The 113963-nt window shown below is 64.2% G+C and carries 109 protein-coding genes, 5 tRNA genes and 1 other RNA gene (2 of these 115 cut by a window edge); 64 read left to right on the top strand and 51 right to left on the bottom strand.

The features are described 5' to 3' along the window. Together CXR00_RS06940 and CXR00_RS06945 are read right to left on the bottom strand one after the other, a co-directional pair. Positions 1-478 carry the 5' portion of an alpha/beta fold hydrolase gene (locus CXR00_RS06940; protein WP_104053824.1) on the bottom strand. It extends 2180 nt beyond the left edge of the window, so 478 of the gene's 2658 nt are visible here — the first part of the coding sequence; it begins with the start codon at positions 476-478; its stop codon lies beyond the left edge, outside the window. Continuing rightward, complete coding sequence (locus tag CXR00_RS06945; RefSeq protein WP_104054770.1) at positions 472-1500, bottom strand: 3-oxoacyl-ACP synthase III; 1029 nt, start codon at positions 1498-1500, stop codon at positions 472-474. Before CXR00_RS06945 ends, CXR00_RS06940 begins: the two co-directional genes overlap by 7 nt. Before the next feature lie 215 nt (positions 1501-1715). Here CXR00_RS06945 and smc point away from each other — a divergent pair, with 215 nt between their 5' ends. After that, a complete protein-coding gene (gene smc / locus CXR00_RS06950) occupies positions 1716-5336 on the top strand; it encodes a chromosome segregation protein SMC (RefSeq protein ID WP_181032500.1) in 3621 nt (1206 codons plus the stop codon). Positions 5337-5366: 30 nt separating this feature from the next. Here the strand turns inward: smc and CXR00_RS06955 are convergent, their stop codons facing one another. Together CXR00_RS06955 and CXR00_RS06960 are read right to left on the bottom strand one after the other, a co-directional pair. After that, the gene (locus tag CXR00_RS06955) at positions 5367-6098 is read right to left on the bottom strand and encodes a glutamine amidotransferase (RefSeq protein ID WP_104053825.1); all 732 of its coding nucleotides are present in this window, start codon (positions 6096-6098) and stop codon (positions 5367-5369) included. Further along, on the bottom strand, positions 6095-7363 hold the full coding sequence (locus tag CXR00_RS06960; protein WP_104053826.1) for an MFS transporter: 1269 nt from the start codon (positions 7361-7363) through the stop codon (positions 6095-6097). Before CXR00_RS06960 ends, CXR00_RS06955 begins: the two co-directional genes overlap by 4 nt. A gap of 133 nt (positions 7364-7496) precedes the next feature. On the opposite strand from CXR00_RS06960, the gene ftsY reads away from it, so the two are divergent. Beyond that, positions 7497-8699 (top strand): signal recognition particle-docking protein FtsY, encoded by a 1203-nt coding sequence (ftsY, locus tag CXR00_RS06965; RefSeq protein ID WP_104054772.1) that lies wholly within the window; start codon positions 7497-7499, stop codon positions 8697-8699. A gap of 98 nt (positions 8700-8797) precedes the next feature. Here the strand turns inward: ftsY and CXR00_RS06970 are convergent, their stop codons facing one another. After that, positions 8798-10495 carry a hypothetical protein gene (locus tag CXR00_RS06970; RefSeq protein WP_146068455.1) on the bottom strand — a complete coding sequence of 566 codons (1698 nt, stop codon included), beginning with the start codon at positions 10493-10495 and terminating at the stop codon, positions 8798-8800. 266 nt (positions 10496-10761) lie between these two features. Here CXR00_RS06970 and CXR00_RS06975 point away from each other — a divergent pair, with 266 nt between their 5' ends. After that, the gene (locus CXR00_RS06975; protein WP_104054774.1) at positions 10762-12057 is read left to right on the top strand and encodes an ammonium transporter; all 1296 of its coding nucleotides are present in this window, start codon (positions 10762-10764) and stop codon (positions 12055-12057) included. Further along, on the top strand, positions 12054-12392 hold the full coding sequence (locus CXR00_RS06980; protein ID WP_104053827.1) for a P-II family nitrogen regulator: 339 nt from the start codon (positions 12054-12056) through the stop codon (positions 12390-12392). Before CXR00_RS06975 ends, CXR00_RS06980 begins: the two co-directional genes overlap by 4 nt. Before the next feature lie 114 nt (positions 12393-12506). Here the strand turns inward: CXR00_RS06980 and CXR00_RS06985 are convergent, their stop codons facing one another. The 10 genes from CXR00_RS06985 to CXR00_RS07030 form a co-directional block, all read right to left on the bottom strand. After that, positions 12507-13196 carry a DUF6318 family protein gene (locus tag CXR00_RS06985; RefSeq protein ID WP_104053828.1) on the bottom strand — a complete coding sequence of 230 codons (690 nt, stop codon included), beginning with the start codon at positions 13194-13196 and terminating at the stop codon, positions 12507-12509. A 110-nt stretch (positions 13197-13306) separates the two neighbouring features. Then, positions 13307-13969, bottom strand: a complete 663-nt coding sequence (locus tag CXR00_RS06990) for a DUF6318 family protein (protein WP_104053829.1) — start codon at positions 13967-13969, stop codon at positions 13307-13309. A gap of 110 nt (positions 13970-14079) precedes the next feature. Then, entirely contained in the window at positions 14080-14589 is a 510-nt protein-coding gene (locus CXR00_RS06995; RefSeq protein WP_146068696.1) for a DUF6318 family protein, read from the bottom strand. Positions 14590-14855: 266 nt separating this feature from the next. Beyond that, a complete protein-coding gene (locus CXR00_RS07000) occupies positions 14856-15527 on the bottom strand; it encodes a DUF6318 family protein (RefSeq protein WP_104053831.1) in 672 nt (223 codons plus the stop codon). A gap of 110 nt (positions 15528-15637) precedes the next feature. Continuing rightward, on the bottom strand, positions 15638-16312 hold the full coding sequence (locus CXR00_RS07005) for a DUF6318 family protein (RefSeq protein WP_104053832.1): 675 nt from the start codon (positions 16310-16312) through the stop codon (positions 15638-15640). A 165-nt stretch (positions 16313-16477) separates the two neighbouring features. Beyond that, positions 16478-17140: a DUF6318 family protein gene (locus CXR00_RS18020; protein ID WP_146068456.1), complete on the bottom strand. Its 663-nt coding sequence runs from the start codon at positions 17138-17140 to the stop codon at positions 16478-16480. 110 nt (positions 17141-17250) lie between these two features. Next, positions 17251-17931: a DUF6318 family protein gene (locus tag CXR00_RS07015; RefSeq protein ID WP_146068457.1), complete on the bottom strand. Its 681-nt coding sequence runs from the start codon at positions 17929-17931 to the stop codon at positions 17251-17253. A gap of 48 nt (positions 17932-17979) precedes the next feature. Beyond that, complete coding sequence (locus CXR00_RS07020; RefSeq protein WP_258060308.1) at positions 17980-18915, bottom strand: PKD domain-containing protein; 936 nt, start codon at positions 18913-18915, stop codon at positions 17980-17982. Continuing rightward, on the bottom strand, positions 18887-19567 hold the full coding sequence (locus CXR00_RS07025; RefSeq protein WP_104053835.1) for a DUF6318 family protein: 681 nt from the start codon (positions 19565-19567) through the stop codon (positions 18887-18889). Before CXR00_RS07025 ends, CXR00_RS07020 begins: the two co-directional genes overlap by 29 nt. Positions 19568-19702: 135 nt before the next feature. Beyond that, the gene (locus CXR00_RS07030; RefSeq protein ID WP_104053836.1) at positions 19703-21112 is read right to left on the bottom strand and encodes a glucose-6-phosphate dehydrogenase; all 1410 of its coding nucleotides are present in this window, start codon (positions 21110-21112) and stop codon (positions 19703-19705) included. A gap of 129 nt (positions 21113-21241) precedes the next feature. Here CXR00_RS07030 and ffh point away from each other — a divergent pair, with 129 nt between their 5' ends. The 14 genes from ffh (at position 21242) to CXR00_RS07100 (ending at position 31494) form a co-directional block, all read left to right on the top strand. After that, positions 21242-22825, top strand: a complete 1584-nt coding sequence (gene ffh / locus CXR00_RS07035; RefSeq protein WP_104053837.1) for a signal recognition particle protein — start codon at positions 21242-21244, stop codon at positions 22823-22825. A gap of 146 nt (positions 22826-22971) precedes the next feature. Then, positions 22972-23556, top strand: a complete 585-nt coding sequence (locus tag CXR00_RS07040; protein WP_181032501.1) for an NUDIX domain-containing protein — start codon at positions 22972-22974, stop codon at positions 23554-23556. Then, entirely contained in the window at positions 23546-24292 is a 747-nt protein-coding gene (locus CXR00_RS07045; protein WP_104053839.1) for an alpha/beta fold hydrolase, read from the top strand. Before CXR00_RS07040 ends, CXR00_RS07045 begins: the two co-directional genes overlap by 11 nt. Next, positions 24292-24837: a GNAT family N-acetyltransferase gene (locus CXR00_RS18775; protein WP_219815991.1), complete on the top strand. Its 546-nt coding sequence runs from the start codon at positions 24292-24294 to the stop codon at positions 24835-24837. The genes CXR00_RS07045 and CXR00_RS18775 overlap by 1 nt, the downstream gene beginning before the upstream one ends. Positions 24838-24936: 99 nt before the next feature. Next, the gene (locus CXR00_RS07055; RefSeq protein ID WP_104053840.1) at positions 24937-25824 is read left to right on the top strand and encodes a VOC family protein; all 888 of its coding nucleotides are present in this window, start codon (positions 24937-24939) and stop codon (positions 25822-25824) included. 217 nt (positions 25825-26041) lie between these two features. After that, positions 26042-26440, top strand: coding sequence for a 30S ribosomal protein S16 (gene rpsP / locus CXR00_RS07060; protein ID WP_104053841.1), 399 nt, complete (start codon positions 26042-26044; stop codon positions 26438-26440). A gap of 1 nt (position 26441) precedes the next feature. After that, positions 26442-26684 (top strand): RNA-binding protein, encoded by a 243-nt coding sequence (locus CXR00_RS07065; RefSeq protein WP_104053842.1) that lies wholly within the window; start codon positions 26442-26444, stop codon positions 26682-26684. Between the two features lie 188 nt (positions 26685-26872). Continuing rightward, positions 26873-27478, top strand: coding sequence for a ribosome maturation factor RimM (gene rimM, locus CXR00_RS07070; protein ID WP_104053843.1), 606 nt, complete (start codon positions 26873-26875; stop codon positions 27476-27478). Then, entirely contained in the window at positions 27479-28285 is an 807-nt protein-coding gene (gene trmD, locus CXR00_RS07075; RefSeq protein ID WP_104053844.1) for a tRNA (guanosine(37)-N1)-methyltransferase TrmD, read from the top strand. Positions 28286-28505: 220 nt separating this feature from the next. Further along, a complete protein-coding gene (gene rplS, locus CXR00_RS07080; protein ID WP_104053845.1) occupies positions 28506-28865 on the top strand; it encodes a 50S ribosomal protein L19 in 360 nt (119 codons plus the stop codon). A gap of 5 nt (positions 28866-28870) precedes the next feature. Next, entirely contained in the window at positions 28871-29593 is a 723-nt protein-coding gene (gene lepB / locus CXR00_RS07085) for a signal peptidase I (protein WP_258060309.1), read from the top strand. A gap of 11 nt (positions 29594-29604) precedes the next feature. Then, complete coding sequence (gene lepB / locus CXR00_RS07090) at positions 29605-30411, top strand: signal peptidase I (RefSeq protein ID WP_104053846.1); 807 nt, start codon at positions 29605-29607, stop codon at positions 30409-30411. Then, entirely contained in the window at positions 30408-31163 is a 756-nt protein-coding gene (locus tag CXR00_RS07095; protein WP_104053847.1) for a ribonuclease HII, read from the top strand. The genes lepB (CXR00_RS07090) and CXR00_RS07095 overlap by 4 nt, the downstream gene beginning before the upstream one ends. 7 nt (positions 31164-31170) lie before the next feature. Beyond that, entirely contained in the window at positions 31171-31494 is a 324-nt protein-coding gene (locus CXR00_RS07100) for a DUF2469 domain-containing protein (RefSeq protein ID WP_104053848.1), read from the top strand. 14 nt (positions 31495-31508) lie between these two features. Here the strand turns inward: CXR00_RS07100 and CXR00_RS07105 are convergent, their stop codons facing one another. Continuing rightward, positions 31509-32129, bottom strand: a complete 621-nt coding sequence (locus tag CXR00_RS07105) for a GNAT family N-acetyltransferase (protein WP_104053849.1) — start codon at positions 32127-32129, stop codon at positions 31509-31511. A gap of 47 nt (positions 32130-32176) precedes the next feature. On the opposite strand from CXR00_RS07105, the gene CXR00_RS07110 reads away from it, so the two are divergent. Both CXR00_RS07110 and CXR00_RS07115 read left to right on the top strand, forming a co-directional pair. Next, a complete protein-coding gene (locus tag CXR00_RS07110) occupies positions 32177-32878 on the top strand; it encodes a 2'-5' RNA ligase family protein (RefSeq protein ID WP_104053850.1) in 702 nt (233 codons plus the stop codon). A gap of 57 nt (positions 32879-32935) precedes the next feature. Further along, positions 32936-33688 carry an STM3941 family protein gene (locus CXR00_RS07115; RefSeq protein ID WP_146068458.1) on the top strand — a complete coding sequence of 251 codons (753 nt, stop codon included), beginning with the start codon at positions 32936-32938 and terminating at the stop codon, positions 33686-33688. An 84-nt stretch (positions 33689-33772) separates the two neighbouring features. On the opposite strand, the gene CXR00_RS07120 is transcribed toward CXR00_RS07115, so the two are convergent. Beyond that, positions 33773-34663, bottom strand: a complete 891-nt coding sequence (locus CXR00_RS07120) for an LPXTG cell wall anchor domain-containing protein (RefSeq protein ID WP_104053852.1) — start codon at positions 34661-34663, stop codon at positions 33773-33775. 224 nt (positions 34664-34887) lie between these two features. On the opposite strand from CXR00_RS07120, the gene CXR00_RS07125 reads away from it, so the two are divergent. The 6 genes from CXR00_RS07125 to CXR00_RS07150 all read left to right on the top strand — a co-directional run bounded on the left by CXR00_RS07125 (position 34888) and on the right by CXR00_RS07150 (position 40626). After that, a complete protein-coding gene (locus tag CXR00_RS07125) occupies positions 34888-35247 on the top strand; it encodes a YraN family protein (protein ID WP_104053853.1) in 360 nt (119 codons plus the stop codon). After that, on the top strand, positions 35244-36791 hold the full coding sequence (locus CXR00_RS07130) for a YifB family Mg chelatase-like AAA ATPase (protein ID WP_104053854.1): 1548 nt from the start codon (positions 35244-35246) through the stop codon (positions 36789-36791). Before CXR00_RS07125 ends, CXR00_RS07130 begins: the two co-directional genes overlap by 4 nt. Before the next feature lie 47 nt (positions 36792-36838). Beyond that, entirely contained in the window at positions 36839-37996 is a 1158-nt protein-coding gene (gene dprA / locus CXR00_RS07135) for a DNA-processing protein DprA (RefSeq protein WP_258060311.1), read from the top strand. A 65-nt stretch (positions 37997-38061) separates the two neighbouring features. Next, positions 38062-38583: a methylated-DNA--[protein]-cysteine S-methyltransferase gene (locus CXR00_RS07140; RefSeq protein ID WP_237688590.1), complete on the top strand. Its 522-nt coding sequence runs from the start codon at positions 38062-38064 to the stop codon at positions 38581-38583. Positions 38584-38990: 407 nt separating this feature from the next. Beyond that, a complete protein-coding gene (locus CXR00_RS07145; RefSeq protein WP_237686952.1) occupies positions 38991-39878 on the top strand; it encodes a tyrosine recombinase XerC in 888 nt (295 codons plus the stop codon). A 244-nt stretch (positions 39879-40122) separates the two neighbouring features. Beyond that, complete coding sequence (locus CXR00_RS07150) at positions 40123-40626, top strand: DUF3145 domain-containing protein (RefSeq protein ID WP_104053858.1); 504 nt, start codon at positions 40123-40125, stop codon at positions 40624-40626. A gap of 143 nt (positions 40627-40769) precedes the next feature. Here the strand turns inward: CXR00_RS07150 and fabF are convergent, their stop codons facing one another. The 8 genes from fabF to CXR00_RS07190 form a co-directional block, all read right to left on the bottom strand. Beyond that, the gene (gene fabF / locus CXR00_RS07155) at positions 40770-42005 is read right to left on the bottom strand and encodes a beta-ketoacyl-ACP synthase II (protein WP_104053859.1); all 1236 of its coding nucleotides are present in this window, start codon (positions 42003-42005) and stop codon (positions 40770-40772) included. Between the two features lie 89 nt (positions 42006-42094). After that, positions 42095-42340: an acyl carrier protein gene (locus CXR00_RS07160; protein WP_104053860.1), complete on the bottom strand. Its 246-nt coding sequence runs from the start codon at positions 42338-42340 to the stop codon at positions 42095-42097. 84 nt (positions 42341-42424) lie between these two features. Continuing rightward, positions 42425-43489: a beta-ketoacyl-ACP synthase III gene (locus CXR00_RS07165; protein ID WP_104053861.1), complete on the bottom strand. Its 1065-nt coding sequence runs from the start codon at positions 43487-43489 to the stop codon at positions 42425-42427. Further along, positions 43486-44457 (bottom strand): ACP S-malonyltransferase, encoded by a 972-nt coding sequence (locus CXR00_RS07170; protein ID WP_104053862.1) that lies wholly within the window; start codon positions 44455-44457, stop codon positions 43486-43488. Before CXR00_RS07170 ends, CXR00_RS07165 begins: the two co-directional genes overlap by 4 nt. A 108-nt stretch (positions 44458-44565) precedes the next feature. Then, positions 44566-45792 carry a CdaR family transcriptional regulator gene (locus tag CXR00_RS07175; RefSeq protein WP_237688589.1) on the bottom strand — a complete coding sequence of 409 codons (1227 nt, stop codon included), beginning with the start codon at positions 45790-45792 and terminating at the stop codon, positions 44566-44568. A gap of 85 nt (positions 45793-45877) precedes the next feature. After that, the gene (locus CXR00_RS07180; RefSeq protein ID WP_104053864.1) at positions 45878-47389 is read right to left on the bottom strand and encodes a carboxyl transferase domain-containing protein; all 1512 of its coding nucleotides are present in this window, start codon (positions 47387-47389) and stop codon (positions 45878-45880) included. After that, complete coding sequence (locus tag CXR00_RS07185) at positions 47386-48609, bottom strand: CaiB/BaiF CoA-transferase family protein (protein ID WP_104053865.1); 1224 nt, start codon at positions 48607-48609, stop codon at positions 47386-47388. Before CXR00_RS07185 ends, CXR00_RS07180 begins: the two co-directional genes overlap by 4 nt. A 45-nt stretch (positions 48610-48654) precedes the next feature. Then, positions 48655-50016 (bottom strand): SLC13 family permease, encoded by a 1362-nt coding sequence (locus tag CXR00_RS07190; protein WP_104053866.1) that lies wholly within the window; start codon positions 50014-50016, stop codon positions 48655-48657. A 174-nt stretch (positions 50017-50190) separates the two neighbouring features. Between CXR00_RS07190 and CXR00_RS07195 the strand changes: the two genes are divergently transcribed. Next, on the top strand, positions 50191-50886 hold the full coding sequence (locus CXR00_RS07195; RefSeq protein WP_104053867.1) for a FadR/GntR family transcriptional regulator: 696 nt from the start codon (positions 50191-50193) through the stop codon (positions 50884-50886). Positions 50887-50896: 10 nt separating this feature from the next. Here the strand turns inward: CXR00_RS07195 and CXR00_RS18230 are convergent, their stop codons facing one another. After that, entirely contained in the window at positions 50897-51163 is a 267-nt protein-coding gene (locus tag CXR00_RS18230) for a hypothetical protein (protein ID WP_181032502.1), read from the bottom strand. A gap of 90 nt (positions 51164-51253) precedes the next feature. On the opposite strand from CXR00_RS18230, the gene CXR00_RS07200 reads away from it, so the two are divergent. Next, positions 51254-52762, top strand: coding sequence for an HNH endonuclease signature motif containing protein (locus tag CXR00_RS07200; RefSeq protein ID WP_181032503.1), 1509 nt, complete (start codon positions 51254-51256; stop codon positions 52760-52762). A 134-nt stretch (positions 52763-52896) separates the two neighbouring features. Here CXR00_RS07200 and aceE read toward each other — a convergent pair whose 3' ends face one another. After that, positions 52897-55635 carry a pyruvate dehydrogenase (acetyl-transferring), homodimeric type gene (gene aceE, locus CXR00_RS07205; RefSeq protein ID WP_104053869.1) on the bottom strand — a complete coding sequence of 913 codons (2739 nt, stop codon included), beginning with the start codon at positions 55633-55635 and terminating at the stop codon, positions 52897-52899. Positions 55636-55995: 360 nt separating this feature from the next. On the opposite strand from aceE, the gene CXR00_RS07210 reads away from it, so the two are divergent. From CXR00_RS07210 to gndA, 6 genes are all read left to right on the top strand, one after another. Next, on the top strand, positions 55996-56415 hold the full coding sequence (locus tag CXR00_RS07210) for a DUF3052 domain-containing protein (RefSeq protein WP_104053870.1): 420 nt from the start codon (positions 55996-55998) through the stop codon (positions 56413-56415). A gap of 5 nt (positions 56416-56420) precedes the next feature. After that, on the top strand, positions 56421-56903 hold the full coding sequence (locus CXR00_RS07215; RefSeq protein WP_104053871.1) for a redoxin domain-containing protein: 483 nt from the start codon (positions 56421-56423) through the stop codon (positions 56901-56903). Continuing rightward, positions 56900-57871: an NAD-dependent protein deacetylase gene (locus CXR00_RS07220; RefSeq protein ID WP_104053872.1), complete on the top strand. Its 972-nt coding sequence runs from the start codon at positions 56900-56902 to the stop codon at positions 57869-57871. Before CXR00_RS07215 ends, CXR00_RS07220 begins: the two co-directional genes overlap by 4 nt. 115 nt (positions 57872-57986) lie before the next feature. Beyond that, a tRNA-Val gene (locus CXR00_RS07225) sits at positions 57987-58059 on the top strand. 255 nt (positions 58060-58314) lie between these two features. After that, entirely contained in the window at positions 58315-59262 is a 948-nt protein-coding gene (locus CXR00_RS07230) for a serine hydrolase (protein WP_181032302.1), read from the top strand. Between the two features lie 77 nt (positions 59263-59339). Continuing rightward, the gene (gene gndA, locus CXR00_RS07235; RefSeq protein WP_104053874.1) at positions 59340-60776 is read left to right on the top strand and encodes an NADP-dependent phosphogluconate dehydrogenase; all 1437 of its coding nucleotides are present in this window, start codon (positions 59340-59342) and stop codon (positions 60774-60776) included. A 93-nt stretch (positions 60777-60869) separates the two neighbouring features. Here gndA and epsC read toward each other — a convergent pair whose 3' ends face one another. The 3 genes from epsC to msrA all read right to left on the bottom strand — a co-directional run bounded on the left by epsC (position 60870) and on the right by msrA (position 63072). Continuing rightward, positions 60870-61454 (bottom strand): serine O-acetyltransferase EpsC, encoded by a 585-nt coding sequence (gene epsC / locus CXR00_RS07240; protein WP_104053875.1) that lies wholly within the window; start codon positions 61452-61454, stop codon positions 60870-60872. Positions 61455-61496: 42 nt separating this feature from the next. Next, positions 61497-62432, bottom strand: coding sequence for a cysteine synthase A (gene cysK / locus CXR00_RS07245; RefSeq protein WP_104053876.1), 936 nt, complete (start codon positions 62430-62432; stop codon positions 61497-61499). 115 nt (positions 62433-62547) lie between these two features. Next, on the bottom strand, positions 62548-63072 hold the full coding sequence (gene msrA, locus CXR00_RS07250; protein ID WP_104053877.1) for a peptide-methionine (S)-S-oxide reductase MsrA: 525 nt from the start codon (positions 63070-63072) through the stop codon (positions 62548-62550). A gap of 132 nt (positions 63073-63204) precedes the next feature. On the opposite strand from msrA, the gene CXR00_RS07255 reads away from it, so the two are divergent. From CXR00_RS07255 to CXR00_RS07265, 3 genes are all read left to right on the top strand, one after another. After that, the gene (locus CXR00_RS07255; RefSeq protein ID WP_104053878.1) at positions 63205-64137 is read left to right on the top strand and encodes a Nif3-like dinuclear metal center hexameric protein; all 933 of its coding nucleotides are present in this window, start codon (positions 63205-63207) and stop codon (positions 64135-64137) included. Between the two features lie 71 nt (positions 64138-64208). After that, entirely contained in the window at positions 64209-64949 is a 741-nt protein-coding gene (locus CXR00_RS07260; protein ID WP_104053879.1) for a zinc ribbon domain-containing protein, read from the top strand. Between the two features lie 3 nt (positions 64950-64952). Further along, the gene (locus CXR00_RS07265; protein ID WP_307859311.1) at positions 64953-65915 is read left to right on the top strand and encodes a reverse transcriptase-like protein; all 963 of its coding nucleotides are present in this window, start codon (positions 64953-64955) and stop codon (positions 65913-65915) included. Here the strand turns inward: CXR00_RS07265 and CXR00_RS07270 are convergent. Further along, positions 65912-66691, bottom strand: a complete 780-nt coding sequence (locus CXR00_RS07270; protein WP_104053880.1) for a YaaA family protein — start codon at positions 66689-66691, stop codon at positions 65912-65914. The genes CXR00_RS07265 and CXR00_RS07270 overlap by 4 nt on opposite strands. A gap of 88 nt (positions 66692-66779) precedes the next feature. On the opposite strand from CXR00_RS07270, the gene rnpB reads away from it, so the two are divergent. From rnpB to CXR00_RS07285, 3 genes are all read left to right on the top strand, one after another. Continuing rightward, an RNA gene (gene rnpB, locus CXR00_RS07275) (RNase P RNA component class A) lies at positions 66780-67181 on the top strand. Between the two features lie 115 nt (positions 67182-67296). Next, a complete protein-coding gene (locus CXR00_RS07280; RefSeq protein ID WP_104053881.1) occupies positions 67297-68580 on the top strand; it encodes an MFS transporter in 1284 nt (427 codons plus the stop codon). A 125-nt stretch (positions 68581-68705) separates the two neighbouring features. Further along, positions 68706-70172: a glyceraldehyde-3-phosphate dehydrogenase gene (locus CXR00_RS07285; protein ID WP_104054778.1), complete on the top strand. Its 1467-nt coding sequence runs from the start codon at positions 68706-68708 to the stop codon at positions 70170-70172. Between the two features lie 113 nt (positions 70173-70285). Here CXR00_RS07285 and CXR00_RS07290 read toward each other — a convergent pair whose 3' ends face one another. The 5 genes from CXR00_RS07290 to CXR00_RS07310 all read right to left on the bottom strand — a co-directional run bounded on the left by CXR00_RS07290 (position 70286) and on the right by CXR00_RS07310 (position 74385). Then, positions 70286-70858: a peptide deformylase gene (locus CXR00_RS07290; protein WP_104053882.1), complete on the bottom strand. Its 573-nt coding sequence runs from the start codon at positions 70856-70858 to the stop codon at positions 70286-70288. A 58-nt stretch (positions 70859-70916) separates the two neighbouring features. Continuing rightward, complete coding sequence (locus CXR00_RS07295; RefSeq protein ID WP_104053883.1) at positions 70917-72074, bottom strand: acyl-CoA dehydrogenase family protein; 1158 nt, start codon at positions 72072-72074, stop codon at positions 70917-70919. A 170-nt stretch (positions 72075-72244) separates the two neighbouring features. Next, positions 72245-72320, bottom strand: a tRNA-His gene (locus CXR00_RS07300). Between the two features lie 142 nt (positions 72321-72462). Further along, complete coding sequence (gene orn / locus CXR00_RS07305; RefSeq protein ID WP_104053884.1) at positions 72463-73065, bottom strand: oligoribonuclease; 603 nt, start codon at positions 73063-73065, stop codon at positions 72463-72465. A 75-nt stretch (positions 73066-73140) separates the two neighbouring features. After that, a complete protein-coding gene (locus CXR00_RS07310) occupies positions 73141-74385 on the bottom strand; it encodes a hypothetical protein (protein WP_104053885.1) in 1245 nt (414 codons plus the stop codon). A gap of 337 nt (positions 74386-74722) precedes the next feature. Between CXR00_RS07310 and mptB the strand changes: the two genes are divergently transcribed. Continuing rightward, the gene (mptB, locus tag CXR00_RS07315) at positions 74723-76261 is read left to right on the top strand and encodes a polyprenol phosphomannose-dependent alpha 1,6 mannosyltransferase MptB (RefSeq protein WP_181032301.1); all 1539 of its coding nucleotides are present in this window, start codon (positions 74723-74725) and stop codon (positions 76259-76261) included. On the opposite strand, the gene CXR00_RS07320 is transcribed toward mptB, so the two are convergent. After that, positions 76224-77495, bottom strand: a complete 1272-nt coding sequence (locus tag CXR00_RS07320; protein ID WP_104053886.1) for a glycosyltransferase family 87 protein — start codon at positions 77493-77495, stop codon at positions 76224-76226. The genes mptB and CXR00_RS07320 overlap by 38 nt on opposite strands. Before the next feature lie 117 nt (positions 77496-77612). Here CXR00_RS07320 and CXR00_RS07325 point away from each other — a divergent pair, with 117 nt between their 5' ends. Continuing rightward, on the top strand, positions 77613-78029 hold the full coding sequence (locus tag CXR00_RS07325) for a DUF3224 domain-containing protein (RefSeq protein ID WP_104053887.1): 417 nt from the start codon (positions 77613-77615) through the stop codon (positions 78027-78029). Here CXR00_RS07325 and CXR00_RS07330 read toward each other — a convergent pair. The 5 genes from CXR00_RS07330 to CXR00_RS07350 form a co-directional block, all read right to left on the bottom strand. Then, a complete protein-coding gene (locus tag CXR00_RS07330) occupies positions 78026-78775 on the bottom strand; it encodes a M50 family metallopeptidase (protein WP_258060313.1) in 750 nt (249 codons plus the stop codon). The two genes, CXR00_RS07325 and CXR00_RS07330, sit on opposite strands and share 4 nt — an antisense overlap. Then, positions 78775-79566 (bottom strand): anti-sigma factor, encoded by a 792-nt coding sequence (locus CXR00_RS07335; protein ID WP_104053888.1) that lies wholly within the window; start codon positions 79564-79566, stop codon positions 78775-78777. Before CXR00_RS07335 ends, CXR00_RS07330 begins: the two co-directional genes overlap by 1 nt. Further along, complete coding sequence (locus tag CXR00_RS07340) at positions 79547-80119, bottom strand: RNA polymerase sigma factor (protein WP_104053889.1); 573 nt, start codon at positions 80117-80119, stop codon at positions 79547-79549. Before CXR00_RS07340 ends, CXR00_RS07335 begins: the two co-directional genes overlap by 20 nt. Positions 80120-80199: 80 nt before the next feature. Next, positions 80200-80880 carry a class F sortase gene (locus CXR00_RS07345; protein WP_104053890.1) on the bottom strand — a complete coding sequence of 227 codons (681 nt, stop codon included), beginning with the start codon at positions 80878-80880 and terminating at the stop codon, positions 80200-80202. A gap of 159 nt (positions 80881-81039) precedes the next feature. Next, complete coding sequence (locus CXR00_RS07350) at positions 81040-81861, bottom strand: DUF4397 domain-containing protein (RefSeq protein ID WP_104053891.1); 822 nt, start codon at positions 81859-81861, stop codon at positions 81040-81042. A gap of 191 nt (positions 81862-82052) precedes the next feature. Between CXR00_RS07350 and CXR00_RS07355 the strand changes: the two genes are divergently transcribed. The 4 genes from CXR00_RS07355 (at position 82053) to ettA (ending at position 85430) form a co-directional block, all read left to right on the top strand. Further along, a tRNA-Arg gene (locus CXR00_RS07355) sits at positions 82053-82125 on the top strand. Positions 82126-82486: 361 nt separating this feature from the next. Beyond that, positions 82487-83080 carry a single-stranded DNA-binding protein gene (locus tag CXR00_RS07360; protein ID WP_104053892.1) on the top strand — a complete coding sequence of 198 codons (594 nt, stop codon included), beginning with the start codon at positions 82487-82489 and terminating at the stop codon, positions 83078-83080. Positions 83081-83130: 50 nt separating this feature from the next. Beyond that, the gene (locus CXR00_RS18505; RefSeq protein ID WP_258060314.1) at positions 83131-83622 is read left to right on the top strand and encodes a hypothetical protein; all 492 of its coding nucleotides are present in this window, start codon (positions 83131-83133) and stop codon (positions 83620-83622) included. 125 nt (positions 83623-83747) lie between these two features. Then, positions 83748-85430 (top strand): energy-dependent translational throttle protein EttA, encoded by a 1683-nt coding sequence (gene ettA / locus CXR00_RS07370; RefSeq protein WP_104053893.1) that lies wholly within the window; start codon positions 83748-83750, stop codon positions 85428-85430. Positions 85431-85565: 135 nt separating this feature from the next. On the opposite strand, the gene CXR00_RS07375 is transcribed toward ettA, so the two are convergent. Beyond that, the gene (locus CXR00_RS07375; RefSeq protein ID WP_104053894.1) at positions 85566-86450 is read right to left on the bottom strand and encodes an acyl-CoA thioesterase II; all 885 of its coding nucleotides are present in this window, start codon (positions 86448-86450) and stop codon (positions 85566-85568) included. Between the two features lie 156 nt (positions 86451-86606). Between CXR00_RS07375 and CXR00_RS07380 the strand changes: the two genes are divergently transcribed. Together CXR00_RS07380 and CXR00_RS07385 are read left to right on the top strand one after the other, a co-directional pair. Next, on the top strand, positions 86607-87122 hold the full coding sequence (locus tag CXR00_RS07380; protein WP_104053895.1) for a thioesterase family protein: 516 nt from the start codon (positions 86607-86609) through the stop codon (positions 87120-87122). Beyond that, positions 87119-87805 (top strand): hypothetical protein, encoded by a 687-nt coding sequence (locus CXR00_RS07385; RefSeq protein WP_104053896.1) that lies wholly within the window; start codon positions 87119-87121, stop codon positions 87803-87805. The genes CXR00_RS07380 and CXR00_RS07385 overlap by 4 nt, the downstream gene beginning before the upstream one ends. Positions 87806-87826: 21 nt before the next feature. Here CXR00_RS07385 and CXR00_RS07390 read toward each other — a convergent pair whose 3' ends face one another. Both CXR00_RS07390 and CXR00_RS07395 read right to left on the bottom strand, forming a co-directional pair. Continuing rightward, positions 87827-88240: a globin gene (locus tag CXR00_RS07390; RefSeq protein WP_104054782.1), complete on the bottom strand. Its 414-nt coding sequence runs from the start codon at positions 88238-88240 to the stop codon at positions 87827-87829. 26 nt (positions 88241-88266) lie between these two features. Next, positions 88267-89019, bottom strand: a complete 753-nt coding sequence (locus CXR00_RS07395; RefSeq protein WP_258060315.1) for a mechanosensitive ion channel family protein — start codon at positions 89017-89019, stop codon at positions 88267-88269. A gap of 96 nt (positions 89020-89115) precedes the next feature. Here CXR00_RS07395 and CXR00_RS07400 point away from each other — a divergent pair, with 96 nt between their 5' ends. Beyond that, positions 89116-90132, top strand: coding sequence for an NAD-dependent epimerase/dehydratase family protein (locus tag CXR00_RS07400; RefSeq protein ID WP_104053897.1), 1017 nt, complete (start codon positions 89116-89118; stop codon positions 90130-90132). 61 nt (positions 90133-90193) lie between these two features. On the opposite strand, the gene CXR00_RS07405 is transcribed toward CXR00_RS07400, so the two are convergent. Further along, a complete protein-coding gene (locus CXR00_RS07405; RefSeq protein WP_104053898.1) occupies positions 90194-90670 on the bottom strand; it encodes an OsmC family protein in 477 nt (158 codons plus the stop codon). Between the two features lie 111 nt (positions 90671-90781). Further along, a complete protein-coding gene (gene pepN, locus CXR00_RS07410) occupies positions 90782-93334 on the bottom strand; it encodes an aminopeptidase N (protein WP_104053899.1) in 2553 nt (850 codons plus the stop codon). Between the two features lie 276 nt (positions 93335-93610). Here pepN and CXR00_RS07415 point away from each other — a divergent pair, with 276 nt between their 5' ends. Together CXR00_RS07415 and CXR00_RS07420 are read left to right on the top strand one after the other, a co-directional pair. Continuing rightward, on the top strand, positions 93611-94087 hold the full coding sequence (locus CXR00_RS07415; RefSeq protein ID WP_104053900.1) for a ribose-5-phosphate isomerase: 477 nt from the start codon (positions 93611-93613) through the stop codon (positions 94085-94087). Further along, positions 94087-94974: an Fpg/Nei family DNA glycosylase gene (locus CXR00_RS07420; RefSeq protein ID WP_104053901.1), complete on the top strand. Its 888-nt coding sequence runs from the start codon at positions 94087-94089 to the stop codon at positions 94972-94974. The genes CXR00_RS07415 and CXR00_RS07420 overlap by 1 nt, the downstream gene beginning before the upstream one ends. A gap of 149 nt (positions 94975-95123) precedes the next feature. On the opposite strand, the gene CXR00_RS07425 is transcribed toward CXR00_RS07420, so the two are convergent. Both CXR00_RS07425 and CXR00_RS07430 read right to left on the bottom strand, forming a co-directional pair. Beyond that, entirely contained in the window at positions 95124-96902 is a 1779-nt protein-coding gene (locus CXR00_RS07425) for an NTF2-like N-terminal transpeptidase domain-containing protein (RefSeq protein WP_104053902.1), read from the bottom strand. 197 nt (positions 96903-97099) lie between these two features. Then, a tRNA-Gly gene (locus tag CXR00_RS07430) sits at positions 97100-97170 on the bottom strand. 140 nt (positions 97171-97310) lie between these two features. Here CXR00_RS07430 and CXR00_RS07435 point away from each other — a divergent pair. The 6 genes from CXR00_RS07435 (at position 97311) to CXR00_RS07460 (ending at position 102625) form a co-directional block, all read left to right on the top strand. Then, a tRNA-Pro gene (locus CXR00_RS07435) sits at positions 97311-97384 on the top strand. A 56-nt stretch (positions 97385-97440) separates the two neighbouring features. Continuing rightward, entirely contained in the window at positions 97441-98820 is a 1380-nt protein-coding gene (gene tig / locus CXR00_RS07440; RefSeq protein WP_104053903.1) for a trigger factor, read from the top strand. 304 nt (positions 98821-99124) lie between these two features. Continuing rightward, on the top strand, positions 99125-99745 hold the full coding sequence (locus CXR00_RS07445; protein ID WP_104054784.1) for an ATP-dependent Clp protease proteolytic subunit: 621 nt from the start codon (positions 99125-99127) through the stop codon (positions 99743-99745). A 48-nt stretch (positions 99746-99793) separates the two neighbouring features. Then, positions 99794-100465, top strand: a complete 672-nt coding sequence (locus CXR00_RS07450; RefSeq protein ID WP_104053904.1) for an ATP-dependent Clp protease proteolytic subunit — start codon at positions 99794-99796, stop codon at positions 100463-100465. A 164-nt stretch (positions 100466-100629) separates the two neighbouring features. Next, positions 100630-101922 (top strand): ATP-dependent Clp protease ATP-binding subunit ClpX, encoded by a 1293-nt coding sequence (clpX, locus tag CXR00_RS07455; RefSeq protein WP_104053905.1) that lies wholly within the window; start codon positions 100630-100632, stop codon positions 101920-101922. 91 nt (positions 101923-102013) lie between these two features. Next, positions 102014-102625 (top strand): DsbA family protein, encoded by a 612-nt coding sequence (locus CXR00_RS07460; RefSeq protein ID WP_104054785.1) that lies wholly within the window; start codon positions 102014-102016, stop codon positions 102623-102625. A 79-nt stretch (positions 102626-102704) separates the two neighbouring features. Here the strand turns inward: CXR00_RS07460 and valS are convergent, their stop codons facing one another. Then, positions 102705-105347, bottom strand: coding sequence for a valine--tRNA ligase (gene valS / locus CXR00_RS07465; RefSeq protein WP_104053906.1), 2643 nt, complete (start codon positions 105345-105347; stop codon positions 102705-102707). A gap of 113 nt (positions 105348-105460) precedes the next feature. Here valS and CXR00_RS07470 point away from each other — a divergent pair, with 113 nt between their 5' ends. The 7 genes from CXR00_RS07470 (at position 105461) to ndk (ending at position 113221) form a co-directional block, all read left to right on the top strand. After that, complete coding sequence (locus CXR00_RS07470) at positions 105461-105844, top strand: DUF488 domain-containing protein (protein ID WP_104053907.1); 384 nt, start codon at positions 105461-105463, stop codon at positions 105842-105844. A 39-nt stretch (positions 105845-105883) separates the two neighbouring features. Beyond that, positions 105884-106495 (top strand): NUDIX hydrolase, encoded by a 612-nt coding sequence (locus CXR00_RS07475; protein ID WP_104053908.1) that lies wholly within the window; start codon positions 105884-105886, stop codon positions 106493-106495. Further along, complete coding sequence (locus CXR00_RS07480; RefSeq protein WP_104053909.1) at positions 106492-107244, top strand: SDR family oxidoreductase; 753 nt, start codon at positions 106492-106494, stop codon at positions 107242-107244. Before CXR00_RS07475 ends, CXR00_RS07480 begins: the two co-directional genes overlap by 4 nt. Before the next feature lie 350 nt (positions 107245-107594). Beyond that, positions 107595-110903, top strand: a complete 3309-nt coding sequence (ileS, locus tag CXR00_RS07485) for an isoleucine--tRNA ligase (protein WP_104053910.1) — start codon at positions 107595-107597, stop codon at positions 110901-110903. Next, positions 110903-112282, top strand: coding sequence for a folylpolyglutamate synthase/dihydrofolate synthase family protein (locus tag CXR00_RS07490; RefSeq protein WP_258060055.1), 1380 nt, complete (start codon positions 110903-110905; stop codon positions 112280-112282). The genes ileS and CXR00_RS07490 overlap by 1 nt, the downstream gene beginning before the upstream one ends. A 5-nt stretch (positions 112283-112287) precedes the next feature. Further along, the gene (locus CXR00_RS07495) at positions 112288-112761 is read left to right on the top strand and encodes a DUF4233 domain-containing protein (RefSeq protein ID WP_104053911.1); all 474 of its coding nucleotides are present in this window, start codon (positions 112288-112290) and stop codon (positions 112759-112761) included. Between the two features lie 40 nt (positions 112762-112801). Beyond that, positions 112802-113221: a nucleoside-diphosphate kinase gene (ndk, locus tag CXR00_RS07500; RefSeq protein ID WP_104053912.1), complete on the top strand. Its 420-nt coding sequence runs from the start codon at positions 112802-112804 to the stop codon at positions 113219-113221. Between the two features lie 115 nt (positions 113222-113336). Here the strand turns inward: ndk and mgtE are convergent, their stop codons facing one another. Further along, positions 113337-113963, bottom strand: partial view of a magnesium transporter gene (gene mgtE, locus CXR00_RS07505; protein ID WP_104053913.1) — the end only. Its footprint extends 732 nt past the window's final position; the window shows 627 of its 1359 coding nt (coding positions 733-1359); its start codon lies off the right edge, out of view; it ends in the stop codon at positions 113337-113339.

Consider the following 113963-nt stretch of genomic DNA (forward strand, 5'->3'; position numbering starts at 1 on the left):
CGGCCGGATGCACCGCGGTGTTGGTCAGGATGATCCCGGCGAGCTGGCTGCGGTGCTTCAGCGCCCAGCCCAGGGAGATGACACCGCCCCAGTCATGGCCCACGGTGATGACTTTGCCGGTCAGGCCCATCGCGTCCGTGAGGTCCCCGAGGTCCGTGATGCGGTCCTCGAGCCGGCGGAAGGCGCCGGTCCGGGCGGAGAAGCCCATGTCCAGCTGGTCGACGGCGATGACCCGCCACGGCTGCTCAGCTTCCGAGCCGGCAGCGAGCAGGCTGCGCCAGAGGTAGGACCAGGTGGGGTTTCCGTGGACGCACAGCAGGGTGCCGGCGGGTTCGACGCCGCGGGCGGCCAGCTCCGGGCCGTTGTCCAGCACGTGCCACTTGTGAACGGTTTCGGGACGGTCAACGGCCGCCGTCGAGGGCACCTGGACAAAGGAAGACCAGGATTCCGGGACACCGGGCCAGAGCTGCGCTACCACGCAATCTCCATCATGGTGGTGTTCAGGCCCGAGCCCACGCCCATGCACAGCACCCGGTCGCCCGGGTTCAGCGTCCGGGCTTCCTGGGCCAGGGTCATCGGCAGTGATGCCGGTCCCACGTTGCCCCAGCGCGGGAACGTGATGGGAACCCGTTCCCGGACCAGGTCCACGGCCTTGATGATGGCGTTGGTGTACGAGTTGGAGACCTGGTGGGTGACATAGCGGTCCATGGAACGCCAGTCCCAGCCCTTGTCATCATGGGCCTCGTTCCAGGCGTCCACCACCAGTTCCAGGCCGCCGTCCAGCAGGCCCTTGGTGTCCGTATACATGCCGTCAACACCGCCCACGCACAGTTCATGGTGCTGCGTGCCGGCCCGGGAAACTCCGCCCACAATGCGGTGCGAGCCCGGATGATCGTCGGCGCGTCCAATCACAGCGGCAGCGGCGCCGGAGCCCAGGGTCAGCGTGGCGAACTCGCGCAGGTAGTCCTGGCGGGTGGAATCGGGGCTGTTCAGCCGCTTGAAGGTGGCTTCCTGGGTGCCCTGTGCGTCCTCGCCGGCAACAATCAGGGCGTACTTGATCTGGCCGGATTCGATCATGTTCGCGGCCATGGTGATGCCGTTGACGAAGCCCAGGCACGCGTTGGCCAGATCAAAGTTCAGGGCGGAGGACGGCAGCCCGAGCTGGTGGTGAATTTTCACGGCCACGGAGGGCTCAAGGTTCCGCCGGGTGACCGAGGTGTTAATGAGCAGCCCGATTTCAGACGGTTCGACGCCGGCCTCGGCAATCGCCTTGGCGCCCGCTTCGATGGCGGCGTCGTCAAAATTGGTCCCGGGGGACCACCAGCGCCGTTCACTGACACCGGCCACCCGCTCCAGCAGCCGTTTGGAGAGCCTTAGCCGTTTCAGCGACGGCGCCAGCCGTTCATCGAATTCGGCTGAGGTCATAACTACCGGTGCTTCAACGCTTGTGACGCTGAGAAGAGCCGTGTTGTTGTGCTGGAAGTTGAAGTTCCCGGTCAAAATGCCTGCCTTGTCTCCTGCTGAAGTGATCGCGCTGGCGGGCTGGAGGCAGCCTGCATCCACGGTTTGATTCACTTATTCCTTAGAGAATCCTACGTTCCCCCTGAGGCCAAAGGGACGTGCAGGCCGTGATTACGCTCTGCGAGTACTGCAGTTAAGTCTCAGGCACCAAGTAGATTTAAGGAATCACCCCTCAGTAGGAAAGATTGGCCCCCGTGCATTTGAAGACGCTGACCATGCGTGGATTTAAGTCCTTCGCATCAGCCACCACCTTCGAGTTTGAACCCGGAGTGACTGCCGTGGTGGGGCCCAACGGCTCCGGAAAATCCAACGTGGTGGACGCGCTGGCGTGGGTTATGGGGGAGCAGGGAGCCAAAACCCTGCGCGGCGGGAAGATGGAAGACGTCATCTTTGCCGGCTCCAGCGGCCGTCCGGCACTGGGGCGGGCGCAGGTGTCCCTGACCATCGACAACGCCGACGGCGCCCTGCCGATCGAATACTCGGAAGTCACCATTTCCCGGACCCTTTTCCGCTCCGGCGGCTCCGAATACGCCATCAACGGTGCACCGGCCAGGCTGCTGGACATCCAGGAACTGCTCTCCGATTCCGGCCTGGGACGTGAGATGCATGTCATAGTGGGCCAGGGCCAGCTGGACCGGATCCTGCACGCCGGGGCCGATGAACGCCGCGGGTTCATTGAGGAGGCCGCCGGCATCCTCAAGCACCGCCGCCGGCGGGAAAAAACCGTGCGCAAACTGGACGCCATGCAGGCCAACCTTGCCCGCCTGACTGACCTCACCTCGGAGCTGCGCCGCCAGCTGGGGCCGCTGGGCAAGCAGGCCGCCGTCGCCCGCCGTGCCCGCACCGTGCAGCAGGACGTCCGCGACGCCCGGGCCCGGCTGCTGGCCGATGACCTGGTGACACTGAACAACGCCATGGCCCGCGACGCGGCAGAGGAGGCCGAGCTCCTGGCCCGCCGGGATAAGGCCGCCGCCGCACTGGCTGCCGCCCGGGCCCGCCAAGCAGAGTTGGAGACCCTCGCCGCGCAGGCCACCCCGCAGGTCAATGCCGCCCGGGACACCTGGTATGCGCTGTCTGCCCAGCGGGAACGGTACCTGTCCCTGATCGCTTTGGCACAGGAACGGCGCCGGCTGCTGGGATCCTCGGACCACCGGGAAGACTCCGGACAGGACCCGGAACGGCTGCAGGCGCAGGCCGAGCGGGTCCGCGCCGAGGCCGCCGCACTGAAGCAGGCAATCGAGGAACGCCGCAGCGCCCTGGCGGAGGCCGAACAAGTCCGTGCTGCAGCGGAGCAGGATGCCGCCGCCGAAGAACAGCGCCTGGCTGCCGTGCTCCGGGCTGCAGCGGACCGGCGCGAAGGCCTGGCCCGGCTCGCCGGAGCCGTGGGCTCGGCCCGCTCCCGGGTGGATGCCGCCGAAGCGGAGCTGGGCCGGCTGCGTGCTTCCATCAGCGCCGGAGAGGAGCGCCGCCGGCAGGCGCAGCAGGAATTCACCGCGCTGGAGAACTCCGCAGCGGGAGCTGAGGAGAGCGAAGAGAGCCTGGATGCCGAGTATGAAGAAGCCCAGGCCGAGCTGGACCAGGCCAACGCCGCACTGGAGGAGCTGCGCCGCACCAAGCAGGAGGCCGACCGGGAACGGGAAACCCTGACCGCCCGCCGCGACGCCCTGCGGGTGGGCCTGGACCGCCGGGACGGTTCCGCCATGCTGCTGGAGGCCGGAGTGGAGGGCGTGCTGGCCCCGCTCGCCGCGCAGCTCACCGTCCGGACCGGATACGAACGCGCCGTTACGGCGGCCCTGGGTTCCGCGGCGTCGGCGGTTGCGGTGGCCGATACTGCCGCTGCGGTCCGCGCCCTGGCCCACCTCAAGGAGGCCGACGGCGGGCAGGTGGATGTGGTGCTGGCGTCCGTGCCGGCGGGGGAGCCAGGTGCCGCTTCCGGGCGGCCCGCACCGGTTGAGGGAGCGGTCTGGGCCCTGGACGCCGTTGACGCGCCCGAGGAGCTGCGTCCGGCACTCGGGCGGCTGCTGAAGGACACAGTGGTTGTGGCGTCCCTGGCCGATGCGGCCGAACTGCTGGCGGAACATCCCGAACTCACCGCCGTGACGTCCGGCGGGGACGTTCTGTCGGTGTTTTCCGGCCGGGGCGGGTCCGCCTCAGCCCCGGGGCTGCTTGAACTGCAGGCCGCAGTGGAGGAAACCGAGGCGCGGATCCGGGCCGCCGCGGCCCGGTCCGAACAGGCCGGGTTTGCCCTGGCCGGAGCCGTGGCCCGTCGGAGCGCCGCCCAGCAGCGCACCGATGAGGCCCTGGCCGGGCTGCATGATTCCGATGCCCGGCTCGCCGCCGTCGCGGAGCGGCTGGGAACGCTGGGTTCGGCGCTGCGCTCCGCCGTGGGTGAATCCGAACGGTTGAAGCAGCTCGTCGCCGCGGCCGAGGCCAATCTTGCGACGGAACAGGAAGCCCTGGCAGCTGCAGCGGCACGCCTGGCTGCAGCAAGGGAGGCACCGGCTGAGGCGGAACCGTCCACGGAACAGCGCGAGGCCCTGGCGCTCGCCGCAGCGGCTGCCCGGCGGGCGGAAACCGAGGCGCGCCTGGCCCTGCGCTCAGCTGAAGAGCAGTACAAAGCCGTGGCCGGCAGGGCAGCAGGCCTGGAACGCGCGGCGGACAGCGAACGCCGTGCCCGTGCCGCCGCAGAGGTGCGCGCCCGCCGTCGTGCCCTGCAGGCCGCGAAGGCCACCGCGGTGGCGGAAGCCGCGCAGGCTGTGCTGGCCTACCTCAACGTATCGCTGGAAACGGCAGCAGCCGAGCGGGACTCCGCCGAAGCGGTACGCACCGCCTGGGACGCGGAACTGGCGCAGGTCCGGACGGCAGCAGCCAGCGCCGCCGCTGAGGTAGCCCGGCTGACCGACTCGGTGCACCGCGATGAACTGGCCCGCGCCCAGCAGCAGCTGCGCCTGGAGGCCGTGGAGACCCGTGCCATCGAAGAGCTGGGGATGACACCGGAACATCTCGTGGCGGAGTTCGGGCCGGACCAGCCGGTTCCGGTGCCGGTCGGCCCGGACCCCGGTGCGGCGGAAGCGTCCGGCGACAAATGGGCTGCCCTGCACGCACCGGTGGACGAGGACGGAAATCCGCTCACCACCGGTGTCCCTTACAACCGGGCGGCACAGGAAAAGCGGCTCAAGCAGGCCGAACGCGACCTGGCCGCCCTGGGCCGGGTCAATCCGCTGGCCCTGGAGGAGTTTGCCGCACTCGAGGAGCGGCACACGTTCCTCAGCACCCAGTTGGAGGATCTGAAGGCCACCCGCCGGGATCTGCTGGACATCATCAAGGATGTGGACCGGAAGGTGGAGGAAGTCTTCACCGCGGCCTACCGGGACACGGCCGAACAGTTTGAGCGCGTGTTCGCCACCCTGTTTCCGGGCGGTGAGGGCCGGCTGGTCCTGACGGATCCGAGTGACATGCTGACCACCGGCATCGAGATCCAGGCCCGGCCCGCCGGCAAGAAGATCAAGCGGCTGTCGCTGCTCTCCGGCGGGGAGCGGTCCCTGACCGCGGTGGCCCTGCTCGTGGCGATCTTCAAGGCGCGGCCCTCACCGTTCTACGTCATGGACGAAGTGGAGGCGGCGCTGGATGACACCAATCTGGGCCGGCTCATCACCATCTTTGAGGAGCTGAAGGAATCCAGCCAGCTGATCGTGATCACGCATCAGAAGCGGACGATGGAAGTCGCTGATGCACTCTACGGGGTGACAATGCAGGGCGACGGCGTCTCCACCGTGATCAGTCAGCGGCTGGACAAGGACAAGGCCGCCGGCTGACGCTGTCTCTGCCGCCACTCGGCCCGGCAGCTACCGGGCGTAGCGCCGCACGAAGTTGCGCAGGATCAGCGGCGGCACTCCCACATCGGCGTGGCGCACGGAGGCCCGGACGGCGTCGGCTTCCTCCGGCGGGAAGTAGCCGGCATGCCGGTACACGGTGATGCGGGTCAGCAGGCCCGGAACATCCAGCTCGGGATGGAACTGGGTGGCGTAGAGGTTCTCCTTGATCCGGAACATCTGCACCGGGCAGGAGGAGGACCCGGCCAGGTTCACCGCGTTGGGCGGAAGCACGGAGATGGCTTCGCGGTGCCCCACAAAGGCGCTGAAGGAATCCGGAACACCGTCGAGCAGCGGATCCTGCCGGCCGTCGGCCGTGAGCTTGATGTCCACGGCGCCGATTGCCTCGCCGTACTGCCGGTCAACAACGCCGCCCTGGTGCCGGCCCAGCGTCCCCACGCCGTAGCAGGCGCCCAGGAAGGGGAAATCGCGCTCGACGACGTCGTCGAGCAGCGCGCCCAGCTCGCTTTCGACCCGCAGCTGCAGCTCGGATTTGGCGCTGTCCGGATCGCTGGCATTGAACGGACTGCCGCTGACAATGATTCCGCTGTAGTCGTCCAGATCGAGGCGCGGCAGGGGACCGGCCTCGAGCCGGATCCGCTGCAGCTGGTCAGGTTCCAGGTTTCCGAAACGGAGGAACGCCTCATATTCTTCGGCAGCGGCGTCGTCTTCGGCCCGGGAGGCCAGCAGGAGGAAAGGCTTCATTCCTTGATCGTAGTGCCGCCGGGCCCTGCCGAGGTGTCCGGCGTCGTACCCTGTGCCGGAGGAACCGGGGCCGGCGTTTCAGGTTCCAGGGTTTCGCGGGCGCCAATCCATGCGAAACATGCCATGACCACGATGGCTCCGGTCACGCCGAACGCCCAGTTGAAGCCCAGCGAGTCGGCGAGCAGCCCGGCCAGGATGGGTCCCACAATGGCGCCGCTGTCGCTGGCCATCTGGAACGTGGCCAGCACTTTACCGCCGCTGCGGTCATTGCCCACCACGTCGCCGACGGCGGCCTGCTGTGCCGGGTTCAATAGCCCGGTGCCCATCCCGGCAATGGCGGAAACCACCAGGAACATGGGGACGTTGGTGCTGAAACCGATCGCGGCGGTGGCCAGGGCGTTCACGGCCAGCCCGGTCAGCACCAGCGGCCGGCGGCCCCAGCTGTCGGCGAGCCGGCCGGAGAAGGTCAGGACGACGGCGGTTCCGGCGGCGAACGCGGTCAGCGAGATGCCGGCGATCTCCGGACCGGCGGACAGGGCAGCGGCGGCGAAGAGCGGCAGCAGCGAGTTGCGGACGCCGAATGAAGACCACCCGTTGGCGAAGCTGGAAGCCAGCGCGGCCCGGTAGGCGGAATCACCGAGCGCCTCGCGGACGGTCAGCACCGGACGCGCCGCGGGCTTGGGTTCGCCGTCGGCCAGCCGGGCATCCTTGAGCTGGAGGGCCACGACGGCGGCTGCCACCACCAGGGCACCTGCATAGACGAGGAACGGAACGCGCAGTCCGAAACCGGCCATCAGCCCGCCCGCAAGCGGACCGGCGATATTGCCCAGCAGGAACGAGGAGGCATACGCACTGGAGACCCGGCCGCGCACCGAAGGTTTGGCCAGCCGGATGATCAGCGCCATGGCCGAGATGGTGAACATGGTGGAGCCGATGCCGCCCAGCCCGCGGAAGACCAGCAGCTGCCAGTAACTCTCAGCGAAGGCACACGCCCCCGTGGAGGCGGCGACAATGAGCAGCCCCGCAATGTAGACCGGGCGCTCGCCAAACTTCTCCAGCAGCGCTCCGCCGGCAGGCGCGAAAACCAGCCGGGTGAAGGCAAACGCGCTGACAATGACGGAGGATGCGGCAACGCCCACGTTGAAGCTCTGCGCAAACTGCGGGAGCACCGGTGCCACCAGGCCGAAACCCAGGGCGATGACAAAGGCGGCGGCAATAAGGACTTTGATTTCCCGCGGAATCGCGAGACGGGGAGGTCGGACCATGATGCTCTGATTCTCTCAGACAGTTCCCGCTCCCGGATGCGTATCCGGGAGGTCGACGGCGGGATCCTGCGTGCGCTCGCACACACGCGCAAACGGGTGCCCGGGAACACACCGGTATGACATGCTAAAGAGCGTGAATGAGACTCTTGCGATTGTGATCTATGTGGTCATCGCTCTTGCGGTCGTCGGCTCTGTGGCAGCTCTGCTGGTCCGGACCCGACGCACCCCCAAGGGCATGTACCCCACCACCCGTGACGCCAATGATCCGGTGACCGGAGCAGGCGCGCATGCCGCCGGCACGGACGTCCTGGACGCGCCCCCGGCGGAGACCGACGTCGTCGTGCCCGATGACCTGCGCGACCTGGAGGCGGCGCCCGCGCCCGCCCCCGAAGCTCCGGCGCTGGAAACCCCCGACCCCGTGCAGGGCCGCCTGGCCCGGCTGCGTGCCCGCCTGTCCAAGTCCAACAATGCCCTGGGCAAGGCGCTGCTGGCGCTGCTGTCCAGCGACAAGATTGACGAGGATGTCTGGGACGAGATCGAGGAGACGCTCCTCCTGGCGGACCTCGGCACCGAACCGACCATGGAACTGGTGGACGCCCTGCGCGAGCGGGTGAAGATTTCCGGCAGCCGCGACCCGCAGGAAGTGCACCAGATGCTCCGCGAGGAGCTCATCAAGGTTGTTGACCCGACCATGGACCGTTCCCTGGCCACCACCCGGCACGCTGACAAGCCTGCCGTTGTCATGGTGGTGGGCGTGAACGGCGTCGGCAAGACCACCACGGTGGGCAAGCTGGCCCGCGTGCTGGTGGCCGAGGACAAGGACGTGCTGCTGGGTGCTGCGGATACCTTCCGTGCCGCCGCTGCCGAGCAGCTGGCCACCTGGGGACAGCGCGTGGGCGTGCCCACGGTGAAGTCCGACGTTGACGGCGCGGACCCCGCGTCCGTTGCCTTCGAGGCGGTGAAGGCCGGCATCGACGGCGAAGTGGACGTGGTCCTGATCGACACCGCCGGGCGTCTGCAGAACAAGGTTGGCCTGATGGACGAACTCGGCAAGGTCAAGCGCGTCATTGAAAAGCAGGCCGAGGTGGACGAGGTCCTGCTGGTCCTGGACGCCACCACAGGCCAGAACGGCCTGATGCAGGCCAAGGTGTTCTCCGAGGTAGTCAACATCACCGGCATTGTCCTGACCAAGCTGGACGGCACCGCCAAGGGCGGCATCGTCGTCGCCATCCAGCGCACGCTGGGTGTGCCCGTGAAGCTGATCGGCCTGGGCGAGGGCGCCGATGACCTGGCACCGTTCGAAGCCGAGGGCTTTGTGGATGCGCTGCTGAGCTAAGCGACCGCACTACGCAAAAGGGGCTCCGCACTTCCGAAAGGAAATGCGGAGCCCCTTTTATGTGTGGGGGCGACCCCTTGAACGGGGACGCCTCCGGGCTAGAACGTGAAGTTCAGGACCGTAACCGTGCCCGCGGTGAGCGGGAACGTCTGGGTGCTGGAACCGTATTCGAAGCCCGGCACGGTCAGCCGTTCGGCGGCCGGCGTGCCTTCGGCGGCAGCGCCGTCGATCAGCGTGCCGTCCTGGGTGGCGTAGGAGGTGCCCGTCATCTGGGACATGGTTCCGGTCAGCGCCTTCCCCGGGAGTTCCAGGGTGACGTCAACGGGGGCATCGGTCTCCGGATTGTTGTTGTTGACCACTGCCACGCTGACGCTGCCGTCCGCGTGGCGCACCGCGTAGGGGTAGGCCAGTCCGCCGCCGGCGGTATCCAGTTTCAGGAACTCACCGGCCGGCATTTCAGCCACCATGGACATGCCGTAGTAGTTCGCCCGTTCATCCACTGCCCCGTTGGGCTGCAGGTAATCGCCGCCGGCGCAGATGGCGGACATGGGCGGGCCGCCCTGGCAGGTGATCAGTGAGCTGTGGAAGGAGACCCGGGAGATGCCCATCTGCGCGGCGCTCAGGGCGTAGTCGGCGCTCCAGAGGGCCGAGGCGTGGGTTTTGGTGGTCTCGTTGGAACCGGGGCAGGCGGAGACACCGGTTTCGGGGATCCAGGTTTCCAGTCCCGCTGTCAGGGCCGGCTCCATGGCTTTGCCGCGGAAGTTGTTGGCGTGGTCGTGCAGATGCCGCGTGGTCAGGTTTGCCATGATCGGCTCGCCCAGGGGATCGGCGCCTTCACAGGAGGACAGCGGATAGTGGTGGAAGGAGAGGATCTTCTTCTGCGGCAGCTCCACCTCGGCGAACGGACCCCACCAGGTCTGCTCATAGGTGCCCGGGCCAACAATGGGAACTTCCGGGGCAACGGCGTGCATCGCCGCGGCGTAAGCCTTCAGCTCGGTCAGGTAATCCTCAATGCCGTAACCCGAGTCCCGCAGCCCGGTCTTGGCGAAGCCGTTGGGTTCGTTGCCCACCGTGATGCCCACCAGGCGCTCGCCGAACGCGGCGGCGGCGTACTTGGTCATGTCCGCTGCGCGGGCCGGGTCATAGTTGCCCAGGTCCACGGTCAGGGCGATCTGCCCGTCTACGGCTTCCAGCAGGGTGTTGACCCGCTCCAGATCCGCGGGGGTGACGGCGCGGACGGGATGGGCTTTGTCCCCGGACAGGTTTCCGGGAATGGCCTCATCGGCCGAGGTCCAGAAGAAACGCCGGTCCACGGCGTTCCCGCCGAAGCGCAGCAGCGGACGGCCGAGTCCGGAAATGGACTCGACCATTTCCGGGTTGTCGCCGGAGAGTGAGGGGTCAGCCAGGTCCGTGGCCTCCAAAGACAGCCCGATCAGACCGTCGGGCAGGGCGGTGCCGGTGGTTGCCGCCGCCACATTGATGCTCAGCGGCTCCACGGGATTCAGTGGCGAACCGGCGGGCGGGCCAACCTGGTCGTAGTACGTGACTTCCGGAGCAGGGGGCAGTGTCGGCGCCGCCGAAACCGTGAACGGGGTACCGGTGGGCGTGGGGGCCGCGGCCGGGGCGGCGTCGTCGTTCATCACCATCGGCGCAACAACGGCACCGGCGGCCAGAACGGCTACCAGGGCGGTCCCGGAGATGATCCATGTTTTCTTCTTGTTCTTGCCTGGGTTTTTGTTCTTGCCGTCGTCGGCCGCGGAATCGGGGCCCTCGGACGGCGGAAACTGCTCGGGCATAAAGGATGTACCTCCGGGTAGTGAGACTTAGGGTCCATCCTAGCGGCGGGGTGGGGGTGCAGAGTCCGTCCGGACTGCCCGCGAAATTCCGCGTTCTTGAGCGCCGGACAAGCCGCGAAACGCTGTGGAAACTTTTCCGTCACCGATTGTTTACACCGAACCGCGGTTTGTAATGTTCCGGCAACGTCCCCGGGCCATTGCCGAAATCTTGCCCCGGCAGAGTTCATGGTGCGGGAAGGGCCCGCGGTAGGTGAAGGGACGTGAAGATGGATCTGTCAGCAGGTCACGTCTGGGTGATGATTTCAGCGGCACTGGTGCTGCTCATGACGCCCGGAGTGGCATTCTTTTACGGCGGCATGACCCGCGCCAAGGCAGCACTGAACATGATGATGATGAGCTTTGTCTCCATCGGACTGGTGGGGGTTGTCTGGGTTCTCTGGGGTTTCTCCATGACCGGGGGCGACGGCGTGGGCGGGCTGTTCGGCAACCCCTTCACTTCCTTCGGACTTGAGTCCCTGATCGGCACTGAAGACCTCATCAGCGCCGGTTTCGGCGCCACCTTCGCCATCATCACGGTGGCCCTGATCAGCGGAGCCATCGCGGACCGCGCCAAGTTCAGCGCCTGGGCCGTCTTTGTGCCGGTCTGGGTGACCCTGGTCTACTGCCCGCTGGCCTTCATGGTCTGGGGTGGCGGACTGCTTGGTGAAGAGGGCGCCATCGGCTCAGTGGTTGGAGAAGCCATCGACTTTGCCGGCGGCACCGTGGTCCACATCAACGCCGGTGTGGCAGCCCTGGTGCTGGCCCTGATCATCGGCAAGCGCAAAGGGTTTGGCAAGGACCCGAGCCAGCGGCCCCACAACATTCCGTTTGTCATGCTGGGCGCCACCCTGCTGTGGTTCGGCTGGTTCGGTTTCAACGGGGGAGCCGCCGGCACCGCCGAGGAAGCCGGCCTCATCTGGGTCAACACCATGGCGGCTCCGGCTGCGGCGATGGTCGGCTGGCTGCTGACCGAACGCATCCGTGACGGACGCCCGACGTCGCTCGGCGCAGCCTCCGGCATTGTTGCCGGCCTTGTGGCCATCACCCCGGCCTGTGCGAACGTGAGCCCGCTGGGCGCCGTCGGACTGGGCCTGCTGGCCGGAGTCCTCTCGGCGCTCGCCGTCGGCCTGAAGTACAAGCTGGGCTACGACGATTCACTGGACGTGGTGGGCGTGCACCTGGTGGCCGGCATTGTGGGCACCCTGGCGCTGGGCTTCATCGCCCTGCCGGTTGAGGGAGAAGGCGGCGGACTGTTCTACGGCGGCGGCTTCGCGCAGCTCGGAGCACAGCTGGTTGCCATGGTTGTGGCGATCCTCTTCTCCGCCGTCCTGACCCTGGTGATCGGCCTGGCCATCCACAAGGCGATCGGCTTCCGGGTCTCCGAGGAACAGGAAATCAACGGCGTGGACCTGAGCGAACACGCAGAAACCGCTTATGAATTTGGCGGCCTGGGTGTGGGCGGCTCCTTCCGTCCCACTCACGAAGCCGTCCGCACCGCCACGAAGGAGAGCGTCAACTCATGAAACTCGTAACGGCCATTGTCCGGCCCGAAAAACTCGATGCCGTCCGCGGTTCCCTGGAAAGTTACGGCGTGCAGGGGCTGACCGTCAGCCAGGCCAACGGCTACGGACGCCAGCGCGGCCACACCGAGGTTTACCGCGGCGCCGAATACACCGTGGACCTGCTGCCGAAGATCCGCATCGAGGTCCTGGTGGCCAACGAATGGCTCAACGACATTGTGGATGTGCTGGTTTCCACCGCCAACACCGGCCGCGCCGGCGACGGCAAGGTGTGGGTGGTCAACGTGGAGGAAGCCCTCCGTGTCCGCACCGGGGAACGCGGGGACTCCGCCCTGTAGGTATGGGGGACAGGAAGACCCCTTGGGAAGGCTGTGTGGGGCAGCCAACCCGAGGGGTCTTCCTGCGTTTGGTGCTTGCGGACTGGGCCGGCCGCCCCGGTCCTGCGCACGTATTCACTGTTGCACTACCAGCGTTTCCAAGGTCCTAACATGCCAGCCACCGTCAAGGAACTCGGCCTCCATGATTTGCTCAAGGGGAATGCCGATGCCCTTGGCGGTTCCCTGGTAGCCCTCCGGACCGTAATACACCAAAGGTTCCTGGGTGATCGTGATGATCGCCTGGAAGTAACCATCAGCAGTTGGAACGAAGTCGTAGGAAGGGGTGGTGACACCTTCAACGTGGACTTCACCCCCGGCTATCCAATCACCGTCCACGTACCCGCTGGCCAAGGTGCGGTAGTAACCGTCGCAGACAAGACAGGTGTCACCGCTGACGGCGCGTACCGGTTCAACGTCTCCGGTTGCATAACCGTAGTTGGCCAACTCGTACCAGTGCGCTGCGAAGGCCTCGAGACCTTCCCTGGATTCCAGCCTTGCGAGCTCAGGCATTACAGGCAGCAGCACATTCTCGGCAGGACCCTTCACGCTCGCAGGCTTGTATGCGGGAGCGGCCGGCGTTGGAGGCGGGGCTGGAACGGCGGTTTCACCGGCATCAGTGGTTTCATTTGGTTCGGCACTGTTCGTGGTTTGATCTGCATCCTGGGCTGCGGGATCCGTTTCACCTCCGGAGCACCCGCCCAGCAGAAGGATGGCGGCTAGGCCCAGGGAGCCCAGCCTGAGCGGAGCGACAGCAGAACGGATCATCAAAGTACCCCTTGCGAACAATCGTGCGGGACTGGTTGTAACAGCAAGGGTACGAGGCTGCGGCACGCATTCTGGGTTATCCACAGAGTGATGCCAGAAGCCGTCAGCGGTTACATATTTTCAACCAAATTCACTATCCAGCGCCCTGAATCATATGTGGCCTCCATGATCTGTGCCGTTGATGCTTCATCACCTGGTCCCTGACCGTAGACCTTGCCGTTCGGGCCGCGGTTTGCGCCTGCTTCCTGAATAACCGACAGAAGCAATTGATAGCGTCCTTCAGGTGTCTTTACGAACTCGGTACCGCTCGAGAGAACGTTGAGTTTTCCACCCTGAATCCAATCCTCGTTGACGTAGCCTTCTTCCAGGTCCTCGTAGAAAGATTGGCAGATTGAACACTCCGGTGCGCTTATTTCCTTTACCGGCGTAGGGTCTCCGGTTTCGTATCCGTAATTAATCAAACTGAACCAGTAGTCCCCGAAGGCCACCAAACCTTCTTTGGACTCTTCCTTCGCAAGCTCAGGCATGACAGGTAGAGGCACATTCTCGGCTGGTCCCTCAGCGGTCGCCGGTTTGTAGACGGCAGTAGGGGTTGGCGTCGCAGAGGGAGTGGCGCTTTCCATGGGGCTCTCACTCGCTGAAGGGCTGCTGGAGTTTTTCTCGGCCGCCTCGGCGTTGGGGTCGCCGCCGGATTCGGAACATCCGCCGAGCACCAGGATGACTGCTAGGCCCAGGGTACCCAGCCGGAACGGAGCGACAGCAGAACGGATCATCAGAATACCCCTTGCGAACAATCGTGCGGGACTGGTTGTGACAGCAAGGGTACGAGGCTGCGGCACGCATCCTGGGTTATCCACAGAGTGATGCCAGAAGCCGTCAGTGCTTACATGTTTTCAACCAAGTTCACGACCCAGTGGTCGGAAACATAAGTTGCCTCCATTATTTGTGCTGTTGCTTGTTCATCTCCGGAAGAACCTTCACCGTAGATCACTCCGTTTGGGCCCCGATTCACCCCTGCTTCCTGCCTGATTGACAGGAGCAACTGGTAGCGTCCCTCCGGTGTTTTCTCAAACTGTGAACCACTTGAGGAGATACTTATTTTCCCGCCCTGGATCCAATCGTCATTCTCGTACCCCTCCTCCAGATCCACGTAGTAGAGCTCACAGAGTTGGCACTCGGATGTACTTAATTCTTTTACCGGTGAAGCGTCTCCGGTCTCGTAGCCGTAGTTCAACAAGCTGAACCAGTAGTGCCCGAAAGCTATCAAGCCCTCTTTGGATTCTCTCTTCGCAGTTTCGGGCATGACCGGCAGGGGCACATTTTCGGCGGGCCCCTCAGCGGTTGCCGGCTTATAGGCGGCGGCGGGTGTCGCAGAAGGAGTTGCGCTTTCCATCGGGCTGGTGCTTTCGCTGGAGGAAGGGCTGCTCGAGCTGTTCTCGGCAGCCTGGGCTGCGGGATCCGTTTCGCCTCCGGAGCATCCGCCGAGCACCAGGATGGCGGCTAGGCCCAGGGAGCCTAGCCGGAGCGGAGCGACAGCAGGACGGATCATCAGAGTACCCCTTGCGAACAATGGTGCGGGACTGGTTGTGACAGCAAGGGTACGAGGCTGCGGCACGTATCCTGGGTTATCCACAGAGTGATGCCAGAAGCCGTCAGTGCTTACATATTTTCAACCAAGTTCACGACCCAGTGGTCGGAGACGTACGTTGCTTCCATAATGAATGCGGAGGATTCTTCATCGGCAGCGGCTTCATGATAAATCTTGCCGTTCGGACCACGATTGAAGGTAGCATCTTGTCTGATTGACAGAATTAACTGGAACCTTCCTTCAGGCGTCTTGATAAATTGAGTGCCGCGAGACATTACCCTGAGGTGTCCACCTTGAATCCAATCGTCATTGACATACCCCTCATTCACATCCGCATAGAATGACTCGCACCGCTCACAGCCCGGTGCGCTTATCGCTCTCACAGGTGAAGTTTCCCCGGTTTCGTACCCGTAATTCACCAAGTCAAACCAGTGCTCTCCGAAAGCCTCGAGACCCTCCTTCGATTGCTCCTTCGCAACATCAGGCATGACAGGCAGAGGCACATTCTCGGCGGGACCCTCAGCGGTCGCCTGCTTGTAGGCGGCGGCGTTACGGGGTGGCGCCTCAGATGGAGTAGCGCTTTCCACGGTGCCGGGGCTCTCACTGGTTGAAGGGCTGCTGGATGCGTTTACCGCTGATTCGGTGTTGGGGTCGTCTCTGGATCCGGAGCATCCGCCGAGCAGGACGATGGCGGCTATACCCAGGGAGCCTAGCCGGAGCGGAGCGACAGCAGAGCGGATCATCAGAGTTCCCCTTGCGAACAATGTTGCGGGACTGGTTGTGACAGCAAGGGTACGAGGCTGCGGCACGCATCCTGGGTTATCCACACAGTGATCTCAGATGCTCTCAGCGGTTACATGTTCTCAACCAAGTTCACGACCCAGTGGTCGGAGATGTACGTTGCCTCCATGATTTGTGCAGTCGTTGACTCATCAATCGGAGCCTCAACATACACTTTCCCGTTAGGTCCTCGGTTAGCGCTCGCATCCTGCCTAATCGACAAGAGGAGTTGGTAGCGTCCCTCTGGAGTTTGGATGAACTTGGTTCCGGTCTGGAGAACGCTTATTTTTCCACCCTGGATCCAATCGTCGTCCACGTATCCCTTTTCCAGATCGTCATAGAATGATTCGCAGATTTCGCAGTCTGGTGCACTGATTTCCCTTACCGGCGCAGCGTCTCCGGTTTCGTACCCGTAGTTCACCAGATCGAACCAGTGCTCACCGAAGGCGATCAGCCCTTCCTTCGACTCTTCCTTCGCAACATCAGGCATCACAGGCATAGGCACGTTCTCCGCGGGCCCCTCAGCGGTTGCCGGCTTGTAGGTGGCGGTGGGTGTGGCAGAAGGAGCTGCGCTTTCCATGGGGCTGGTGCTTTCGCTGGAGGAAGGGCTGCTCGAGCTGTTCTCGGCAGCTTCAGCGTTGGGTTCGCCGCTGGATCGGGAGCATCCGCCGAGCACGAGGATGGCTGCCAGTCCCAGCACTCCGAGCCGTGCAGCGGGAACAGCAGGTCGGGCAGAAGTGCGGATCATCGGATTACCCCCGGGAAAATGGTGCGGGATTGGTCGTGACAGCCAATGCTATGAGGCTTGGCCGTGGTATCAGTGTCATCCACAACTCAGGAGGTGAGAACAAATCTCATCTGTCTCGTCATCGGAAGATAGGATTAGTTTCGGAACCTTCAAGTGGTTTGTTTGTTAGATCGCAACAACGTTATGGGCAAACCAATGGTGATCGAGGTAAGAAGCCTCTATAAGATGCACTGTTGTTGAATCTAGGCCCCCATTTTCCTCGTACAGGTGGCCACCCGGGCCACGGTACTCGTACGGATCTTGCCGGAGTTGTACAAGAATTTGGTACTGCTGCTTACTAGTGGGGGAATAAGTTGTTTTGGTTCCTATGACCTCCAACTTCCCCCCTGTAATCCAATCCTCGTTACGATACCCGGGGCCCACAATATCGAAAACGCTTTTACACACAATGCAGTCGGGACCATTAATCGCTTTGAATGGTTCGAGGTCCCCTGTTTCGAACCCATAATCGATGGTTGCATACCAGTACTTCGCGAACGCTTCCAGTCCTTCTTTAGACTCTTCGTTCGCGAGTTCGGGCATGACCGGCGGGGGCACATTTTCGGCGGGCCCCTCAGCGGTTGCCGGCTTGTAGGTGGCGGTGGGTGTCGCAGAAGGAGCTGCGCTTTCCATGGGACTGGTGCTTTCGCTGGAGGAAGGGCTGCTCGAGCTGTTCTCGGCTGCTTCAGCGTTGGGTTCGCCGCTGGGTCCGGAGCATCCGCCGAGCACCAGGATGGTGGCTATACCCAGGGCACCCAGCCGGAACGGAGCGACAGCAGAACGGATCATCAAAGTACCCCTTGCGAACAATGGTGCGGGACTGGTTGTAACAGCAAGGGTACGAGGCTGCGGCACGCATCCTGGGTTATCCACAGAGTGATGCCAGAAGCCGTCAGCGCTTACATATTTTCAACCAAGTTCACGACCCAGTGGTCGGAAACATAAGTTGCCTCCATTATTTGTGCTGTTGTTGTCTTATCGATCGGGTTCTCGAAAAATACCTTGCCGTTAGGGCCTCGGTTAGCGACCGCTTCCTGTCTGATCGATAGAAGTAGCTGGTAGCGTCCTTGAGGCGTTTTCACAAACTGGGTTCCAGCAGAGTTGATGTTAATCTTCCCGCCGTGAATCCAGTCATCGTTGACATATCCTTCTTCAAGGTCCGCATAGAAGATATTGCAGCGTTCACAGTCTTGCGCGCTTATTTCCATCACCGGGGCTGAGTCTCCGGTTTCGAACCCGTAATTTACTAAGCTGAACCAATACTCTCCGAAAGCCCGCAAGCCCTCTGCGGACTCTTCCTTCGCGAGTTCGGGCATGACAGGCAGAGGCACATTCTCGGCGGGACCCTCAGCGGTCGCCGGCTTGTAGGCGGCAGTGGGCGTCGGTGTCACAGAGGGAGCGGCGCTTTCTTTGGGTTCTAAGCGCTCACTGGCTGAAGGGCTTCTCGAGTCGTTCTCGGCAGCTTCAGCGTTGGGCTCGCCGCTGGATCCGGAGCATCCGCCGAGCACCAGGATGGCGGCCAGACCCAGCGCTCCCAACCGTGCAGCGGGAACAGCAGATCGGGCAGAAATGCGGATCATCGAATTCCTCCCGGAAGAAACGGTGCGGGACTGAGATGTGACGCCAAATCAGCAGCCGTAGCCAGCCGGGTTTACCCGGCAATCATCGGCGACGTTGTGGGATTCCGATTTCCACACGCTGATGGCCACGGGGGCAGAGGGTACCGTAGCTCGGCCGTCGATGGGCACCATGGGGCCGCCGTTGATCGAATACTCCGCTGAAAAGTACACCGTGACGGAGGCTTGGAAGTTTCCCGTTGCCAGGTAGACATGGCTAGTCGAGGTCTCTTCACCCCAGCGGCCTGGGGGGAGGGGTCCTCCGGCCTGAGAGGCAGGACCGTAAACGGTGCCGTCTCCGTAGTTCCACTCGTACTCTGTTGGTCGAGCGACAATTCGAATATCTTGTTCAAACATTGCAAAGTCAAAAACTTGTTCAGTCGCTTCTACGTAGAAGTTTGTGTGCGCACCGATCAGGGTGTGAGGACTTGGCTGCAACGCAAGTGTGCCCGGCAATATAGGTCGTGACTGGAACTCGGTGAGTATGGTTTCTCGAATCTGATCGCCAATATCCCGAGGTTTCTCAGAGTAGATGCAGGACGGATCAGGGCTCACTGGATCCCATGCTTGTCCACTATCTTTCAGTCGTGAGAACCAATAAACCAGTTTCCCGCCCGTGGCCGCTTTGCAGAATCTCTCATTCTCATTTAAGCACAGTATATTTCCGACGTCTCCCTCAAAACACTTTAGCTCGAACATGAACTCTGTGAGGTTGTCGGGTATGCCTGTATTGATATGTGACCACTCACCAGTCCCCGGGATTTCATAGTAAGCGCCCACATAAACCTTATCTTCTCCCAAGCCGCCCTCTCCGCCCGATCCGCCTCCATCTCCCACGGCCATTGCCGTGGCGCTATTCACGACAAGGGAGAGGGCTGTAATGGCAATTATGGGATATATCCTGCGCATTATGTAGCACCTATTGGATAGTGATGGTGTTGTTGGCAAGCCATCCATTTTTGGTATAGGTTGCTTCAATCATTTGCACCGTAGTGGCGTCCAAGCCCTTATTTACTTCATATAGTTTTCCGGCCGGTCCTCGGTATTCATAAGGGTCTTGTCTTATTTGAACCAAGACTTGGTATACGCCCTTGCTGGTCACCACATAGTTTGTTTTAGTTGACATAGCCACCAGCGTTCCGCCGAGGATCCAGTCTTCGTTGGCGTAGCCGTTTCCCAGGATCCTGTAAGCAGTCCCGCATACGACGCAGTCCGGGCCGCTGATCTGCTTCAGTGGCTCCACATCCCCCGTTTCAAACCCGTAATTCATCAGGTCGTACCAGTGGGTGGCGAAGGCTTTCAGTCCCTCCGCGGACTCTTCCTTCGCAAGCTCAGGCATGACAGGCAGAGGCACATTCTCGGCGGGACCCTCAGCGGTCGCCGGCTTGTAGGCAGCGGCAGTGGGCGTCGGTGTCGCGGAGGGACTAGCGCTTTCCGTGGGGCTCTCGCTGGCTGTAGGACTGCTTGAGCTGTTCTCGGCAGCCTCAGCGCCGGGCTCGCCGCCGTCTCCGGAACAACCGCCGAGCACCAGAATGGCGGCCAGGCCCAGCACTCCAAACCGTGCGGCAGGAACAGCAGAACGGGCAGAAGTGCGGATCATCGAATTACCCCCGGGAAAAATGGTGCGGGACTGGATGTGACGCCAATGCTACGAGGTTGGACGACAGCATACGGAGTTATCCACAGTGCACCAGAGGAATTTCCAAAGCGGTCAAAACGACGGCGGTAGGAGCGGTCACAAATCCGAACGGCTGGATTCCCACTCCGGAGGGCCCATGGTTCCGGCAGGGTACGTCTCGAGCGGAACCTCGCCGGCCGCCCATGCCTTAAGCACCGGATCCACAATCCGCCAGCATTCCTCCGCGATGTCCGCACGCACCGAGACCAGCGGATCGCCTGAAAGGATGCCGTCCAGCACTTCGCCGTACGGGGTCATGGCTGATTTGTGCATCGGGGCGCTGAGCCTGGTCCGCTCCAGCGTGAAGACATTGTCCGGACCGTTGACGTTCAACTCCAGTTCCAGCCGGGCCGGGGCGAAGGAGATCCGCAGCCGGGAGGCTTCGCCCGCCGAACCGGTGAATCCGTCGGGCAGGTGGCTCACCGGCTTGAAGGTAATGACGGCCTCCTGCCGGGTTTTGCCCAGCGCTTTGCCCGAGCGCAGGATGAACGGAACTCCGGCCCAGCGGTCGTTCTCGACCTGGATCTCCACTTCCGCGAGCGTCTCCGTCTCCCGGTCCGGATCAACCCCGGGGGATTCGGCGTATGCCTCAACTTCTTCGCCGTCGATCTCCCCGGCAGACCACCGGGCCCGGCGCGTACTGCGCTTATAGTCCTGCGGCACGCTGGATGCCCGAAGCGTGGCGGCGATCAAGTCCCGCACATCCCGCTGGCCAAGCGTTGCCGGAGAGCCCATCGCGATGACGGCCATGGTGTGCAGCAGATGGCTCTGGATCATGTCGCGCAGGGCGCCGGCGCCGTCGTAGTACTTCGCGCGTCCCTCGAGCCCCAGTTTCTCGTCGAAGACAATCTCCACGCGGTCAATGTGAAGGTTGTTCCACACCGGCTCCAGGATGCGGTTGGTGAACCGCAGCCCGAGGACGTTCATCACGGTGGCCATGCCCAGGAAGTGGTCCACCCGGTACACGTCGCTTTCGGGCAACAGGTCCGCGAGCATCCGGTTCAACTCACGGGCCGAGGCTTCGTCGCTGGCAAACGGCTTCTCAAGCACCAGCCGCGTGTTCTCCGGCAGGTCCCCGGGCTTCAGTGCCGCCACGGTGGACTGCGTAACTTCCGGAGGCAGCGCGAAATAGACGGCCAGGGGTGTGTCCAGGCTGTGAATGTCCTTCACCAGCCGCTGGGGATCCTTCAGGTCCACCTGCTGGTAGCTGCCGTTCCGGACAGCGGCGTCGAGCGCTTCCTTCCCGTCGTCGTCGGCCTCGGTGCGGGCAGCGGCGAAGGACTCTTTCAGCAGGTCCTGCCAGGTGTCGTCGTCCCAGTCCCGGGAACCTGAACCGATGACGCGGAGGTCGGCGGGGGCGCGGCCGCTGCCGATCAGCTGGCCCAGCCCCGGCAGCAGCAGCCGCTTGGAGAGGTCGCCGGTGCCGCCGAGGATTAGAAGGGTGCGCAGGGGAGAAGTTTCACTCATGGCTCCACCCTGCCATCCGGGCTGCACAACCGGTTAGGGTTTTGCGGAAGTTTTCCAACCCGCCTTGGTACCCTTAACAGCTGGGCCTGCCAAACATGGCGAAGATCTGACGAAAGAAGTGCGCGGCACGTGTTCAATTCACTGTCTGACCGGTTGACTACAACCTTCAAGAACCTCCGCGGCAAGGGCCGGCTGACCGAGGCCGACGTCGATGCCACGGTCCGCGAGATCCGTCGCGCGCTGCTGGACGCCGACGTTGCCGTCCCCGTGGTCCGCGCCTTCACCGCCTCCGTCAAGGAGCGCGCGCTTGGCCTCGAGGTGTCGCAGGCACTGAACCCGGGCCAGCAGGTTGTGAAGATCGTCAACGAGGAGCTCGTGGGCATCCTCGGCGGCGAGACCCGCCGGCTGCGCCTGGCCAAGAACCCGCCCACGGTCATCATGCTCGCGGGTCTGCAGGGTGCCGGTAAGACCACCCTGGCCGGCAAACTCTCCAAGCACCTGAAGTCCCAGGGCCACAGCCCGCTGCTGGTGGCCGCTGACCTCCAGCGCCCCAATGCCGTCAAGCAGCTGCAGGTCAACGGTGAACGCGCCGGCGTGCCGGTCTACGCCCCGCATCCCGGCGTCTCCTCCGAGTTCGAGTCCGCCACCGGCGATCCCGTTGCCGTCGCGCGCCAGGGCATCGAAGAGGCACGCACCAAACTGCACGACGTCGTTATTGTGGACACCGCCGGCCGCCTGGGCGTGGACGCGGAACTGATGCAGCAGGCCGCGGACATCCGCGCCGCCATCAACCCGGACGAAGTCCTCTTTGTTATCGACGCCATGATCGGGCAGGACGCCGTTAATACGGCTCAGGCCTTCAACGAGGGCGTCAACTTCACCGGCGTCGTCCTGACCAAGCTCGACGGCGATGCCCGCGGCGGTGCCGCACTGTCCGTTGCGTCCGTGACCGGCAAGCCGATCATGTTTGCCTCCACCGGTGAAGCCCTGACCGACTTTGAGGTCTTCCACCCGGACCGCATGGCCAGCCGCATCCTGGACCTCGGCGACGTCCTGACCCTCATTGAGCAGGCCGAGCAGAACTGGGACAAGGACGAAGCCTCCCGGATGGCGAAGAAGTTCGCCGACCAGGAAGACTTCACCCTGGATGACTTCCTCCAGCAGATGCAGCAGCTGCGCAAGATGGGCTCCATGAAGAAGATGCTCATGATGATGCCCGGCGCCGCCGGCATGCGTGAGCAGCTGGAAAACTTCGACGAGCGCGAAATCGACCGCGTGGAAGCCATTGTCCGCTCCATGACTCCGCACGAGCGGGTGGCTCCGAAGATCATCAACGGCTCCCGCCGCGCCCGCATTGCCCGCGGTTCAGGCGTGCATGTTTCCGAGGTCAACGGCCTGCTGGAACGCTTTGTGCAGGCACAGAAGATGATGAAGAAGATGGCCTCGGGCGGCGGAATCCCGGGCATGCCCGGCATGGCCGGCCCCGGCGGATTCGGCGGCTCGCGGAAGAAGCAGCAGGCAGCCAAGGGCAAGAAGAAGGCCAAGTCGGGCAACCCGGCCAAGGCGGCTCAGGAGCGCGCCGAGGCCGAGGCACGCCGCGCCGGAGCCCGCAAAGCGCTCCCGACCGGCAGCGCTTTCGGTGGCCAGGATGCCGATTTCGATCCTGCCTCGCTGAATCTCCCCAAGGGCTTCGAAAAGTTCCTGGGCAAGTAGGCTTTACTGCGCACCGCCGGACCAAAAGTCCGGCGGTGCGTGTTTAACGGTCCGGCGTATGCTGGCTGCCGGGCCGGACGACGGCGCGCCGGTCGGTTCCGGCGCGGCACATTGGGGAAGTCCGGCAGCAGGGGAAGAGGCCAAGGGTGGCAGCACAGGGACTGAACGGCTTTTACGGGTCAGTGTTCAAGCGCAGCACCGCTGCCTTCGCTCTGATCCGCACCGCGGACGGGCGGATTTTGATGGTGCGCTCCGGCACCGGGGCCTGGGAGCTTCCCGGCGGCGTGGTGAAGGGCGGGGAGGACCCCCGCTCCGCCGCACGCCGCGGGGCGAGCGAGGCGCTGGGGGCCGGGTTCGACGTCGGGCGCTTGCTGGTGCTGGACTGTGTTCAGGGCGGGGACCGGCAGGGCGGCGGTCAGGGAGACTCCATCGCTTTTGTGTTCGACGGCGGCACGCTGGTCACTTCGGTGACAGGCTTTAGTGGAGCCGGAGGTGAGCGCGAAGCCCGCTTTGTTGCCCTGGGGGAGGGCACGGAGGTCTTCGGCTCTGCGACGGCCGGCCTGCTGGCCGGCGCGGTGGAAGCCCTGGACCTGGGAACCGTGACTGAACTGGTTGACGGCAAGCCGGCCCGCGGCGAGCCGATTCTCCCGCCGGTTTCCCGTCGGATGATGCCTCCGGTGGACGGTTACGAAGGAATTCTAGGACGTCAGGAGTCCCGTTTTGCCCGCTGAACGAGTGGTATTTGTGCACGGCGCCGGAAGTTTCGGAGCTGCAGCCTGGCCCCGGCAGCACGGACTGGCCCTGGACTACGACTGCCTGTTCCTCAAGCGTCACGGCTTTGACGACGTCGCGGCCCCAGCGGCTCCGGACCTCGAGGCCGATGTTGCCATCATTCGCGAAGCCCTGGGGGACGGCGGGCACTTGGTGGCGCATGCGGCGGGCGCCGTTCCGGCCATGCTGGCGGCTCTGCGGGATCCGGGCCGCGTGTATTCCCTGATCCTGTGCGAGCCGGCAGTCTTCTCACTGACCCGCGACCTGCCGGCCACCCGGGCCCACCGCGAACTGCTGCAGCCGTTGTTTGACGCGGCGCCGGAGATGACTGACGAGGAGTACGAGCGCGAATTTGTCCGCCGGGTCTTCGCAACCGACGCGGCCGCCGCAGGCCGTGCCGCCCGGCCGGGCCATACTGCTCCGGCCGATGAAGCTGCCAGACGGTCGGCCGCGCGTCTGCGGCTGCAGACTCCGCCCTGGGAAGCTCCGCTGGAAATCGTTCCCGGAGTCCCCACTCTGGTGCTCACCGGAGGATGGGAACCGCTGTATGAGGAGGTTGCGGATTTCCTGGTGTCCACCGGCGCCGAGCACCTGCAAGTGGGCGGGAACCACCGCCCGCAGGACACCGGCGCCGGCCGAAAGGCCATCCGGGAGTTCCTCTCGGCGAACCGCGGACGCGCGGCCCTGGGCGCATGATGCCGATTGGGCAATCCGGCGGTCTCTCCGGCAGCCGTCCGCGTGTGCGCAGTGCCACCGCTGAGGATTTAGTTCAGCTCCCCGCCCTTGAAGCGGCGTCGGACACCTTGCTGGAGGGCCTGATAGGGCCCGACTCGAATGGTTCCCTCACGCATGCAGGCGCCCTGCCGCCGCCGGCCGCCGTGGCCGAACTGGCCTCAGCCCGCCGCATTCTGGTGGCGGGAGAACCGCCGGCGGGATTTGCCCGGATCGAGGAAGTGGACGGCCAGGCACATCTGGAGCAGCTTTCCGTTCATCCTTCGGCAGCCGGTTCCGGGTTGGGCCGTTTGCTGGTGGAATCCGCGCTGCAGTGGGCTAGGGAGCAGGGTTACCGATCCATGCGCTGTGCACTTTTGCGCAGATTCCGTTCAATGCTCCGTTTTATCGGAGCTGCGGCTTTGAAGAGGTGCCGGAACCGCACGGGCAACTGCGGGAGGTGCGGGAGCACGAGCGGCTGCTCGGACTGGACGACATGGGGCTGCGGGTGGCGATGCGCAGGGACCTGAATCCGAGGTAGACCGGGGGCAGGCGCAGATGCTCCGGAACAGGGTGACGCCGTCGTCGTGCGTCTTGGAATTACATGAAGCTTCAAGTAAACTCATTGCATGAACCTTCAAGTAAAAGCTTCCGACCTCCTGCCTGCCGATCTGTCCATGGGTACCGTAATGCTCAAAGTCGGTGACATGGCGAAGGTCTCCGCTTACTACCGCGGCGCGCTCGGACTCGAAATCGTAGCGGAGGCCGACGGCGGCCAGTACCTGGGGCGCGGAGCGGTTCCCGTGGTGCGCCTGGCTCCGGCACCCGGTCTTCGCGTGGCGGCCCGGGGTGAGGCCGGGCTGTTCCACACCGCGATCCTTTTCGAGACCCAGGCCGATCTGGCAGCCACTGTGGCGGCAGCTGCACAATATGATCCGGCCGCCTTTGTGGGTTCCGCGGACCATCTGGTGAGCGAGGCTTTCTACTTCACCGACCCCGAAGGCAACGGGATCGAGCTTTACTATGACAAGCCCCGGGATACCTGGAACTGGGATGACACGGCGTCCGGCCGCGAGGTGCGCATGGCATCGCTTGCCCTCTCGCCGCAAACCTACTTCCGCGAACATTTGACCGAGGCTGCGTTCGACGGACTGCGCACGGCCGCCGCCGGCGTGGGGCACGTGCATCTGCAGGTGGGGGACACTGACACGGCCGCAGCGTTCTATGTGGATACCCTCGGATTCGAGCGCACCGCCGGGTTTCATGGGCAGGCACTGTTCGTCTCTGCCGGCGGCTATCACCACCACATGGCCATGAACGTCTGGAACAGCCGCGGCGCCGGACCCCGCCGCGACACCCTGGGCCTGGGGGAGGTGCTTATCAGTGTTCCGTCCGCCGACGACGTCGCAGGGCTGGCCGACCGGCTGAAGGTAGCCGGGATTTCCAGCCACCACACGGGCGCTGAACTAAGGTTCGAGGATCCCTGGCGCAACCGGCTGCGCGTTGCTGTCGGCTGATCCAGCTGTTCCCCGCCGCGCTTGGTCCCGGCAATCGACCCGCCGGCACCCGAGTCGCCAAAGATGGACTCATCTGGCACAATGGTCAGGTACTCGATCTGCGCGGCCCCTCTCTCCGTGCATGCATCTTGTCCTTTTTGAACCCCAACGTTATGGCCCGCCCCACGGGAGCAGAAGTACGGGTTCGCCCCATTTCAGATCAGGAGTGACCACTAAAGTGGCCGTAAAGATTCGCCTTAAGCGCCTCGGCAAGAAGTTCTCAGCACACTACCGCGTTGTTGTCATGGATTCCCGTGCCAAGCGCGATGGCCGTGCCATCGAGGAGATCGGACTGTACCGTCCGACCGAGAACCCGTCGTACATCGACATCAAGTCTGACCGTGCGCAGTACTGGCTCAGCGTCGGCGCCCAGCCCACCGAGCAGGTTGCAGTTCTGCTGAAGATCACCGGTGACTGGCAGAAGTTCAAGAACATCGAAGGCCAGGAGGGCACCCTCCAGGTCAAGGCTCCCAAGGAAGCTTTCGTGGCTCCCGAAAAGAAGTCCGTGATTGTTCCCGAGGCCATCACCCCGAAGGCCAAGAAGGACGAGGCTCCCGCAGAGGCTGAGGCCGAGTAACTTGCTGGCCGAAGCGCTGGAGCATCTCGTCCGCGGAATCGTTGACAGTCCTGAGGACGTCAAGGTTTCCGCCAAGAGCAACCGCCGCGGGGAAACCCTCGAGGTGCGAGTTCATCAGGATGATCTGGGCCGCGTCATCGGACGCCAGGGACGGACGGCACGTGCATTGCGCACCGTGATCGCCGCCCTCGCGAACGGAGAGCCGGTTCGCGTCGATGTAGTGGATACCGACCGCCGCCGCTGACAATCCGCGGCACGGCCGGACTGCATCGGCAGTTCACAGCACTTTCATAGCAGTACCAGTTGAACGCAGTTCACGGCATCCGGCCCCTGCACCAGATAATGGTGGAGGGGCCTGATGTGTTTTCCGGGCCCTAACCTGCCCAACCCCGGTTGCAGCACCCCGCCGCACCAATACAAGGAGATTCCCCCATGCAGTTACAGGTGGCACGCATCGGCAAGCCGCACGGCATCCGCGGCGAAGTAACCGTCCAGGTACTGACTGATGCCCCCGAAGACCGCTTTGTGCCCGGAACCGAGCTCATCGTCGAGCCTGCGTCCAAGGGCCCGCTCACGGTCATCAGCGCCCGCTGGAACAAGGACATCCTTCTGCTCGGATTCGACGAAGTGGTGGACCGCAACGGCGCTGAGGAGCTGCGCGGGGCAATGCTCTCTGTCGACATCGATGAACTGGATGACGAGGACGACGACGAGGGCTGGTACGAGCACGAGCTGGTGGGGCTGAAGGCTCGAATCGGCGACGACGTCGTGGGTACCGTCAGCGGCCTGCGCACCCTCACCGTCCAGGACCTGCTGGTGATTGACGACAATGAGGGCCGTGAGGTTTTTGTTCCCTTCGTCGAAGCCATCGTGCCCGAGGTCAACGTTGAGGGCGGCTACGTGCTGCTTACTCCGCCGGAGGGCTTGTTTGAGCTGAATCTCCCCGAGGACAAGCAGGACAAGCAGGACAAGCAGGGGAAGCCGGAGAAGGACAGCGGCAGCAAGGACAAGGACGCTCAGAACGAGGCCGGCCGCTAAGTGCGTATTGATGTAGTCAGCATTTTCCCGGAGTATTTGGCGGCACTGGATCTGTCGCTGATCGGCAAGGCCCGGCAGGACGGGCTGCTGGACCTCAACGTCCACGACCTGCGGGACTTCACCACGGACCGCCACCGCACCGTGGATGACACCCCCTACGGCGGCGGCGCCGGCATGGTCATGAAGGCCGAGCCCTGGGCGCAGGCGCTGGGTTCCGTTGCGGAGGCGGGAACCGGCGACGGCGTCACCCCCGACGCTGAAACCCGCCCCGTGCTGATCGTCCCCTCGCCCGCCGGTGCCGTGTTCACCCAGGCCATGGCCTATGAGCTGGCCGAAGAGAAGCACCTTGTGTTCGCCTGCGGACGCTACGAGGGCATTGATGAGCGCGTCCTGGAGTGGGCCGATGAGCGTTTTGACGTGCGTCCGGTGAGCCTCGGGGATTATGTGCTCAACGGGGGAGAGGTTGCCGTGCTGGCCATGGTGGAGGCCATTGGCCGCCTGGTGCCCGGCGTCGTCGGCAATCCCGAATCCCTGGTGGAGGAATCGCACTCCGACGGCCTGCTGGAATACCCGGTCTACACCAAGCCCTCTTCGTGGAGGGACCGGAATGTGCCGGACATCCTGCTCAGCGGCAACCACGGCAAGATCGCCCAGTGGCGCCGGGAGCAGCAGCTGCAGCGCACCGCAGCCCGCCGGCCGGACCTGCTGGAAAAGTTCGACGTCTCCCAGCTAACCAAGGCCGACAAGGCCGCGCTGGCATCCATGGGATACGAAGTGACGAAGGACCGGATCCTGCCCCGCAGGTGATTGGTGGCGTTTGTCCGGGTGTGGCAGAATAGATAACTGTGTCATCTGGGTCCGCACCTGCCACAGGGGGAGCGCGGCCAACAGAATACACACCGGCGGCCAATCCTCGGCTTCGCCGGTCTTATAGCTTCGGCAGCATCTGTGCAGTCCTTCGTGGCCGCATCCTTGCCTGCCGTTACCAAAGTGAATGACCTGTGGCGTTCACCAGGAGTGATAAACAATGCACATCCTAGATTCTGTTGATGCAGCCTCGCTGCGTTCAGACATCCCCGAGTTCCGCGCCGGTGACACGGTCAAGGTTCACGTAAACATCATCGAAGGCAAGAACACCCGTGTTCAGGTCTTCCAGGGCTTCGTCATGAAGCGCCAGGGCGACGGCCTGCGCGAGACCTTCACGGTCCGCAAGGTCAGCTTCGGCGTCGGCGTGGAGCGTACCTTCCCGGTGCACTCCCCGGTTCTCGACAAGATCGAGGTCGTCTCCAAGGGTGACGTCCGCCGCGCCAAGCTGTACTACATGCGCGACCTGCGCGGCAAGGCAGCCAAGATCAAGGAAAAGCGCGACGCACGTCCCGCCAAGTAAATTTCTTGATCCACGCAGCATCCGCTTCCGGGGAATCTTCGGATTCCTCCCGGAAGCACACGAAACGCCGGTCCACGATTGTGGGCTGGCGTTTTGTGCTCTGCGCTCTCGCCGCAGCCGTTGTGCTGGCGGCACTGGTCCGCGCGTTTATCGTGGACGTCTATTACATTCCGTCCGAATCGATGCAGCCGCTGCTGGAACCGGGCGACCGCGTGGCGGTCTCGCGCACGGAGTACCGCTCCGGTGAGATCCGGCGCGGAGACGTGGTGGTCTTTGACGGCCGAGGGTCCCTCGCCCCGCTGAACAGCGGAGATGCCGCCCCGGTTGCGGCGCTGAAGTCCCTGGCCCGCTGGGTGGGGCTGATGGGCAGCGACACAGTCTATGTGAAACGGGTGATCGGACTCCCCGGGGACCGGGTCACCTGCTGCACCGCAGACGAGCCGCGGCTGACCGTGAACGGAACTCCGCTGGATGAGCCGTACGTTTACCCTTCAGACGCTCCCAGCGACAAGAACTTCGATGTCATCGTCCCCGAGGGACGGCTGTGGCTCCTGGGCGACCACCGGTCCGAGTCAGCGGATTCGCGTTCGCTCCTGGGCGCACCGGGCGGCGGCCTCATCTCCGAGGAACGCATCATTGGCCGTGCGACGGCCATCCTGTGGCCGCTGGAGCGCAGTTCGGATATTGAGCGGCTAGAGTTAGGAGCCGAGTGGAACACGGCGAATTAAGAGGACAGCACATGGCTCAGAACGTCCCGGACGAGCCCACCCGGAATCCCGGACCCAGCGTTCACGGAGCGCATTCGGCGCGTCCCCGGGCAGCAGGCCCGGGCCGGAACGGCAAAGACAAGCACCGCGGTTTCGGCGGCTGGCTCCGCGAAGTCGCCACCATCATCGTGATCGCGCTGCTCCTGTCCTTCCTCATCAAGACCTTCCTGTTCCGGGCGTTCTACATTCCCTCGGGCTCCATGGAAGAAACCCTGGAAATCAACGACCGGATCTTCGTGAACCTGCTGGTTCCGGAACCCTTTGACCTGAACCGCGGCGACGTGGTGGTCTTCAAGGACACCCAGGGCTGGCTGCCCGAGCTTCCTCCGGCCACCGAAGGACCCGGCGCCTGGATCCGTGACGCCCTCATTTTTGTCGGCCTGATTCCGGACACCTCCGAGCAGCATCTGGTCAAGCGCGTCATCGGCACCGAGGGCGACCACGTGGTTTGCTGCGACGCCGATGGACGGATCACGGTCAACGGCGAGCCCCTGAACGAGCCCTACATCTATCCCGGCGCCTCGCCGTCGGACATTCCGTTCGACGTGGTTGTTCCGGAAGGCAAGGTTTGGGTCATGGGGGACCACCGCAACGCCTCCGCTGACTCACGTGAACACCTCCAGGATGCTGGCGGCGGGTTCATCGACGTCGAGGACATTGAAGGCAAAGCCGCAGTGACCGCCTGGCCACTGAACCACGCCGGCTTCATCGGCAGCTACCCGGAAGTCTTCGAAAACATCCCCGATCCTTCCAGCTCCCTTCCGGCCGGATCCCGATGACCGCGACGTCCGCCCGGCCGCGGCCCAAGACGGGCGCCGGAAGCAAGGCTCCCACGCTGCGGCACGAACGGTCCTTTGCGGCCGTCGGCTACAAGGTCCTGGCAGGCTGCGACGAAGTGGGCCGGGGCGCCCTGGCCGGTCCGGTCAGCGTGGGCCTGGTGGCCGTTGACCTGGCCACCGTCCGTTCGCTCAAGGGCGTGCGGGACAGCAAGCTTCTCTCACACAGCGACAGGGAAACGCTGGTGCCCCAGATCAAGAAGTGGGCCCGGGGCTGGGGAGTGGGGCATTCCAGCGCCGCGGAAATCGATTTGCACGGCATCATGGGCGCGCTGCGCCTGGCCGGCACCCGCGCCTGGGACCAGATCTGCGCGGACCTGACCCCCGACGTCGTCCTTCTGGACGGCAACTACAACTGGCTTTCACCGGCGCGCCAGGCCAGTCTTTTTGACCTTCCCGGGAACGACGACGGCGGCTGCCAGGCGCCCGTGCACACCAAAATCAAGGCGGACATGACCTGCCTCAGTGTGGCCGCGGCCAGCGTACTTGCGAAGGTGGAGCGGGACACGATGATGGTGGACTACGCTGTGACACATCCTCAGTACGGCTGGGAAGTGAATAAGGGATACGCCACGGCGTCCCATCGGCTGGCGATAGACGAGTTTGGGCCCACGCCCCTGCATCGGATGTCCTGGCAGCTGGGAACACGTCCGGAAGCGGATGCCCGGGACCATGAGAGCGTCGTTGGGGGATGATGGAAATATGAGTGCCGAAGACCTTGAGAACTATGAAACGGACATGGAGCTCCAGCTCTACCGTGAATACCGGGACGTGGTGGGACTCTTCAGCTATGTGGTGGAGACCGAGCGCAGGTTTTATCTTGCCAACCACGTAGACCTGCAGGCACGGTCCGCGGACGGGGAAATCTACTTTGACCTGACCCTGCAGGATGCCTGGGTCTGGGACGTCTACCGCTCGGCCCGGTTCGTGAAAAGCGTCCGGGTGATTACGTTCAAGGACGTCAACGTCGAGGAACTCACGCGCAACGACGACCTGACCATTCCCAAGGCCGACGAATTGGGCTGAAGCCGCTCAGCCCCCTAGGACCGAAGCGTCGGTGTGAACAGCGGCGGCGAGGAGGGCTGCGGAAGGCTGGCGGCGACGTCGTTCCACTGTGCCCAAGACCCGGAGGGCTTCCGCGGTGCTTCGGCGGCGAGGCTCGAAACCCAGCCTTCAACCATCTTTCCCCGGTGCGGCAGAAAGTGCGGAACCGCAATGGGCGGCGGGAAACCGTTGCGCCACACCGATTTGTAGCTGCCGACGTTGCCCGCATTGGCCGACCAGCTCACCACATCCCAGCCGAGATCATCCAGGGCATAGGCCACCGCCAGGCCGACGGCACGCGACATCAGTCCCTTTCCCCGGTACTCCGGAGCCGTGACGAACCCCAGATCGCCCGAGTTGGCACCCTTGAACCGCAGGTCCAAAGTCCCGGCGTAGGCACCGCCCGCCTCGAGCGCCCAGGAAATCTCCTTTTCCTGCGGCACCGAGATGGCAGCCACGTACTCCACGGCCATCTCCCGCGTGTAGTCCAGGGGAACGGTGGTCCACCGGCGTGTCAGCGGGTCAACGCAACGGGAGAGGACCGGATCAATATCGGCCTCGTGGTGCGGGCGCAGCGTGAGCTCTGATTCGGAGAGGACGGGAATGTCATAAGGCATGGGTCCACCCTAGTGCAGCTGTGAGCCGCGTCTCCTAAACTGCTGAAATGGCGCTTCCCGAGTCACCGCTGTCCGGATACCTGTCCGGCAACCGAAGGTTGTATGCGCAGATGCGGCCCGACGCCGGATCACTGGAGCTTGTTCTCGCCCTCCAGCAGGCGCTGGCAGCACTTACCCAGGTGAACGACGGCGGCCGCCCGCGCTGGGTTCCCGAGCGGCAGGTCCACCTGACACTGATCCATTTCGGCAAGGTCCGGGATGTTTATGCAGCGGTTTCCGCTGCCGGAAACATTTCCTGGGACGAGTATGAAGAGCGTCTGGCTGATTACGTGGCGGCGACCGAAGCCGCGATGCCGCGGGAACCCATCCTGCTGGAGCCGGCCGTGCTGTCCCGGTTTGGGCGGCACGGGCGGACCCTGGTCCTGGAGTACTTTCCGTCGTCGGCGCTGCTGCGCGCCCACGAACGGGCGTACGCGGCCCTCGAAGTGTTCCTGAACAGCTGCGGGATCCCCGACGTCGGAGCCTTCACTGCTGCGGATCCTAACTTCATGTTTGCCTCAGCTCTGCGTCCCCACATCACGTTGGCGCGCGGCTTTGCCGGGACGCTGCCGGCACCGGTGCACGGCGGTTCGCTGTACGGCGGTGAGCGGCACGGAGTGCACAATACTGCCGCCCCGGGGGACGGCAGTATTGCCCCGGCCCGGGTTCGGCTGGAGTCCATGCCGGTGGTGTATCCGGAGGCCGGCTGACGCCGTCGTAGTATAAAGCGGCGACGGCAGCAGCTTTCGGGGAAATGGGGGAACGGAATGCCTGGAACGGGTGTGGGTGGCGGCGGATCCGGTCTGCACCGCCCGACGCCGGAGGATCCGGCGCGGCCGAAGCCGGCGCCGCTGGTGTTCTCGGTATCGAAACTCCGCCTGCTGGGGATGGCGCTTCTCTGCGTTCCCTTCGTCCTCGTGGGAATCTACTTGATTTCCAAGTTTCCCGATTGGGGCTCGGTGCTCATGGGCTCAGTCACCGTCCTCTTTTTCGGAGGCGGCGGGCTCTGGGCGCTCTGGACCAAGCTGCGTCAGCCGACGGTCCTTACCCTGTCCGAAGAAGGCATCAAGCCGGAGTCGGGCGGCCTCATTCCGTGGGACGATTTCGATGCTGCGGGAATCGGGCGGATCCCCGGAGGGTCCAGCGGAACAAAGGTCATTGGCATCCGGCTGAACTCCTACGAGCGGCTCGTGAAGTCGTTCACGCCGGATGAACTTCGGCTGATGCGGGGTGCAAATACCGCGGCTAGGTTTACGGCCGTCGCATTGCCCAAGATCGCCGGGGGTTCCGTGCGCTCCAACCGTTCCATGAAACGCTCGCTGGGGCATCTACGGTCCCTGCCGCGGCAGGACGAAGCCTCCCTTCCCCTGCAGGACGTGGCCGGTACTCTGGCGTGGAACCGTGGCCTGTGCGGATGGGACATCACCTTTTCCCCGTTGGCGTTCAGGGGATCCGCTGACACGGTGGTCCGGGATATCGAAAACTACCATCAGGCAGTGAAGCGGCGTTCCGGGGCGTAGCCCGGGCGAACAGACGCGGGGACAGGAACAGGTCGGCCCCGGTGCAGAGCACCGGGGCCGACCTGTCATTTGAGCGACTGCAGGTTAGCTGTCGCTTGCCTCAGTGCGTCGGCGGTTGCGAACCAGGGCGGCAGCACCCAGGCCGGCAAGCAGCAGTCCTGCTCCGGCCATAGCAGCCGTCGTGGAATCAGCTCCGGTATTCGGCAGCCGGGGAGAGTCGGTGGCTACCGGCGGTACCGTCGGATCATCTTCCGGAACGGTGGGTTCCGGGGTGGGCTTGGGGTCCGGTGTCGGCTTGGGGTCCGGCGTGGGCTCCGGCGTGGGCTCCGGTGTCGGCTTGGGGTCCGGCGTGGGCGTGGGCTCCGGTGTCGGATCCGGCGTGGGCTTGGGGTCCGGCGTGGGCGTGGGCTCCGGCGTGGGCGTGGGATCCGGTGTGGGATCCGGCGTGGGTGTGGGATCCGGTGTGGGCTCCGGCGTGGGCGTGGGATCCGGTGTGGGATCCGGCGTGGGCGTGGGTTCCGGAGTGGGATCCGTTTCGCATTCTGGAATCGGGCCGTAGGCCTCAAGGTCATCATGCCTGTTATCCGTCAGCGTGACCGGTCCCTCAAATCCTTCAGGGTAGACAATTGTTTCGGGCCAGACGAAAGCCCCTGTGATGTCCAGCTTGTCCTGCTGGATGCCCCAGCCCGGCCCGCAGACGTAGTCGGGCAGCAGGCCGATTATGTCCGTAAACCAGTCTGTACCCTCTTGGGTGGCCAGGAGGCTCTGGGGACCAGAGTTTTCCCAAGCAGCAGGCTTCGCAGGGTCATTCTTTTTGTAGACGTACGCGCCGACTTCCTGGGATACGGAAGTGTCGGTGCCCGCGCCGTCGTCGGGACCGGTTGCCACAGCCGGTTGTATGACGGCCAGAGAGAAGGCCCCTATCGATAGTGCAGTGGCGGCCGCAGCGGCCGTTGGTTTTAAGACCTGTTTCATGGTTCCTTCGACAATCGGTTAAAACTTCAGTGTTCTCTCGGGGGGCCCGTTCATCCTGCCGAAGCATCCTCAGGTCGCACTCAAGATGGCATCAAGATCACGACAAGACTTGCTGTGCGGCGCAATTCCTCCCCAAGACGCGCTCGTTACTAAAACGGGAAGGGTCGTCCACAGCCCATGGCCGTCGCCCGGCAAAGGTTCCGAGAAGAGCGCAGGGTGGGCACATGAGAGCTAAGGACACCCTGGGACAGCGCGGTGAGGAGCTTGCCGCCGCCTATCTGACCGCCATCGGCATCGAAGTAGTGGACCGCAATTGGCGGTGTGCCGACGGTGAAATTGACCTCGTGGGCATCGACGGCGACACGCTGGTGATCGTAGAGGTCAAGACCCGTTCCTCCCTGGACTACGGGGACCCACTCGAATCCATCACGCCGGCGAAGCTGGCACGGCTCTACCTGCTGGCGGCCCGATGGAGACGGGCATCCGCCCGGCACTATCCCTCGTTCCGCGTGGACGCCGTTTCGGTTCTTGATAACGGTGCCGGGACACCGATCATCGAGCACTTGAGAGAGGTTGCGCTGTGACGCTGGGACGGACATACGGGGTGGGACTTGTTGGGCTGGATGGTCGCATGGTGGAGGTTGAGGCCGACATCGGTCAGACACTGCCGTCGTTTGTCCTGCTGGGGTTGCCTGACGCGTCCCTGAACGAAGCCAAGGACCGGGTTCGATCCGCGGCCAAGAACGCGGGTCTGCCGCTGAGCCGGAGGCGGATCACCGTCAATTTGATGCCGGCCGACGTCCACAAGCGCGGTTCCGGTTTTGACTTGGCGATTGTGATGGCAGCTCTCGCTGCGGCGGGCGACGTCAAAGGCAGCGGCCGCCGTGTCTTTATCGCCGAGCTCGGCTTGGACGCCCGGCTGCGGCCCGTGCGGGGAATACTGCCGGCAGTCATGGCCGCCGTGGAGGCCGGATACTCGGAGATCACCGTCGCGGAAGCCAATGCCGATGAAGCGGCCCTCGTCCCGGGAGCCGAGGTTAACGGATTCAGTTCGCTGGCCGAAGTTGCCGCCTTCCTCGGTGCAGATCCTGAGCGGCTGGTTTTTCCCCCGCAGATCCCGGGCCGGGTGGACAGCGGAACCGGTGAATCTGCCGCGGCTCCTCGTCCAAAGCGGGACATGTCGGATATTGCAGGGCAAGCAGAAGCGCGGTTCGCGGTAGAAGTGGCCGCAGCCGGCGCCCATCATCTGCTGATGACGGGCCCGCCCGGAGCGGGTAAGACGATGTTGGCCGAGCGGCTTCCGAGCCTGTTGCCGGACCTCTCCGATACCCACGCCATGGAAGTAACCGCAATCCATTCTCTGGTGTCCGGCGGACGGACGTGCTCCCAGCTGCTGCGGCGCCCGCCGTTTGAGAGCCCGCACCACACGGCCTCATCCGCTGCCATTATCGGTGGGGGTTCGGGGATTGCCCGTCCGGGAGCGGCATCCCGCGCCCACCGCGGTGTCCTGTTCCTGGATGAAGCGCCGGAATACGAGCGGCGTGTCCTGGATGCGCTGCGCCAACCGTTGGAAAGCGGAAAAGTCGAACTGCACCGGGCAGCGGGAACAGCTACCTATCCGGCCCGGTTCCAGTTGCTGCTGGCGGCGAACCCCTGCCCTTGCGGGCTGGCGTCCGGAAAGGGAATCGATTGCACCTGCACTCCGCAGCAGCGGCGCAGATACTTCGGCCGGCTCTCGGGGCCGTTGCTGGACCGGGTTGATCTGCGGCTCGAGGTGCAGCGGGTCTCACTGAGGGAGTTGGCCGGTGACGGGTGTGCCGAGGGCAGCGCTGTCATAGCCGGCCGGGTGGAAGAGGCCCGCCGGGTCCAGCATGCGCGCCTGAAGAACTGGGGATATGAGACCAATGCGGAGGTGGCAGGAAATCTGCTGCGAGGTCCGCTGCGACCGCCGCCGCGGGCCACGGCGTCACTGGACCGAGCCATGGACCGGCAAACATTGACCGCAAGGGGCTACGACAGGGTACTGCGGATTGCGTGGAGCGTTGCCGATCTGGCCGGCCACACAGCGCCCGACGCCGACGACGTCGGGCAGGCACTGGGGTTCCGGCAGCAGGGGGAGGCGGCATGAACGGCGTGGGGATGGAACTTCTGCGTACAAGGGCTGCCCTTTCCCGGATGTTCGAACCTTCAGACAATGTTGGGCTGGCGCTCGTTGAAGCAGCGGGCCCGCACGATGCACTCCGGGTGGCCACCGGTGCAGTCCGGGCCGGTGAGCAGCTCACCCGCGACGTGATGGACATCCTGGCAACAGCCGGCCTCTCAGCACCGGGGAACATCCTGTCGTCGGCCCTGGAACGATGGATTCCCCGGGTCACTGATCTTGCCCCTGACCGCGACCTCGCCATGATTGGACGGGCAGGAGGCGAACTGCTCATTCCCGAGGACTCCCGCTGGCCGGAAGCTCTGCGGGATCTGGAGCTCGGAATGCCTTTGTGTCTCTGGGCGCGGGGGGATTTGAGCAAGGGAATCCCGGCGCTGCACCAGACGGCGGCCGTTGTCGGGTCACGGGACAGCACGGGGTATGGCGCATCAGTGACCGGAGACATCGCGGCCGGGCTCGTAACCCGGGGATGGACCGTGGTTTCCGGCGGCGCCTACGGTATTGACGCCCAGGCCCACCGAGCGGCCCTGGCTACGGCAAGCCTGGCCCGCATTCCCACCATCGCCGTCATGGCCTGCGGAGTGGACCGCTACTATCCGGCCGGCAATGAGGAACTCCTTCGCGAAGTTGTCCGCCGTGGCCTCCTTCTGTCGGAAGTCCCTCCCGGGTCCTCGCCCACCCGCTGGAGGTTTCTACAGCGCAACAGGATCATCGCCGCCCTCAGCGCCGTGACCGTCGTGGTGGAAGCACGATGGCGGTCCGGCGCCCTCAATACCGCACACCATGCAGCTGCACTGGGACGCGAAGTAGGCGCAGTTCCCGGCTCCGTGTATTCAGCCAACTCAGCGGGCTGCCACCGACTGCTGCGCGACGGCAGCGCCGTCTGTGTCACGGACGCGGCCGAAGTAGCTGAATTGGGCGGCCCGATCGGATCGACCGATGCCACCGCAGGCAGCGCCCGCGAGGCACCTCAGGCCGTCCACGACGGGCTGACGATCGAAGACATGCTGCTCCTCGATGCACTTCCGCTGCGCAGCGGATCTCCGGTTGAAAAGCTGGCTTCCGTCGCCGGGTTGTCGGTGCCCTCCGTCCGGGCCGGCCTGGCTCGACTGGAACTCGAAGATCTAGCCGCCCGGGACGGGCCTGACAAATGGCGGAGAAGCCGCAGATAAACCCTCACTGTCCGCACCCTCGCCTCAACCCCCACACTGCGAACCACCTAATGAAAGGAACTGCCGTGCGAATCCACAAGAGTGTTGTCACGCCGCTGGGAATCCTTACCCTGGCCTCTGAGGAAGGATCCCTCAAAGCCGTTTTCGCCGGGGCGCCCGACCCCGCAGCCGATCACGGACTGGGGCGCATCGTGGAGGATGGATTCGAAGAAGCTGAACGCCAACTCAGCGAGTACTTCGCAGGCCACCGCTGTTGCTTCGACCTGGATCTCGAAATAAGAGGCACCGACTTCCAACGACTCGTCTGGGCCGAAGTGTCAGCCATTCCCTACGGCCAAACCTGCAGCTACAAGGAATTGGCCATCCGGCTGGGAGATGCAGCCAAAGCCCGAAGCGTGGGTGCCGCCCTTTCCCGCAACCCTCTGAACATCGTCATCCCAACCCACCGAGTCGTGGGATCACGCGGTTCCCTAACCGGCTACTCCTCGGGTATCGATTCGAAAAGGTTTCTGCTGGAACACGAGAGCTCAGAGGCTACCGCGGCGCTGCGCATCCAGTGTGCCGAGGCAGCAGGTTTGCCCGCCTAAGGAGTCCCGTGACGGCCCGGGTCACGAACCTGGCCGGCGGCGTCGGCCTTTCGGTCACCCAAAATGTGAGGTCGTTCTGAGGCGTGTGGGTCCTCAGGTATGCCGAGGACCCACACGCCGATGTCCTGGCGCGGCCTCAGCGAACACAAGATCAGCGAACAATGCGGTGGAGACGGTGCTGTCCCATCGTGGCCGCGCCCGGCGAAGCAGTGCCGGGACGTGGAAGAGGCCGGATCCGCAGGGTAGTGCCCTTCAACTCGCCGCCATGACGGAGGTAGATCAGTCCGCCGCCGGTGTGCCTGCTTGAGGACAGACAGCGATGCGAGGACAGTAAAGGGGTGAATAAAGAGGCGAGCGAAGCATCCCGCGCCGAGACCCCTGCCTGGCCGGGAGAGTTCAGCCGGGCCCTGCGCCGGTTCAGCCGCTACCTGACCAGCGAACGCGGCCGGTCCGAGCACACTGTCCGGGCATATGAGGGCGACGTTGCCCAGCTGTTGAACTATGCGCTGGCCGGGGGAGTGCGGACTCTGGAAGGCCTCGATCTGGGCGTCCTGCGCGGTTGGTTGGGTGCCCTCAGTGCGGCTGGCCTGGCCCGGTCTACGCTGGCTCGCCGGGCCGCCACTGCGCGCAGCTTTACCGGGTGGGCCCTCCGCGAGGAACTTATCAGTGCGGACCCGGCGCTCCGGCTCCGTGCACCGAAGCGCGACAAGACTCTGCCCGCAGTGCTGCGCGCCGGACAGGTCGGGGACCTCTTTGACACGCTCGCGGCAGCCGCCGCTGAAGGAGACCCCGTCGCAGTCCGAAACCATGCTCTCGTGGAGCTGCTTTATGCCACCGGGATCCGGGTGGGGGAGCTAACCGGATTGGACATCGACGACCTGAACCCGGAACGCCGTACGCTGACGGTGATCGGCAAGGGAAACAAGGAGCGGACCGTTCCATACGGGCAGCCCGCAGCTGCAGCCGTAGACGCCTGGCTGCGACGCGGCCGGCCGGCACTGGCAACTGCCGAAAGCGGTCCGGCCCTGTTCCTGGGTCAACGCGGCAGGCGGGTCGACCAGCGGCAGGTCCGCTCGGTTGTCTCCGGACTCTTTGAAGCCCTGGGAGACACCGGCGCCACCGGACCGCACGCGCTGCGGCACTCAGCCGCAACTCATCTGCTCGACGGCGGTGCGGATCTGAGAGCCGTGCAGGAAATCCTTGGACACTCCTCCCTGGCCACGACGCAGCTGTATACGCACGTATCCGTGGACCGATTGCGCGCGAGCTACCAGCAGGCCCATCCCCGGGCCTGATCGCAGAATTGAAGGTACCGAAAGGGCTGTACCGTTTATTGGCGCAAACGGATAACTTGCGGCACAATAAGGCTAAGTTCACATCGAACGAAAGTCTCAGAGAATCACGAAAGTCTCGTCGAATCGAAAGGCATCAGCAGAGTTTATTAGGCGCAGTTCGTACTGGGGTCAGACAAGCAACACAAGGATTTCACTCAGGTTGAAGGTCGTTGGGGAAGACGTACCTACAGCTATGGAGGATGGAATGTCTGTTGTGATGGCCCACGGCGTGTTATTCATACACTCCGCCCCGTCTGCGTTGTGCCCCCATATCGAGTGGGCTATCGGATCCGTCGTGGAAAAGCGAACGGATCTAAAGTGGACCCCTCAGCCGGCTGCTCCCGGAATGCTGCGGACCGAATTGGAATGGACCGGTCCGCAGGGAACGGGGTCCCTTCTGGCTTCCGCGCTGCGCGGCTGGGCCCACCTCCGGTATGAAGTCACCGAGGACCAGAGTCCCGGGGCTGACGGCAGCCGCTGGTGCCACACTCCCGAACTGGGCATATTCCACGCCGCCACTGACGTCCACGGCAACATCATGGTGTCGGAAGACCGGATTCGGTACGCCTACGAGAACGGGGCGGGTGACCCCTCAGCTGTTTATCATGAGCTGTCCCTGGCCTTGGGCGAAGCATGGGATGACGAGCTTGAACCCTTCCGGCATGCAGGTGACGGAGCCAATGTCCGCTGGCTTCACCAGGTCGGATAACTGCCCGGATTCCAGGCTGGCCGCACATAAACGCTGGGCCGGACATAAACACAGAAGCCGAACATAAACGCAGAAGAGGGAGGACCTGTTGGTCCTCCCTCTTCTGCGTAGGTGCGTCGGTAATGAGCTGCCAGCAGGTAGCCTCAGTAGCTGCGCAGGGCGATAACGGCGTTATGCCCGCCGAAACCAAACGAATTGCTCAGGACCACAATGTCGCCGCCGGGCAGGGTCCGGGCCGACGTGACGACGTCGAGCGGGATCTCCGGATCCTGGTTATCAAGGTTGATTGTGGCCGGTGCCTGGCGGTCATAAACGGCCATCGCGGTCATGACCGCTTCCACGGCGCCGGACGCGCCCAGCAGGTGGCCTGTCTGTGACTTGGTTGCGGACACCGCAACGTTGTCCACGTGGGACCCCAGTGCGGCCTTCAGTGCCGTGTACTCAGGCTTGTCACCCACCGGTGTGGAGGTGGCGTGCGCGTTGACATGGACTACGTCCTCGGCCTGTGCCCGGGCGTCGTAGAGAGCCGCTTTCAGGGCGCGGGTGGCGCCCAGGCCCTCGGGGTCGGGAGCGGTGATGTGGTAAGCGTCGGCGGTGACGGCCGTGCCGGCAAGCTCGGCATAGATCCGGGCGCCGCGGGCCAGGGCGTGTTCCTCGGCTTCCAGTACCAGCGCGCCGGCGCCCTCGCCCATGACAAAACCGTCGCGGTCCTTGTCATACGGGCGGGATGCGCGTTCCGGATCATCATTGCGCTTGGAAAGGGCCTGCATCGAGGCGAACGCCGCCATCGGCATGGGGTGGATGGCAGCTTCGGCACCGCCGCAGACAACGACGTCGGCCTTGCCGGAGCGGATCAGTTCCAGTCCCTGGTGCAGGGCTTCAGTGCCGGAGGCGCAGGCGGACACCGGGGTATGGGCGCCGGCGCGGGCACCCAGGTCCAAGCTGACGGCGGCGGCGGGGCCGTTGGGCATCAGCATGGGAACGGTCATGGGGAGGACCCGGCGGGGGCCCTTTTCACGGAGGGTGTCCCAGGCATCGAGCAGGGTCCACACGCCGCCGATGCCCGTGGCAAAGGAGACCGCGAGACGGTCATGGTCTACGTCCTCGATGCCGGAGTCGGCCCATGCTTCCCGGGCGGATACCACGGCAAACTGGGTGGACGGGTCCATGCGCTTGGCTTCAACGCGGGAGAGGATGTCAGTGGCCGGGGTGGAAACACGCGCGGCGAAGGTTACGGGAAGGCTGTACTGGGCTACCCAATCGTCCTCGAGGGTACGGGCGCCGGGGACACCTTTGAGGGCGTTCTTCCACATGGTGGGAACATCTCCGCCAATGGGCGTAGTGGCGCCCAGGCCGGTGATGACTACTTTGCGGGCCATGATTCACTCTCTCGAAAACGTTGGTGTAGCTTCAGGTGCATGCGCTGACGCGGCGGCCGCCGCCGGGATAGGCAGCGGCCGCCGGCGGATTACGCCTGGGCTTTGGAAATGAAGTCCACGGCGTCGCCGACGGTCTTCAGGTTCTTGACCTCTTCGTCCGGGATGCGCACGCCGAACTTCTCTTCGGCGTTGACGACGATCGTCATCATCGAGATGGAGTCGATGTCCAGGTCATCGGTGAAGGACTTGTCCAGTTCGACGGACTCGGGGGCCAGACCGGTTTCCTCGTTGACGATCTCGGCGAGGCCGGCCAGGATTTCTTCGTTGCTAGCCATGTTGGCTCCTTTTTCTCGTGATGCCGGCAGGAGCCGGCGGGGTGGTCCAACCGCGGAGCGGTGTGGTGAATGGGGGCGGACGGGTTACGGAAGAACGATAACCTGTGCGCCGAAGACCAGGCCTGCTCCGAAGCCGATCTGGAGGGACAGCTTGCCGCTGAGCTCAGGGTTTTCCTGCAGCAGCCGGTGCGTCGCCAGCGGGATCGAGGCAGCGGACGTGTTGCCGGCGTCGGCAATGTCGCGGGCAATGATCACGGACTCGGGAAGCTTCAGCTGCTTGGCCATTTCGTCGATGATGCGCATGTTGGCCTGGTGCGGGACGAAGGCCCCGAGATCCTCGGCGGTTACTCCTGCGGCGTCGAGGGCGCGCTGGGCTACCTTCGCCATTTCCCAGACAGCCCAGCGGAACACGCTCTGGCCGTCCTGGCGCAGAGTGGGCCACAGCTTGGTGTCGCGCTCGGCGACGTCGGCCGCATCAACGGTGTCGCCGGCCGCTTCGGCGGCGAGGGACAGTTCGCGGATGTCCAGCATGGAATGCGTCATGCCGATGGTGGTGGACTTGCTGCCGTCGGATCCCCAGACGGACGGGCCGATGCCCGCAGAATCTGACGGACCGACGACGACGGCGCCTGCGCCGTCACCGAGCAGGAAGGAGATAGTGCGCTCGGTGTTGTCGATGAAGTCGGAGAGCTTCTCCACGCCGATGACCAGCACGTATTCTGCTGCTCCGGAGCGCACCAGGGCGTCAGCCTGGGCCACGCCGTAGCAGTAACCCGCGCAGGCGGCCGATACGTCGTAGGCCGGAGCAGGGGCGGCGCCGAGCAGATGCGCGATCTCGGCTGCGGCTGACGGAGTGGCGTACGGGTGGGTCACGGTGGAGACGATGACTGCGCCAAGCTGCGAACCGTCGATTCCTGCGCTCTGCAGGGCGTCGCGGCCGGCAGCTTCCGCCATGTCCACCACGGAGGTGCCCTTGTCGGCACGGTGCCGGGTGATGATGCCCGTGCGCTGGCGGATCCACTCATCGGAGGAGTCGATCCACTGGCAGACATCTTCGTTGCTCACGATGACGTCGGGGCGGAAAGCGCCAATGCCGTGAATCCGGCTGAACTGGTGGACGGGGGACTGCTTCAGGGTGGGCGTGCTCACGCGTTACCTTCTCCGGTGGTGGTTGCTGCTGCTACTGCGGCGGCCGTACCGGAATGTTCAGCGATGAACTCCCGAGCGGCGTCGAGGTCTTCGGGGGATTTCAGGGCCAGGGTGGGCAGGCCCTTGAGCCCGCGGCGTGCCAGTCCTGTAAGGGTTCCTGCCGGCGGCAGTTCCAGCATGCCGGTGACACCCATGGCCGCCATGGACTCCATGCACAGGTCCCAGCGGACCGGACGGGAGACCTGGCTGATGAGGCTGTCCAGGTTGGCTTCGCCGGACACCACGGCGGCGCCGTCGTAGTTGGAGAGCAGTGTGGGCAGGGGAGCGGCCGGGCGCAGCTGCGGGCGGAGGTTCTCCAGCACGCTGACCGCCGGGGCCATGTGGGCGGTGTGGAAGGCGCCGGCAACCTTCAGCGGGATGACGCGGGCCTTGGCCGGGGGTGCTGCGGCAAAAGCGGCCAGCTGTTCCAGGGTTCCCGCTGCCACGGTTTGTCCGCCGCCGTTGGCATTGGCCGCGGTGAGGCCGGCCGCGGCAAGTGCAGCGGTAACTTCCTCGGGGTCTCCGCCAAGCACTGCACTCATGCCGGTGGGGGTTTCCGCGGCGGCGCGGGCCATGGCATTGGCGCGTTCGCGGACGAAAATCAGGGCGTCGGGTTCGGTCAGTGCGCCGGCGAGGGCCGAAGCCGTAATCTCACCAACGGAGTGCCCCGCGACGACGGTGGAAGCGGTGAGTGCCTTCGGTTCCACGAGGAGCCGCGCTGCCATCAGTCCGGCGGCAACGATCAGGGGCTGGGCTACTGCGGTGTCCTTGATGGTTTCCTCATCAGAGACGGTGCCGTGAGCGATCAGATCCAGACCGGCGATGGCGCTGAGGGATTCGAGGTGTTCCCGAACTCCGGGCAGTTCAAGCCACGGAGAAAGGAAACCTGGCGTTTGGGACCCCTGGCCGGGGCAGACAATTGCGAGCACGTATCAAGCTTTCCAAAGAGACGGTCAGATCCCGGGTGTTTGCGTAGACCAAGCTCCCGGTGCGGCGTTGTAGGAAGTCTACAAGGTGGTTGAGCGCATGCAACCGACTCAGGAGCGGCTGGCGGAACGCTCGGGAACGGCTTTGCCCGGCGGCGCGAGGCGGCCCACCACCAGGGCTGTCTGCAGCACAAAAGCTTCGCGCGGCAGCATCGGGTCCCAGCCGGTGACATCACAGACCCGCCGCAGCCGGTACCTGACCGTGTTGGCATGGACGAAGAGTTCACGTGCCGTTGCCTCCAGGGAATGCCCCAGTGACAGGTAGGCGGAGAGCGTCTCGGCCAGCCCGTTGGAGGCGCTGAGCAGCGGCCGGTAAATGCTCCGGACCAGGGCCTTGCGGGCGCTGTCATCGCCGGACATGACCCGTTCCGGCCAGAGATCGTCAGCCGCCACCGGGCGCGGTGCCGCTGGCCAGGCACGGGCCGCGGTGAGCCCGGCGAAGGCAGCCTGAGCCGACGGTCCGGCGTCGACCAGTGAATCCGCGGGAGGCCCGTAAACCACCGGTCCGGGACCGAAGAGTTCCGCGAGCCGGCCGTAGGAGCCGGCGCTCTCATCCATGCCGCCCAGTACCAGGATGAGCCGTTCGCCTTGGATTCCCACGAGGGCGTCTTCGCTGAGACGTGCAGTGGCCCGCCGCAGCTCGTTGACGAAGGAGGCATTGGTGTCCGACGGCGAACTGCCCACCATCACGGTGATCCGTGCGGTGGAGGTCCACCCCACGGCGGCGATGCGGGAACGCAGCGCATCGGAGCTTTCACCGCGCAGGATGGCATCCACCACGAGTGCCTCGAGCCGTGTGTCCCAGGCGCCGCGGGTCTCCGCAGCGCGTGCGTACACGTCTGCTGCGGCAAAGGCCACTTCCCGGGAATAGCGCAGGACGGCTTCACGCAGCGGCCCCTGGACGTCGTCGTCGGCCAGCTCGGGCACCCGGTCTTCCACCACCTGAACCACTACCCGGATCAGCTGCAGGGCTTTCTGCAGGCTGATGGAACGGGTGAGTTCGGTGGGTGCCGTGCCGAAGACGTCGCTAAGGACCCAGGCCGGGGAAGCCGGACGCTCGTACCAGTTCACGAAGGAGGCGATGCCCTTCTGGGCCACCATGCCCAGCGCGGAACGTTCATCCGGGCGCAGTCCCCGGTACCAGGGCAGGGAGACGTCCAGCTGCTTCAGCGTGGCAGTGGATAGTTTTCCAATGTTGGCTTTGAGGCGTTCGACGGTGGAGGGATCCGCCGGTTCGGCACGCCTCCCGTGTCGAGGCGCGGCTGTGCTGCGAGTCACTGGCATAAAGCTGAGCTTACGGGGTTCACCGAACAAGCACCATTTTGTGCGAAGGCTACAACTCGGGGTATGTGTCGGCCCTGCATCACCCTGCCGATCCGAGCCTGCGGAACCGGGCTGTGCGCTGCTCGAGCCGTGCCGCGGACGGCACCGTCCGCAGGGATGCAAGCTCGTATTCCACGGCCTGGCCCATCCTCCGGCAGAAAGCCGGTGCTTCTGCGGCGGCGTCAGGCTCCTCCGGAACGATGTGGTCCACGATGCCGTGAGCCGCCAGGGCGGAGACCGTCACGCCCTGTTCCTGTGCCATTTGTGCCCCGTGTTCAGTATCACGGTAGACAATGGCGCTCGCCCCCTCCGGCGGGAGAGATGACAGCCACGCGTGCTGCGCGGCCACCGTACGGTCTGCGGGCAGCAGCGCCAACGCTCCGCCTCCGGCGCCCTGTCCAAGCAGCACAGACACGGTGGGACAGTTCAACCCGACCAGGTCATTCAGACAGCGGGCGATTTCCCCGGCGAGCCCGCCCTCCTCGGCTTCCTTGGAAAGGGCGGCCCCTCCGGTGTCGATAACCGTCAACAGGGGAAGGTTCAGCTCTTCGGCCAGACGCATGCCCCGGCGCGCCTCCCGCAGTGACGCCGGCCCCAGCGCCGGCTGCTTGGAACCGCGCTGGCGGTCCTGGCCCAGCACCACACAGGAAGTTTCGCCAAAACGGGCCAGAGCCAGCAGCAGCCCCGGATCCTTTTCACCCTGGCCGGTTCCGTTCAGCGGGAGGACGTCGGCGGCTGCAAAGTGCAGCAGCTGGCGCACTCCGGGCCGCTGCCGGTTGCGGGAGATGGTGATGGATTCCCAGGCCGGCACCTCTGCGGGGGACGCGCTCAGGGATGCCGGCTCCGGCAACGGGGTAACAGGTCCCGGGAGCAGCATGGACAGGGCACGGTGAATGGTAGGTGCGAGTTCCTCGGGCGGAAGCACCGCATCCACCAGGCCTCGGGCCTGCAGGTTTTCCGCCGTCTGAACACCTTCCGGAAACGGCTCTCCATACAGGGATTCGTAAACCCGCGGGCCGAGGAATCCCAGCAGTGCACCCGGCTCGGCGACGGTGATGTGCCCCAGCGAACCCCAGGAAGCCATGACGCCGCCGGTGGTGGGATGACGCAGGTACACAAGGTAGGGCAGGCCCGCTTCCTTGTGCCGGCGGACAGCTGCAGTGATTTTCACCATCGAGAGGAAAGCCAGAGTGCCCTCTTGCATCCGGGTACCGCCGGACGCCGGACCCGCCAGCAGCGGCAGTCCTTCCCGGGTGGCGCGTTCCACGGCGTCGGTTAGGCGATCTGCCGCGGCAACGCCAATGGATCCGCCGAGGAAACCAAATTCACAAACAACCAAAGCCACCCGCCGTCCGTGCACGAGCCCCTCTCCGGTCAGTACGGACTCGTCTTCCCCCGTTTTCTCCCTGGCAGCGGCGAGGTCTGCATCATAGGCCTTGCTGTGCTCGGTATAGGTCACCGGGGCGTCCCAGGAGACGTACGTTCCGGGATCAACCACGAGATCCAGCAGGCCGCGGGCATTAAGACGCCGGGGCCGTGTTTGGACACTCATGCGTCCGGTCCCTGAACTCCGGCCTGTCCGGAGTCCCCGGCCAGCCAGTTCCGGATCTCGCTTCCGTGCTGGTCCAGCAGGGGCGGAGCGGCATGGCTGCGGTTGGTGGTTTCGGTGCCTTCCTCAGCGTCAAAGAAACGCAGCGGCGGTCCCGGCAGGGCAACCGTGCCCAGGACGGGATGTTCGACGTCGACCACGAGGCCCTGCGAATGCACCTGTTCCCATTCGTAGACTTCGTCCAGCGTCCGCACCTTGCCGGCCGGAATGCCTGCGGCCCGCAGCTTCTCCAGCAGCGGTTCGGCATCAAATTCGGCAAACGCTTCTTCGACGGCCTCGATGACCGAAGGGCGGTTGCGCACCCGCTGCGCATTGCCGGCAAATTCGGGGCGTGAGGTGTCAATGCCGAACGTGGCCGCGAACGTTTCCCACAGCTTCTCGCTGCCAACACTGATCTGGACCTTGCCGCCGCGGCAAGAGAACAGGCCGTAGGGCGCAATAGAGGGATGGTGGTTCCCCTGAGCAGCCGGGACTTCGCCGGCAACGGTGTGCCGGGTGCCCTGAAAAGCATGAACGCCGACGACGGCGGCAAGCAGCGATGTACGGACCACCTGTCCCTTGCCGGTGCGCTCGCGTTCCAGCAGCGCAGCCAGCAGGCCGAAGGCCCCGTACATCCCGGACAGCAGATCAGCGATCGGTACCCCCACACGCTGAGGGTCCTCCGGGCCTGAACCTGTCAGGGACATGAGGCCGGCTTCTCCCTGAACAATCTGGTCGTAACCGCTGCGGGTGGCCTCGGGGCCGTCGTGCCCAAAACCGCTGATGGACAGGATCACCAGCCGGGGATTGAGCTCATGCAGCTGCGCCGGGGAGAAGCCGAGCCGGTCCAGCACCCCGGGCCGGAAATTCTCCACCAGGACGTCGGCGCGGCGGACCAGATCCCGCAGCACGGCCACGCCGTCGTCGGACTTGAGGTCCAGACTGATTGATTCCTTGTTCCGGTTGCAGGAGAGGAAGTATGTAGCCTGCAAATCCTCTTCCGGGCCAACGAACGGCGGTCCCCAGCTGCGGGTGTCATCACCCGTGCCGGGGGTCTCAACCTTGATCACGCGGGCGCCGAGGTCCGCAAGCATCATGCCGGCGTGGGGACCGGCTAAGGCGCGGCTCAGGTCAACAACGAGGTAGCCGTCCAGCGGGCCGCGGGAAGTGGATGTGGAGCTCATGGAAGTCTCTTTCTGTAGCGGGATGTGGAGCCGGGCGGTCGGGGCTTAGAGCCAGCCTGGAACCACCATGATCAGCCAGGCCACCAGCGGTCCAACGACAACAACGATTCCGCTGTAGCTGAGGATCTGCTTGTAGAAACGGTCCTTGTCCATGCCCTCGGGAGCATTCGCGAGGACCAGCGCACCGTTTGTGGAGAACGGTGAGACGTCAACGATCGTGGATGAAACGGCCAGTGCACAGATGAGTCCAACGGCGCCTATCTCGCCGGAAGCGAGGAAGGGGACGGCCAGCGGAATCAGGGCCGCGAGGATGGCGGTGGAGGAAGCGAAGGCAGAGACAACGGCGCCAATGTAGCAGATGAGCAGCGCAGCCAGCAGGGGCATACCAAGTCCGACGACGCCGTCGGACACGTACTCAACGGTGCCTGCTTCCTGGAGCACACCGACAAAGGTGAGCATGCCGCAGATCAGCAGGACCGTGGTCCAGCTGATCTTGTTGATGGCGCCCTTTTGCGCCTGCGGGGAGACCAACGCCAGGATCACGGCGATGGTGATGGAGACAAAGCCAACATCAACCTTGAATCCGAGGGCGATGACGGCAAGGGCGACCAAACCGGCGATCGTCACAATCTGCGGAAACAATTCGGTGCGGGATTTAGTGGCGGTAAGACCGTCTCCGGCAGGGTCGCGCGGACCATAGATGTCGGAGCCGAATCCCTTGAAGGCGACGTCGGCGCGGCCAGCGGTGCTGAGGTTCATCCGTGCCTGGGCAACTTCCTCCACGAAGCCGCCCACCTTGCCGCTGCGAAGTTTGCTGCCGCCCAGAACAAAGAACAGAATCAGTGCAATGAAGGTATTGAAGAGCAGGCTGGCCAGGAATACGGCCAAGGGGCTGGATTCCAGATCGGTTTCACCGATGATGCCGTTGACCGTGACTCCGTAGACGGCAATCGGCGAGAATCCGCCTGCCTGCGCGCCGTGGATCACCATCATGCCCATCATCAGCGGATTGATCTTGTGTTTGGCGGCAAAGCCCAGAGCAATCGGGGCCACGATGGCGACGGCGGCGGGAGAGAGTGCGCCGACGGCGGTGATGATGGCGGTGATGGCAAACATGATCCAGGGAATGAGCGCCACCCGGTTCCCGACAAGCTTCACAGCGCCCCGGACCAGCAGGTCAATGGTTCCGTTGTTTTGAGCTATCGCGAAGAGGTATGTCACGCCGACGATGGTCAGGAAGAGCGCGCCGGGAAAATTGGCGAGAATCTCGTCGGTGCTCATATCGAGGAAGACAAAGCCCAGAAGGAAGGCGCCAACGAAGGCAAGTGCCCCCATGTTCAGCGGCAGCACTGTTGCCAAAAGGAACATGGCCACCAGTATCAGGATGGAAAGCAGTGGAGCGGACATCTATGTTCCCTTGGTCGAAGGAGCCGGCACTGCCCCCGGGCTGCCGGCCCCACCTGAAAAGTGATGCAGGCCACACCACTGGACTAGCCTCTTAGACACTGGGTCTCTTTGTCAATCCCCGCTATAGTTCGTCTCAGCCGTGGGGATGCCCGGTGGACGTAGAAAGAGGACGCCATGTCAGGCAGCGGTGATGGCAACGGATTTGTTCGTGTTTCCAGGCCCCGTTTGTATGAGCGGCTGGTGGAACAGCTTCTGGGGTATATCGCGTCAGCCGGCCTGGGGCCGGGGGACTTGCTGCCGGCGGAGCGGGATCTGGCGGAGCGCATGGGGGTTTCCCGGGCCACGCTGGCACAGTCGCTGGTCGCTCTTGAAGTCCTGGGAGTGATTGACGTGCAGCACGGAACCGGCGCGGTGCTAATGTATCGGCCGAGTGTTGCGTCGGTGCTGCGCGAACTGCGCGAGCACCGCGACCGGATGCCGGAAATCGTCGAAGCCCGCAGCACCTTGGAAGTAAAGCTGGCCGAACTTGCGGCGGAGCGCCGCACAACTGAGGACCTGGCGGCCATCGATCTGGCGCTGGAATCCATGGCTGCGGAGATTGCCGACGGCAGCCGGGGAACTGCCGGAGATGAGCAGTTTCACCAAGCCGTGGCCGCTGCTGCCCATTCCTCCATCCTGGCGTCCATGATGACGTTCATTTCGGAGTTGGTCCGGGAGACCCGGCTGGCATCCCTCGGGCAGCCGGGACGCCCGGAGCAGTCCTTGCAGTCCCACCGAGCCATTGCTGACGCCATCCAAACGTCTGATCCCGCGGCGGCGGCGCGTGCCATGCAGGCACACATTGATCTGGTGTCCAAGACCGGGATCTGAGGACGTCCCGTTATCCGAACTCGACGGTGATCTGCTGTGCGCAGATCCTGTGCAGGTAAGCAGACACCTGGCGTAAGTAGTCGTCTGGAAAAGACGGGTATCTCGGGATCTCGAAGGTCTCTGTTTTGGGCGCTTTTGGGGCTGTTTTCGGGACGGAAATGTCGGTGGCAGGTGAAAGCCTGAAGACATGGATCAGAACGGATCTTTTCAGCGCGGCACCGGTGATTCCGTTGGTGCCGGCCAGGCTGCAGAGCTGGCCGATGGCGGCAAACGGCATGCTGCGTCCAGCCGGTCTGTCTTTGACGCCGCGCCTGGTGCCGTCCAATCCGGTACCGCGAATCCTGGAACTATTCAGAGCCTTGAAGGTTTGAGCGGTTCGTTGGCACTGCAGGGTGCGGAGGCCCTAACCCAGGACGAGTCCTCAGCGGTGTTGTCCCGGTTGGATGCGCTGGTGCGGTGGGCGCAGGCCCAGCAGGCCAGAGTGCTGCACCGGATGGAAACCCTCTTCCGCGATGACCTGCTCGAAGACATCGGCCGGGAAGATCCGGCCCTGACCTTTAGCCTGGCGGCGGAGGAAGCCGCAGCCATCCTGCACCTGCCCACGAACACCGCGAAGATGCTGATGAGTGAGGCGGGACGGTTATGCACCACCCACACCGCAACCCTGGCCCGGCTGGAAGACGGGAGCCTGGGCTACGGGCATGTGCAGACGGTGCTGGACCAATCCCAGAACGTCCCCGACTCCGAACGGGCCGGCTTCGAGGCTTCCCTGCTGGAGGCCGCGGGTGCGGGGCAGACGTCGTCCCAGTTCCGGGTGAAGGCCAGAAGGTTGCGGGAGGGCCGGTATCCGGAGACCGTTCCGGTTCAGCATAAGAGTGCTTTTGAACGGCGGCGGGTGTGTTTGGTGCCGGAGGAGGACGGGATGTCGTGGTTGTCGGCGTTGTTGCCGGCAGCGAGGGCGCAGCTGGTTTATACGCAGCTGACCACGGCGGCGCGCGGTGAGCAGGCAGCCGGGGATCCGCGGGGAGTGGATCAGTTGCGGGCGGACATTCTGGCTGACCTGCTCGACGGTGAAGAGGATGCCAGGGAAGCCGTAGGACGGGATAGCTGTGGCCGAGACAGCGGTGACTCCCACAGCGTGGAGGTCGGTGGCCGGGACTGCAGCAACCGCGAAGACCGGGGCGACCGGGACCGCAGGGACAGGGCCAGGGACAGCGGCCGCGACACCAAGGATAACCGGCCCCGGGCCCGTGCCCGGGCCCGCACCGAAATCCTGGTCCTGATCACCGCCGAAACCCTCTTCGGTGCCGACGAACAACCGGCCGAACTCCACGGCTACGGGCCGATCAGCCCCGAAACTGCCCGTCGTTTGGCCCGGCAGGCAGCGCACTGGACTCCGGTGGAACGAAACCAAGACACTGAAGAGATTCTGCGGGTCGGGCGGCGGCGGAAAGTTCCTGCCGGGCTGCAGCGCTGGCTGCGTGCCAGGGACGGAACCTGCCGGTTCCCGGGATGCCGGACCAACGCCGTGATCGCAGAAATTGACCACACCAGACCGTGGTCCCACGGCGGGACCACTGATCACGACAACCTGGAGCATCTCTGCAAGCGGCATCACATGTTCAAGTCCCGGGGCTTCTGGAAAGCACAACAACACAGTCCCGGAATTATTGAGTGGACGTCACCGGGCGGTCGAACCTACCGCACGGATCCGCACCTCACCCTGGCCACAGGACTCAGCACGCGACCCAGCACGGGACCAGGCACAGGACCAACGGTGGGGGCCGGGAAACCCGCTTCGCCCGGGCAGCATTCTGCCGGGTCGGCCGCGGACACCCTGCCGGAAGACTACGGCGACGATCCGCCACCCTTCTAAAGCGAGGCACCCAACCAGTCGGATCCACCCGGTGACGGCCAGTGGTTTACAGGCAAAAAGAAAAGAACCGCCGCGGTTGCGACGGTTCTTTTCCTGCCCAGATCAGGACAACATCTGATCAGGACAACACAGTGCTAGGCGTCGCCGCCGGCGTTGCCGGAGGTGCCAGCGTTCACGTTGAGCAGGTCGTACTTTTTGATCGCTTCAGCAGGCGCACTGGCGTCCACCTCGCCGCGGCGGGCGAGCATTTCCAGGGTCCGAACGACCATGGAGTGCGAATCGATCTTGAAGTACCGCCGTGCCGCAGCGCGGGTGTCGGCAAAGCCGAAATCATCAGCGCCAAGGGTTGCAAACTCGTTGGGCACAAACTGGCGGATCTGGTCCGGGACAGCCTTCATGTAATCCGTGGAAGCAACAATCGGACCGGTAGCGCCAGCGAGCTGCTGGGTCACGAACGGCACCCGGGGTTCGGCGTCGGGATTCAGGAATGCTTCTTCCTCAGCGGCCAAGCCGTCGCGGCGCAGTTCATTCCATGAGGTCACGGACCAAACGTCGGCAGATACGCCCCAATCCTCAGCGAGGATCTTCTGAGCTTCAAGAGCCCACGGTACGGCAACGCCGGACGCGAGCAGCTGGGCCCGGGGGCCGTCAACCTTTGCCGGAGCAAGAAGGTAGATGCCCTTGACGATGCCTTCGACGTCCAGGTCCTCCGGAGCCTTGGGCTGCTGGATCGGCTCGTTGTAGACCATGAGGTTGTAGATGACGTTCGGATCCTCAGAATCCGGGCCGTACATCTGCTCGAGGCCGTGGCGGACAATGTGCCCAATCTCGTACCCATATGCCGGGTCGTAGGTCTTCACCGCGGGGTTGGTGGAGGCCAGGATCGGAGAGTGTCCGTCAGCATGCTGCAGGCCTTCACCGGTCAGGGTGGTGCGGCCGGCAGTCGCGGAAATCATGAAGCCGCGGGCCATCTGGTCGGTGGCCGCCCAGATGTAGTCTCCCGTGCGCTGGAACCCAAACATCGAGTAGAACACGTACACCGGAATTAGCGGTTCGCCGTGAGTGGCGTAGGACGTTCCGGCGGCGGTGAACGCAGCAATGGAACCGGCCTCGTTGATGCCCACATGCACGATCTGGCCCTGCGGGGACTCCTTGTAGGCCAGGACGAGATCCCGGTCTACAGAAAGGTAATTCTGGCCCTTGGGGTTGTAGATCTTTGCGGTGGGGAAGAACGAGTCCATGCCGAAGGTACGGGCCTCATCCGGAATGATCGGCACAATCCGCTTGCCGAATTCCTTATCCCGCATCAGGTCCTTGAGCAGCCGCACGAACGCCATGGTGGTGGCGGCCAGCTGCTTGCCGGAGCCGCGGTTGGCCACTTCGTAGGCCTTCTCGTCCGGCAGGTGCAGCGGCTCGTGCTTAACCCGACGCTCGGGAACATTGCCGCCCAGCTCGCGCCGGCGTTCCAGCATGTACTTGATCTCCGGAGCGTCAGGTCCCGGGTTGTAGTACGGCGGCTGGTAGGGATCGGCTTCGAGCTGCTCGTCGCTGATCGGGATGCGCAGGTGATCCCGGAAGGCCTTCAGGTCATCCAGGGTCAGCTTCTTCATCTGGTGGGTCGCATTGCGGCCCTCGAAGTGCGTGCCCAGGCCGTAGCCCTTGACCGTGTGGGCCAGGATGACCGTCGGCTTGCCCTTGAATTCCATGGCGGCCTTGTAGGCGGCGTAGACCTTGCGGTAATCGTGGCCGCCGCGCTTAAGCTGCCAGATTTCCTCGTCGGTGAGATTAGCAACCAGTTCCTTGGTTGCCGGGCTCTTGCCGAAGAAGTGGTCGCGGACAAACCCGCCGTTCTCAGCCTTGTACGTCTGGTAGTCGCCGTCGGGGGTGGAGTTCATGATGTCCACCAGCGTGCCGTCTTTGTCCTTCTCGAGCAGCGAGTCCCACTCGCGGCCCCAGACAACCTTGATGACGTTCCAGCCGGCGCCGCGGAAGAAGGCCTCAAGTTCCTGCATGATCTTGCCGTTGCCGCGGACCGGACCGTCCAGGCGCTGCAGGTTGCAGTTGACCACGAACGTCAGGTTGTCCAGCTTGTCATTGGCGGCTAGCTGCAGCAGTCCGCGCGATTCCGGCTCGTCCATTTCACCGTCGCCAAGGAAGGCCCAGACGTGCTGGTCAGAGGTGTCCTTGAGGCCGCGGTTCTGCAGGTAGCGGTTGGACTGCGCCTGGTAAATGGCGTTCATCGGACCGATACCCATGGACACGGTGGGGAATTCCCAGAAATCAGGCATGGAGCGCGGGTGCGGGTATGAGGACAGGGCGTGTCCCTCACGGGACTTCTCCTGGCGGAAACCGTCCATGTCTTCTTCGGACAGCCGGCCTTCAAGGAACGCGCGGGCGTACATGCCGGGGGAGGCGTGACCCTGGAAATAAATCTGGTCTCCACCGCCCGGATGGTCCTTGCCCCGGAAGAAGTGGTTCATGCCCACTTCGTAAAGGGTTGCCGCTCCGGCGTAGGTGGAAATATGTCCGCCGACGCCGATGCCCGGGCGCTGGGCACGGTGCACCATAATGGCGGCATTCCAGCGCAGCCAGGCGCGGTAGCGGCGTTCGATTTCCTCGTCGCCCGGGAACTCTGGTTCCTGGTCGACGGGAATGGTGTTGACGTAGTCGGTGGTGGTTACCATCGGCACGCCTACGCTCTGGGAACCAGCGCGCTGGAGCAGTGAACGCATGATGTACTGGGCGCGTTCGGTGCCCTGCGAACGGATCAGTTCGTCAAGCGATTCAATCCATTCCGCGGTTTCCTCGGGGTCACGGTCCGGAAGCTGGTTGGTTAACCCGCTCAGGATGTCCGTTGTGTCTTCTGCGGCCACGGCAAACCTCTCTCGGGTGCAGATTGTGTCTGCACCAATTACGACTGTGGGGATCCGGTTTCAATCCGGACGATCACGGCGGCTATGCGGATGCTGGTTGCCTCCGGAGCCTCTTCCGTCCACTCTAGTCCCGGAGAGCGCGTCTTGCGTAGCCTGTTCGCTTCCGGCGGCGGGCGGGTCAACCAACGCCCGTGCACGCGGTCGCGCTGTCCCACCTGCGGGTACATGTGACAACCCTCCGGTGCATGCCACGGAACCTTGAAGGTTCTGCCCAAAAGGTGTTGGCTTGTGTCCAAGACACCGCATCTCGTCCAAATATGTGATTCCCTTGTATTTATGCAGTCAACCAGGAGGAGTGAAGTGAGCGAGGCCGAAGCCGTCACGGAAAACAGCGTGGCGGGAAGATTGGGTTTCAAAGACCAAGACCTGATTCAGGAATTCGGCTACGACGAGGACGTCGATTTCGACCTCCGCGACGGACTCGAGGACTTGGTCGGGAGTGAGCTCCTCACCGAAGAGGACCATGAAGTCGTAGACGGAGTTATCCTCTGGTGGCGTGCCGACGACGGAGACCTCGTGGATGCGCTGGTGGACTCCATCACAACGCTCGACGACGGCGGAGTTGTCTGGGTGCTGACGCCCAAGTCCGGTCGGGACGGGTACGTTCCTCCCGCAGACATCGAAGAAGCGGCACCAACGGCCGGCCTGCACGTCACCACATCGCCCGCAGTAAGCGATGACTGGGCTGCCACCCGCCTGGTTGCCCGACGCAAGAAGTAGCCGCCTTGGAGCTGACACCGTCACCGGCAGCTGACGGGCGGTATCCGGCTCCGGACTTTGAGCTCCCCAACCAGTTTGGGGAGCCTGTCCGTTTGTCTGCGCTTCAAGGTCAGCCGGTCCTTGTTGTTTTCTTCCCCTTCGCGTTTTCAGGCGTGTGTTCCGGGGAACTTGATGAGCTTGAGACGGTCCGGGAGGAATTCGGCCGCGACGGGGTCCGCATGCTGGCGGTCTCCTGCGACTCGAAATATGCCCTGCGTGCCTATTCTCAGGCCCGCGGTTATTCCTTTGACCTGCTGGCGGATTTTTGGCCCCACGGCCGCGTGGCCGGCGCCTACGAGGCGTTCGACGTCGAACTGGGCCGTCCGCTGCGGGCCTCCTTCCTCATCGATGAACAGGGCCTGGTGCGCAGCGTAGTGCGCTCCGGTGCGGGGACACCCCGCCCGCTGCAGGCGTACCGCGATGCAGTTCGGGAGCTGACTTCTCCGTGACCAACACACCTGCCGGCAGCGGCCGTTCCGGCGGCTCCAGACCGGGGCTGGGACTTACCGGTTTTGTCCGCTCCGACCCCGCACCGTCCGCTCCGCCGCCCACCGCGGATGAAGAGCGTCAGCTTCGCCGTGCCGTTGAGTTGCTGGCCGGTCGCCGGCTGGCCATCCTCACCGGGGCGGGAATGAGCACCGATTCCGGCATCCCCGACTACCGGGGGCCGGAGGCGCCGCCGCGCAATCCGATGACCTATCAGGAATTCGTCGGGGACCCGGACCTGCGCCGCCGTTACTGGGCACGAAACCATGTGGGGTGGCACCATCTGCGCCAGGCGGCACCCAATGCCGGCCACGCCGCCGTCGCCCGGTTGGAACGCAGGGGACTGACCACCGGACTGATCACCCAAAACGTGGACCGGCTGCACACGGACGCGGGCAGTGCGCTGGCCGTGGACCTGCACGGGCGCTTTGACCGCGTTATGTGCCTGGAGTGCGGAACCAGATACTCCCGTCAGACCATCTCCCGGCTGCTGGAAGAACTGAACCCGGGTTTTCTCGAGCGCACCCGGCTGGACGGTGACATCGCCCCCGACGCCGATGCGGATGTCGCGGACACCGAAGATTTTGTCGTGGCTGACTGTCCCGTTTGCGGCGGAATGCTGAAACCGGATTTCGTCTATTTTGGTGAAAACGTGCCCCGGGACCGTGTAGCCGCAGCCTTTGCCATGCTCAATGCTGCCGACGCCCTCCTGGTTGCCGGATCGTCCCTGACCGTGATGAGCGGCCTGCGGTTCGTCAAACACGCGCATAAGACGGGAAAACCGGTGGTTATCATCAACCGCGGCCCCACCCGCGGGGATGACTTGGCGGACCTAAAGATAGACGCGGGCGTGTCGACGGCACTTGAATATCTTGCAGCTGAACTGCCGGATTTGTCCCGGGACGCGGGCGGCCCAAATCAGGGTCCGTGAGGGCGAATCACCAGGCGTAATGAGCTGATTAGGCATTATCCGCAAACGTCCGGTAGAGTAATTCCTCGTGATGCGGCGCTGATCAGGAAAACCTGAGAGGCATAACGGTCACAAAGGGTCTTTAGCTCAGCTGGTAGAGCGCCACGTTTACACCGTGGATGTCATCGGTTCGATCCCGGTAGGACCCACAGAAGAAGCAAACTATGAACCCGCCGTCCGGAAGGACGGCGGGTTTTGCTTTGCGTGAACGGCGTTCTGCGCAGCCAACATCCGAGCGGGGCCATTGTTCCGCTTGGTATCGCGCCAGGCCCGTCCTGCGGCGGCGCTCCAGGCTGGGCGGCACGCACGGTCCCTGCGCACAGACTCTCAGCTTTTGAACAGTCTCCGTTGCTATTTCTGGGATGGACGGACAAAGTGTGCACCCAGGAAGAGGAGGTACCCGCATGCGTATGACGTTCCGGCGTACGGTGGCGACCGTTGCGGCGCTGCTGCTCCCGCTCACCGCTGCCGGCTGCGGCATGGTGACCACGGAAAGTGCCGCAACAGGTGCTGCGCAGGAATCGTCCTCCGCCCCGCTTCCGGTGGATGAAGCAGACCTGCTTACCGACGCGCTGGATGCCTGGGCGGATGAGGTCAACGCCTACACGGACCCGGAGGGCAACTCATCAGGCACGGAGTTCTCCGCAGCTGTTTATGAAGCCACTTCCGGCCGCGCCTGGCACTACAACCCCGGCGGCAGCTATCTGGAAGCAAGCCTCGTCAAGGTGCCGATCCTGCTGACCCTGCTGCGCGAAGCGACGCAGGAGGAGCGGGACCTGACGCTGGAAGAGGAATACCAGGCCGTGATGATGATCGAGTACAGCGACAATGATGCCACCACGGCGCTGTACGAAGCCGTTGGGGGAGCGCCGGAACTGGCCCGGACCTACGGCATGCTCGGTGTCACGGAAACTAACGCCTCCGAGGTATGGGGTGCCAATGAGACCGGAGTCGAGGACCAGCTCAAGATTGCACGCGCGCTTCTCGAGGGAGTGGACTGGATCGACCCCGGCCTGCAGGAGTTCGCCGTGGAGCTCATGGAAAATGTGGAATCAGGCCAAAGCTGGGGAATCAGCGCCGGAGCCTCAGACCTTGGCGCCGAAATTGCCCTGAAGAATGGCTGGCTGCAGGACGACGCCTTGTCTTGGAACGTCGGCAGCATGGGTTTTGTCCGTGCCGGCGGTGCAGAATACGCAGTGGTGGTCCTCACCTCCGGAACCAGCACGATGGAAGACGGAGTGTCCGTGGTGGAGCGCGTGGCCCGCATCATCAACTCCTTCGAAACCACGGGAACGCCCGACTCCGCCGACACGGAGAGTCCCATGTGGCGGGCGGACGGCTCGGAAGCATAGGCTGGGAGATAAAGACGGCGGGCGAGCGCCAATCGCCGTGCCCCCTTGCTGGGCACCCGAAGAATCGTGGAGAAAACTTGAGCGCACAAATTGGTGTCACCGGCCTGGCCGTCATGGGTGCAAACCTGGCGCGGAACCTCGCCCGGAACGGCTACACCGTAGCCCTGCACAACCGGTCGATCGAGAAAACGGACGCCCTGCTGTCTGCCCACGGCGATGAAGGCGACTTCATCCGAACCGAGTCCCTTCAGGAACTCGTCGATTCCCTGGAGAAGCCCCGCCGCGTCCTGATCATGGTGAAGGCCGGTGCTCCGGTGGACTCCGTGATCGACCAGCTGGTGCCGCTGCTGGAAGCCGGCGACATTGTGATTGACGCGGGCAACTCACACTACGAGGACACCCGGCGCCGCGAGGCCGCCCTGGCGGAGAAGGATCTTCACTTTGTGGGTGTCGGCGTCTCCGGCGGTGAAGAGGGCGCGCTGCTCGGCCCGTCCATCATGCCCGGCGGTTCGCGCGAGTCCTACGACTCTCTGGGCCCCATGCTCGAGAAAATCGCGGCGAAGTACGACGGCGAGCCCTGCTGCAGCTGGATCGGCACCGACGGTGCGGGTCACTTCGTAAAGATGGTGCACAACGGCATCGAGTACGCAGACATGCAGGTCATCGGTGAGGCCTACGACCTGCTGCGCTCTGCCGGGGGTATTGAACCGGCTGAACAGGCCGAAATCTTCACGGAATGGAACACCGGTCAGCTCAGTTCCTTCCTGATTGAAATCACGGCCGAAGTCCTGGCCCACACGGATGCAAAGACCGGCAAGCCGTTTGTCGACGTCGTCGTGGATTCCGCCGGGCAGAAGGGCACCGGACGCTGGACGGTGGTGTCCGGCCTGGACCTGGGCTCGCCTGTTTCCGCTATTGCCGAGTCCGTTTTCGCCCGGGCCCTGTCCTCCCAGCGGGGCCAGCGCGCAGAAGCACAGGAGATCCTTGCCGGCGGCGAAGCGACCGTCGAGCTGCCCGAAACCTTCGTTGATGATGTCCGCCAGGCGCTCTACGCCTCCAAGCTCGTCAGCTACGCCCAGGGCATCGACATGCTCAACAGCGCCGCCAAGGAATACGGCTGGGACCTGAAGCTGGACCAGATCGCCTCGCTGTGGCGCGCCGGCTGCATCATCCGGGCGGAACTGCTTGATGACATCATGAAGGCCTATGAGGGAGACAATGCTCCGGCCAACCTGCTGCTGGCTCCGGCCTTCGCGGAGTCCATTGCCGCGGCTCTGCCGGCTTGGCGCCGCGTAGTGTCCGTTGCCGTCCAGCTGGGCATTCCCGTGCCCGTCTTCAGCTCTTCCCTGGCCTACTACGACGGACTGCGCCGCAAGCGCCTGCCTGCCGCACTCACCCAGGGCCTGCGCGACCTCTTCGGGGCGCATACCTACAACCGGGTCGATTCCGAGGGTACATTCCACACAATGTGGAGCGGGGACCACTCCGAGGTGGAAGCAGTGGACACCCACTAGCCAACCGCTGAGTACGCAAAAGGCCGCCGGCACCCAATGGGTGCCGGCGGCCTTTGTCTATTGTCTGCGAGTTTGCCGCAGTTACGACTTGTCTCAGATATAAATCGCCGGATCGATATATTCGGCCGGATCCACAGCTGCCTGCGTTTCCTTGACCTGACGGTGCCGCCATCGGGCCGGAATGCCGGTGATAATGGAATCGGCCGGCGCATCCTTAACTACCACGGCATTGGCGCCCACGGCGCTGTTCTTGCCAATGGTCACCGGACCCAGGATTTTGGCGCCAGCCCCCACCGTGACGCCGTCGCAGATGGTGGGGTGGCGCTTGATCCGGGCCAGGGACCGCCCGCCCAAGGTGACCCCGTGGTAAAGCATGACGTCGTCACCGATCTCCGCAGTCTCGCCAATGACCACGCCCATGCCGTGGTCAATGAAGAACCTGCGCCCAATCGTTGCCCCGGGATGGATTTCGATCCCGGTGGCAAAGCGGGTCAGCTGCGAGAGCACCCGGGCAGGAAAGCGCAGTCCGGGCCGCGCCCACATCCGATGGGTCAGCCGGTGCATCCAGATGGCATGCAGCCCGGAGTAGACCACGAGGTTCTCCATGGAACCGCGCGCGGCCGGGTCATGGGACGCAGCGGCGTCGAGGTCTTCACGCAGGCGTGCAAGGAAGCTCACAGGTGACTTTCTGATCGTGCGGAACTGTAGGCGGAGCGGAGATCAGCCCCGGATATCGTCGTAGAGCACCGTGGAGATGTAGCGCTCACCGAAGTCGCAGACGACGGCGACAATCAGCTTACCGGCGTTTTCCGGCCGCTTGGCCAGCTCAAGGGCCGCCCAGACGATTGCACCGGACGAGATTCCGCCGAGAATACCTTCCTTGGCACCCAAAGCACGCGCTGTGGCAACTGAGTCCTCAACGGAAGCGTCAATGACTTCGTCGTAGATGTCGGTATCCAGCACTTCGGGGACAAAGTTGGCGCCCAGGCCCTGGATCTTGTGCGGTCCGGGGGAGCCGCCGTTGAGGATGGCCGAGTCCTTCGGCTCGACGGCGACAATCTGGACACCGGGCTTGCGCTTCTTCAGGACCTGCCCGACGCCGGTGATGGTACCGCCGGTGCCGACACCGGCCACGAAGATGTCAACCTTGCCGTCGGTGTCTTCCCAGATCTCCTCGGCCGTGGTCTGGCGGTGGACTTCGGGGTTGGCGGCGTTGGCAAACTGCTGGGCCCAGATGGCGTTCTCGGTGGTGGCCACGATTTCCTTGGCCTTATCCACGGCGCCGCGCATTCCCTCGGAGCCGGGCGTCAGGACAATCTCGGCACCGTACGCACGAAGCATGACGCGACGCTCGGTGGACATGGTCTCGGGCATGGTCAGGATGACCTTGTAGCCGCGGGCGGCGCCCACCATGGCCAGGGCGATGCCGGTGTTGCCGGAAGTGCCTTCGACGATCGTTCCGCCGGGCTTGAGGGCGCCGGCCTTCTCGGCGGCGTCCACAATGGCCACACCAATCCGGTCCTTCACGCTGTTGGCCGGGTTGTAGAACTCGAGCTTGACCGCCACCTCGGCGTCAAGTCCCTCGGTCAGGCGGTTGAGCCGGACCAGCGGGGTACCGCCTACCAGCTGGGTGACGTCGTCGTAAATCCGTGCCATGGTTTGTCCTCTATCCGTTGGAATGAAAGTGAGTCAGGGGGCGGCTGGAGGTTGCTGCTCCCGGGAATGTCCGCACCGGGGCCCGTCCCAGCCTACCCTTCAGCATGAGGGTGGGTCAGTTGTCAAGCCATTCGGCGTAATATTTCCGCGCCTTGGCCAGCTTGGGATTGATGATGACCTGGCAGTAGCCCTGTTCGGGGTGTTTGGCGTAGAAATCCTGATGGTAATCCTCCGCCACGTGGAAGCGGGGCAGCGGGACGATCTCCGTCACGATCGGATTGTCCCAGTGCTCCTGTGCCCGGTCGCGTGCCTTCTCGAACTCCTCGCGCTCAGCCTCGCTGGTGTAGAACATGGAGGACCGGTACTGGGTGCCGACGTCGTACCCCTGCCGGTTCAGCGTGGTGGGGTCATGTGAAATGAAAAACATGTCAAGGATCACTTCGCCGTCAATGATGTCCTCGTCAAAGGTCACCGCCACCACTTCCGCGTGCCCGGTGGTGCCGGAGCAGACGCTGTCGTAGTCCGGATGGGCGGTGTGCCCGCCGGTGTAGCCGGAAACGACGTCGGTGACACCGCGGGTCTTCTGGTAAAGGGCGTCGAGGCACCAAAAGCAGCCTCCGCCAAGTACATAGGTCTTCATACCCTGTATCAATGCACGCGTGCCCGCAATGATTCCCGATCTTCCATTCCAATACCCGGTGCGGGGCGAATCATGCCCTGCTGCGGCGCGGCCGAATTGAGCGCGGGAAACCTAGCAGGTAGAACTGAAACCATGGATACAGACAAGCCCGCCGAAGGCGCCGAGCCGGCGGCACCGGGACCGGACCCGGAAACCCCCGTCGCCGCAGCAGAAACGGACGGCTCCGCGCCCACACTCGGCGACGTCCTCCTGGCCGCCGAAGAACTGTGGCCGGAATCCCTGGCTGAAGGCTGGGACGCCGTCGGTCTGGTGGCCGGCCGGCCATTCCGCTCGGTCAAGCGGATTCTCTTCGCCGTGGACCCCACCTCTGAGGTCATTGACGAAGCCCTGGAATGGGGCGCGGACCTGCTGGTGACGCACCACCCGCTGTTCCTGAAGCCGGTTCACTCGGTGGCGGGCACAGGATTCAAAGGTGACGTGGTGCACCGGCTGATTGAAGGCGGCTGTGCGCTGCTGACGGTCCACACCAACGGCGACAGCGCCGTGGGCGGGGTCTCCGATGTGCTGGCAGACGCGTTTGGACTCGAAGGGGTGGAACCGCTGGTTCCCGCCGAGGACGGACTGCCCGAAGAGGGCATCGGACGGGTGGGGGAGTTGCCTGAGGCCACCACGCTGGCGGACTTCGCCAAGCTGGTTTTCAGCATCCTGCCCGCCGTCGCCGGTGGAGTCCGTGTTGCCGGCGATCCGCACGGGCTGGTCCGCCGGGTTGCCGTCTGCGGCGGGGCGGGTGACAGTCTTTTTGACGCCGTCCGCCGGCACCAGGCTGACGTTTACGTCACAGCCGACCTGCGCCACCATCCCGCGTCCGAAGCCCGCGAGGCTGCCGTTAACGGTCGCCCCTACCTGATGGATGTGTCCCATTTCGGCAGTGAATGGCTGTGGTTAACGCCTGCAGCCACTGCCCTGGAAAACGTCCTGAACGATCAGGGCTTCAGTGCGGAGATCCGGATCAGCGGCACCAACACCGATCCGTGGGACTTTGTGCTGACACCCGGGCTGAACTGACCTGCCCCGTTGGCATAGGCTAGGGGGAAGAACCGGGTCAGGTTGGCCCGGTCATAGTTGGAGGTTTTTCGGTGGCAAAAGCATCGTCGGAGGAGCAGCTGCGGCTGCTCGATTTGCAGGCTCTGGACAGTACGGTCCGCAAACTCCGGAACCGGGCCCGCACCGTCAGCGACAACTCGGAGATTGCAGCCCTTGCCCTGCAGCGGGCCGCGGCGCAGAGCAGGCTGGTTGCCGCTTCCACCGAGGCCGCCGACATCACGCGTGAACTGACCCGTGCCGAAGCCGACGTCGCAGCCGTGGCATCCCGGGTAGAGCGCAACCAGAAGCATCTGGACAGCGGCCACGGCACTTCCAAGGAGCTCACCGCCCTGCAGAGCGAAATGGAGTCGCTGAAGCGCCGCCGTTCCGATCTGGAGGACGTGGAGCTTGAAGTCATGGAGCGCCTCGAGACGGCCAAGGCCGCCGAGGAGCAGTCCCGTGAAGCCGCCGCTGCCCTGGATGCTGAAATGGCGGCGCTGGAAGAAAAGCGCGACGCCGAACTGGCGGAAATCGAAACCGAGCGGCAGGCAGTGGTGGCCAGCCGTGAGGAACTGGCAGCCACCTTTGAGCCCGGCCTGCTGGCCGTTTACGAAAAGACACTGGCCAAGCACGGTATTGGCGCCGCACGCCTGTTCCACGGCACCTCCGAGGGCTCCGGCATGCAGCTGAGCCCCGGAGACCTTGCCGATATCCGCAAGGCCGCAGAGGACGACATTGTCTTCTGCCCCGACTCCGGCGCCATCCTGGTGCGCTCCGATGAGTGGAGCAGCTGACCGGTGACCCTGTTTGACCCGTCCGACGCCCCTGCTGAGCCTTCAGGGAACGCCGCGGCCTCTTCGAACGCGCCCCGGCGCACGCTGATTGTGGAAGCCGACGGCGGCTCCCGCGGCAATCCCGGGCACGCCGGCTACGGCGCCCTGGTGCGCGATCCTGAGACCGGACGCATTCTGGCGGAAAAGGCACAGTACATCGGCAAGGCCTCGAACAACGTGGCGGAGTACTCCGGCCTGGTGGCGGCTCTCGAAATGGCCCACGACATTGACCCCGACTGCTGGATCCTGGCCAAGATGGACTCCAAGCTCGTTGTGGAGCAGATGAGCGGCCGCTGGAAGATCAAGCACGAGGACATGCAGAAGCTGGCAGCCAAGGCCCGGGGGATCGTCAACCCGCGCCGGGTGAAGTACCAGTGGATCCCGCGCGAACTGAACAAGGACGCCGACCGGCTCTCCAATGAGGCAATGGACGCCGGCATGGCAGGGGTTCCCTGGGTTCAAAAGGGTGCAGCTGCAACTGCGCTCCAGGAACCGAAAGAGGTTTCCGAGCCGGTCGCCGAGCCCAAACCGACTGCCACCGGCAGGCTGCACCACACCGAGCTGTGGGTCCGGGACTTCGCCGCCGCTGAAGCCTCGCTGGGCTGGCTCCTGGAACGCCTGGGATACCTGCGCGCGGACAGCTGGAAAACCGGTGCCCGGTGGCAGGGAGCGGACAGCTACGTGGTTATCGAAGCAGGACCGGACGTGCTGGATACGGCGTACGAACGGCGGCGTCCGGGCCTGAACCATCTGGCCTTCCACGCCGGATCGCGGGCGGATGTGGACCTGTTGGCCCGGCGCGCCGCAAGCCATGGCTGGACCCTGCTGTTCACCGACCGGCATCCCCATGCCGGCGGTCCGGACCACTACGCTGCCTACCTCGAAAACAGTGCGGGCTTCGAAGTGGAGCTGGTTGCCGAAGACTAGTTTGCGGCTTCCTGCCCGGGAAGGATGAGGTTGAGCTGGAAGGGCTTCCGGGCCGTGGCCGGCACCAGCTCTGCCTCCCACTTCTCGGCGGCAGCGGCGACCAGCTGTTCCGGCGTCTCAGGTGCGGCACCGGTGCGGGTCAGCAAATGACGCGCGAGCTCTCCGCGGGTGTGCTTGGCGAAGTGCGAAACAACGGTGCGTTTGCCGTTCCGAATTTGGAAGACGTTCACAGCCGCTGCCCGAGCCGGTTCCGGCGCCCACGCAGCCGCGTAGGTGCTGGAACGGCAGTCCACCACCAGCTGTTCCGCCGCATACTCGTTCAGGACGGGCGTCAAATGGCGTTTCCAGAAGGAAGCGAGTTTGCCCGTTTCCGGAAGCTTCACCGCCATGGACAACCGATAAGCGGGAATCGGATCGCCGAATCCCAGCGCCCCCCACAATCCTGAGATGACGATGACGGAGCTATCCGCAGTGCGCTGCTGGGCGGGAGTCAGTGTTGAGTAGCCCAGGGCATCGTAGAGCACTCCGCTGTAGATGCGGTGTGCCGGGGCGCAGGGCTGATCCTGCAGGACGGTGTTGCGCTGCACCTCTGCGGCCAGTGACGGGCCGACGCCCAGGACGGCGTGCGCGTCCGCCGCAGCACTGGCCTGCGCCACGGCTTCAAGGACCTGTTTGCGGGCGTCGTTAAGCCCGGGGAAATGCAGCTTGTCGGGGTCGAAAGCCGGACCTGAGACGGCGGCGGTTTTTCCTTCAGAGGGCGGGAGCAAAATCAACACCAATTAATCCTACGCGAGGTGTGTGAGCCTCCCGGGCCGGGGCACTGAACCCGAACAACCCGCCGGAGACGGTAGCATTGAGGCTGGACGGGTTGGCCAGGCGATCGCGTTGGGTCCTTATTAAAGGAGCCACCGAGGAAAGTCCGGGCTCCGCAGAGCAGGGTGGTGGGTAACGCCCACTCGGGGAAACCCGCAGGCCAGTGCCACAGAAAAGAAACCGCCGTTGATGGTGATCCGCTTGGAACACTGTCTGTTCGGTAAGGGTGAAAAGGTGGTGTAAGAGACCACCAGCGTTCCGGGTGACCGGAGCGGCTAGGTAAACCCCACCCGGAGCAAGGCCATACAGGACGCGTTTGAGGGCTGCTCGCCCGATGCGTCCGGGTAGGCCGCTTGAGGGCGCCGGCAACGGCGTTCCCAGATGGATGATTGCCGCCTCCGGCCCGGTAACGGACCGGAGATACAAAACCCGGCTTATCGGCCAGCCCGTCCACTCAAACAGCCCCGGGGGCAACAGTGTCTCAAGATTTGGCGCTGTTTTTCCGCAGGATTTGCACAAGCGGTCCGCAAAGCAGGCGCACCGGCAACTGCGCGACTATTCTGTGGCAATGTCCAGAACTACGACAAAACGCCGCCCGCTGGTGCTCCGTAATGCGAACTTCCGCGCCCTATGGATTTCCTCGACCGCCGGCATCTTTGGCACTTCCGTTGCCGCTGTGGCGCTGCCCCTCATCGCCGCCGTCGAATTGGACGCCTCGGACTTCGCTGTTGCTGCCCTGTCCGGCGTGGGGTTCCTGCCGTGGCTGCTGTTTGGACTGCCAATTGGCGTTTTGGTGGACCGCTACCGCCGCAAACCAGTAGTCATGGCCGCGCTGGTAATACGGATAGCCGTCTTGATTAGCCTGCCGGTGGCGTTCTGGCTGGACCGGCTCACTGTCATCCAACTCTTCGTGGTGTCCTTCCTGTCCGGCTTGGCTGCCGTTTTCTCCATGCTGGCGGAGTCGGCCCTGGTTCCCCGGGCGGTCAAGCGTGAGGAACTGATCGAGGGCAACGGTCTCATGACCGGCTCCGCTGCTTCAGCGGACGCAGTGGGCCGGAGTCTGGGCGGCTGGCTGACCTCTGTCTGGGGGGCATCAAACTCGCTCCTGCTGCAGGTGGCCGCATCCACGGCATCGCTGCTTTCGGTGGCAACACTCAAGGTTCAGGAGGCGGCCACTCCGCAAAAAAGCGGGAGCAGGATCTTCCGCGACATGAAAGAGGGGCTGCAGTACAGCTTCAGCACAGCTCCGCTGCGCGCGATCCTGCTGGTCGGTGCGCTGTGGAATTTGGGCGGCGCAATCGTAGTCTCCCTCATGGTCATCCTTGTGGTGCGGACACTGGGCGAATCCGGAGCCATGCTCGGATTCCTGACCGCATCCACCGCGCTGGGCGGAACGCTGGGCGGGCTCACCGTAAAGCACGTCACACAGCGCTGGGGCTCGGGAACTGTGTGGCGTTTTTCCATGCTGCCCGCTGCGGCCGGCTATTCCAGCCTGCTTTTGATGACGCCGGACTGGGGAATGCTGCCGGGATTCGCCGGGCTCTTCCTGGCCGGATATGCCATCTCCATGAATGTTGTGGTGTCCACCAGCTTCCGCCAGCGGGTCTGCCCGCCCGGAATGCTGGGCCGGCTGGGGTCTGCGTCCAGGATGGTGACCTGGGGAATGCTGGCCGTCGCCGGCGTCATCGGGGGCTTCCTCGTGGAAGCCCTGGGAATCCGCGGGGCCATCCTCACTGGACTGGCGATTGCGTTCCTGGCTCCGGCCGTTGCAGCGTTCGGTCCGCTGCGGGGGATTAGGGATCTTGAAGACTTGGAGCCCGAACCGGCTGACGAAACCCTGGAGGTCCACTGACCCGAACATGTCAGTGTGACAAACATCTCGCTCAACAAAGCGGTGCGGCAAGTGTGTCCTAATACACTTGGAGGGACGACCAACCGGCACAAAGCAGTGCCGGCTGAGAAAAGGAAGTGAAAATCTTGAGCCAGTTCTCCGATGCCTGCCTGGACACATGGATGGACCGTGAGGCCCTTGCCGAGGCAATGATCCCGCTGATCGGGCGGCTGTACCGGGAAAACAGTGTGGTCACTTCGGTGTACGGCCGCCCGTTGGTCAACCGTTCCGTCATCGACATCCTCAAGGCACACCGCTTTGCACGGCAGATCGATGAAGTTGAACTGCCGGTCTCTGACACGTTCCCGCTGGTGCAGGCACTGACTGAACTGGAGCTGGGCGCCGCATCCATCGACCTGGCCCGCCTGAGCCTGAAGTACAAGGCAGAGGGCGCCGGCGTGGATCTCATGGATTTCCTCCGCCGCGAGCTGGCCGATGTGGCGGGCAAGCACGGCGCTGACGACCGCACCAGCACCGACGTCGTCCTCTATGGCTTTGGCCGGATCGGCCGGCTGCTGGCCCGCATCCTCATCGACCATGCCGGGGGCGGCCAGGGCCTGCGGCTCCGGGCAATCGTTGTCCGCAAGGGAGCGGAAAATGACCTGGTCAAGCGTGCTTCGCTGCTGCGCCGCGACTCCGTCCACGGTGCCTTCGACGGAACCATCACTGTCGACGAGGAAAACAACACCATCCTGGCCAACGGCACCCTGATCCAGGTCATCTACTCCAACGATCCGTCCACTGTGGACTACACGGCCTACGGCATCAACGACGCCGTGGTGGTGGACAACACCGGCCGCTGGCGCGACGAAGAGGGACTGTCCCAGCACCTGTCCGCCAAGGGAGTCTCGCGCGTCCTGCTCACCGCTCCGGGCAAGGGCAACCTGAAGAATATTGTGCACGGCATCAACCACGAATCGATTTCCGATGATGACTTGATTGTCACCGCGGCTTCCTGCACCACCAATGCCATCACGCCGGTCCTGAAGGTGCTCAACGACAAATACGGAATCATCCACGGGCATGTGGAGACGGTGCACTCCTTCACCAATGACCAGAACCTGATCGACAACTTCCACAATGGTGACCGCCGCGGCCGCTCCGCCGCACTGAACATGGTGATCACCGAAACCGGTGCCGCCAAGGCCGTTGCGAAGGCGCTGCCGGAACTGGCAGGCAAGCTCAGCGGCAATGCCATCCGGGTTCCCACCCCCGACGTCTCCATGGCCATCCTGAACCTGAACTTCGAGACCTCCACCACCAAGGAAGAGATCAACACCTTCCTGCGGGAAACATCGCTGAACTCTGACCTGCACAAGCAGATCGACTACATCGACTCTCCCGAGGTTGTCTCCACCGACTTCGTGGGGTCCAAGCGGGCCGGCATCGTGGACGGACTGGCCACCATCTCCAACGGCAAGAATGCCGTCCTCTACGTCTGGTATGACAACGAGTTCGGCTACAGCTGCCAGGTCATCCGGGTACTGGAGGAAATGGCCCACGTGAATCCGCCGGCCTACCCTCGCGTTGAGGAGCTGGCCGCCTCGATCTAGGCGGGAGCTTCACCGAAGACAAGGCAAATAGACAAAGCGAAAGGCGCGTTTCCCTGTCGGGGAACGCGCCTTTCGCTTTGCTCCGGTGTGGGCTCCCGGGTTTCTGAGTACCCTTAGTGGCCGAAAGGATCCGGATCCACTCCGGGCATCCACGTCAGTCCCGGAACATTCCAGCCGTGAGCCTTGATGGCTTTGCGGGCCTTCCTGCTCCACCGGTCATTGAGCTTGTCCACGTACAGCTTGCCGTCCAAATGGTCGTACTCGTGCTGCAGGACCCGGGCAAACCAGCCGGTGGCCTCAAATTCCAGCGGGGCTCCGTTCTCATCGAAACCGGAAATCCTGACCCACTCGGCGCGGTTGACGGGGAAGTTCTCGCCCGGGACGGACAGGCAACCCTCGGCATCGTCCTCCGGGTCCGGCGCCGAGCCAGGCACCTTGGACGTGATGAGCACGGGATTGACGACGACGCCGCGGTCCGGTGCGTCGTCGTCGTTCTGGTAGGCGAAGGTGAACAGGCGCAGCCCCACGCCAACCTGGGTAGCCGCCAGCCCGACGCCGTTGGCCACGTCCATGGTTTCGTACATATCGGCCACCAGGGTGCGCAGTTCGTCGTCGAACTTTTCCACCGGAGCGGCTCGGCGGTGCAGAACGGGTTCGCCGTGGATAACGATGGGACGGACGGTCATTGCTGGTCTTTCTGTTGGGTGGGTGGTGCCGGCTGCTGTCTGTGTACCGGGGGAGAGGCTAGGCGGTGATCTGCCGGCCGATGACTTCGCGCATGATCTCGGAGGTTCCCCCGAAGATGGTCAGCAGCCGGGCGGCCAGGAAGGCCTGCGCCACCGGGTATTCCAGGATGTACCCGTAGCCGCCGTGCAGCTGCAGGCAGCGGTCGGTGATGGACTGAACCCGTTCACTGGCCCAGAGCTTCGCCTTCGCTGCGGAGACGGCGTCCAGCCGGCCTTCATTGAAGGCGAGGATGGCCGAATCCACATAGGATTCGGTGACTTCCACCTCGGTCGCAATGTCAGCCAGGACAAACCGGCTGTTCTGGAAATCGGCAATGCGCTCACCGAAGGCGTTGCGGTTCTTTGTGTACTCAACGGTGGCTTCATAGATTTGCCGGGCAACGGCGGATGAAGCGACGGCGATGGCCAGCCGGCCCTGGGGGAGCTGTCCGGCGGCGTATTCCAGGCCGCGGCCCACTTCGCCCACGAGGTTGCCCTCGGGGATGTGGACATCATCGAAGAACAGCTCGGCTGTGTCGGAGGCCTTCAGGCCCATCTTGTCCAGCTGGCCGCCCGTCTTGTAGCCCTCGGTCTTTTCCACCATGAACATGCTGAAGGAGTCTTTGGTGCCGCGGCCGGTTCCGCCGTCGGTGCGGGCCAGGACCAGGGAGGCGTCGCCGCTGATGCCGTTGCCGATGAAAGTCTTCTGGCCGTTCAGCCGCCAGCCGCCGTCGTTCTCACGCACAGCTTTGGTGCGGATGCCGCGCAGGTCGCTGCCGGCGCCGGGTTCGGTCCACGCCACTGAGGTGACGGTGTCGCCGCTGACCATCCCCGGCAGCCAGCGTTCCTTGAGGTCATCGGAACCGTACGCCAGCAGGTGGGGGAGGACCATATCGTCATGCAGATGGAAGGCGAGGCCGACGGCGAGATGGTTTGCCTTGGCGAACTCCTCGTCCATGACGGCGCGGTAGCGGTAGTCGGGCATGCCGGCGCCGCCGAACTCCTCCGGCACGGCAAGTCCCAGCAGTCCCTGCTCCCCGGCAGCCTTCCACAGCTGCCGTGGCATCATGTGCTCGGCGTCCCACTTGGCGTACCCGGGAGCGACCTCGCGGGAATTGAATTCCCTGGCAAGGTCACGGAAAAGCTCGTGGTCTTCGTCGAACAATCTGCGCTCCAAGGCGGCGCCTCCTCAATGATTGGCCACAGTACGTTCCAGCGGCGGTGCTGCGGGCCGCCGCAGCACCGGCCGGGCGGCCTCATAAACAAGTCAAACATAAGTTCAAACACAACAAAGGCCGCCCCGATGAACCGGGACGGCCTCTGTGAAACTGATCCTGCCAGTCTCCTTGGGGTGAGTAACGGGGGTTGAACCCGCGACCTCCTGGACCACAACCAGGCGCTCTGCCAACTGAGCTATACCCACCATGTGCCTCGGATAACATATTCGCAAAATCCAGGCGAGTGGTTTTTGCGAACTCATTTATCTGAGGCAGCGGAATCAAGCTTACACGGTTTTTGGGGTGGTCCTGACCAACTGGCGCCCAAGACCCCAAAATGTGACCGAGCTAACTCTTGATGCCCTCCGCAATCTTCTTTGCCGTCGCCGAATCCGGGCCCGGAGCCGGCACGAAAACGGCCTCGCGGTAGTACCGGAGTTCGTTGATGGAATCCACGATGTCGCCCAGCGCACGGTGGTTCCCGGTTTTCGCCGGTGCCTGGAAGTAGGCGCGCGGGTACCAGCGGCGGGCGAGTTCCTTGATGGTGGAAACATCGATGATCCGGTAGTGCAGGTAGTCAATGACTTCCGGCATGTCCCGGGCCAGGAACATCTTGTCAGTTCCCACGGAATTTCCAGCCAGCTGGGCCTTCTTCGGCTCCGGCACCCACTTGGTGATGTACTCGATGACCTGGGCCTCAGCCTCGGCCATGGTCATCCCGTTGGGCAGCTCGTCCAGGAGCTTGGAGGTGGTGTGCATGTTCCGCACAAAATCACCCATCTGCGCCAACGCGGCGTCATCGGGGCGGATGACCACATCCACTCCGTCACCCAGGATGTTCAGCTCGGAGTCCGTCACCAAGACCGCAACCTCAATGAGGGCGTCATTCTTGATGTCCAGACCGGTCATTTCACAGTCAATCCAAACAATGCGTTCATTAGTTATTGGCACACAACCAATGTACCGCGCTGCCCCCGGGTACCGGCCCGAAACAACCGCTTCACCCCGCTCAGGACTCCGTCCTGTTCAGAGGCTTGAATGGCTCCGCTGGCGGCGGTCCGCTGACTCCGGCTGGGAGGGCACGACGGCGGCCGCCGCTGCGTCATACTGCTGGATCGGCAGCTGGCCGGTTTCAGGCGGACCGAAGGTACGCGTCCAGCGGCTGTCGCCGGAGCCGTTCTGGTCTGCTGTGTCGGCTTTGTCTGCCCTGGTGGATTCTGCAGGTTCGGAAGACTCTGACGACGCCGAGGACTCGGACGACTCGGAGGACGCCGAGGATTTGGCGGCTTCGGAGGTTTTGAGTGTCTGGGCGGGTTTGCGTGTCTCTGCGGAATCAGGGGCCTGCGCGGGCTTTGTCGCTTCAGGCGTCGAAGCCTCAGCCCGCCGCCGTGCCTTCCTGCTTCCTGCCTTTGCCTGTCCGGTATCGATTCCCAGCAGCTCTTGTCCTGCGGGCGCCAGAGGGACGCCGGGGCTGGTTGCAGCACTCGTTTTCGTTCCCGGGGCTACAGGGGCAGGCCGCGCAGAAGGACGGCTGTTTCCCGCGCCGGGCTTGCGGGCGAACACCGAAACCACCGGCAAGACCCCCGTGGTGGGATCTGCCGCGCGCATTTCCTTGCGGGTGATCGGAGGTTTCGGGTCCGCCTCGGAGGCGTGCCCGGTGGGTGCGGGCCCCGAGACTGTCCCCGCCGGTGCCGGTGCTTGGCTTGTCGGTGTTGAGGTGCTCAGCGCCGGGGCGGGTGATTTTGAAAGCGCCGGCTCTGACGTGACCGGTGCTGAAGGGCTTGGGTGCTCTGAGCCGGCCTGACCCGCCGCGTCATGCACCGCAGGGGAATCCGAGGAAAATTGCCAGACGGCAGTGAAGGACAGCAGCAGCAGGAAGGCAACGGCTCCGGTAACGCGCCAATCAATCTCGGCCCACGTCATCGCTCCGACAGCCGTGACGGCCAGGAAGACGCCCCAAAGGAGCAGGTCGTGGTTTTTCCGGCGTACGCTGCCCGGGAGCGCGGTTGGCAGGGATGCCGGCGTTGATTTTGCGGCACCCGAAGCCGGCTCAACGGCGGCAGCTGAACCGACGGCAGATACGGCGGCGGATCTCTCCCGGGACTCCAGGGTCTTCTGTCCTGCCTCCCGGGGCTTTCGCCGGGACTCCCTGCGGGGACGCAGCCCCGCAGCCTCAGGCGCCGCACCACCCGATACATCCGGTTTCGGGCTGTCAGCAAGCTGCGGCCCTCCGGGTTTCTGCTGCCCGCGGACCTGCTGTCGCGTGTCCACGTGCTGCTTATCTCCAGTGTCTGCCCGGTGGCGCCCCACAGCCCGTACCGCCTTGCCTTGTTGTTTCAACGGTTTTCAGTCTATGTGACGTACTGCGCATCCGTAGGATCCGCCTCCGGCGCGTCCGTGCATCCCGGCTTTGTACACCCTGCGGTGCTAATATCTTGGCTACTGACGGTCCTTGCCGCGGTGCCTTTGTCGCGTGTACCGCGGTTCCGCCGGCCGCGCTGGTTTACTGCTGGTGAGTGCTCCCATGAAGTCCGGCTTCGCCGTGATGCCAGGCATGCGCCGCTGCCGTTGGGCAAACTGTACGAACCCAAAGATTGGAACCACGCAGATGACCGCCCAGGTCCCCGCGACCGAGCCTTCGTCTCCCGGCCCGGAGCTAGCGAAAGCCAACCACCCCAATGTCGCGATCATCCAGGGCCTCATCGGTTCCCTCATGATGCTCGCGGGCTCGCTCGGCGTCGGATGGCTATCTCTGGCCTCGTACGACCTCCGCCGCAACCCCGTGATCATGTGGCTCCGCTTTGAGCCGGAGGGTGCAGTGCTCTCCGTCTTCCTGCTGGCCCTGGGCGGAATGCTCTTGGTCCGCTCCTGGCTGCGGCTGGGCCAGCGCATCACCTCGTGGGGTCCCGAGAGCCGTCCGGTGGTTTTGAAGGCCACCATCGCCTGGGCTGCACCCATGTGCGTGGCTCTTCCGCTTTTCAGCCGCGACGTGTTCGCTTACATCGCCCAGGGCCTGGTAATGGTCAGCGGACTGGACCCGTACAAAGACGGCTACTCCCAGATCTCCAACTACGTGCAGATTGGCGCCGACGACCTGTGGGCCCAGAGCCCCACTCCTTACGGTCCGATTTTCCTCTGGCTGGAGGAACTCGTGGTCCGGGCCACCGGCGGCCAGCCGGAATACTCCATTCTGCTGTTCCGGGTCATCTCCCTGATCGGCGTGGCGCTGTGCGTGTACTACGTGCCGAAGCTCGCGGAACTGCACAACATCAACCCCAACCGTGCACTGTGGCTGACAACCGCAAACCCGTTGTTCCTGACCACGTTCATCGCCAGCATCCACAACGATGCGCTGATGATCGGCCTGGCCCTGGCAGGCCTCTACCTTGCCGCAACCAAGCACGCCATTCCCGGCATTCTCCTCATTACGCTCTCCGTGGGGATCAAGCCGATCACACTGATCCTGCTGCCCTTCGTGGGCCTCATGTGGGCCGGCAAAGGTGCATCCTGGCCGCGCAAGTTCCTCTACTGGTTCATGACCGCGGGAATCTCCCTGGGCCTGCTGTGGATCCTGGGCATCATCAACGGTCTGGGCTTCGGCTGGGTGAGTGCACTGAGCACGCCGGGCAGCGTCTGGATCTGGTACGCGCCGGTTGGCTTCCTCGGCATGCTTGTTGCCACCCTGGGCAATGCCCTGGGCCTGCCGGGCTGGACCTTTGGCGACATCGTTCACACCCTGGGCCGAGTGGCCTCGGTGCTCATCGTGTTCTGGCAGATGTTCGTGGGGGAGTACAGCAGGTTGGTGCGCCGGCTCGCCCTGGCCTTTGCCGCCGTCGTTATGCTCGCGCCGATGATCCAGTCCTGGTACGTGGTGTGGCTGATTCCGCTGTTTGCCGTGACCGGCATCCGGAACGACTGGCAGGTTAAAACCCTGTATCTGCTGGTCTCGTTCTTCATGGTGTACGCGATCAGCGACCAGCTGGATATCTGGCCGTATTTCGACTTCAGCCTCAGCGCCGCCCGCCAGATTGCTGCCGTCATAGCACTGGGCTTCGCGCTCTACCTGATCTTCCTGGATCCCAAGACCAAGGTCCTGTTCCGGAAGAAACTTACGGAGCCGTCTCCGGGCGAACTTCGGGTGCGCTGAGCGGACGGCTGCTGCCCGCCTTCGTCAACCGGACAATCCGGACCAGTGACCAGCCGAAGAGCATCAGTAGCGCAATGTTGCGGATGGTCAGCAGCAGGGCAACCCCGATGTTCAGATCGTTGTAGAGCGCGGCGTAGAACATCGGATACACCAGGGTGGTCAGGGAAGCGATGGCCAGCATGAGGACCGCCGGGACCCGCCAGCTCCGGCCCTCCCAGGCCACACCAACGGCCACCACGGCGCCCAGCCACAGCATGAACTGGGGCGAACCCACTTTGTTGAACACAATGAACGCCGCCACCAGGGCCAGTGAACCGGCAATGAGCAGCTGGCCGGCATCGGCGCCCCGCCGCAGGGCCCAGATCAGCAGGACGACGACGGCGAGGGCCGCCGCCGCGAGCAGCGGCGTCATTAGTGCGGCCACCGGCTCGCCGAGGGCACCGCGCACTTCGCGGGTGTTGATGATCTTGTCCTCGAAGATGTAGGCACCGGAATCGCCGCCGAGGATGGCCTGCCAGAGGCCCGGAGTGGTGAAGGGCGCCTCCATCTGCATGCCGCGTGCACCCTGGGCGCCCACAAAGGACAGCAGGTGACGGATGCCGCCGCCGGCGATGACAATCCCGGCCATCACGGCGGACACCGCCGCCCCGGTGGCCACCACTGTCAGGCGCCGGCGCGAGGCGACCAGCACCGCGAGGATCACGGCAGCGGGCCAGACCTTCATCCAGGTCGCCACGGCAAGCAGCGACGAGGCAACTACGGGGCGGCTCGCCAGCAGCAGCAGGCCCATAATCACCAGGGGGGCCGTGAGCCCGTCCACCCGGCCCACCGCCACCGGCCCCAGCAGCCCGGTAACCACCAGCCACCAGTAGGAGGCCGCGTATCGGGACGGGGTTCCCGGCTTGCTGATGACGGCCACGGCTGCGGCGTTCAGAGCCGTGAAGATGGCGAACCAGACCAGCTGATACGCTCCCCAGCCGAAAACAGCGGAGACAAGCATCGGCAGGAGCGCCCCGATCGGATACACCCAGTCCGTGCTGATGCCCTGCCAGGTCCCTTCATTGATGCCTTCAAAGGCCCACAGCCGGTAGAGATTGATGTCGCTGAGGACGCCGCCGGAGAAGATCAGGGAGGACAATGCGGCAAAAAAGACCAGGTGGACAATAGTGAAGCAAATCCATAACGATTTCCGGCGCATAAAGCGCTCCTGCAGAGAGGTCTTTTTCTGCGGCATTCCGGGTGATTCTCCTTAGGTGATGCAGGTGCCGTGCCGGGATCAGGCACAGCGATAAGGGTACCGGCGGCCGCGCCGCGGCATGCAATCCTTTGCCGGACACGGGATACTGGACGCATGACCGACGGAACAGAACAGGTAATAACGGCCGATTTTGATGTCTCGCAGTGGGAGCCCACGCCCTATCAGGTGGAAGGAACCAACAGCGAACTCTCGACGGTCCGCGCGGTAAAGATATTCGAGGGGGACATTGTGGGGACCAGTGTTGCCGACCTCCTTATGGCTGGAAACGCCGTGGGGGCCGGTTACGTTTGTTCCGAGGTTTTCGCCGGCACGATCGCCGGACGTGAAGGCACCATGGTGATCCAGCACTGGGGCGTTGCTGAGGGTACAGCCACGGCCAGCTCCGGACATATCGTTCCCGGCTCCGGGACTGACGGGCTGGCCGGAATCGCCGGAAAAGCCATTTTCACGCAGGAACCCGACGGCCAGCACCGGCTGGAACTGCGCATTACGCTCCCCGAAGACGTTTAGCCGGTCGCCGGGCGGAACCACCACAGGGCAGCAACCACCGACACCGCGATGACCGCGGCGAAGGCAGCTAGCCAGATCGCGGACGGGACGCCGGTGCGCTGGTACAGGATGAAGGCGTCCGAGCTCTGCAGGGAACGGCGTCGCCGGGTGTGGACGCTGAGCACGTTGAACCAGTCGCGCACCGCACCGGCCAGCAGGGCGAGGCCCGTGCCCAGGGTGACGTATGAGACGGCATTGGGCGAGGCAAACCACACCAGCAGCACTGAAACCGTGGTGCAGCCCAGTGCAATGAGCAGACCCTGGGCATTGCGGATGAACAGCAGGCCCGCCAGCAGAACCAGCGCACCGGCGGACAGGGCAAATCCGGCCCAGCCGTTAAAGGCCGCCCAGACCAGCAGTGCACCCACGACGGCGGGTACGGGATAACCCCAGAACCCGGTCCAGGCCGCGGCGAAGCGGCTGCGGCCCATGCTGCGCATTTGGCCTGAGTGGTCGAACCGGAGCTGGATGCCCTTAACCAGTTGTCCGGTCATCAGTGCGGCGAAGGCATGCCCCAGTTCATGGACAAACGTGACGAAAAGACCGAACCACCGCCACACCGGCCGGGGCACGGTCAGCAGGGCCGCCGCAGCAGCAATGAGCAGCAGGACAGCCAGCGGGAGCTCCAGCGGATCTCCGCGGGAAAAGCCGTCCGCGACCTTCGAAAACCACGTGCTGATGATGGAGCCGGCGGTTCCTGCGTCCACTAAAGATCCAGTTGCCCGCGCAGAATGGAATCACCGGAGTGCGCAGGATCGCCGTCATACGGCTCGTCTGAAATGTCCACGACGGGATACTTGCTGAGGTCAAGATCCTGCGGCAGCACAAAGCGTCCTTCGGTGCCTTCCATGGTTCCAAGGCTCACCATCGACGTCGCGTCCGGGGCGAGCAGCCACACCTCCCGGTAGCCCTGGGCTGCATCACTGCTGGAGGTCACCACAAGTTCCCGCTTGCCGTCCGGAAGCTCGTCCACGACGGCGCGGCCCGTGTCCGAGTACGAGGCCAGCGGGGACAGCTCCACCGAGGCGATTGCAACGGGTTCCGGATTGGAATCAAGCGCTCCCAGTGCGCCCCAGGTTCCTGCGGCCGCCACGACGACGGCGGCTGCCGCGGCTGCCAGCCACGGCCCGGTGCGCCGGCGCCGACGGCGGGCTGCGTCAAGGGAGGCCACTGGCGAAGGCTGTGATGAGGCGGGAGCTGACAGCGGGTCCGGCCTCAGCTCTTCATCCAGATTCAGTTCGCGGTGGATGCTCTCCCACACCGCGGAGTCCGGTGCCTGCAGGGTGAAGACCTGTCCGGTTCCGTCCGTTACTCCGGCGGTTGACGCGTCGTCGTCCTCGTTTGCTGTGCCGGCCAGGCGGGCAGCGGACACCACACGGCGGAAAGAACCCAGATCCGCGCTGCAGCGCGGACAGGCCTCAAGATGGGCACGCTCCTCGTCAGTGGCTTCTTCACCCAGAGCCAGGAGGGTGAGCGCGTCATCGTGCAGGTGCTGCATCACTGACCTCCAATCTTTGCCTCAACTGGACGAGACTTCGGCGTATATGACTCTTAACGGTTCCCAGCGGCATTTCGAGCCGGTCGGCGATCTGCTGGTGGGTCAGATCCGCATGGAAAGCCAGCCGGAGGATGGAACCCTGCGGCTCTCCCAGCCGGTCCAGTTCCGCTTCGATGACCACCTTGTCGGCAACACGGTCGGGGTTTCCGGTTCCGTCGTCGTCCTCCTCCCGGTGCTGGGCGGCAGCCAGTTCCCGCAGGTTCTCTTCGCGTGCCCGCGAGGTGCCCATGCCGGCCGCAACGTTGCGGGCAATGCCAACCAGCCAGGCCACAAGGCTTGACCGCTGAGGGGAGTAGCTGTCCCGGTACTTCCAGGCCCTGATGAAAACTTCCTGCACCACATCATCCGCTGCTGCGGAATCGGAGAGGCGCCGCAGGGCCAGCGAACGGATCAGGGGTGCAAACCGCCGGTAGGCTTCAGCGAGCGCGCTCTGATTGCCGGAAGCGAAGGCTTGGTCGAGGCCTGCGTCCTCCTCCGGGGAACCAAGTGGCATCGGGTGCGGACTCCTGATCTCGGGAAGCCGGTCCTCTGCGGTGCGGCCGTCCGGCCCGCCCCGAGGGTCGGCAGTTTTCCCTATGATACCGGTGCCGCGGTCAAGACCACGTTATCTTCGTAGTCGTCCTCCGCTTCGAGCCATTTGCCGCCGCAGGTGACTAGTTTCAACCGGGGTTCTCCGGTGCGGTCGAACAACCGGTGGCCGTCCAGGCTTCGCTTGGCGATGTTTTCCACCTTCTCGGTGGCGTACCGCTGCACGGAACCGTCCTCGCGGGTAACAGTGACGATGGTGCCGGGGGCAACGTTCTTGAGTCCGGCGATCGGCAGCTGCTCGGTGCGGGAGTCCACGTGCGCTGCGAGCACGCTGGAACCCGCATCTGCTCCCGGTGCGGGACCATACTGATACCAGCCGGCCTGATAGTGGTTGTCGGGAAGAGTCATGGCGCCGTTGTCCTCTACGCCCACGGGAATCACTTCCAGGCTGATTCCGGTTCCCTCGACCTCGACCCGCACCGGCGCCGGGATGCTGACGCTGGGTTCCGGAGTTGCCGGACGGATGGGGATGCTTGACGGCGCAGGAACCGGCGGGGCGGGGCTGGCAGGCTGGGCTGCAGCGGACGTTGAAGGAGAGCTGACAGCCGCCGGGGAATTCTCCGCCGGCTGCTCTGCCGGGCTTCCGCAGGCAGAGGTTCCTGCGGCCAGCGCGGCAAGGAGAGCGGCACTGGCCCAAAATTTGCGGCCGGCGGCGGTGCGGGGCATAGGAAGAACTTCCAATCCAGAAGGTGTAAACGATATGTAGTCGGGGAAAGGCCAGTGAAGGCGGACGCCGGCGGCCGGAGATTGGTCCGGCCGCCGGCTGCGGATCTCAGCCGCCGCCCACCCGGCGTGCCTTGCGGCACGGGGGGATGGACGGAACAGCTAGCTGCGGGCTGCTGATGCGGAGTGCTTGCGGCGTGCCACTGCTGCTGCGCCCACCAGGAGCATCATTGCGACGCCGGCACCTGCGGCCAGAGCGCCGCCGTTGCCCTCATCGGAGGAGGCCAGCGCCCCGGGAACTGCGTTCGGGGCAGATTCCATGCCGTGGATTGTCTGGGTGGCCAGAGCAAGGTTGCCGTCCTCCAGCGAACCCCATGCGTACACGAAGGTGTGGGTGCCTTCGGCCAGCGTCAGATCTGCCGGGCCGATAACGGGATCGGTGGTTCCTGCTGCAGCCACGGATGCGGAGATGGTTCCGGCGTCAACGGTCAGGGACTTCTCATTTGGGTTTTCCAACCCGGTGATCACCGGCGTTCCGTTGGCCAGCACATCCACGGCAGGTGCTGCTGCATCGTGGCGCACGGTCAGGTCCGCCTTACCCGGCTCGACCATGGAGAGGTCGTTAGTGTAGAAGTTTGCCGTCGGCTTACCGGTTGCATCAAGGTTGGCCACGGCGGTGTAGTTACCGCCCGCAGCCATTTCCACCGTCACCGGACCGATAATCGGTGCCGAAGCATCGGCGGCGTCGGGGGCGGTGATGGCCAGGTCGTAGCTGCCGCCGGGCAGGTCAAGCGGTCCGGCAAGGGTGCCCGGGGTGAAGTCGTCGAGGGTCAGTGCACCGTTCACATACACATCCACCGTCGTGTCGGGTATCGCGTGCAGGACCGAGAGCTGAGCAGTGTCTGCTGCTGCGGCCGGGGTCATAAAACCAACTGCGGCAGTCAAACCTGCGGCTGCTGCAAGGGCGGTGACGGTCTTACGCATGATCTCTCCTGGGGGTCGCATCTCCGCCGGCAGCGAAGAAATTTATGTTGCTTACATCTCCTCTACTTCCGGGGCCGGGAGTTTGGATGCAAATTTCTGCAAAGTTTTTTTCCAGGATCCCGGGACTTGCCGGACCCGGCCGGCCACCCCGTGGCTGAGCCCCTGCCGCTGCGTAGTATTATCGTCAGGTCGCCTCCGTAGCTCAGGGGATAGAGCAGGAGCCTTCTAATCTCTTGGTCGCAGGTTCGAATCCTGCCGGGGGCACAGTTTCTGCAGCTGAGAACTTCTGCAGCTGTCTGTCAGTAGTTGAGTCTGTGATGTGTTTTCGTGGTGCCGAAACGGCTCACGGGTCTCCGGTACATTCCGGGAGATCCCGTGAGCGTTTCGGCACCAGTGCTTTAAGCGGTTTGGCCGGCCTGGTTGTGTCCCGGTGTGTTTCCCTCCACATAGCCCCCGTTGGCGGGGACCATCCACAAAAGGGGCGATTGCCGCCCGTTGTTGCATCGTGCGAAGAAGACTTGCCTGAGCGGGCCCGAAGCGGCCGGCCATGACTTCGCAGCGACCCCAGGTGATCTGGTTGTCCGAGCGAAGGATTCGGACCATCCACAGACAGGCAGGGAACAGCATGAGCGACACCATCACACTCCGGGGATACGTTGCCACGGACGTTCGAAGCACCACTGCGGACAGCGGACTCGCGATTGCGGGGTTCCGCATGTGCACCACGGAACGGCGCTATGACAGGGACACCGGAAGTTGGGCTGACGGCCAAACGAACTGGTTCTCCGTTTCCCTCTTCCGCCAGTTGGCCACCAATGCTGCATTCAGCGTTCACAAAGGGGATCGGGTCATCGTCACCGGCCGGCTGAAGGTCCGGCAATGGGTCTCTGAGGATGGTAGGAGCGGAACCTCCGTAGACATTGACGCCGAGAGCGTCGGACATGACCTCATGTGGGGTACGGCCAATTACCGCCGAAATGTTCAGGACCGGGCCGTGGGCGGGGCCGGGGCTGAGGGAAGTGAAGGTTCTGCCGGCGAGGACGGCGAGGACGGCGGTACCGATGACCTTCCCGCAGATCTGGACCTGGACACGGGTGAACTGGTCGGAACCGCGTCCGACGGGATTGAAGGGGACGGATCAGAGAACAATCCACAGGATCCCAACGCGTTGCCGGAGAGCGGATTGTCGGAGGCAGCGTTGTCCAAAACGAAGCGCTGAACGGGAGCTGCAGCGGCGCGTGGGGTGCAGGGGCGTGGCACAATAGGCGAATGATTCGCGTTCACCGCAGCAGCAGGCTCTCCGGGGTTACTCTTTCTCTGCTTTTGATTGGCTCCGCAGGCCTGCTTGCTCCGGCGGCCGTGCCGGCATCGCCTGCGGGATCCCTGCAAAACAGCACCGCTGCCCAGGCGGTGACTCCCATTCAGGGGGCAGCCGTCCAGCCTGACGCGAAAACCCTGCTTCCAATGGCAGCAGAGCGGACCCCGGAAAGCCTGACGAAGGCACTTGAAGCGCTCGCCGCCGAATCTCCCACTCCGGACCGTGCCATGATCCGAAAGGCATTCACGGAGGCCGGGTTCCCCGGTGAATCAGTGGAAGTGTCGCTGGACATTACGCCTACCGGTCTGGCCGTCGATTCCATTCGCGGAGCGGCGGCAGAGGATGGCTCCTGTCTCTTCGGAGAGGTGCGGCAAGGCGAAGTCTCGGTCAGTGTTCTGCCCGTGCTGGACAGCGGGTACTGTTTCGTGGGCGACCAGCGCTAAGCCTCGTCCGGGAGGGGCCGCCGGGCTGCCTGCGGGAAATGAGCCTGTTGGCCGACCGGCTGTCCATAGTTATGCGTCAAAGGCCAAATGGCACTATTCCGGCCTGACCCACTAGCCTTGAACCTATGGCGGAATTTATCTACACGATGACCAAGGCCCGCAAGGCCGTTGGCGACAAAGTTATCCTCGACGACGTAAGCATGTCCTTCTACCCCGGTGCCAAGATCGGCGTGGTGGGTCCCAACGGTGCGGGTAAGTCCACCATCCTCAAAATCATGGCCGGACTGGACACCCCCTCCAACGGTGAAGCACGGCTCAGCGCCGGCTACACCGTGGGCATCCTGCTCCAGGAACCACCCCTGAATGAGGAAAAGACCGTACTCGGCAACGTCCAGGAGGGCGTTGGCGAGATTTATGCCAAGATCCAGCGCTTCAACGAGATCTCCGAGGCAATGGCCGAGCCCGACGCAGACTTCGACAGTCTGCTTGAAGAAATGGGCAAGCTGCAGGAAGCCATTGACGCTGCCGACGCCTGGGACATTGACTCCCAGCTCGAACAGGCCATGGACGCGCTGCGGTGCCCGCCGGCCGATGCCGATGTCACCCTGCTCTCCGGTGGTGAGCGCCGCCGTGTTGCACTGTGCAAGCTGCTGCTGCAGAAGCCGGACCTGCTGCTTCTCGATGAGCCCACTAACCACCTTGACGCTGAGAGCGTGCTGTGGCTTGAGCAGCATCTCTCCGCCTACCACGGCGCCGTCCTGGCCGTGACCCACGACCGGTACTTCCTGGACCACGTGGCCCAGTGGATCGCCGAAGTGGACCGCGGACACCTCTACCCGTACGAGGGCAACTACTCCACCTACCTGGAGAAGAAGCGCGCCCGCCTCGAAGTCCAGGGCAAGAAGGACCAGAAACTGGCCAAGCGCCTCACCGAGGAACTGGACTGGGTCCGTTCCAATGCCAAGGGACGCCAGACCAAGTCCAAGGCCCGTCTGGCCCGGTACGAGGAAATGGCTGCCGAAGCGGACCGCACCCGCAAACTGGACTTCGAAGAAATCCAGATTCCGCCGGGCCCGCGCCTGGGCTCGCTGGTGCTGGAAGCCAAGAACCTGGAAAAGGGTTACGGCGACCGCAAGCTCATCGACGGCCTGTCCTTCTCGCTGCCGCGCAACGGCATCGTCGGCGTGATCGGCCCCAACGGTGTTGGTAAGTCCACGCTGTTCAAGACCATCGTTGGCCTTGAAGAGCTCGACGGCGGTGAGCTCAAGATCGGTGATTCCGTCAAGATTTCCTATGTGGACCAGTCCCGCGGCGGCATCGACCCCGAGAAGAGCCTGTGGGAGGTAGTCTCCGACGGCCATGACTGGATCCAGGTCGGCCAGGTGGAAATGCCTTCCCGTGCCTACGTCTCCGCGTTCGGCTTCAAGGGCCCGGATCAGCAGAAGAAGGCCGGTGTGCTCTCCGGTGGTGAGCGGAACCGCCTGAACCTGGCCATGACCCTGAAGCAGGGAGGAAACCTTCTCCTGCTTGATGAGCCCACTAACGACCTGGACGTGGAAACCCTCTCCAGCCTCGAAAACGCACTGCTGGAATTCCCCGGCTGTGCAGTGGTTGTCTCGCACGACCGGTGGTTCCTGGACCGCGTGTCCACCCACATCCTGGCCTATGAAGGCACCGAGGAGAACCCGGCGAACTGGTACTGGTTCGAGGGTAACTTCGAAGCCTACGAGCAGAACAAGATCGAGCGTCTGGGCCCCGATGCAGCCAAGCCGCACCGCGTGACCCACCGCCGTCTGACCCGCGACTAGTACAGCGGCCAGACAGGCACCGGCGGCAGCCGCCGGAACCAAAGGAACCCGCCCCGTACAAACGGGGCGGGTTCCTTTTTAACCGGGTTCCTTCCAAAGCGCGTTAACGCGGCCAGAACGCGGCCTACGTCAGCGTTACGGCTGTTCCGGAATGCGGATCATGCCTTCCTGCGCGACAGTGGCTACGAGCTCACCGGCCCGGTTGAAAATCCTGCCGCTTGCCAGTCCGCGGGCTCCGGAGGCACTCGGCGATTCCTGGACATAGAGCAGCCAGTCGTCAACCCGCAGCGGGCGGTGCCACCACATGGCGTGGTCCAGGCTGGCCACGGACATGCCTCGGGCGGACCAGGCCAGGCCGTGCCGGCGCAGAACCGACTCCAGCAGCGTGTAGTCGCTGGCGTAGGCCAGGGCCGCACGGTGCAGGTTCTGATCATCGGGCATCGGACCGAAGGTCTTCATCCACACGGCATTGCGGGCCACCTTCTCCGGTCCGGCTTCGAAGTACACGGGCTTTTCCACGTGCCGGATGTCCATCGGCCGCTCGTGGGACCAAGCCTTGGCTACGGGATGGTCAATGCCCTGAAGCAGTTCGGCGGTGGTCGGCAGCGACTCCGGCTCCGGAACTCCGTCCGGCATCTCTACCTGGTGGTCAAGCCCCTCGCCCGGCTCCTGGAATGAGGAGATCATGGACAGGATGGGGGCGCCGTTCTGGTACGCATGCGTCCGCCGGGCCGAGAAGGACCGGCCGTCACGCAGCCGCTGCACACCGAAGGTAATGGGGATATCCGTGTCTCCGGGCCGCAGGAAGTAGCCGTGCATCGAATGCATCAGGCGTCCGGGCTCCACGGTCAGTGCGGCCGCCACGAGCGACTGTCCGAGCACCTGCCCGCCAAACACCCGTTTCCGCGGTTCCTGCTGTGATCGGCCCACAAAGATGTCTTCATCTGTTTGCGCGCCGTCGGCAGGGCTGAGGTTAAGCAGGCTCAGCAGGGAAGCGGTGGGATCGACGGTGTCGGCCATGGGTGGTTGGTCTCCTTGGACAAAAATAAAAATATGCATGGGTGAGAGCTCCGGAAAAATCGCGGAGGCCCCCTTCGAGATTAGACGCACCGTCCGGCCACACCCAAGCCGGAGCAGGAATGCGCAGGTGTCCGCCTCGTTTGAGAGGATGGGGTCATGCCTATGAATCGCTTTCCCATCCAGCTGCGCTTCGGCGACGAGGATTCCAACGGACACGTGAACAACGTGCGTTTTGTCCAGTTCCTGGAAGAGGCACGGGTACGCCTGAGTCTCCTGCCGCTTGGAGAGGAACTTAGCCCGGCCGAACCCGCTGCGACCTTCCGATCAGCAACCTCCCGAACCGGGATGACGCTGGTGGCACATCAGGAAATCGAATACCGAGCCCCCATGGTGTACCGGCAGGAGCCCGTATGGGTTGAGGTCTGGGTGACCGGAGTCGGCGGTTCCAGCCTCACGTACGGCTTCCGCATCGCCGACGACGACGGCACGGTCTACGCCCTCGCTGAATGCACACTGGTGATGGCTGACGCGGAAACCGCCCGTCCCACAGCCCTGTCCGATCTGCAGATCCGGGTGTTGGAGAGCTGGCGCGGGGACCCCGTGCCCTTCCGGAGGAGCAGGCCGGCCAACGCCGGCAACGGGATGTCCGCGTCCGCCGGAGCAAACCGATGACCGGGCCCTCGTCACTGCCGGCGGCCACTGAACTGGTCCTCGCAGACCCCCAGGTCACAGCCGATCTGAGGACATTCGTCGTGCGCGCCAGGGCAGCAGAGGACGGCGCCGTGCGGCTTCAAGCAGTGGGATCCGTGCTGGCTGCCTACGTTTGCGTTCTCCGGCCGCGTGCACTGGGAGAGGACACCCCCACCGTCCTTGGGATGCGGACGATGCCGCTCGCTGCCGAGGCACGGCTTGATACTGCCGTATCCCTGGCCTCAGTCGCGGACCGGCTGGCCCGAATGGGGGAGACCGAGACGGTACTGCCGGTGCCGCCCATGACGGTTACGGAAAGCTGGACCGGTGTCGGGGCGCCGCGCAGCGGATGGGAGCGCAGCGAGGATATTCCGTTCAAAGCGTTGGAACAGGCCGCGCACCGCGGCATCAGGGAAGTTGCTGCACTGGTTCCCGCCAGCTCGGGAGCGCCGGTGGTCCAGACTGCACGCGGTGCGGTCTGGGGACAGCAGTTGCCGGACGTTTCCGCGCCCGTCCCGGCCGGTGCGGCGTTTGCTGCGCTGACGCTGGGCTTCTTACCGGCCGGATCGGACGGGGCCGCAGCGGTGTTCCGCTGCGGCCGCTGGATCCGGCTGAGCATGCCCCGGGGCCACGTGCTGATCCGATCGGCAGCGGTCCTGTCCTGAGTACGGCTGAACGCGCCTGCCCTAAGCGGAATTGACCATCGAGTGTGCGGCGCGCTCCAGGTAATCCCACAGTGTTGCTTCGTGCAGCGGGGAGAGGTCCAAGGCGTCGACGGCGTCGCGCATGTGCTTTAGCCACGCGTCGCGGGCCTGGGGAGTGACGGTAAAGGGCATGTGCCTCATCCGCAGCCGGGGATGTCCGCGCTGCTCCGAGTAGGTCTTCGGCCCGCCCCAATACTGCTCCAGGAATCCCCGCAGACGCTCTTTGGCTGCGGTCAGGTCTTCTTCGGGGTACATCGGCCGCATCAGCGGGTCCTCGGCAACACCGTCATAGAAGACGTCAACCAGTTTGACGAAGGTTGGATGTCCGCCCACTGCCTCGTAGAAGTTCTCCGTGTAGCCAGGCTGCGTAAAGGCAGGCTGTACGGACAGCGGCATGGAAGGACGGTTCTCTGACGGTGTGCTCACAGGTTTTTCCCCTTGGTCGAATCGGCAGGTGCGGCCGGCGCCGCGGCAGGCGCAGCTTCGGCGGGAGCCGCGGCATCGTTGCCCGCGGCAATGTTTCCGGAAGCAACGTTGCCTGCGGGGCCCTCTTCGGGAACCTCCTGGGGCTCACGGTAATTCCCCTGCGAGCGGTTGCCCACCTTGGCCAGCTCGCCGTTGCGGATATACCAGATCACGCCGCGGTCATCGACCATGCGGGTGATGCGGATGCCCACTGACTGCACGGTACCGGTGGTGTCGCCCACTTCAATCACATCGCCGATGCCGTACTGGTCCTCGATGGTAATGAAGAATCCGGCCAGGGCATCGCGGATCAGCTCGCGGGCACCAAAACCGAGGGTGATGCCGACAATTCCGACGCTGGCAATCAAGGGGGCAACGTCGATGCCGACGGCCTTGAGCACCATGATGATCACGGTGGTCCAAATGAACAGGCTCACGGCGCTGCGCAGCAGTGCGCCGATGGTGTCTGCACGCTGGGCGCGGCGTTTCCTGTCCAGGGTGCGCATGACGGGCTGGGCCCATTTCAGCTTCGATGAGCTGAAGAGCGCATACCCCTTCTGTGCGCGCTGGACGACGCGGTTGATCAGGAACCGTGCTGCCGTCCAAAGCAGCAGCCCGGTCAGGATAATGAACCCGGCCTGGATCAGCCCGGACCAGTCAAAGTCCTCAATGGGGACGGATGGGGTGTCGATTTCGGCGGCGGTCAGCAACGGACGGGTACCGTCCCTTTCGTGTGATGGAGCTTCTCTGCCGTGTTGGCAACCAAGCTGCGGGCACAAACAAGGCTACCGGGATAGGCTCCCAACATGCGCATCCTTATTCTTGGTGGAACCCGATTCCTGTCCCGCGAAGTTGCCCGGCAGGCCGTTGCCCGCGGTCATGATGTGACCTGTCTGGCCCGGGGAGAATCCGGGCCGCCCGTCACCGGTGCGGACTTTGTTCGAGCGGATCGGGACGCAGGCGCGTCCGCCTATGAGGTGCTCGACGGCGTTTGGGACGCAGTGATCGACGTCGCCCGCAAGCCGCAGCAGGTTCAGGAAGCCCTGGCCGCACTGTCAGGACGCAGCAGCCACTGGTCGCTGGTGTCCACCGCCTCGGTGTACGCCTCCAACGACACCCCGGGAGAAGACGAGAATGCCGCACTTGTTCCAGCGTTGAAACCCGTCGACGGAGTGTTTCCGGACCCCGCCGACAATGAATACGGTGCCGGCAAGGTTGCCTGCGAAGAACTGGTGTGGGACTTGGGTCCGGGGAACGTGCTGGTGACAAGACCCGGTCTGATCGCCGGTCCCGAGGATGAAAGCGACCGGTTTGGCTACTGGCCCGCACGGGTGGCCCAGGAACGCAGCCCGGTCCTGATCCCCGACATGGCCGAGACCATGACACAAACCATTGACGTCCGCGACCTGGCGCTGTGGCTGGTGACGGGAGCTGAGGACAACCGGACCGGCACGTACAACACGATGGGGCCCTCCGTTCCCTTCGGAGAACTTCTGACGCTGTCCACGGCTGCGGCGGGCTACCACGGAAGCTTCCGCACAGCGGATCCGCAGTGGCTGCATGAGCAGGGAGTGGCCTATTGGGCCGGAAACGAGTCCCTGCCGTTGTGGATGCCGGAAGGCTACGAAGGCTTCTCCACCCGCTCGAATGCTGCTGCCGTGGCCGCCGGGCTTGAGTTGAGGCCCGTTGAACACACCGTCCGCGATGTCCTCACCGATGAGGAAGCCAGGGGACTGCACCGGGAGCGTAAATCCGGGCTGTCTGCTGCCCGCGAAACGTCCCTGCTGGCCGCTTTGGATGAATTGGGCTCCACCGGCCTGTAGCAAGGCCGGCAGTAGCAGTCAGGCCAGCAGTAGCAGGCGGTGCAGTATCAGGCAGTGCGGTTCAGGTGGTGACGGCGGTCTCGGGCTCGTGCAGCACCGGGAAATTCACGCTCCGGGCGATGAAACATAGCCGGTTGGCCTCCGCGTGCAGCTCTTGGGCGGCATGAGCCGAGTCGCCCACGGCAACGGTGACCCGGGGACGGAGCACGGCACCGGTGAACTCACCGCTTCCGTCGCGGTTCAGGCGCAGGGTGCCCTCGGCGTCGTCGGTATAGGCCACCACGGTGATGCCGTGCTTCACCGCAACGTGCAGGTAGGAAAGCATGTGGCACTGAGAGAGCGCCGTGAGCAGCAGCTGTTCAGGGTTCCACCGGTCCCGGTCGCCGTGGAAGGTGGGGTCTGCGGTGCCGGCCAGATCCGGCAGACCGGAGGCGCGGATGATGTGGTCGCGGCCGTAGCCGCGGTAAGTGGAGGTGCCGCTGCCCCGGTTTCCCGTCCACTCAAGGGAGACGGTGTACCGGTGTTCGGAAAGGTTCATGGTTCCTGGCATCCCGTTTCTGGTGTGGCTCGTTGAAATTGACGACACGACGACGGCGGTGTCCCGGGTTTCGCCGGGACACCGCCGTTGTGTTAGCTGGCCGGTCGGGTATTACCTGTCCGCAGCCTGGGCCTTCAGGGCACGGACCACGCCGTCACGGCTTTCCAGGATGAGCCGGCGCAGCGAGGGAGCCTCGTCGCCCAGAGACTCCAGGAACGCGTCCGTTGCGTCAACAGTGGCCTGAGTCGTCAGCCGGGACGGGTACAGTCCCGTGACGATCTGCTGGGCAATTTCATGGGTCCGGGTATTCCAGACCTCACGAACCGACGAGAAGTACTTCTCCGCGTAGGGTTCCAGCAGCGCTGAGTCGTGCACGCGGCTGAAGCCGACAATCGCCGAACGCTGGGCGGCGTTGGGCATATCGGTGCGCTCCACAATGGCTTCCCATGCTGCAGCCTTTGCTTCAGCGGTGGGGATTGCGGCACGGGCCATGGCGGCAGCGAGCTGGCCGGTGGCGGTGGCGTCCTTCTCGGCCTCCGCTGCGATGTCCGCTTCGCCCAGGCGGCCGCCGGCCACCAGGCCGGTGAGCAGTTCCCAGCGCAGGTCGGCATCAATCTGCAGGCCCTCCAGCGTCCGGTCCCCGGAAAGCAGTCCGGCCAGCGTGTCCAGGTGCTCATCCGTCACCGCGTGTCCGGCAAAGGACTTCACGAACTGCAGCTGGGAATCCGAACCGGGTGCTGCCGCGGCCGCCAGCTCCCACAGGCTGTCCGCCGCGGCGGCCGTCATGGCCTCCTGGTCTGCCGGCGCCACGTAGAAGGCCAGGGTGGTGGCGAGCTGGCGCAGCAGCACCTGGACCACCGAAGAGTCGGACTCGGAGCCGATGTTCTGCAGCACCAGTTCCACGTAGTTGCGGGCCGGGATCTCGCCGTCGCGCGCAGCGTCCCAGGCTGAGGCCCACACCAAAGTGCGGGGCAGCGACTCCGCAATGTCCCGCAGGCGCCGGACGGCGGTGTGCTCGGACTTCGGATCCAGGCGGATCTTCGCGTAGGCCAGGTCATCGTCGTTCAGCAGCAGAAGGTCCGGACGCTGCCGTCCCACGAGTTCGGCAACGTCGGTGCGTTCGCCGTCGACATCCAGCTCCACCCGGTGGGTGCGGTGCAGCTTTCCGTCCTCGCCGCTGTCGTAGAAACCAATGGCGAGCCGGTGCGGGCGCAGCGTCGGGTACTCGGCCACGGCGCTCTGGAGAACCGCGAACGAGGTGATCACGCCGTCGTCGTCCACTTCCAGCTCGGGACGCAGGGTGTTGACGCCCGCGGTCTCGAGCCACAGCTCGGACCAGCCCTTCAGGTCGCGGCCGCTGGCAGCTTCCAGCTCCGAGAGCAGGTCCTTGAGCTCGGTGTTGCCCCACGCGTGCTTGCCGAAGTACTGGCGGACACCGGCCATGAACTGGTCCTGGCCAACCCAGGCGACCAGCTGCTTGAGCACGGAGGCGCCCTTCGCATAGGTGATGCCGTCGAAGTTCACCTGCACGTCTTCGAGGTCGCGGATCTCGGCAACGATCGGGTGGGTGGTGGGCAGCTGGTCCTGGCGGTAGGCCCAGGCCTTCTCCATGGACGCAAACGTGGTCCAGGACTGCTTGAACTCAGTGGCGTCGGCGGCAGCGAGGGTGGACATGAATTCAGCAAAGGACTCGTTCAGCCACAGGTCGTTCCACCAGCGCATGGTGACCAGGTCGCCGAACCACATGTGCGCCAGTTCGTGCAGGATGGTGATGGCACGGCGCTCCACCGTGGCATCGGGCACCCGGGAGCGGAAGACATAGCTTTCCAGGAAGGTAACGGCTCCGGCGTTCTCCATGGCTCCGGCGTTGAATTCCGGGACGAACAGCTGGTCATACTTCTCAAACGGGTACGGCGTGCCGAACTGCGCTTCGTAGAACTCGAAGCCCTGCCGGGTCAGCTTGAAAACATTCTCCGCGTCGAGGTGCTGCATGAGGGACTTGCGGGCAAACACACCCAGCGGAATGACCCGGCCGTCGGAGCTCGTGAGTTCACTGCGCACTGACTGGTACGGTCCGGCGATCAGCGCAGTGATGTACGAGGAAATGCGGGGGGTCGGTTCAAAGGACCACGTGGCGTTCTTGCCGCCTTCTTCCAGCGAACCCGCGGGCACCGGTTCCGGGGTGGGGGAGTTGGAGATGACATCCCAGTGCGAGGGCGCCGTGACGGTGAAGCGGAACGTGGCCTTCAGGTCAGGCTGTTCAAAGACGGTGAACATCCGGCGGGAATCCGGGACCTCAAACTGGGAGTAGAGGTACACCTCGTTGTCCACCGGGTCCACGAAGCGGTGCAGTCCTTCGCCCGTGTTCATGTAAAAGGCGTCGGCTTCCACCACGAGTTCATTGGTGGCGGCAAGGTTCGGCAGCTGGATGCGGACGCCGTCGGACACCTCGGCGGGGTCCAGATCAACGCCGTTCAGGGTGACACGGCTGACGGCGGCGGTCACCGCATCGATAAACGTGGAGGCGCCCTGCCGCGCGGAGAACCGAACCACGGTGGTGCTGCCGAAGACCTCGTCCCCGCGGGTGAGGTCCAGGTTCACGTCATAGGAATCGACGCTGATCAGTTCTGCTCGTTCACGGGCTTCTGAGCGCGTGAGATTCATACCTGGCAAGGTGTTGCCTTTCCAATATGTGCGAAGTGGAGTCCGCCGTCGCCATAACTCAGCCTGACGGAACTCGGCCTGACGGCTTATAACAATTGCAACATTGTCTCACTGGTTAACGCCCGGGGTGGAAAGGAACCGCGGATTTCCGGCGAAAGAGTGCAGTTTTTCAGGTGCGGGCACACCATGACGCAGACCGCCGAGCATTATTTGTGCCCGGCGATCACGGGCTAGGCTGGAAGGGCAGGATTTCCCCTCACAGAAAACGGATGGAACATGCGCGTCCATATTGCAACCGACCACGCGGGCATGGAACTCAGTGCCCACCTTCTGGCCCACCTACGCGGCAAGGGCTACGAGATGGTAGACCACGGCCCGCAGGTTTACGACGCCGAAGATGATTACCCCGCGTTCTGCATTGCCGCAGCCGAGGCCGTGGTGGTTGACCAGCAGAGCGGTATTGATGCACTGGGAATCGTGCTGGGCGGTTCCGGCAACGGCGAGCAGATTGCAGCCAACAAGGTCCGCGGCGTCCGTGCCGCGCTCGCGTGGAACCTGTCCACGGCCAAGCTTGCCCGCGAACACAATGACGCGAACGTGGTCGCGGTGGGCGGCCGCCAGCACACGGTTGAGGAAGCCACTGAAATCATTGAAGCCTTCCTCGCCGAGCCCTACAGCAACGCCGAGCGGCACAACCGCCGCATCGCGAAGATTGCCGAGTACGAGACCACCGGTACCATCGCGGATTCCTGATGCCTGAGGGGCATTCCATCCACCGGCTGGCCCGGCAGTTCACTTCGGTGTTTGCCGGCCACCGGCTGGAAGTATCCAGCCCGCAGGGACGATTCGCGGCTGGTGCACAACGGCTGGACGGACATGTTCTGGCGGGCGCTGCGGCGCACGGCAAGCAGTTGTTCCTGGGCTTCGACAATGACCTGTACCTGCGCGTCCACCTTGGGCTGTACGGCGCGTTCGACTTTGGCGGCGACTCCAGCTTCCTCGGCGCCTCCAGTATTGGGGCCCCGCGGAAAGTGGGGGAGCGGGAGATCGCGTCCGACGACGACGGCGGCAGCTATGCGGGTCCGCCCCCTCCCAAGGGCGCTGTCCGCGTGCGGCTGGTGTCGGAGCACGGCTGGGCCGATCTTCGCGGCCCCACTGCCTGCGAGGTAATCACCGAAGCCGAGCGTGCGGCCGTCGTCGCCCGCTTGGGACCCGACCCGCTCCAGGACGACGCTGACGGTGCGGAGTTTGCCTCGCGGCTGCGGGGGAGGGGTTCTCCGGTGGGCCTGCTGCTGATGAACCAGGAAATCCTTGCCGGGGTAGGCAACGTCTACCGGGCCGAAGTTCTCTTCCGGGAGCGGATCTCGCCCTTCCGGCTGGGCCGGGATGTGGCGGCGGACGAAGCAGCGGACCTGTGGGCCGACATTGTGTCCGTTATGCGCGATGGCGTTGCCGAGGGCAGGATTATCACCACCCTGCCTGCGGATCGGGACAGCGACGCCCTGCCGGTGCCCCGGGCTGACGCCCACTACGTTTATCAGCGGACCGGATTGCCGTGCCGCCGATGCGGGACGCCTGTTGCCGGTACCGAGATGGGTGCCCGAAAGCTCTATTGGTGCCTGAGCTGTCAGGAACGCTGAAGCTAAACTCCTCCCGTTCTCCGTTTTTATCCTGTGCGTAGAGACCGTTTTCATCCCACGGAAGGGGAGGTTGGATCGGTAGTTGTTCCCGGTGGGAGTTTTGGTGGGACCCCTACGGCATCAGCCCGCTACCCGGGCCCGTCCTGCCGCTAGCCCGCCAGGGCCTCAAGGAACGCCGCTGTCACCGCCACTGCGTCAGCGGAGCTGCCGGGCAGGAAGACGGCGACGGCGAGATCGCCCTGGATGGCCGCCACCCAGGCGTGGTCGGGCTTCTCACCGCCGGTCCCCGCGGTGCCTGCCGCCGCCATGACAGGTTTGCCGGAGACGTATCCCAGGACCTCCAACTCCTCCGAGGCACGTACGCCGGCCACATTGGCACGCAGAATCGACTGCAGCTGTTCCGCCTCGTCGGCGAACAGGGCCGGGGCGCCGGCGGATGAGGGGGGCTCAGTCTCTCCGTCCCCGGAGTCCTGCCGGGCCCCGGGGTTAAGGACCAGCACGGGAGAAACCCTTTCGCCCCTGCCCACAGAGGCCGCCACGGCTGCCACGGCGAAGGGTGAAGCGAGTACCGTTCCCGGAACGTCCGCGGCCACTGTCTGCTCCGCTCCGCCGTCCGGCACTCCGCCGTAGAACGCCGGCGTTCCCAGACCCTCGGCTGTGCTCAGCCCCAGGCTCTGAGACGCTGCCGCCAGGTCCGCGTCAGCGGGAATGCCAGGTTCTTCGGTTCCTCCCGGTGCGCCGGCACGGAGCCGGGCCAGCTCGGTAACCGGGAGGAACGAACGGCCCAGGGAGTATTCGCCCAGCAAGGCAGTCTGGGTCCCCTTGCCTCCGGATGAATTGGCGACGGCCAGGACATTGCCGGTGGAGGGCTGGATTGCCACCAGCGAGCCACCGGGTGTGTCGGCCAGGAGGGCATCTGCCTGGGACTGGATCCCCAGGTCAAGGGTGGTTTCCAGGGCCACGCCGGGTTCCGCCGGTGCTTCAAAAAGAGGCGGGGAAAGAGTGTTGTCCGCGTTCAGGACACGAACAGTCACCGCGTCTGAGCCCCTGAGCTGGGAATCGTATTCACGCTGGAGCCCGGAGAGCCCGGTGAGGTCCCCCGGAGCCAGCAGGCCGTCAGCGGCCATTTCATCTGTTGCGGGCCCCACCGTCCCCAACAGGTCTGCCGCAAAGCCGGGGCTGGGACCCAGTACCCGCCTTTCCGGAAGGGCATCGGCGCCGGGAATGGTTGCGATCTCGGAATCGAAGGACGGCGACACCTTGTCCTGGCGCACGGTAGTGACTTCAACGAAATCATCGGGCCCGGCGGCCTGGACTTTTGCCGTGAGTGCGTCCGCATCCAGACCGAGGAAGAGAGATAGGTAATAGACCGAAGCGGCGTACTCATTTTCGCCCAGCACTGACTTGTCCAGGACCACCCGCCAAACCGGCCAGTGGCGCACCAGCACGGACCCGCCGGCGCCCAGAATGTCCGCCCGCGTGGGCGGGGATGCCTTGCGCACCAGCCTTTGCCACGGAAGAAGGTCCGGATGCACCGTGGTGGAACGGAAACGGGTCTGCCAGCCGGTGTCACTTCCGCGCTCCAGCGTCACAGTGGTCTGGTAGGTGTAGTCCTCCGTTGACGCGTTGACGTCCCACACGTAGTTCAAGGTGGCAACGGCCTCGTTGGCTGAGACTTCGTCGATTTTTGACACTGTGACGGAAGGTTTAATCTTCATGCCGGAGACCACGTACTCAAGCATGCCGTTCACGGCCTCGACGGTTGAACCGGCGAACTCGTTTCCGGTGACGTCCACGCGGGAGATCCCGTCCGCCAGCGAGGCGACGGCTTCTTCCGGTCCGGGGCGCTCTGCATCGGAACATCCGGCCAGCGGAAGGCCCAGGAACGAGAAAACAAGGATGGCGGCTGTCAGGCGGTTCTTCCCCATGCCGGAAGGATAGTTGCGCGCAGGGAAAAAGGAACGGGGAAAGCTCCGAATTGCTCTTGCGTGGACCTTATCGGCCGTTTCCGGACAAGCCGTCCATGAACGCCCGCCTGCCCGTGGTTCGTGAAGGCAAACAAAAAAGGGCCCCGCACAATAGTGCAGGACCCTTTCGAAGCCGGCGGCAGCCGGTTATATTACTGAGGGGATGACGGGAATCGAACCCGCGTAATCAGTTTGGAAGACTGAGGCTCTACCATTGAGCTACATCCCCGGCGCCCTAAGGCAGGTTTTACCTTAGCACGGGAATTCCGCTGTTCGGTAATCCCGTCCAAGAACAGGCCTGCTGCAAGGCCGGGCTCCCTCCAATTGTGCACAGGGCGGTTTCTGCCGGTAGGCTGTCAGGTGCACTGACGGGGTGTAGCTCAGCTTGGAAGAGCGCCTGCTTTGGGAGCAGGAAGTCGCAGGTTCAAATCCTGTCACCCCGACTCTGTAGTACACATGGTGCAGACCCAATCCCCAGAAACCTCAGGAGAACTACGCTGTGAAGAGCGCTGTAGAAAACCTCACACCCACGCGGGTAAAGCTCGTCGTCGAAGTTCCGTTTGAGGAACTGAAGCCGAGCATCGACGAGGCCTACAAGACCATCGCCACCCAGGTGCAGGTGCCTGGCTTCCGCAAGGGCAAGGTCCCCAACAGGCTCATCGACCAGCGCGTTGGCCGCGGCTACGTCCTGGAAACAGCCATCAATGACGGTCTGAACGGTTTCTACCAGGGCGCCGTGCAGGAAACGGGCATCCGTCCGCTGAGCCGCCCCGAGGTTGAGATCAGCGAAGTTCCGGATCCCGCCACCAACGAAGGCCAGCTGGTCTTCAACGTTGAGCTGGACATCCGCCCCGAAATCGAGCTCCCGGATTACGCCGGCCTCGAGGTTACGGTTGAGCCTGCTGAAGCCTCCGACGATGACGTCACCAAGGCACTGGATGAACTGCGCGGCCGCTTCGGCACGCTGAAGTCCGTGGACCGTCCCGCTGCCGAAGGCGACTTCCTCACCATGGATCTCGTAGCCAAGGTCGACGGCGAAGAGGTCGACTCCGCTGCGGACCTGTCCTACCAGGTTGGCGCCGGCACCATGCTCGAGGGCATGGATGAAGCAGTCGCCGGTCTGTCCGCTGACGAGTCCGCCACCTTTGAAACCAAGCTGGCCGGCGGCGAGCACGCCGGCGAAGACGCCACCATCACGGTGACGGTCAAGGCAGTCAAGGAGCGCGAGCTCCCCGAGGCCGACGACGACTTTGCCCAGCTGGCCAGCGAATTCGACACCATCGAAGAGCTGCGCGAAGACCTGACCAAGCGTGCCGCTGAGTCCAAGCTCATGGAGCAGGGCGTTGAAGCCCGCGACAAGGTTCTGGAGAAGCTGCTGGAAATGATCGAGGTTCCGGTTCCGGAATCCGTCATCGAAGATCAGCTGGAACAGCACTTCAACTCTGAGAGCGCCCAGTCCCAGGGCGAGGATCACGACACCGAAGAGCACCGCGCAGAAGTTCGCGAGAACACGGCCGCCGCCTTCAAGAACGAGATCATCCTTGACGCTGTTGCCGACAAGGAAGAGGTGGGCGTCAGCCAGAACGAGCTGATTGACTACATCGTTTCCGCAGCAGGCCAGTACGGCATGGATCCGAACCAGTTCGCACAGCTGATCGACCAGAGCGGCCAGGTTCCCATGATGGTTGGCGAAGTCCGCCGTCGTAAGGCGCTGGCCAAGGTTCTCGAGCTGGCCAAGGTCACCGACACCGCCGGCAATGAGATCGACCTGACCGAGTTCGTTCGCCCCGCAGGCGAAGAAGCACCGGTTGCAGAAGCCGAAACCGAAGCTCCCGAGGCCGAGGTTGCCGAAGAGTCCAAGAGCGACGACAAGGCATAGCCTGCCCAACAGCAGCGCATGACCCCCGGTCATAGCAATGCGCCGTCCGCCCGGAAGGGCAGGCGGCGCATTTGCGTTTAAGTGCCCCCGGCCGCCCGCGGTGCTGTGATCCGCCCCGCCCCGAGCTGTGACCGGCATCGTGCGCCGTCAGCGAACAGCCCGCGAAACGCAAGCAGATCACACGCGCAACAGGTTAGGGTCCTAGGAGAGATAAACGGCGGGACCAGCTGACGCGGTTAGCGGTTCTGTACCCCGCCAGAGCGAGAGGTCACTCAGTATGGCAATTGCACCCAACACACCCACAATGGCAACGGTGGACCCGGCCAGCCGGGACGACTACATCTACAATCGTCTGCTGCGTGAGCGGATCATCTGGTTGGGCTCGGAAGTCCGCGATGACAACGCCAACGCCATCTGCTCCCAGCTTCTGCTTCTCTCCGCTGAGGATCCCGAAAAGGACATCTTCCTCTACATCAACTCTCCCGGCGGGTCAGTGACGGCCGGCATGGCCATCTACGACACCATGCAGTTCATCCCCAATGACGTAGTCACCGTGGCAACCGGCCTGGCAGCGTCCATGGGACAGTTCCTGCTGTCCTCCGGCACCAAGGGCAAGCGCTACGCCACCCCCCACGCCCGCATCCTCATGCACCAGCCCTCCGGCGGCATCGGCGGCACCGCTTCCGACATCCGGATTCAGGCTGAACTGATCCTCCACATGAAGCAGGTCATGGCGGAACTGACCGCCGAACAGACCGGCCAGACCGTGGAGACCATCCTGAAGGACAATGACCGTGACAAGTGGTTCACGGCCCAGGAAGCACTGGAATACGGGTTCTTTGACAAGATCTCCGCACATGCGGGCGGCGTCACCGGCGGCGGCGGAACGGATCAGGACAAGGGCGCGGCTCCGGCCGAGGACTAACCCTTCCTCTCTTCCAGCGCACTTTTCTTAGACTTCAGGAGCAAAGCAATGAACATGAATTTCGGAACCGCAGGCGGATCGGCGCCGCAGATGCCGTCCAGCCGCTACGTACTGCCGCAGTTCGAAGAGCGCACGCCGTACGGCTTCAAGCGCCAGGACCCCTACACCAAGCTGTTCGAGGACCGCATCATCTTCCTGGGCGTCCAGGTCGACGACGCATCTGCTGACGACGTCATGGCCCAGCTGCTGGTCCTTGAGTCCAATGACCCGGACCGCGACATCACCCTGTACATCAACTCTCCGGGCGGTTCGTTCACGGCCATGACGGCCATTTACGACACCATGCAGTACATCCGCCCTGAAATCCAGACGGTTTGCCTGGGCCAGGCGGCCAGCGCCGCAGCTGTCCTTCTGGCAGCCGGCACGCCGGGCAAGCGCCTCGCGCTGCCCAACGCCCGCGTGCTCATCCACCAGCCGGCACTGGGCGGAGGCGAGCGTGGACAGGCTTCGGACCTGGAAATCCAGGCAGCTGAAGTCATGCGCATGCGGACCTGGCTGGAAGACACCCTGGCGCTTCACTCCAACCACACGTCGGAGGAAGTTAACCGTGACATCGAGCGTGACAAGATTCTCACGGCCGCCGGCGCCCTCGAATACGGACTGATTGACCAGGTGCTTGACTCCCGCAAGATCAAGACTCCGGCCATCAACCGGATGTAAGCCTCAGGAAGGCCCGCGGCGCGAAATATCGCACCGCGGGCCTTTCGGTTGCTGTATCACTGAACCAAGTGTCCTAGAGTGGAACATGCTGACCGGCTTCGCTGTCCCCCTCGGGACGACTGCCGGCACTGAATTAACGATGGACCATCTAAGGGGACTGAACTATGGCTCGCATTGGTGAGAGCACGGATCTGCTCAAGTGCTCTTTCTGTGGAAAGAGCCAGAAACAGGTCCGCAAGCTTATTGCCGGTCCCGGAGTCTACATCTGCGACGAGTGCATTGATCTCTGCAACGAGATCATCGAAGAAGAGCTCTCCGAGGTAGCTGACCTCGGCTCCTTCGAGCTGCCCAAGCCGCGGGAGATCTTCGATTCACTGCAGGAGTATGTGATTGGCCAGGAACCGGCCAAGCGTTCCCTCGCCGTCGCCGTTTACAACCATTACAAGCGCATCCAGTCCGGCCACGCACCGCGCAACACAGGCAATCTGTCTGACGCCGTGGTCTCCGATGACGTGGAAATCGGCAAGTCCAACATCCTGCTGATCGGTCCCACCGGCTGCGGCAAGACCTATCTGGCACAGACCCTGGCGCGCCGTCTGAACGTACCCTTCGCCGTCGCCGACGCCACCGCACTGACCGAAGCCGGCTACGTGGGGGAGGACGTCGAGAACATCCTGCTCAAGCTCATCCAGGCCGCAGACTATGACGTCAAGAAGGCCGAGCAGGGCATCATCTACATTGACGAGATCGACAAGATCTCGCGCAAAAGCGAGAACCCGTCGATTACACGCGATGTATCCGGCGAGGGCGTGCAGCAGGCCCTGCTGAAAATCCTGGAAGGCACGGTTGCCTCGGTTCCCCCGCAGGGAGGACGCAAGCATCCGCATCAGGAGTTCATCCAGATCGACACCACCAATGTCCTCTTCATTGTTGCCGGCGCCTTTGCCGGGTTGGAGGAGATCATCGGGTCACGGTCCGGCCGCAAGGGAATCGGCTTTGGTGCACCGCTGAATGAGAACGCCAAGGAAGCCGACTCGTACGCCGACGTCATGCCCGAGGATTTGCTGAAGTTTGGCCTGATCCCGGAGTTCATCGGCCGGCTCCCGGTGATCACCACGGTCTCGAACCTGGACCGGGAAGCATTGATCCGGATCCTCACCGAGCCGAAGAACGCCCTGATCAAGCAGTTCCAGAAAATGTTCCAGCTTGACGGCGTTGAGCTCACCTTCGAACCCGCCGCCCTGGACGCCGTTGCGGACGCAGCGCTGTCCCGCGGCACCGGTGCGCGCGGGCTGCGCGCCATCCTGGAAGAAGTCCTGTTGCCGGTCATGTTTGACCTGCCCAGCCGCGACGACGTCGCCACAGTGGTCATCACCGAAGAAGTGGTGACCCAAAAGGCCGAACCCACACTGATTTCGCAGGCAGTTGCCACCAAACGCCGGAACAAATCAGCCTGACCGCGGGTTTGCACGAATAACCAATGCTGTTCCCAGCAACCCGCGATCTTCGCCGCGGGTCCGCAATGCCCTGAAGGAGAATTTCGTGAGCCTGCCCGATTCTGCAGCAAAAGCCGATTTTTGGTTCGACCCGATCTGTCCGTTCGCGTGGGTCACTTCCCGCTGGATGGGTGAAGTGGAGCAGGTCCGCGACGTCAGCACCGACTGGCACGTGATGAGCCTGTCCCTCCTGAATGAAGGACGGGACCTGCCCGAGGACTACATGGAGCGCATGAAGGCGGCCATCAAGCCGGTACGCGTCATCATTGCCGCCTCTGAGCTCCACGGTGACAAGTACATCAAGCCGCTCTACGATGCCATGGGCACCCGGATCCATGTCGGCGGCAATGATGATCTCGACGCAGTCATCCGCGAGTCCCTCGACGAGGTTGGCCTCCCGGCCGACCTGGCGCGGTTTGCCGACAGCGATGAGTACGACACCCAGCTTCGTGCCTCGCACCAGGAGGGCATCTCCAAGGTGGGCGACGACGTCGGAACCCCCATTGTTGCTTTCAACGGCACCGCCTTCTTCGGGCCGGTCCTGACGCGCATACCGCGCGGCGAGGAAGCGGGCCGGATGTTCGACGGCGCCGTTATGCTGGCTGAAAACCCCGCCTTCTTTGAACTCAAGCGCAGCCGCACCGAAAGCCCGCAGTTCGACTAACTGCTTTTGCTTCCAGCAAACAGAACGCCCGGCCGGAGATTTCCGGCCGGGCGTTCTGTTTTATTCTGTGCTGTGTCTGTTATTCGGCCGCTGGAGCCGGTTCCACCGGCGCCAGCTCGACGCCGGATACGGCGAGTTCACCTTCGCCCGTGGCCAGCGAGAGCTCGCGGACATTGCCCGCTGCCTTCAGATCGGCGAGGCCGGCCTGCAGCTGCGCCACCTGCGCCTCGGACGCCGTCACCGTGGCTGTGAGGACCTCGGTGCGCTGCTTGACCTTCGCCTCGGACTTGGCCTTGCGGATGCCGCCCAGGGCGGTGGCGACGGTAGCCAGGATGCCGGCGTCGGCCGTGGCGACTGCGGAGGACAGCGCGTCAACGTTAGGCCACGGGGCGCGGTGCACCGAGCCGTGACGCCACCAACTCCAAACCTCTTCGGTGGCGAAGGGCAGGAACGGGGCGAACAGGCGCAGCAGCGCATCCAGTGTGGTGGCCAGGGTAGCCAGCACTGAAGCCTGCTCTGCTTCGCCGGCGGCACCGTAGGCGCGGTCCTTGATCAGCTCCACATAGTCATCCGTAAAGGACCAGAAGAAGGACTCGGTCAGCTGCAGTGCCTTGGCGTAGTCGTAGCGCTCAAACGCTGCGGTGGAAGCATTGACCACCTCGGCCAGCTGCTTGAGCAGTGCGGAGTCCAGGGCGTTGGTGATCACCGAGGTGTCCGCCGTGACGACGTTTGCCTCGGTGGCACCCAGGTTCAGGACGAACTTCGAGGCGTTGAGGAGCTTGATGGCCAGGCGGCGGCCGATCTTCATCTGCGCAATCTCGTAGGCCGTGTCCGCGCCCAGCTTGGCGGAGGCCGCCCAGTAGCGCACGGCGTCGGATCCGTAGTCGTTGAGCACGTCGGTGGGAACCACCACGTTGCCCTTGGACTTGGACATCTTCTTGCGGTCCGGGTCCAGGATCCAGCCGGAGATGGCGGCGTGCTTCCACGGTGCGGCGTGGTTCAGGGCATCGGCGCGCACCACGGAGGAGAACAGCCAGGTGCGGATGATGTCGTGGCCCTGCGGACGCAGGTCGAACGGGAAGACCTTGCTGAACAGGTCCTCGTCCCGGCTCCAGCCGCCCACAATCTGCGGGGTCAGGGAGGACGTAGCCCAGGTGTCCAGGACATCGGCGTCGCCCACGAAACCGCCCGGCTGATTGCGCTGGGATTCCTCGTAGCCCGGAGCCGGTTCGGCGGCCGGGTCCACGGGCAGCTGCTCCGAGGACGGCAGCACGGGGTTGTCGTAGTCCGGGTTGCCGGAGGCATCCAGCGGATACCAGACCGGAACCGGAACGCCGAAGAAGCGCTGGCGTGAGACCAGCCAGTCACCGTTCAGGCCTTCGATCCAGTTTTCATAGCGTGAGCGCATGAAGGACGGGTGGAAGTCGATTTCCCTGCCGCGGGCAATGAGGGCTGCACGGCGGTCCTCGTCGCGGCCGCCGTTGCGGATGTACCACTGGCGGCTGGTGACAACCTCAAGGGGCTTGTCGCCCTTTTCGAAGAAGTTGACCGGGTGGGTGATCTTCTTCGGTTCGCCTTCGAGGTCGCCGCTTTCGCGCAGCATTTCCACGACGGCTTCCTTAGCGCTGAAGACAGTCTTGGCGGCGACGGCGGCGTAGTTTTCCTTCGCCTTGTCCGTGGTGATCCAGTCCGGGGTATCAGCAAGCAGACGGCCGTCCCGGCCGACGACGGCGCGGGTGGGAAGGTTCAGCTCGCGCCACCAGGTGACGTCCGTCTGGTCGCCGAAGGTGCAGATCATGGCGATGCCCGAACCCTTGTCCGGCTTGGCCAGCGGATGTGCCCGGACCTCAACTTCGACGTCGAACAGCGGGGAGGTGACCTTGGTGCCGAACAAGCGCTGGTAGCGCTCGTCGTCGGGGTGGGCCACCAGCGCCACGCAGGCCGGAAGCAGCTCGGGGCGGGTGGTCTCGATGAAAACCTTTTCGCCGTCGGGCGCATGGAAGCTGATGCGGTGGTAGGCGCCGGCCTGTTCGCGGTCCTCCACCTCGGCCTGGGCCACTGCGGTGCGGAAGGTGACGTCCCACAGAGTGGGGGCCTCGGACATGTAGGCGTCCCCGGCCTTGAGGTTCTCCAGGAAGGCGCGCTGGCTGACGGCGCGGGAGTTGTCATCGATGGTGCGGTAAGTGCGGGTCCAGTCAACGGACAGGCCCAGGGTGGAGAAGAGGTCCTCGAAGACCTTCTCGTCCTCGACCGCCAGCTCTTCACACAGCTCGATGAAGTTACGGCGGGAGATGACATCGAAATCGCGCTGGTTCTTCGGCGCGGTTGCCGGCGGCCGGTAATCGGGATCGTACGGCTTTGTAGGATCGCAGCGGACACCGTAGTAGTTCTGCACCCGGCGTTCGGTGGGCAGGCCGTTGTCATCCCAGCCCATGGGGTAGAAGACGTTTTTGCCGGTCATGCGCTGGTAACGCGCCATGACGTCGGTCTGCGTGTAGGAGAACATGTGCCCCACGTGCAGCGAGCCGGAGGCCGTGGGCGGGGGAGTGTCGATCGAGTAGACGTCCTCGCGGACCGTGTCTTCGTTGAACGCGTACGTTCCCTCATCGCGCCAGCGGCGGCTCAGTGTTGCTTCCAGCCCCTCAAGGGCGGGCTTGTCGGGGACGGATACGGTCTTGGGTTCATTGTCGGGCGTGTCTGTGCCCGGAAAGTTTTCAGCCATACTGCCATTCTTTCATGCGGGCAGCGCGGCACGGGGACTGTTGCGGCTGCCTGCCGGCGCCGCCGGTCGGAAGCCCTGTTCGGAGCCGGGCCTGCGGCCGTAGCATCCGGGGTATGGCAACGCTTCAGGAGAAGCCGGCGTCGATCCGCGTCCGCCGCATCTATGAACCGGCCGACGGCGGCTACCGGGTCCTGGTGGACAGGCTCTGGCCGCGCGGGGTTTCGAAGGCCCGCGCGGAACTGGATGAGTGGCTCAAGGACCTGGCCCCCAGCAATGACCTGCGCAAGTGGTTCGGGCACCGGGAAGACCGCTGGACCGGATTCCAGGAACGGTACCGGGAGGAGCTTGCCGCGAACCCGGAGGTTCCGGACTTCTCCCGGGACTGCGCTTCCCGGCCGGACACCGTGCTGCTCTACGGGGCGCGCTCGGAGACGGAGAACGAGGCCGTGGTGCTCCGCGAATACCTGCTCGGCCTGTCCGGCCCGGCCGGGCCATGACATTCAAGTCTTCGCCGCTTGGTGCGGCAAGATAGCAGCATGCGTCTTTATGATCTGCTGACCAGCCTCAGGGCACTTCCGGAATCGGAGCCGCGGGAAGAATATCTGCGGTTTGTGACCACGGCCGGGGAAGCTGCCCTGCGCCGGGACGGGGGTCCGGAACATGTGACGGGCTCTTGTTTTGTGTTTTCGCCGAACTTCGATCATGTTCTGCTGTGTTTCCACCGCAAGGGGCAGTTCTGGGTGCAGTTCGGCGGGCACCTTGAGCCGCAGGATGCAACCGTGGCCGAAGCCGCCCAACGGGAGGCCCGGGAGGAATCCGGAATCAGCGCCCTGACCCTGCTGAGCCCCGCCGTCATGGACCTTGACCGGCACGATCTGCACGGGGGCTTCTCCTGCTCAGCACACTGGGATGTGGGATACGCCGCGGTTGTCGGTCCGGACGCCGTGATTTCCGTCAGCGATGAAAGCGAAGACGTCCGGTGGTTCCCGGTCGACAAGTTGCCGGCTCACGTACCTGCTGGTTTCGGTGCCCGGCTGGAACACGTCCGGCGTACGGCCATGTCGCTGCCCCACCTGGACACCTCAACACCGCAACACAGCAACACAGAAGCCGGCCCGGGAGGGGAAGTCGCTAGGGTGGTGCCATGACCCCTAAGCGCGCAGTAGTTACCGGAGCAAGTTCAGGCATTGGAGCGGCGGCTGTACGGGCCCTGCGAAACTCGGGCTGGGACGTGGTGGCCGTGGCCCGCCGCGGAGACAGGCTTCAGGCGCTCGCCGCCGAGACCGGCGCACAGGCAATCACCGCCGACGTGACCGACGGTGAATCCGTGGCCCGGATGGCCGAAGAGGTGCTGGCGACCGGGGGAGTGGACGCCGTGATCAACAATGCCGGCGGAGCCTGGGGAGTGGACTCCGTGGCAACGGGAAAGCTTGGCGACTGGGAAGCCATGTACAACGTCAACGTGCTCGGGGCGCTTCGCGTCACCCAGGCCTTCCTGCCCGCGCTGCGTGCTTCCGGCCAAGGCTCTGTCCTGATGCTGACCTCCACCGCGGCGCTCGCCTCCTATGAAGGCGGCGGCGGATACTGCGCTGCCAAGTCCGCTGAGCAGGCGCTCGCCGAAACATTGCGTCTGGAAGAAGCGGAGAACAACGTCCGCGTCATCGAGATCCTGCCCGGAATGGTCAAGACCGAGGAGTTCTCCCTGAACCGGCTCGGCGACAAGGAGGCAGCGGAGAAGGTCTACGCGGGAGTGGAGAAACCCCTCACCGCAGAGGACGTCGCCGAAGTCATGGCATACTCCCTGAACCTGCCGCACCACATCAATTTGGACAAGGTGGTGCTGCGCCCCGTCGCCCAGGCCGCCAACCACAAGGTCATCCGCCGCCAGACGGCTTAGGGCTAACGTCCACAGCCCCAACTTCGACAACCCCGGGGGTGTGGCCTAAACTGGCGGAAGCAGCTTTGACCCGGCCATCACCGGTGAGCTTCCGGAAGAACGGCGCCGTACCCCTTTCCAGATATTTTGGAATGATCGTGTGCCCAGTAGAACCGGACGGGTAAGCCCGTCACAGCAGTCAACGAGCGGCAGCCTGACTCGGCGGCGCGGTGCACTGAAGATTAACAGCACAGCGCGGGCGACGACGGCGGCAAGCGAGGTGGTACCGCGGGTTCCGCCGGCTTTGAGCCGGCAAAAACTCCGCCCTCGCATCCTGTTTTTTACAGCCAGATTTACTTGCCGCTATCAGGATGACGAATATGCCCTCTATCTATCCCAAGGCCACTACGGCCGCCGCCCCGGCAGAGAACGCCGCCCCGTCTTCCCCCAAGTTTCCGGAACTTGAAGAACTGGTTCTGAAGTACTGGGACGAGGACGGCACCTTCCAGGCCTCCATTGACGCCCGGTCCGCCGGCAAGGACGGCTCCAACGAGTTTGTCTTCTACGATGGCCCGCCCTTCGCCAACGGTCTGCCGCACTACGGCCACCTGCTCACCGGCTATGTGAAGGACCTGGTGGCCCGCTACCAGACCCAGCGCGGCCGCCGCGTGGAACGCCGTTTCGGCTGGGACACCCACGGCCTGCCCGCCGAGCTCGAAGCCATGAAGCAGCTGGGCATGTCCGACAAGGTCCAGATCGAGAAGATGGGCATCGACAAGTTCAACGACGCCTGCCGCGCCTCCGTGATGGAGTACGCCGGTGAGTGGAAGGACTACGTCACCCGCCAGGCGCGCTGGGTGGACTTCGAGAACGACTACAAGACGCTCAACGTCGAGTACATGGAGTCGGTCATCTGGGCCTTCAAGACCCTCCACGAGAAGGGCCTGACCTACAGCGGCTTCCGGGTGCTCCCGTACTGCTGGAAGGACGAGACCCCGCTGTCCAACCATGAGCTGCGCATGGATGACGACGTCTACAAGGACCGTCAGGACCAGACCGTTACGGTCACTTTCCCCATCACTGCGGGCGACAACGCACTCTCAGCGGAGCTCGACGGCGTCCTCGCCATCGCCTGGACCACCACGCCCTGGACGCTGCCCACCAACATGGCCCTCGCCGTCGGGCCCTCGGTCCGTTACGCCGTTGTGCCCGCCGGACCCAACGGCACGCCCCAGGACAACCCGGAGGCCCGCTACCTGCTGGCCGAAGACCTCGTGGGTGCGTACGCCAAGGACCTGGGGTACGACGACGCCGATGCCGCCCGCGCGGCCGTCACGTCCGTGCACCTGGGCAGCGAGCTGGCCGGACTGGCCTACGAACCGCTGTGGAACTACTACACGGACACCGAGAAGTGGGGCACGCAGAACGCCTGGCGGATCGTCGTGGCCGACTACGTCACCACCACCGACGGCACCGGCATTGTCCACCAGGCTCCGGCCTACGGTGAAGATGACCAGAAGATCTGCGAAGCCAACGGCATCCCCGTCATCCTGTCCGTGGACGAGGGCGGCAAGTTCCTGCCCATGTTCGCCGACGGACCGCTGTCCGACATTGCCGGACTGCAGGTCTTTGATGCCAACAAGCTCATCACCCGCGTGCTGCGCGCCGACGGACGCCTGCTGCGCCAGGCCAGCTACGAGCACAGCTACCCGCACTGCTGGCGCTGCCGGAACCCGCTGATCTACAAGGCTGTTTCCTCCTGGTTCGTGGAGGTCACCAAGATCAAGGACCGCATGGTCGAACTGAACCAGCAGATCAACTGGATCCCGGAAAACGTCAAGGACGGCCAGTTCGGCAAGTGGCTGGAAAACGCCCGCGACTGGTCCATCAGCCGCAACCGCTATTGGGGCAGCCCCATCCCGGTCTGGGTTTCCGATGATCCCAACTACCCGCGCACCGACGTCTATGGTTCGCTGGAAGAGCTCAAGGCCGACTTTGGCCGGCTGCCGCTGAACCATGCCGGAGAGCCGGACCTGCACCGCCCCTTCATCGACGAACTGACGCGCCCGAACCCGGACGATCCGCGGACCCCCGAAGAGGGCCAGTCCACCATGCGCCGTGTCGAAGACGTCCTGGACGTCTGGTTCGACTCCGGCTCCATGCCGTACGCCCAGGTGCACTACCCGCACGAGAACGCCGACTGGTTTGAGCACCACAACCCGGGCGACTTCATCGTGGAGTACATTGGCCAGACCCGCGGATGGTTCTACACGCTGCACGTCCTGGCTACCGCCCTCTTTGACCGCCCGGCCTTCCGCAACGTCATCAGCCACGGCATTGTGCTGGGTTCCGACGGGCAGAAGATGTCCAAGTCCCTGCGCAACTACCCGGACGTCTCCGAGGTCCTGGACCGCGACGGCTCCGACGCCATGCGCTGGTTCCTCATGGCCTCGCCCATCCTGCGCGGCGGAAACCTGATCGTCACCGAACAGGGCATCCGCGAAGGCGTCCGCCAGGTCATCCTGCCGCTGTGGAACGTGTGGCACTTCTTCACGCTCTATACCAACGCCGCGAACAACGGCAACGGCTACGAGGCGAAGACGCGCTACGAGTCCACCGAACCGCTGGACAACTACATGCTGGCCGCCACCGGTGACCTGGTGCGGACCATGACCTCCGAGCTGGACAGCTACGACGTGTCCGAGGCCTGCGAAACGCTGCGCCAGTACATGGACACGCTGACCAACTGGTACATCCGCCGCAGCCGCACCCGGTTCTTCGATGAAGACACCCAGGCGTTTGACGTGCTGTACACCTGCCTGGAAACGGTCTGCCGGGTCGCCGCTCCGCTGCTGCCGCTGGTCTCCGAGGAGATCTGGCGCGGACTCACCGGCGGGCGCTCCGTGCACCTGACCGACTGGCCCGACGCTGAGCTGTTCCCGCAGGATCCCGCCCTGGTGGACCGGATGGACCGTACCCGCCGGATCGCCTCGGTGGGCTCATCCCTGCGTAAGGCCGCCAACCTCCGGGTGCGGCTGCCGCTGTCCGAACTGACCGTCGTCGCGCCCGATGCCGAGTCGCTGCAGGGCCAGTTCGCGGCGATCATCGCCGATGAACTGAACCTGAAGTCCGTCCGGCTGATGGAAGCCGCTGCCGCTGATCCGGCTGAGTTCGGCATCACGCAGAAGCTCGTGGTCAACGCCCGTGCCGCAGGCCCCCGCCTGGGCAAGAACGTCCAGACCGCGATCAAGGCCTCCAAGTCAGGGGACTGGTCGGTGGACGACGCCGGCACGGTCACCGCGGGCGGCCTGGAACTGCAGCCGCAGGAATACACACTGGAAACAGTGGTGGAAACCGCCGACGGCGAATCCTCCAAGGCTGTCTCCGTGCTGCCCGGCGGCGGCTTCCTGGTGCTGAACACCGAGGTCACGCCGGAGCTGGCCGCCGAGGGCACCGCCCGCGACGGCATCCGTGCCATCCAGCAGGCCCGCCGTGACGCGGACCTGCACATCAGCGACCACATTCGCACCGAGGTGAAAACCTCACCGACCGCCGCTGCGGCCCTTGAGGCCAACGCGGAGTTGATCAAGTCAGAAACCCTGACCGACCAGCTGATGGTCACCGCCGTCGATCTTGCCGACGACGCCGAAGAATTCACCGTCACAGTGGAGAAGATCTAATGAGCATGTCCGACGGGCCCTCCGGGGCAATCGACGGTTTTTCCGTCGAAAGCGTTTACGCCGAGCTGCTGAGCCGCGCCCCCGAGAACAAGATGGAGCCGCGCATGGCGCCGCTGTTCCGTGCGATGGAGGTGCTGGGGGAGCCGAACAAGGCGTTCCCGATCATCCACATCACCGGAACCAACGGCAAGACCTCCACCGCGCGGATGATCGAGGCCGGGCTGCGGGCCTACGGGCTGCGCACCGGCCGGTACACCAGCCCGCACCTGAGCAAGGTCACCGAGCGGATCAGCATTGACGGCGAGCCTGTCTCCGACGAGACGTTTGTCCGGATCTGGGACGAAATTCACCCCTACCTGGACATTGTCGACGGCGAACTTGAGGCCGCCGGGGAACCGCGCCTGACGTACTTTGAAGCTGTCACCATCCTCGCGTTCGCGGTCTTCGCCGACGAACCCGTGGACGTGGCGGTCATTGAAGTGGGCCTGGGCGGCATCACCGACGCCACCAACGTGGGCGACGGATCCGTTGCCGTCGTCACGCCCATTTCCCTGGACCACACCGAACTGCTGGGCGACGACGTCGCTGACATTGCGATGGAAAAGGCCGGCATCATCAAGGAGGGCGGCTTCCTGATCAGTGCCGCCCAGCCGATGGAAGCTGCACAGGTCCTGCTGGAAAAGGCCCGCGAAGTGGGCGTCCCGTACCGCTTCGAGGGCGTCGAATTCGGTGTCGAGTCCCGTGTGATGGCGGTCGGCGGGCAGATGCTCACCATCGCCGGACTTGCCGGGCGCTACGAGGAGCTGCTCCTGCCGCTGCACGGTAAGCACCAGGCGGAAAACGCCGCCGTCGCCGTGGCTGCGCTGGAGGCCTTCATCGGCGGCGGAACCAAGGAACTGGATGTGGAACTGCTCCGCACCGGGTTCTCCACCGTCTCCTCTCCCGGCCGCCTCGAAGTGGTGCGCACTGCGCCCACCATTGTGGTGGACGCCGCGCACAACCCCGCCGGTGCCAAGGCATCAGCCGAAGCGGTGCTGGAAGCTTTCAGCTTCACGTCGCTGGTGCTGGTGGTCGGCATCCTGGCGGAGAAGGACTCGGTGGGAATCCTTACGGAACTGCGGGAGACCCTGGGCGACCAAATCGCCGGCGTCTGCCTTACGCAGTCCAGCTCGCCGCGCGCCCTTTCAGCTGAAGACCTGGTCCAGGACGCCGTCGACGCGGGCTTTGCCGACGAAGACCTGCAGGTGGAACCCGGGCTGGACAATGCCATTGAATGGGCGGTGGCCAAGGCCGAGGAAAACAATGACCTGGCGGGCGGCGTGCTCATTATCGGCTCCATTACCCTGGTGGCCGAAGCGCGCACCCTTCTCGGAAAGTAATCACCATGGCAAAACTCACCAAGGCGCAGCGCGAGTGGCGCCCGGGAATGCCCAAGAAACGGCGTTCCATCCGCATCATGTTCGCCTCGACGGTCCTGGTTCTGGAAGCGTTCCTGGTGCTCTTTGCGACGCTCGCCGTGTTTGGCCTGCAGCGCGACGTCCTGTCTCCCGCCATCATCCTCACCGGCGGATTGGTGCTCTTCGCGGCATTGATTGGTACCTGCGCAATTCTGTCCAAGCCGGCTGGTCCGGTCATTGGCTGGATCCTGCAGCTGGTCATCATCGCCACCGGTTTCCTGGAACCGATGATGTTCCTGATTGGAGCGATCTTTGCCGCGACTTGGTGGTACGGACTGAAGACCGGCATGCGCCTGGACCGGGAGAACCGGCAGCGGGACCGCGAGCAGGAGGAATGGGAAAAGGCCCATCCCGAAGGCCTGGAGGACACGGGCACTGCCGGCACAGCCGTCACCGACTAGGCTTAGATTCGAAAACCGCTACTTCGCAAGGAGATTTACCGTGAGCACCGAACGCACACTTGTACTGATCAAACCCGACGGCGTGAAGCGGAATCTCTCCGGCGCAATCCTGGCCCGCGTGGAAGCCAAGGGCTACACCCTGGCTGAACTGAAGAAGGTGAACGCCACCCGCGAGGTGCTCGAAGAGCACTACGCCGAGCACGAAGGCAAGCCGTTCTACGAACCGCTGGTCGAGTTCATGCTCAGCGGCCCCATTGTGGCGGCCATCTTCGAAGGCGAACGCGTCATCGAGGGCTTCCGCTCCCTGGCGGGCACCACCGATCCGACGACGGCGGCTCCGGGCACCATCCGCGGCGACTTTGGCCGCGACTGGGGCACAGCAGTTCAGCAGAACCTGGTCCACGGTTCGGATTCCCCCGAGTCCGCAGAACGCGAAATCGGCATCTGGTTCGGCAAATAACCCGCTCAAGAAGCGTAAAGCGGCGAGGGCCTGACCACGGAACGGATCCGTGGCCAGGCCCTCGCGGCTTTACGGGGGACGGGCACTCCAGCGGAGGATAGGGACAGTTGGCCGGCTAGAGCCCCAGAACCGAGGATGCGATCAGGAAGTAGATGATCAAGCCCGTTGCATCCACAAAGGTTGAAATAAAAGGATTCGAAAACACTGCCGGATCCACCTTGAGCGCTTTGCCCAGCAGCGGCATTAGCCCTCCAACGCCGGCGGCCATGGTGCAGACCCCCAGCAGCGTCAGGCCAATCACCAGGCCCAGCGGCACGGTGAACAGGATGGAGGCAAGCACGAAGCCCAGCCCGCCCAGCAAGATACCCAGCCAGGCACCCACCCGCAGCTCCCGGGCCAGGACCTTGAAGACGTCCCTCGGCCGGACGTCACCCAGCGCCAGGGCGCGGGTAATGGTGGTCGCTGCCTGGTTTCCGGTGTTTCCACCCGTGCCTATCAGCAGGGGGATGAAGAGGGACAGCACCACCTGCTCGGCCAGGGTTGCTTCGAAGGCGCCCATGACCTGGACCGTCAATGTTGCACCCAATGCCAGCACCAGCAGCCAGACCACGCGCGCACGCACGATACTGCGCACCGGGGTCGCGAGGTAGGGCCGGCGCAGCGGTTCGGCGCCGCCGGCCCGGGCCGCATCCTCGCTTTCAGCGTCCTCCAGAATGCCCAGGGCGTCGTCCACGGTCAGAAT

This window comes from Arthrobacter sp. 9E16, assembly GCF_002929435.1.
Taxonomy (GTDB): Bacteria; Actinomycetota; Actinomycetes; order Actinomycetales; family Micrococcaceae; genus Arthrobacter_B; species Arthrobacter_B sunyaminii.

Excerpts from the sequence above, each read along its gene's own strand:
- CXR00_RS06955 (WP_104053825.1), bottom strand. The coding sequence starts at position 6,098 with ATGAAGCCTTTCCTCCTGCTGGCCTCCCGGGCCGAAGACGACGCCGCT.
- CXR00_RS06960 (WP_104053826.1), bottom strand. The coding sequence starts at position 7,363 with ATGGTCCGACCTCCCCGTCTCGCGATTCCGCGGGAAATCAAAGTCCTT.
- CXR00_RS06970 (WP_146068455.1), bottom strand. The coding sequence starts at position 10,495 with ATGCCCGAGCAGTTTCCGCCGTCCGAGGGCCCCGATTCCGCGGCCGAC.
- CXR00_RS06975 (WP_104054774.1), top strand. The coding sequence starts at position 10,762 with ATGGATCTGTCAGCAGGTCACGTCTGGGTGATGATTTCAGCGGCACTG.
- CXR00_RS06980 (WP_104053827.1), top strand. The coding sequence starts at position 12,054 with ATGAAACTCGTAACGGCCATTGTCCGGCCCGAAAAACTCGATGCCGTC.
- CXR00_RS06985 (WP_104053828.1), bottom strand. The coding sequence starts at position 13,196 with ATGATCCGTTCTGCTGTCGCTCCGCTCAGGCTGGGCTCCCTGGGCCTA.
- CXR00_RS06990 (WP_104053829.1), bottom strand. The coding sequence starts at position 13,969 with ATGATCCGTTCTGCTGTCGCTCCGTTCCGGCTGGGTACCCTGGGCCTA.
- CXR00_RS06995 (WP_146068696.1), bottom strand. The coding sequence starts at position 14,589 with ATGGAAAGCGCAACTCCTTCTGCGACACCCGCCGCCGCCTATAAGCCG.
- CXR00_RS07000 (WP_104053831.1), bottom strand. The coding sequence starts at position 15,527 with ATGATCCGCTCTGCTGTCGCTCCGCTCCGGCTAGGCTCCCTGGGTATA.
- CXR00_RS07005 (WP_104053832.1), bottom strand. The coding sequence starts at position 16,312 with ATGATCCGCACTTCTGCCCGACCTGCTGTTCCCGCTGCACGGCTCGGA.
- CXR00_RS18020 (WP_146068456.1), bottom strand. The coding sequence starts at position 17,140 with ATGATCCGTTCTGCTGTCGCTCCGTTCCGGCTGGGTGCCCTGGGTATA.
- CXR00_RS07015 (WP_146068457.1), bottom strand. The coding sequence starts at position 17,931 with ATGATCCGCATTTCTGCCCGATCTGCTGTTCCCGCTGCACGGTTGGGA.
- CXR00_RS07025 (WP_104053835.1), bottom strand. The coding sequence starts at position 19,567 with ATGATCCGCACTTCTGCCCGTTCTGCTGTTCCTGCCGCACGGTTTGGA.
- CXR00_RS07030 (WP_104053836.1), bottom strand. The coding sequence starts at position 21,112 with ATGAGTGAAACTTCTCCCCTGCGCACCCTTCTAATCCTCGGCGGCACC.
- CXR00_RS18775 (WP_219815991.1), top strand. The coding sequence starts at position 24,292 with ATGCCGATTGGGCAATCCGGCGGTCTCTCCGGCAGCCGTCCGCGTGTG.
- CXR00_RS07055 (WP_104053840.1), top strand. The coding sequence starts at position 24,937 with ATGAACCTTCAAGTAAAAGCTTCCGACCTCCTGCCTGCCGATCTGTCC.
- rimM (WP_104053843.1), top strand. The coding sequence starts at position 26,873 with ATGCAGTTACAGGTGGCACGCATCGGCAAGCCGCACGGCATCCGCGGC.
- rplS (WP_104053845.1), top strand. The coding sequence starts at position 28,506 with ATGCACATCCTAGATTCTGTTGATGCAGCCTCGCTGCGTTCAGACATC.
- lepB (WP_104053846.1), top strand. The coding sequence starts at position 29,605 with ATGGCTCAGAACGTCCCGGACGAGCCCACCCGGAATCCCGGACCCAGC.
- CXR00_RS07095 (WP_104053847.1), top strand. The coding sequence starts at position 30,408 with ATGACCGCGACGTCCGCCCGGCCGCGGCCCAAGACGGGCGCCGGAAGC.
- CXR00_RS07100 (WP_104053848.1), top strand. The coding sequence starts at position 31,171 with ATGAGTGCCGAAGACCTTGAGAACTATGAAACGGACATGGAGCTCCAG.
- CXR00_RS07105 (WP_104053849.1), bottom strand. The coding sequence starts at position 32,129 with ATGCCTTATGACATTCCCGTCCTCTCCGAATCAGAGCTCACGCTGCGC.
- CXR00_RS07110 (WP_104053850.1), top strand. The coding sequence starts at position 32,177 with ATGGCGCTTCCCGAGTCACCGCTGTCCGGATACCTGTCCGGCAACCGA.
- CXR00_RS07115 (WP_146068458.1), top strand. The coding sequence starts at position 32,936 with ATGCCTGGAACGGGTGTGGGTGGCGGCGGATCCGGTCTGCACCGCCCG.
- CXR00_RS07120 (WP_104053852.1), bottom strand. The coding sequence starts at position 34,663 with ATGAAACAGGTCTTAAAACCAACGGCCGCTGCGGCCGCCACTGCACTA.
- CXR00_RS07125 (WP_104053853.1), top strand. The coding sequence starts at position 34,888 with ATGAGAGCTAAGGACACCCTGGGACAGCGCGGTGAGGAGCTTGCCGCC.
- dprA (WP_258060311.1), top strand. The coding sequence starts at position 36,839 with ATGTTCGAACCTTCAGACAATGTTGGGCTGGCGCTCGTTGAAGCAGCG.
- CXR00_RS07150 (WP_104053858.1), top strand. The coding sequence starts at position 40,123 with ATGTCTGTTGTGATGGCCCACGGCGTGTTATTCATACACTCCGCCCCG.
- fabF (WP_104053859.1), bottom strand. The coding sequence starts at position 42,005 with ATGGCCCGCAAAGTAGTCATCACCGGCCTGGGCGCCACTACGCCCATT.
- CXR00_RS07160 (WP_104053860.1), bottom strand. The coding sequence starts at position 42,340 with ATGGCTAGCAACGAAGAAATCCTGGCCGGCCTCGCCGAGATCGTCAAC.
- CXR00_RS07180 (WP_104053864.1), bottom strand. The coding sequence starts at position 47,389 with ATGAGTGTCCAAACACGGCCCCGGCGTCTTAATGCCCGCGGCCTGCTG.
- CXR00_RS07185 (WP_104053865.1), bottom strand. The coding sequence starts at position 48,609 with ATGAGCTCCACATCCACTTCCCGCGGCCCGCTGGACGGCTACCTCGTT.
- CXR00_RS07190 (WP_104053866.1), bottom strand. The coding sequence starts at position 50,016 with ATGTCCGCTCCACTGCTTTCCATCCTGATACTGGTGGCCATGTTCCTT.
- CXR00_RS07195 (WP_104053867.1), top strand. The coding sequence starts at position 50,191 with ATGTCAGGCAGCGGTGATGGCAACGGATTTGTTCGTGTTTCCAGGCCC.
- CXR00_RS18230 (WP_181032502.1), bottom strand. The coding sequence starts at position 51,163 with ATGCCGTTTGCCGCCATCGGCCAGCTCTGCAGCCTGGCCGGCACCAAC.
- CXR00_RS07230 (WP_181032302.1), top strand. The coding sequence starts at position 58,315 with ATGCGTATGACGTTCCGGCGTACGGTGGCGACCGTTGCGGCGCTGCTG.
- cysK (WP_104053876.1), bottom strand. The coding sequence starts at position 62,432 with ATGGCACGGATTTACGACGACGTCACCCAGCTGGTAGGCGGTACCCCG.
- msrA (WP_104053877.1), bottom strand. The coding sequence starts at position 63,072 with ATGAAGACCTATGTACTTGGCGGAGGCTGCTTTTGGTGCCTCGACGCC.
- CXR00_RS07255 (WP_104053878.1), top strand. The coding sequence starts at position 63,205 with ATGGATACAGACAAGCCCGCCGAAGGCGCCGAGCCGGCGGCACCGGGA.
- CXR00_RS07280 (WP_104053881.1), top strand. The coding sequence starts at position 67,297 with ATGTCCAGAACTACGACAAAACGCCGCCCGCTGGTGCTCCGTAATGCG.
- CXR00_RS07290 (WP_104053882.1), bottom strand. The coding sequence starts at position 70,858 with ATGACCGTCCGTCCCATCGTTATCCACGGCGAACCCGTTCTGCACCGC.
- mptB (WP_181032301.1), top strand. The coding sequence starts at position 74,723 with ATGACCGCCCAGGTCCCCGCGACCGAGCCTTCGTCTCCCGGCCCGGAG.
- CXR00_RS07320 (WP_104053886.1), bottom strand. The coding sequence starts at position 77,495 with ATGCCGCAGAAAAAGACCTCTCTGCAGGAGCGCTTTATGCGCCGGAAA.
- CXR00_RS07325 (WP_104053887.1), top strand. The coding sequence starts at position 77,613 with ATGACCGACGGAACAGAACAGGTAATAACGGCCGATTTTGATGTCTCG.
- CXR00_RS07335 (WP_104053888.1), bottom strand. The coding sequence starts at position 79,566 with ATGCAGCACCTGCACGATGACGCGCTCACCCTCCTGGCTCTGGGTGAA.
- CXR00_RS07340 (WP_104053889.1), bottom strand. The coding sequence starts at position 80,119 with ATGCCACTTGGTTCCCCGGAGGAGGACGCAGGCCTCGACCAAGCCTTC.
- CXR00_RS07345 (WP_104053890.1), bottom strand. The coding sequence starts at position 80,880 with ATGCCCCGCACCGCCGCCGGCCGCAAATTTTGGGCCAGTGCCGCTCTC.
- CXR00_RS07350 (WP_104053891.1), bottom strand. The coding sequence starts at position 81,861 with ATGCGTAAGACCGTCACCGCCCTTGCAGCAGCCGCAGGTTTGACTGCC.
- CXR00_RS07360 (WP_104053892.1), top strand. The coding sequence starts at position 82,487 with ATGAGCGACACCATCACACTCCGGGGATACGTTGCCACGGACGTTCGA.
- CXR00_RS18505 (WP_258060314.1), top strand. The coding sequence starts at position 83,131 with ATGATTCGCGTTCACCGCAGCAGCAGGCTCTCCGGGGTTACTCTTTCT.
- ettA (WP_104053893.1), top strand. The coding sequence starts at position 83,748 with ATGGCGGAATTTATCTACACGATGACCAAGGCCCGCAAGGCCGTTGGC.
- CXR00_RS07375 (WP_104053894.1), bottom strand. The coding sequence starts at position 86,450 with ATGGCCGACACCGTCGATCCCACCGCTTCCCTGCTGAGCCTGCTTAAC.
- CXR00_RS07380 (WP_104053895.1), top strand. The coding sequence starts at position 86,607 with ATGCCTATGAATCGCTTTCCCATCCAGCTGCGCTTCGGCGACGAGGAT.
- CXR00_RS07385 (WP_104053896.1), top strand. The coding sequence starts at position 87,119 with ATGACCGGGCCCTCGTCACTGCCGGCGGCCACTGAACTGGTCCTCGCA.
- CXR00_RS07390 (WP_104054782.1), bottom strand. The coding sequence starts at position 88,240 with ATGCCGCTGTCCGTACAGCCTGCCTTTACGCAGCCTGGCTACACGGAG.
- CXR00_RS07400 (WP_104053897.1), top strand. The coding sequence starts at position 89,116 with ATGCGCATCCTTATTCTTGGTGGAACCCGATTCCTGTCCCGCGAAGTT.
- CXR00_RS07405 (WP_104053898.1), bottom strand. The coding sequence starts at position 90,670 with ATGAACCTTTCCGAACACCGGTACACCGTCTCCCTTGAGTGGACGGGA.
- pepN (WP_104053899.1), bottom strand. The coding sequence starts at position 93,334 with ATGAATCTCACGCGCTCAGAAGCCCGTGAACGAGCAGAACTGATCAGC.
- CXR00_RS07415 (WP_104053900.1), top strand. The coding sequence starts at position 93,611 with ATGCGCGTCCATATTGCAACCGACCACGCGGGCATGGAACTCAGTGCC.
- CXR00_RS07420 (WP_104053901.1), top strand. The coding sequence starts at position 94,087 with ATGCCTGAGGGGCATTCCATCCACCGGCTGGCCCGGCAGTTCACTTCG.
- CXR00_RS07425 (WP_104053902.1), bottom strand. The coding sequence starts at position 96,902 with ATGGGGAAGAACCGCCTGACAGCCGCCATCCTTGTTTTCTCGTTCCTG.
- CXR00_RS07445 (WP_104054784.1), top strand. The coding sequence starts at position 99,125 with ATGGCAACGGTGGACCCGGCCAGCCGGGACGACTACATCTACAATCGT.
- CXR00_RS07450 (WP_104053904.1), top strand. The coding sequence starts at position 99,794 with ATGAACATGAATTTCGGAACCGCAGGCGGATCGGCGCCGCAGATGCCG.
- clpX (WP_104053905.1), top strand. The coding sequence starts at position 100,630 with ATGGCTCGCATTGGTGAGAGCACGGATCTGCTCAAGTGCTCTTTCTGT.
- valS (WP_104053906.1), bottom strand. The coding sequence starts at position 105,347 with ATGGCTGAAAACTTTCCGGGCACAGACACGCCCGACAATGAACCCAAG.
- CXR00_RS07470 (WP_104053907.1), top strand. The coding sequence starts at position 105,461 with ATGGCAACGCTTCAGGAGAAGCCGGCGTCGATCCGCGTCCGCCGCATC.
- CXR00_RS07475 (WP_104053908.1), top strand. The coding sequence starts at position 105,884 with ATGCGTCTTTATGATCTGCTGACCAGCCTCAGGGCACTTCCGGAATCG.
- CXR00_RS07480 (WP_104053909.1), top strand. The coding sequence starts at position 106,492 with ATGACCCCTAAGCGCGCAGTAGTTACCGGAGCAAGTTCAGGCATTGGA.
- ileS (WP_104053910.1), top strand. The coding sequence starts at position 107,595 with ATGACGAATATGCCCTCTATCTATCCCAAGGCCACTACGGCCGCCGCC.
- CXR00_RS07490 (WP_258060055.1), top strand. The coding sequence starts at position 110,903 with ATGAGCATGTCCGACGGGCCCTCCGGGGCAATCGACGGTTTTTCCGTC.
- CXR00_RS07495 (WP_104053911.1), top strand. The coding sequence starts at position 112,288 with ATGGCAAAACTCACCAAGGCGCAGCGCGAGTGGCGCCCGGGAATGCCC.